This window comes from Belnapia sp. AC561, from assembly GCF_979252845.1.
The window spans coordinates 55522-155489 of the sequence record NZ_CEEDBP010000012.1 but is presented as its reverse complement, the minus strand read 5'-3'; the positions used below and the strand labels follow the sequence as shown (position 1 = coordinate 155489).

Genomic DNA, 99968 nt, shown 5'->3' with positions numbered 1-99968 from the left:
GCTCGACGGCGGCGACGGGGGTGGGCGGCTCCGGCGGGGTTTCCACCACCTGGGGCGGCGGCGGCTCGGGCGGTGCTTCCACCGGCGGCGTGGGCGCCGGGGCGGCGACGGGTTGCGGCTCGGGCACCGGCTCCGGCTCGGGCTCCGGCGCGGTGGGGACGGGCATCTCCAGCAGCATCACCGGCATCGCATCCTCCACCGGCGGCGGCGCCGGCACGGTCAGCACCGCGGCGGCGGCGGTGAGGTGGAGGGCGCCGGAGGCGATCCAGGCGATGTGGCGGATGCGGGCCATGGTCAGGGGCCTCGTGCCGGGGCGGGCGATGGCGCGGGAGGTGATGCGGGCGCGGCTTCCGAACCGGGCAGGGAAACGAGCGCGACCTTGCTGATGCCGGCCCGCTGCACCAGGCCCATCACCCGCAGCACCTCGCCGTATTCGATGCCGCGATCGGCCCGGAGATGCAGCGCGCGATCCGGCGATTCCGTGTGCAGCGCGGCGAGCCGCGGCTCCAGCACCGCCTCCGGCACCGCATCCTGGCCGAGGAAGAGCCCGCCCTCGCGCGTGAGGGAAAGCTCCAGCGGCGGCTGCGGCGGGCTGAGCGGCGCGGCGGCGGTGCGCGGCAGGTCCACCGCGACGCCGGCGGTCAGCATCGGCGCCGTCACCATGAAGATGACAAGCAGCACCAGCATGACATCGACCAGCGGGGTGACGTTGATCTCGGAGACCGGGCTCGCTTCGTCGTCGTCGAGGTTGCCGAGCGGGGCCATGCTCATGCGGGTTCACCGGCGCTGCGGCGGCCGCCGGCGATGGCGGGGCGGCGGGCCAGCCGGCTGGCGAGGCTGGCGGCGGCGCCCTGGGCTTCCTGGCGGATGCGGGACAGCTGCACGCTGCAGCGGTTGTAGGCGATGACGGCGGGAATGGCGGCGACCAGGCCGATGGCAGTGGCGAACAGCGCCTCGGCGATGCCGGGCGCCACCGTGGCGAGGCCGGTATCCTGCTTGGCGGCGATGCCGAAGAAGCTGTGCATGATGCCCCAGACGGTGCCGAAGAGGCCGACGAAGGGGCTGACCGAGCCGATGGTCGCCAGCAACGGCAGGCCGGGCTCGGCCTTGCGCAGGGTGGCGGTGACGGCGCCGCGCATGGCGCGCTCCAGCCGGTCGCGGAACTCGCCGGCAGTCTCGCCGGTATCGCGGCCTTCCCGCCATTCGGGCAGGCCGGCGCGCAGCACGGCGCCGGAGAGACCTTCGCCCTCGGGCGCGATGATGCTGCCGGAATCGGCGAGCGCGACGAGGCTGCGGGCTTCACGCTTGAGCCGGCGGAAGAGCACGGCCTTCTCGAGGATGACCGCCCAGCAGGCGAGCGAGGCGAGCGCCAGGGCGGCCATCACCGCCTGGACCACGGGGTCGGCGTTGAGCAGCAGGCTTTGGATGGTGAAATCGGCGCCATTGGTCATGCGGGCATTTCCTGGGATCGGGCCTTCAGACGGCGGCGGTTGCGGCGGCGGAGCAGCCAGGCGGCGAGGCCGGTGACGAAGAGCACCGGCATGGCGAGGCCGGAAAGGAAGACGAGGATGCGGCCGCCCCAGCCGAGCAGGGCGCCGCCATGCAGCCAGCGCTGCATCGCCATGGCTTCCTCCCCGGCGCCGCGGGTGCGGGGGCCGCGTTCCTCCAGCACCGCACCGGACCAGGGGTCGATGGTGATGAAGCTGCGGGCGCGGACCTCGGTGCTGGCATCGGCGGGGCGGGTGGTGACCTGCCAGGCCTGGCGCTGGCGGGTCGGCAGCAGCACGCCGGTGACGACCTGGCCGGGCAGATGCGCCAGGGCGGCGGCCGCGGCGGCATCGGCATCGAGCTGCATCGGCTCCCGCCGCGGCGGGGCGGGCGCTGCCTGCTCCGGCGCGGCGATGCCGAGCATGGGGCGGAACCAGGCGGGGAAGATCAGCACCACGCCGGAGAAGGAAACGACGGCCAGCACCACCGCCATCCAGATGCCGATGACGCGGTGCAGGTCGAGGTTGAAGACGACGCTCGGCCGCCGGCGGATGGTGACCAGGGCGCGGCCGAGCGAGCCCTGCTTCGGCCACCAGAGCCAGATGCCGGAGAGCGAGAAGAGGAGCATCAGCACGCCGAGCCAGCCCACCGCCTCATGCCCGCCCCACTCGCGCAGCAGCAGGGTGTCGTGCAATTGCCGCGTCGTGGCGATGAAGCTGCCGCGGGCATCGCGTTCGCCGAGCAGGTTACCGGTCGCCGGGTCCAGGTAGGCGCTGGCCGCGGGCGGCCCGCCGCGCATCCGGGGCGGCGAGACGATCCAGACCGGCCAGACCGCGTCGGGCGGGCGGATGCTGCCGGCCGGACGGCCGGTCGCGGCCTCGGCGCGGCGCAGGATCTCGGCATAGCCCAGCGCCGGATCGGCCGGGCCGCTGGCGCGGTAGAGGCCGGGGTTCAGCGCCGCGTCGATCTCGCGCTGGAAGGAAAGGATGCTGCCGGTGACGCCGATGACCACGAGCACGAGGCCGAGCACCAGCCCGGCCCAGCGATGGGTGAGGAGCAGCACGCGGGTGAGGCTGATGCCGCGCCGGGCGACGGCGCCGTCCTGGATCGCGGCACTCATGCGTCGGCCCAGCGGCGCAGCAGGTTGTGGTACACGGCGGTCAGCTCCGTGGGAGAGGAATGGCCGGCCGGCAGGTCGCCGCGGGCGCGGTTGATGGCCATGTCGAGGTCGAAGAGCAGGCTGCGCTGGCCGTCGTCGCGCACCATGCTCTGCACCCAGAAGAAGCTGGCGAGGCGGGAGCCGCGGGTGATGGGCGCGACGCGGTGCAGGCTGGTCGAGGGATAGATCACCGCATCGCCGGCCGGCAGCTTCACCCGCTGCTCGCCATAGGTATCCTCGACGATCAGCTCGCCGCCGTCGTAACTCCCGGGGTCGCTGAGGAAGAGGGTGCAGGAGACATCGGTGCGGATGCGGCCGCCATGGCCGGGGAGGATGCGGATGGCGTTGTCGACATGCGCGCCGAAGGTCATGCCGGGGTCATAGCGGTTGAACAGCGGCGGGAAGACCTTCAGCGGCAGCACGGCGGAGATGAAGAGCGGCATGCGCTCCAGCGCGGCGAGGACGATCTCGCCGAGCGCCTTGTGCTCGGCGCAGCCTTCGGGGATCTGCAGATTGTCCTTCACCTGGGCGGATTGATGGCCGGCGGTGACGCGGCCATCGACCCAGGGCGCGCGCGCCAGGAGCGCGCGTGCCTGCAGCAACTGCTCGGGGGTCAGGACTTCGGGCAGTTGCAGCAGCATATGGTCAGAACCGGGCGGCGACGGTGGCGATGAAGGTGCGGCTGGCGCCTGGCACCACCTGGCCGCCCGTCACCTGGTCGTAGTAGCGGCGATCGGTCAGGTTCAGCGCGTTGAGCTGGACGCGGAGGCCGCGGAAGCCGCCTTCCTTCGGGGTCCAGGCGAGCGAGGCGTCGTAGCGGGTATAGCCCGGGGCGAAGTTGGTATTGGTCGTGTTGGAATAGCGGCCATCGACGTAGAAGGCGCCGCCGCCGACGGTCAGGTCATAGGGCAGGTCGTAGGTGGACCAGACCGTCGCAGTATGGCGCGGCGTATTCGGGATGTTGCGGCCGACCTCGGCGGGCACCTTGCTCTGGACGATCTGGCCATCGAGGTAGGTATAGCCGGCGAGCAGATTCCAGTTCTGGGTGACGCGACCGAGCATCGAGACCTCGAAGCCATCGACGCGCTGGTTGCCGGCGAGGCTGGTGATCGCGGTCGCCGGGTCGGTGGTGCGGGCATTCTCCTTCTCGAGCCGGAAGACGGCGCCCTTCACCTCGACGCGGCCGGCGATGTCGTAGGAGGCGCCGATCTCATAGCTCTGGTTGCGCTCCGGCGCCAGGTCGGCGGTGGTCGCCGTCAGCGTGAGGAACTCGCCCGAGGGGTTGAAGGAGGTGCCGGTGGAGAAGTAGGTCCGCAGCCCGGGGATCGGCTTGAAGACCAGCGCCGCGCGGTAGCTGGCGAGGTTGTCGTTGCCCTTCAGCCGCTGGTTGTCGAGGAAGCTGCGGTAGTCGGTCGAGAAATGGTCGAAGCGGCCACCGACCAGCACCTCGAACATCTCGCCGATCTTGATCTGGTCGACGGCGAAGGCGGCGGCGCTGTCCGAGGTGACGCTCACCCGCGACCGCAGGGTGCGGACCAGGTTGCTGGTGTCGTCGAAGTAGTTGGGGAAGAAGAGGTTGGCATTCGGCCGGGGGCCGAAGTACCGGGTGGTGTGGTTCATCTCGCGGCCGAATTCGGCGCCGATGATGGCCGAATGCTGCAAGGCGCCGGTGCGGAAGTTCAGCACCAGCTCGCTGAGGTTGTTGTAGCCGGTGTCGGTCGCGTCGCGGAATTGCGCCTCGCGCAGGACCGTGGTGGTCGGGATCTGCGCCAGCCGGGTCGGCGTGGTGTTGAAGCGCGGCGCGGTCGCATCCAGGTCGCGGTCGTAGTTGGAGAAACGGAAGGTGTTGCGGATCGTGACCTCGTCGCTGAAGCGGTGCGACAGCCGGGCGGTCAGCACATCCGTGGTCAGCCGCTCATGGTCGACGCCGGCGGTGCCGTAGTAGTTGCCGCGACGGACCGCGGCCGGGCGGCCGAAGAGCCAGGGCAGGCCGTAGTCGGGGATGTTGTTCTCGTACTGGTGCAGGTAGTGGACGGTGAACTGGGTATTGGTGCCGAGGCCGAAGGTGACCGAGGGGGCGATGCCGTAGCGGCTGTTCTCGACATGGTCGCGCCCGGCGATCTGCTGGGTCATCGCCATGGTATTGAGCCGCACGCCCACGGTGCCGGCGTAGAGGTTGACGTCGCTGGTGGCGCGGACGCCGGCCGGCGAGTAGCCCTGCAGGCTGACTTCGCCGAAGTTGCGCGCCTGCGGCAGGCGCAGGGTCTGGTTGATGACGCCGCCGGTCGAGCCGCGGCCGAACTGGATGGAGGAGGGGCCCTTCAGCACCTCGACGCTGTCGAGGTAGAAGGGATCGCGGGTATATTGTCCGACGTCGCGCAGGCCCTCGATGAAGAAGTCGCCACGGGCGCTGAAGCCGCGCAGGGTGAGGTTGTCGCCCGAGGCGCCGCCCTCGCCGGCGGCGAAGCTGATGCCGGTGACGTTGCGCAGGGCTTCCCGCAGCGTGGTGCCGGCGCGCTCGTCGATCAGCGCGCGGGGGACGACGGAGATGGTCTGCGGCGCATCGGCGACGGTGGTGGGCAGGCGCACCACAGGCTGGTTGGCGCCGGCGCGATAGCTGGAGGGCGCCTCGGTGGCGACGTTCAGTTCAGGCAGGGCGAGGTCCGCGGCGGGGGGCGTCTGCGCCGCGCTGGGCACGCTGGCAGCGAGAAGCCCGAGGCTGGCGAAGCCGAGACTGGGTTCGATGCGGGTCATGGTCTGGCGGAGCGACATCGTTGATTGAGTCCCGACTGCGTTGCCGCTTCGATAAGCAAGATGAGAATGACTCGCAATAGCAAATCGTAACGCAGAGTGGCCGGCCGATACACGCGCCCGGTCGTTGTGGCCGGTCGGCGACAGGCGGGCTCGCATCAGGCGAGGCGTCCGGCGATGGCCTGGCCGATGGCCTGAAGCTCCGGCTCCGGCCGCCGCGCCAGGCGTTCGGCCATGCTGGCGAGGAAGCCGGGCGGGCTGCCATCGGCCGCGCGGCGGAACCACTGCGCGGCGGCGGTGGTCTCGCCACGTGCCGCCAGCAGGGTGCCGAGGTTGAACTGGCCGCGGAAATCGCCGGCCTCGGCGGCGCGGCGATAGAGCAGGGCGGCAGCGGCGGGATCGGCCGGCGTCTCCCAGCCTTCCTCCAGGAAGCGGGCCAGGATGTTCAGGGATTTGGCATGGCCCTGGGCGGCGGCGCGGCGATACCAGCCGAGCGCTGCCGCGGCATCCCGCGGGCCGCCCGCGCCGCGCCAGAGCATGGCGGCGAGGTTGTACTGGGCCCAGTCGTAGCCGGCCTCGGCGGCACGGGCGTAGCAGTCGCGCGCGGCCCCGGCATCAGCGGGGCCGCCCCAGCCCAGCTCATGGCAGCGGCCGAGCATGTTGAGGCCGGCATGGTTGCCGGCCGAAGCGGCGGTGCGGAACCAGCCGCGGGCAGCGACGGCGTCGGCCGGCAGGCCGCGCCCATCCAACAGGATCTGCCCGAACAGCAATTGCGCCTCGACCATGCCATAGCGGGCGGCGGCGGCGATCCAGCGCGCGGCCTCGACCGGCTCGCCGTTGAAGGCGGCCTGCAACTCGGCCGGAGTCGCGGCCTGCAGCCTGTCGAGGGACAGGGGCGCAGGACCGCGGGGCGAGGGGAGCGTGGCGCGCATCAGCCGATGCCGGCGTGACCTGGCCGCCGGGCCGCGGGGGCGGCCGATGCGGGCAGAAACATGGTGGAATGATCCCGAGACAGGGGATCAGGCTAATTCATATGCGAATAACTCGCAATAGCACAGCCTGTTGGAACCTTCAGCGGACCTTCCAGTCTTCCACCCAGAGGGTCGTTGGGTTGAGGTGGCCGGTCGGGCGTATCCCCTCCAGCCAGCGCGGCCAGATATGGGCATCGGCGCGGAACCAGAGCGGCAGCTCCGGCAGGTCCTCGGCGAAGATCGCCTGGAAGCGGGACCAGAGGGCGCGGCGCTTCTCCCGGTCCAGTTCCTGCGGCAGGGCTTCCAGCAATGCATCCATGGCCGGGTTGCGGTAGCCGCCGTAATTCTGGCCCGACCAGTTGCGCGCCTCGGTCGGGATCTCCTCCGAATGCAGCGTGGTGCGGGGGACGTTCTCGGGGGAGCTGATCCAGGCGAAGAGCGCCGCGCCGGTGAAGCGGCGGCGGGAGAGGGTCTCGCCGAACAGCACCCGCGGCGGCTCGTTGCGGATGCGCGCCTCGATGCCGGCCTGTTTCCACATGGCGGCCATCACCTGCTGCACCTGTTCGCGGGCACGGTTGCCGGCGGTTGTCATGAACTCGAAGCTCAGCTTCTCGCCGGCGGCATTGCGGCGGATGCCGTCCGGGCCGGGGCGCCAGCCGGCCTCGTCGAGCAAGGCGGCGGCGCGGGCGGGATCATGCGGCCAGTCCGGCGTCGCCGGGTCGTGCATGGGGTCGAGCGGATTGACCCCGGTATGGGCCACGGTCTGGCGGCCCTCGAAGAGCCTGGCGACGATCTGCGCCCGGTCCAGCGCCAGCAGCAGGGCCTGGCGGACGCGGCGATCGCCCAGCATCGGCTGGTCCAGCCGCAGGTCGAGATGCTCGTAGATCAGGCCGGGCTTGTATTCGATGCGGAAGCGCTGGCCGGTGCGGCGCTCCAGCGCGGCGGCCTGTTCCACCGGCAGGCCCAACTCCCCGGCCACCATGTCGAGCTGGCCGGCGAGGAGCTGCGCCTCCATCGCCGCGGTATTCTCGATGGTGCGGACCTGGATGCGGCGGAAGGCGGGGGCGGGGCCGCGCCAGGCCTCGTTGCGCTCCAGCGTGACCCCGGCGCCGGGCTGGACCGCGGTGATGCGATAGGGGCCGGACCAGAGGCCGGGGTTGGTGGTCTCGGTGTCATAGGCGGTGCGGTTGCGATAGGCGCGCGGCTCGGCCTCCCAGCGGGCGCGGTCGATATGCGCGGGCAGCGGCTGGAAATCGCCGAGCGAGGCGAAGTCGAAGGTCACCCGGTCGAAATGCAGGGTGAAGCTGCGGGCATCCGCGACCTCCATCGTATAGGCGGAGCGGAAGAACTCGGCCGGGCCGATGCCGGTCTCGGCGCTGCGGCCGGCGTCGTAGGCGAAGCGCAGGTCGGCGGTGGTGACCGGGGTCCCGTCGCCCCAGCGGGCATCCTCGCGCAGCCGCCAGGTGACGCGGAGGCCGGGCTTGCCCTCCGGCGTGGTCTCCCGCACGGCGCCGCCGTTCTCCAGCGTCGGCAGGGTCTCGCAGGCCATGCAGGCGAGCTGCCAGTCGGGGCCATAGGCGGTGACGGGGCGGCGGGCGAAGCCGAGGACATAGGACTTCGCCGCCATGGCATCGAAATTCGGATGGAAGGTGGAGGGGTACTGAATGATGCCGATGGTCAGGCTGTCCCGCGCCGCCGGCTGGGCATCGGCCGACCGGATGACGGCCGGCATGGCCAAGGCCAGGCCGAGCAGGGCCAGCAGCCGGGGACGCGGGGGCATGGTTCAGTCCATTCCCTTCGGCTTGGCCTCCGCCAGGCTGCCGATCCCGCCATGCGACTGCGACCAGCCGACCGGGTTCTCCAGGAACTTGCGCACTTCCTTCAACGCCGATTCGGAGAAGTACGGCCGCTCCCGGCACACTTCCAGCACGTCCCACCAGGTGCAGAGGTGATGCAGGTTGAGGTCCATGGCCTTCATCGTCTCGAAGCTGCCGGGGAAGACCCCGTAGTAGAAGACGACGAAGGTATGGTTGCAGAGCGCGCCGGCATCGCGCAGCGCCTGGGCGAAGGCGATCTTGCTGGCGCCATCGGTGGTCAGGTCCTCGACCAGCAGGGTCTGCTTGCCCTCGGGCACGTCGCCCTCGATCTGGGCGTTGCGGCCGAAGCCCTTGGGCTTCTTCCGGACATAGGCCATGGGCGCCATCATCCGGTCGGCGATCCAGGCGGCGAAGGGGATGCCCGCGGTCTCGCCGCCGGCCACCGCATCGATCGTCTCATAGCCGATGTGGCGGCCGATCTTCTCCACCGCCAGCTCGCAGATGCGGGCCCGGGCGCGGGGGAAGTAGATGATCTTGCGGCAATCGATGTAGACGGGGCTCTTCCAGCCGCTGGTGAAGGTATAGGGCTCCTCGGGGCGGAAATTCACCGCCTTGATCTCCAGCAGGATGCGTGCCGTCGTCAGCGCGGCGTCCCTGTCCCAATCGGAAGCATGTTGCATGGCCATGGCGCATTCCTCTGCCGGCGGCGGTTGGCGCATCCGTAACCGGGGCGCGGCGGCGCGTCCATGACCGAAGCCGATGTTTGGGTCTTGGCCGATCCACGGGCCGGCACGGCGGCGCAGGCGTTGGGAATTGCCGAACGGCTGGGCCTGCCGTTCCGGGTCGTGCCGCTGGCCTGGGGCCCGCTGGCCCGGCTGCCCTTGCCCTGGCCGAGCCTCGCCGGGCTGTCCGGTACGGCGCGACGGGAAGTCCGGCCGCCCTGGCCGCGGCTGGTGATCTCGGCCGGGCGGCGGGCCGGGCCGGTGGCGCTGTGGCTGGCGGGGAAGGGCGCCCGCACGGTGCATTGCATGCGGCCCGGCTTCGGCGCCCGTCGCTTCGACCTGCTGGTGCTCGGCCGGCACGACCGTGTGGGGGAGGCCGCCAATATCCTGCCCATCCTCGGCGCCTGCCACCGCATGTCGCCGGCCCGGCTGGCAGCGGCCCGGCTGGATTGGGCGCCGCTGGAGCGCCTGCCCGGCCCGCGGGTCGCCCTGCTGGTCGGCGGCAAGGTGCGGGCGGAGGGGATGGATCCGGCAACCGCCGCGGCGATCGGCAGCCAGGTTGCGGGCTTCGCCGGCAGCGTGCTGGCCACCACCAGCCGACGTACCGGCGCGGCGGCGACGGAGGCGCTTTCCGCCGCCCTGGCGGGGCTGCCGCATCGGCTGTACCGCTGGGGCGATGCGGGCGGCAATCCCTTCGCCGGTTTCCTCGCCTGGGCGGATGCGGTGGTGGTCACCGGCGACAGCGTCTCCATGCTGTCGGAGGCGCTGGCGACATCCGTGCCGGTCTTCGTCGCCGATCCCGGCGGCCTCGGGGCGCGGCATCGGCGGCTGCATGAGAGCCTCTATGCCGCCGGCCAGGCGCGGCCCCTGAGCGCGGCACCCGCTGCCTTCCCGCGGGCACCGCTGGACGAGGCCGCACGGGTCGCTGCCGCCATCCTCGCGCGGGGTTGGGCATGAGCGGGGGTTACCGAAAGCCGCCCCGGGGCGAAGTGAGGGGCATGCTGCAAGCCATCCTCCAGACTGCCTTCCCGCCGATGCCGCGCAACCCGCGCGCCCGGCCGATGCCCTTCCCCTGGCCCTGGCTGGACCGGGCGGGGCGATTCTCCACGCTCCGGGCCCTGGTGCTGGCCCTGGTCCTCGCCCCGGCGCTGTGGCTGGCGGGACAGGGGGCGATGCAGGATCTGGGGCCGGAGCCGGCCAAGGCGGCGCTGAAGGAGATCGGGCTCTGGTCCATCCGGCTGCTGCTGGTGACCCTGGCGGTGACGCCGCTGGGCCGCATCCTCGCCTCGCCCCAGGTGCTGGGGCTGCGGCGCATGCTGGGCTTGGCGACCCTGGGCTATGGCCTGCTGCATCTGGTGCTCTACGCGGCGGACCAGAATTTCATCCTGCCGCGGATCGCCACCGAGATCGTGCTGCGCTTCTATCTGACGATCGGCTTCGTCGCGCTGCTGGGGCTGGTGGCGCTGGGCTGGACCTCGACCGATGGCTGGATGCGCAAGCTCGGCCGGCGCTGGAAGCGGCTGCATGGGGTGATCTTCGGGATTGCCGCGCTGGGCGTCTTCCACTTCTTCCTGCAGTCCAAGTCGCAGTTGTGGGAGGCGGTGCTGGCGGCCGGCGTCTTCGCCTGGCTGGTCTTCTGGCGGCTGCTGCCGCGGGGCGCGCAGCAGCATCCGCTGGCGTTGCTGCTATTGGCCCCGGCGGCGGGGCTGGCGGCGGCCGGGCTGGAATACGCCTGGTATGCGCTGGCGACCAATCTGCCAGCGCAGCGCATCCTGGAGGCCAACCTCGATATCGCCTTCGGCCTGCGCCCGGCGGTCTGGGTGGCCGTCGTCGCCGTGGTCGCGCCGCTGCTGGCCTTTCCGGGCTGGGTCCGGCTCAGAAATAGCGGGCGAGGTTCGCCCGGATCCGCTCCAGCACCAGCAGCGCCGGGTCGGGCAGCGGGAAGCGCTGGCCGGTGATGGTCTCGAAGACGCTGATGTAGATCCGGGCGGCCTCGAGGTTGATCTCGGCCGGCACCACCGGCAGGTCATCCTTGTAGGGGTCGCAGCGGGCGACGACCCAGGAGCGGACGAAGTCCTTGTCGAAGCTTTCCGGCGGCAGTCCGGCGGCGAAGCGCTCCGGGTAGCTGCCGGCGAACCAGTAGCGGCTGCTGTCGGGAGTGTGGATCTCGTCGGCCAGGATGATCTCGCCGGCCTCGTCGAAGCCGAATTCATACTTGGTATCGACCAGGATCAGACCCCGCTCGGCGGCGACGTCCCGGCCGCGGGCGAATAGCGCCAAGGCCAATTCGCTGACCCGGTCCCATTGCGCCTGGGTCAGCAGCTTGCCCTCGACGATCTGCGCCGGGGTCAGCTCCTCGTCGTGACCGGCATCGAAGGCCTTGGAGGTCGGCGTCAGGATGGTCTCGGGCAGCTTCTGGTTCGGCTGCATGCCGTCGGGGAAGCGGTGGCCGTACATCTCCCGCCGGCCGGCCTTGTACATGGTCAGGATGGCGGTGGAGGTGGTGCCGGCGAGGTAGTCGCGCACCACCACCTCGACCGGCATGATGGTCAGGCGGCGGCAGCGCAGCACGTTGGGGTCGGGATATTCGAGGACGTGGTTGGGGCAGAGGTCGGCCGTCCGGTCGAACCAGAAGCGGGCGATCTGGGTCAGCACCTGGCCCTTCAGCGGCACCGCGGTGATGATGCGGTCGAAGGCGCTCAGCCGGTCCGTGGCGATGATGATGCGGCTGCCATCCGCCAGGTCGTAATTCTCCCGGACCTTGCCGCGATAATGGTTCGGCAGTTCGGGGATCGTCGCCTCGCGCAGCGCATGGTCGGCATAGGGGGCGAGGTCGGCGGTGCTGGTCATCCGGAAGGTCCTGATCGGGTGATCCGGGGCTTATAGCCTATGGCGCGCCGCGTCGCCCCTGGTTGAGCCGGAAACAGCTCTGGGCCATGGTGCCGGCAAGGAGACCCCTGCATGAGCACCCGCAAGACTTACCGCATCGCCGTCATCCCCGGCGATGGCATCGGCCAGGAAACCACGCCCGAGGGGCTCCGCGTGCTCGATGCCGCCGCCCGCCGCTTCGGCTTCGACCTGGAGCTGGTGCATTACGACTGGTCCTGCGAGGTTTATTCGAAGACCGGCAAGATGATGCCGGACGACGGGCTGGAGCAGCTCAAGCAGTCGGACAGCGTCTTCCTCGGCGCGGTCGGCTGGCCGGGCGTGCCGGACCATGTCTCGCTCTGGGGCCTGCTGATCCCGATCCGGCGGGGATTCGACCAGTACGTGAACCTGCGGCCCTGCAAGCTGCTGCCGGGCGCCACCACGCCGCTGGCGAATCGCGGGCCGAAGGATATCGATTTCTACGTGGTGCGGGAGAATACCGAGGGCGAGTACAGCTCGGTCGGCGGCCGGATGTTCCCCGGCACGGACCGGGAATTCGTCTCCCAGCAGTCCATCCTGACGCGGATCGGCACCGACCGTGTGATGAAATACGCCTTCGAGCTGGCGATGACCCGGCCGCGCAAGAAGGTGACCAGCGCCACCAAGTCCAATGGCATCACCTTCACCATGCCCTACTGGGATGAGCGCTTCGCCGAGATGGCGAAGAACTATCCGGGCGTGACCACGGACCAATTCCATATCGACATCCTCTGCGCCCATTTCGTGCAGCATCCGGACTGGTTCGATGTGGTGGTCGGCTCCAACCTGTTCGGCGATATCCTCTCCGACCTCGGGCCGGCCGTGGCGGGGTCCATCGGCATCGCGGCTTCCGCCAATATCAACCCGGAGAAGACTTACCCCAGCATGTTCGAGCCGGTGCATGGCTCGGCGCCGGATATCGCCGGCAAGTGGATCGCCAATCCGATCGGCCAGATCTGGTCCGGCGCGATGATGCTGGAGCATCTGGGGGAGAAGGCGGCGGCGGATGCCATCGTCACCACCATCGAGAAGATGCTGAGCGAGGGCGGGCCGCGGACCCGGGACATGGGGGGCCAGGCCGGGACGGTGGATGTGGGCAAGGCCCTGGCGGAAGCGGTCGGCCGTGCCTAGCTGACCGAACCTTGGCGGCGGGGCTCGCAGGACGGGTTGCCGCCGGCATGGTTTCAGGCACGGCCACGGCATTTTGCCGAAGTCCACTTGAAGGACAGGCGCCGCGTCGTTAGCATGACTTCTTGTTGCGAGTGATTCTCAACTTGCTCGCAACTGGAGGATTTGCCGGATGGGCCATATCGACATCGACGTAGGCATCATAGGGCGTCGTTGCGAACGTGCTGTCGTGACCGCCTACCGCGAACTGCGGGAGACGGGCAATACCGATCTGTCGTCCTTCCGCGCCTGCACGACCCTCTATCGCGTCCATCATCCGGAAGCCTCGATCCAGGAAGCGCGCCGGCTGGTGGCGGAGTGGATCGACCATCACGTCGTCCGCGGCGAGAGCGGCCCGACCAATGGCTGCGACTGCGACTGAGCCTCAGTCCGCCGCCTGCTTGCCCGCCCAGCGGATTGCCGCCCGCGCCAGGGCATCGATGCTATCGGCGACCGGGAAGGGCAAGGCAGGGCCCGCCGCGATGCCGAGCGGGATTTCGGTGCAGCCCAGCACGACCGCCCGCGCACCCCTCGCCATCAGCGCCCGCGCGACCTCGGCCAGTGGCGCATAGGCCTCCGCCACCCGGTTCGCCTTCACCCGATCGATCGCCGGCGTGACCCGGTCCGCCATCTCGGCGGCATCCGGCACGAGGCAATCCCAGCCGCGCCGTTCCAGCCCCTGCTGATAAAGCCGCATGGCCAGGGTGCCGGCGGTGCCCATCACGCCGATCGGTCCGCCGGCGATGCCGAGGCGCTCGAGCTCATCCCCGGTCGCGGTGACGATGTGCAGGATGGGCAGCGCGGTCGCCGCCTGCATGCCGCCGTACCAGCCATGCGCGGTGTTGCAGGGGATGGCGATGGCGCCGCAGCCGGCGGCCTCCAGCCCATGAATGCCGCGCAGCAGGGCGGGCAGGGGGTCCTCGCCGCCGGCGGTGCGGGCGGCGGTGCGGTCTGGCACCTGAGGATCGGACCAGAGCACGGCGGGGATATGATCCTGATCGCGCTCGGCGCGGGTCAGCAGGGTCAGCCGCAGCATGAAAGATGCGCTGGCCAGGGGACCCATCCCGCCCAATACGCCGAGTCTTGGTGTCACGCCTTGCCATTCCTCATCCGGATGGCCGCATCCTGCCCGATCACGGCAGCCACATGAAGTTGGCGGTGGCACTGGCACGGGAGATCAGCGCCCGCATGTCCGGGTCCTCGTGCCCATCCTCGGCGATCAGCGCCTCCATCGGGCAGTAGAACTCATGGGCCTGGGCGACCTGGCTGCGGGCGAAGCCCTCGTAGTGGCGGTTCTTCAGGCCGAAGACGACGCGGATGTCGCGGACCGGCAGGGTCAGCGGCTGGCTCGGCTCCGCCTTGAGGATGCGGATGAGGCGCCAGCGCGGCGTCGGATTCGGCGCCTGCGCCGGGCCGAGCAGCCAGTCGAGCGGGCAATAGGCCATGAGCGAGGAGGTGGTCGGGGAGAAGCGCGACCGCTTGTCCAAGAGGTTTTGCAGCGAGGAACAGGCCTCGATGCAGAGGATATCCGGTATTAGGTAGCAAGCACACCAAAACCACTGATGTAAGTGATTTTCATCAATTCTAACTTTGGCGGCACAGCTCTCAAGTCAAGTCATTCCCGATTGGGTTCGTTGGTCGGCAAAGGATCATCACAGGCAGAACTGACCCCATCCGCCGTGTCTTCGGCCGAGGCTGACTGACCATTTTGCGCCCACTCTTCATCCATTTCCGCCAACAGCGAGGATGCACGCTTCTGGATTGAACTGTTGCTAATACCAGTCTGAGCGGCAGCTGCTCGAAAGCTCGCGCCACCCGCCAGCAAACGTTTCACTTCGTTCCACTTTTCCGGGGGTATCGACGGGCGGCGACCACCGCGGACGCCCCGTGCCCGAGCTGCGGCTAAACCCTCTAATGTCCGTTCGTGATGTCGGACCGGGTCGAGGTTCTTGATGAACCCTCGATTGATCGTCTTCGGGTCAGAAGCGATCGCTGCATTGTTCGCTATCTGGGCTGAAGTGCTCTGGCGCAGGAGAGCTAGCTGTTCCCTTACGCCTGGCCGTGGCTCGGGCCAGTCAGCCAGTCGCCAGCCTTCCGCTCGGCTACTTTTCACTTCGCCCCGGTGTTTTGAGAGCCACTTTGCCAAACGATAATGCGGTGCGGGGCCTTGGACCATAACGCCGCGCTTTTGAAGTTCGGCCAGGAGAAGTGCCGTATGCATCGGCCTACCGGCCTCTCGCAAAATCTCGATCACGACCTGAACTGCTGTCTTGGCGTTGTCGTAAGACTGCTTCTCGGAAGCGCCTGTGGCGTCCTGCGTTGCCGGTAGAAATGGATTTGCCGCCGATGATGTTTGGCCGCCGTCCGCATAGATGCGTGCCACCTCGAACAGCACCGCGCCCAGCCGCCCTCGGATACGAGCTACCTCGTCCTCAATCCTAGCCTGCTCCTGCGTCAGGTGTCCGAGCGTGGAGCGAAGCTCGGATGCTTCGTCCTCAAGCGCGGCTAGTTCGGGCGGAAAGATCGGCACGACTAAACCTCCGCCTATGTTTTACGGCAGTTCGCCACCCTTATCCACCATGATAGTGGTCGTTTAGGAAAGTTATGCCGGCCATCAAATGTGGGTTGCCCCATCCCGAGAGGGTTTGATAATCTCTGTTCCGGACCGGCCACATATGGCGCCGGAACAAAACGAAACCGCCCAGCGAGTGATCGCTGGGCGGTTCCAAAAGATCCGAAGGGGCACGGTGTGGCGCCAACCCCCAACGGTATGTGCAACCCCAACGACGCGGAACGGCGCGGGGAGGTGGATATGAGAAGATAACTTCTGACAGGGAGGGAGGATTGCCCAGCGTTAGCTGGCGGTCCTCCCTCAGACAAAAGCTAACTTCAAACCAAACTGGACTGAACCGGGACTCGCGGATTACAGCCGCGAGGCACCCCCGGCTCAGCACACGACTGTCGCCCGCCCACTACAGCTAGCAGACAGCGTTCTCTCGCGAGAACGAGAGAAAGATGCCATGCATCCGAGATGTCTGCAAGCTGGTTGCCCTCTCAATCTCTTCACAAGAGCGAGTCCAGCATGCCCGCGTTTCCAATCTCGTCCCGGCGCCTTCAGCGCGCCCCCTTTCCCGCGCCGATGTATCGCAGCGGAGTGTACGTGTTCGGCCCGAAGCGCCGAAAGCGGACCACCTTCCGCCAAGCCTGTCATGCTCTTTGGGCCGTAGGCACTATGGGATGGACACAGGCTCAAGCTGCGGATGTGATCGGGCTACACCCCTCGACCGTGAATGCCATCCTTCACGGCAGGCTATTTCCACCGGCCTATCCGATCCCGTTGCCGAGTTCCCGGCTCCGGACCTATGCCAACGATAACCAGCCCGACTTTGGGTTCTAGTCAGGTTGCCGGCCAGCGTCTCTCGATCCGATGCCGGCCGGCTTTCCTGCTTCGTCAAAAAGCAAGCCAACCCCACCATTTTCTAGCGCGCTTCGTAGTGCAGCGAGGTTGTTAGGGATTGGCGCACGCCGCCCCTTCTCGAAATCCCGCACGGTGCTGAGCGAGACGCCAGCTCGCTTGGCCAATTCCTCTTGTGTCCAATCTAGCCAGCCGCGAGCGGCACGGCACTGTTCGGGTGACAACATGAGGTCACGCTAAAGGGACCAACGGCACAAAGCAAGGTCAACGAAAAACGTAGACGTCATGGCTTTCCATGGATATAACTGACCTCAACGGAAATCGTTGAGGCGTATCGTGGGCCAGCATTTCCTCCTTTCTGCCAAGGCGCGGACCTTAAGCCTCAAGGGCATCCTGCAGATGAGCGACGACCAGGCGCACGCGGCGTTCGTGGCGATCCGGTTTGCGGACAACGGCGGCGAGGCTTTTTGTCCCCGCTGCGGGTGCACGGCAGTTTACACCTACGCGGCCCGACGCATTTGGAAGTGCCAGGCGTGCGGTCACCAGTTCAGCGTAACCAGCGGGACCATCTTCGCCAGCCGCAAGTTGGCCATCCGGGATTACCTCGCCGCCATCGCCATCTTTGTGAACGCGGTAAAGGGCATTTCGGCCCTCCAACTCGGCCGCGACCTCGACGTGCAGTACAAGACGGCGTTTGTGCTGGCCCACAAGCTGCGGGAAGCGATCGCCTCCAAGCAGATCGGTGCACAGCTCTCCGGTGTGGTGGAAGTGGATGGCGCCTACTTCGGCGGGCACGTTAAGCAGGAAAACGAAAAGAAAGACCGCAAGGACCGGCGGTTGCTTGAGGAGCGGACCGGCAAGCGTCAGTCCGTGGTCGTCGCCCGCGAGCGGGGCCAAGCCGGTAGGACGCAACCCTTTGTGGTGGCCAAAGAAGCGGATGCCATCAACCTGATCCGTCAAACCGTGGCGCCCAGCTCAGTGGTGCATGCGGACGAGGCTAGTGGATGGGACAAACTGCACGCCTATTTTGACGTGAAGCGGATCAACCACTCGGTAGCCTATAGCCTTGACGGGGCGTGTACCAACCAGGCGGAAAGCTACTTCTCCCGCCTACGCCGCGCAGAGCTTGGCCAGCACCACCACATTAGCGGCAAGTACCTCGCCGCCTATGCCGTCGAGATTGCTTGGCGGGAAGATAACCGGCGCCGGCCAAATGGAGGACTGCATCAGTTGATGGTGGCTGCGGCGCTTGGGCACCCTGTTTCACGGGTGTGGGCGGGATACTGGCAAGGTCGCCAACTAGGCGAACCGCGCCTCTAACGTCAACCTTCTAACCCCACCAGTAACCCGAAGCACTAAAGGCACGCCCATCCAAGAGTCCCCCAATTTTTTGGATCGAGGCCCTTTTGCGTTTCTGGAATAAAGGTAGATCGCATACCCCTCCAATGTCTTACCCACACCAGTAGAAATGAACCATGGTTCATCTCTCAAATGGGCATCTAAGACATCGGCCGCTCGTTCCACTTCGCTCTCAGACATTGAGCCCGCTGACAAGCTCTAATCCTCCAAATGCAGCCATGACCTTGGGCATTGGTAGAATGAAAGCGATTTTCCCCTTTGTGTCCGCAGCGAACACAACCCCAACCGCCTGAGTTTCATCCTCTGAAACGACTAGGCTACCAGAGTCTCCGCCGATGGCGAAATGATCACCCTCATCAGCCCTTACGGTCCAGATATCCTTGAACCACACAATTCCTTTGAAGTTCCTCGCCGTATACGTGATAGGCGTGAAACGCCTAAGCCTAGCTTCTACAGTCCCGAACGTCAATCCTGTCGACCGCCCAAATTTCTTTACTCTCATCAAAGACACCGGTGCAGCGGCCGTACCGGGCGTGTCGAAGCCTTCTGAAGCATCGCCCTGCCAAGAAGTGATGATCCGCGGATTTGTCGCTCGGCAGAGACCTATATCCAGATCGCAAGGAGTAACAAAGTTTGGGTCACCTGTTCGCAGCTCAGTCATGTCACTGTGACGGCCGATCTCTCTCGGCGCAGGCGCGTTGGGTCGCCCGTCACCATTGCTCGGCGCTAACACGGGCTGGTTAGGCGGCGTATGGTTGCAACCAGAGAATACGTGATTATTCGATAGTATGAATAAACTCTCATCTCCGTTTTTTCTAACAACTGCCCCGAAGGTTCCGGAGATTTGCTCCGAGGTGGGAGCGCAGGAGGTGCCACAGCAAATTCGGTCATTGCGAATAAAAATGTGGCCACGTTGATTGCTTGCCGAAACCGCATCGGGTTTTACAAAAACTGGGTCCATCCGATGCGTTCGCACCTGAACATTGCTGACGCTCTTGGGAAGCCCGCTGATTAATTTTAAGGAGCCGCGACGCAAATATATATGGACTTTAGGATCTTCGATACCATCCTCAAAACCTACCGCTTGAACCTCAATATTTGAAAACGATCCTTGTTCATCCTCTCCGACACCCTCATCGAGGGTGTCTTCTGCGGCAGCGATAGCAACAGCATTTGGAAACAAATCAGCCGGGTTGATAGGTCCGGCGGCAGCCGAAAAGTTGCCATTTTTCATAAATTCGTAGACCAACAAGTCTGCAACTCTTTTTGCGGATGCCATTGCCCGTTCCCTGTAGGCTGAGGGGGTTTATTCCGAGCCCAGCCACGCATTTCAACACTAAACTAACGCCGTTTCCCATCCCGTCCAGGGGGACCCACTTCCCAACTCCGACGATACAGCGCTGAATTGTACTCAACGAAGGCGTAACGGCTACAGGCTAGGATGCGATTTGCCACCGGACTTCTGAACCTTCCCCCCGGAATTCTGCCACCATCCCATTCGTCCGCTGGTACCGCAGCGCCATCCCCACGCGCTTGACCATGAGGCTGCGGAGGCCCTTGTCTCCAGCATTCAGCGCCCGCTCAGCAATGACCCGCTGCGCGATCTCGGCGGCCGATAGCGGCTCGCCAGTCCGTCGTAGGATATCCAGCACCGTCCGGCTCATGGCGCCATGCTCCGCCGCAGCTGGTGCTCGGCGGTACTTCGGACGGATATTGCCTACAGGATAGTCAGGATCGAACTGGCGGATCACAGCGTCTAGGCTGGCTAGGTCCGCATGAAGCTGCTGGACGTGGCCCTGAGCCTTCTCCAACTCACCTGCCAACTCGGCACGGCGTTTGATCAAAGCAGGCATAACTTGATCGGCCACCGGGCGCCTCCAAATGAGAACGCACATGGTACAGCCAACGCAATAGGTTTACATCAGTGGTTTTGGTGTGCTTGCTACCTAATACCGAGGATATCCACATAGGGATCGGCCGGGTCGGGGCTGAAATGCAGCCAGAGCCCGTCCGGCAGGGTCCGCAGGCGGTTGGAGCCCGGCAGCTTCAGGAAAGGCTGGTTGGTGGCGGCCAGGTCGCCGGGCCGGCCGCGCAGCCAGGTTCCGGGTTGCTTCGGGCTGGAGACGACGCCCGGCGGTCTCTGGGGCCATTTCTTCAGTTGTGCGCGGACCTGCTGATCCAGGGTCGGGGGGGGTGCGGAGCTTGCGGCCTCGCTCATTGAAAGAGTCCCACACTAGGTATGCAACTTAGGGCGGCATTCTTCATCTTAATGGACTGATATCGCAATAGTTATTCAAATCGATATCGAAATTAAAAGGAGGTGCCGCAAATTTTGGCCTGGATCCAGCCTCGTCCCAGGGCATGCAGCAAAACTCATGGAACGGAAAAAAGCCGGCCAGGGAAGACCCTGACCGGCTTACTTCATCCAGAATCTCTAGTTCAGTCGCAGTACTGACCTTGCGCGCGAGCGCAGGCCCCGGTTCAGCCCCGGCGGTCGACCCCGACATAGTCCCGGGTATCCGCGCCGCGATAGATCTGCCGCGGACGGCCGATGCGCTGGGCCGGATCCTCGATCAGTTCCTTCCACTGGCTCACCCAGCCGACGGTCCGCGCGACGGCGAAGAGCACGGTGAACATATGCGTCGGGATACCCATCGCCTTCAGGATGATGCCCGAATAGAAATCGACGTTCGGATAGAGCTTGCGCTGGATGAAGTAGTCGTCGGTCAGCGCGATCCGCTCCATCTCCATCGCCATGTCGAGCAACGGGCTGTCCTTGATGCCAAGCTCTGCCAGAACCTCGTGGCAGGTGTCCTTCATGATCGTCGCACGCGGATCGAAGTTCTTGTAGACCCGGTGGCCGAAGCCCATGAGCTTGGTGTGGCTGTTCTTGTCCTTCACTTCCTTGATGAACTGCGGGATGTTTTCCTTGGTGCCGATCTCGGCCAGCATCTTCAGCACGGCCTCGTTGGCGCCACCATGCGCCGGGCCCCAGAGGGCGGCGATGCCGGCGGCGATGCAGGCGAAGGGATTGGCGCCGGTCGAGCCAGCCAGCCGCACCGTGGAGGTGGAGGCATTCTGCTCATGGTCGGCATGCAGGACCAGGATGCGGTCCATGGCGCGCGACAGGATCGGGTTGTTGACGTAGGGCTCCGCCGGCACGGCATTGAGCATGTAGAGGAAATTCTCCGCATAGCTCAGGTCGTTGCGCGGATACATGAAAGGCTGGCCGATCGAGTACTTGTAGGCCCAGGCGGCGATGGTCGGCACCTTGGCGATCAACCGGAAGGCCGCGATCTCGCGCTGGCGCGGATCGTTGATGTCGAGGTTGTCGTGATAGAAGGCGGCCAGCGCCCCGACCACGCCGCAGAGGATCGCCATCGGATGCGCATCGCGGCGGAAGCCGTCGAAGAAGCGCCGCAGCTGCTCATGCACCATCGTGTGATTGGTGACATTCTTGCGGAATTCGGCCAGCTGCGTGCCGGTCGGCAGTTCGCCTTCCAGCAGCAGGTAGGCGACTTCGATGAAATCCGACTTCTCGGCCAGCTGCTCGATCGGATAGCCGCGGTAGAGCAGGATCCCGGCGTCACCGTCGATATAGGTGATCTTGCTTTCGCAGGATGCCGTCGCGCCATAGCCCGGGTCGAAGGTGAAGACGCCGAGATCGGCGTAAAGCTTGCGGATATCGGCCACTGCCGGCCCGATGGTGCCGGTCAGCAGCGGCAGGGTGGTGCTGCGGTTGGTCCCGTCCAAGGTAACGGTGACGGAGGCATTCGCCGCCCCAGGTGCCGTGCTGCTCATCTCGCCTATGTCCTTGGGTATTGCGGCGCCGCATTGAACGGCACCGACATGGTGCGGCGCAAGATATCGGGTGCCGGCGAAGCTTGGCAACGCGCCACTGAACAAAGGCTGAACAGCAGCGCCGCAGGATTCAGAAGCGGCTGCGCAACGCATCCGGTCGGATTACGCCGGGCCCCCAGATCCCAAGACCCTGCTGCCGCGCCGCGGCTTCCTGCGAAGCAAGGCCACCGCCATCCGCCAGGGCCCAGCCGGCACCAACCAATGCGGCGTTCACGTCGATGCCTGCGGCCCGGCATAGCCCGAGCGCACGGCCATGCCGGTCCTGGCCGCGGATCTGGCACTCCAGCGCCTCGCCTTGGACCAGCCGGGCCAGGGCCTCGGCGGCGCCGGCGGCGCAATCCTCGCCGCGGACCGCCGGGCAGCGGGCCTGGCCGCGATCCGGCACGGTGATGCCATCAAGCCGCAGGATGCGGTCGCCCAGCCGCAGGGCGTCGCCATCCACCACGCGGACCTCGGCGGCATTCGCGGTCCAGAGTCGCTCGCGCGGGGCGGAGCCGAAAAGATCCCCGGGCATGGCGACGGCCAGCATCAGGGAGCCGGCCACGACCGTGCATCCGAGCAGGAGCGTGCCCCAGCGGCGGGGGCTGGGAGCGGGGCGGAAGATGCGGCGACGACGCATGACCCACGCCTAACGCGGGAAGTATCTCTACCGCAACCACCTTCTGGTGTTCATCGGTCCCGGCGGACTCAATTCGGTCAGCGTGGCAGCGCCGCGCCGTAACTCTCCGGTTCGGCCAGCAGCAGCCGGGCCATGGCGGCATCGGTGGGGCGGCCCTCGGCGGGTGGGCAGGCGTCGCGCAGCACCGCGATCTCGCTGGCGGGAACGGGGGCGCGGGCCGCCCTTTCGCGTGCCAGCGCCGCGGCCATCGGGGGGATGCCCTGCCGCAACCGGGCCATGCCGCCGGCGGCAGCCTCGGCGCCAAGGCTGGTGCAGAGCGCGGGCAATACGCCGAGGCCCTGGATCGGCCAGCCGAGCGGCGCCAGCACGCGAGACCAAGTGACCAGAAGCTCTCCCCCGTTCGGCAGGGGCACGACCACCTGCACCAACCCCTTGCCGGTGGTGACGCTGCCGACAACGACGGCCCGGCCACGATCCGCCAGGGCGGCGGCGACGATCTCCGCGGCGGAGGCGGAGCGGCCATCGACCAGCACCACCACGGGCGCCCCAGCGGCCAGGTCCGCCGCCGAGGCGATATAGACCCGGTCCGCATCCGGATGCCGCCCGGCAGTGCGGGCAACGATGCCGCCGGGCAGGAAGGCCCCGGCGACCGCCACGGCCTGCCCCAGCAGCCCGCCACGATTGCCGCGCAGATCCAGCACCACCCCGCGCGGCCGGCCGGTGCGGGCTGCATCGGGACGGAAATTCTCGGCCAGCGCCGCCATGACGTTGCGGTCGGTGGCGCTCGAGAAGTTATCGAGCTGCAGCCACAGGATATCCTCGCGCAACTCGGCATGCACCGCCTCGGGCGCAAGCAGGCTGCGCAGCAGCCGAGCCTCGAAGCGGCGGCCTCCGCCTTGGCGCGCGCCCGGCGCGGGCCGCTGCAGGCGCAGCAGCACCTCGGTCCCCGCGGCGCCCTCCAGCAGGGCGGCGGCCCGGGCGAGGTCGCGGCCCGAGATGCGCTGGCCATCGATCGCCAGTACCCGGTCGCCCAGCCGAAGCCCGGCTTCCGCCGCCGGCCCACCCGGCGTGATCGCCGCGAGCACGACGTCATCGCCCCGGCCGGCGGCGAGGCGCAGGCCAAGCCCGACCTGGCCGATCCGCCGGGCGCGGGCGCCCTGCGCCTCCTCCGGCGTCAGGTAGCGGCTGTAGGGGTCGAGGTGATTGAACAGTTCCTCGAAGCCGCTGCGCAGCATCCGTTCAGCCCCGGCCCGGCGCAACTCGGGGGAAGCCCGCCAGGCGGCCTCGAAGAGCGCGGCGAGGCCAAGGGCGAGCGGCTGCGCCGCCGCTTCGCCAAGACTTGCTGCCGGCGGCAGCGGCCGCGCCGCCAGCAGCCGGTCGCCGGCATTGAGCAGCAGGGTGCCGGACCGCAGCTCGGCCTTGAGCAGCGGCTCCATCACCTCCAGCCCGCGCAAGGTCCAAAGCCCGAGGTCGGCCGGGGAAGCGCTTTCGAGATGGCGTTCGAGCACGGCGCCGAGCGCCACAGCCAGGACGGCCTGCACCGGCTCGCGCGGGAACTGGTCCTGGGCCGCTGCCAGCCCGGGAAGCAGCAGCAGGACGAGGATCAGCGCCGCTTTGGCTTTTTCGATCCAGCCTTGGATGGCGCCACCGGCAGGCCCTGCATCAGATGGAATACCAGCCCACCGGTGCGCGGCGTGGCCTCGGCGAGACGCACCTCGACCGCCTGCCCCAGGGCAAAGCGCAGCCCCGTCCGCTGGCCCGCCAGTGCGCGCCTCGGCAAATCCTGCAACCATCGATCATCCGGCAGGGAGCCAAGCGGGACTATTCCGCTGGCGCCATTGCTACCTACGGTGACGAACAGGCCGAAGCGTGTCACCCCGGAAATGCGTGCGGCGAACACGTCTCCGATATGATGTGCCATATGCGCCGCAAGGTAGCGGTCCACCGCATCCCGTTCGGCGGCGGCGGCCCGACGTTCCGTGCCGGTGATGTGTTCTCCGGTATCGGCGAAACGATCCGCTTCGGGTTCCGCCAGCCCACCCTCGCCGAGCCTGAGGCCACGGATGAGCGCCCGATGGACCAGCAGGTCGGCGTAGCGGCGGATCGGGCTGGTGAAATGGGCGTAGCGCGGCAGCGCTAGGCCGAAGTGGCCGATGTTCTCGGGCGCATAGGCGGCCTGGGACTGGCCGCGCAGGATAGTCTCGTTGACGAGGTGCTCGTGCTCGCTGCCAAGGACCTGGTCGAGCACCGCGGCGAAATCTCGCGGCTGGATCACGTTTCCTGCCGGCAGGGCGAGGTCGAAGCCGGCGAGGAAGGCGCGGAGGCCTTCCAGCTTCTCATCCGAAGGCCGGTCGTGCACCCGGTACATGCAGGGCTGGCCGAGTCGTTCCAGTTCTTCCGCCGCGCAGACATTGGCGGCGACCATGAATTCCTCGATCAGCCGATGCGAGTCGAGCCGGGCGCGGGGCTCGATCGCCAGCACGGTGCCGGCCGCATCCAGGATGACGCGGCGTTCCGGCAAGGCAAGGTCCAGGGTGCCGCGGCGCTCGCGGGCGGCCAGCAGGCTGCGGTAGGCGCCGAAGAGCGCATGGAGGGTGCCGGTCAGATCCTCCCCGGCGTCCTGTGCCGCCTGGACCTGTTCGTAGGTGAGGCGGGCGGCGCTGCGCATCAGGCCGCGGCCGAAGCGGTGGCGCGTTTTGGTCCCCGCCGCGTCGACATGGAATTCAGCGAAGAGGCAGCCGCGGTCCTCATCGGGGCGGAGGCTGCACCAGCCACTGGACAGTGCCTCGGGCAGCATCGGCACGACGCGATCGGGGAAATAGACGCTGTTGCCGCGTAGCCAGGCATCGCGGTCGAGGGCGCTGCCGGGGCGGACATACTGTGCCACATCGGCAATGGCGACCAGGATGCGCCAGCCGGCGCCCTCCGCTTCCGCCCAGACCGCGTCGTCGAAGTCCCGGGCATCCTCGCCATCGATGGTGACGAGCGGGATGGCGCGCAGATCCTCCCGGCCGTCGAGCGCGACGGCGCCGGCGGCGGCCGCTTCGGCCAGGGCCTCGCCGTGGAAGGCCTGGGGGATGCCATGCGCATGGATGCAGAGCAGCGAGACGGAGCGGGGCTCGCCCATCCGCCCCAGCCTTTCGAGGATGCGGGCGGGGCGCAGGCCGAGGGCCTGGCCGGGCAAGGGTTCGGCGAGGACGATCTCGCCGGGTTCGGCGCCGTTCTCCTGGCCGGGCGGGACCTCCCATTCGGCCTTGTGCCGGCGGTCGGTCGGGACGATGCGGCCGTTCTCGAAAATGCCGAGGATGCGAGCCGGGGCAGGGCCGCCGACGCGCTTGACCGTGGTGCCGTCATACTTGCCGCGGCCGGCGGGCTTCAGCCGGGCAAGGACCCGTTCGCCCGGGGCCAGGGCGGGCTGGCCGGGCCGTTCCGGGCGCATGTAGATCAGCGGCATCTCGCCCTGGGCCGGCTTCCAGCCGAGCGGGCGGGCCAGCGGGTCGCCATCCGGGTCGGTGCCGAAGACCTCGACCACCGCCATCTCGGGCAGGCGGCCGGGGGCGGCCAGCCCATGCCGGCCGGCCGGCATGGCGGAACCGTCCTGCTTCAGCGCCTTCAGCAACTCCCGCAGGGCCGGACGCTGGTCCGTGGTCAGGCCGAAGTGGCGGCTGATCTCGGTCTTGCCGACCTTGCCGGGGGCGGCTCGGATGAAGCGGCGAAGGTCTTCCTTGGAGGGCAGCGGCCGGGGTTCGGCGGCCGTGCCACGCAGCGGCCCGGCTGGGCGCCGCGCCACCTCAGGCCTTGCCCTTGGCCGCCGCCGCGGCTGGCTTGCGGGCGGCGGGAGCCTTGGTGGCGGCCTTGGCCGTCGTGGGCTTCTTCGCGGCGGGCGTCTTGGCGGCAGGCTTCTTGACAGCCGTTGCCTTCACCGCCGGCGCCTTCGCAACGGCCACCTTCCGCACCGGGGCCGGCTTGGGCTCCTCCTCCGGGTCGGCGCCATTGGACTTGGCCTTGGCGGGGGCTTTTGCGGACTTGGCCTTCGCCTTGCCCTTAGCGCCCTTGACCATGGGCTTCAGCTCCTTGCCCTTCTCCGCGAGCAGGGTGACCGCCTGCTCCAGCGTCGCTTCCTCCATGACCAGGTTGCGCGGCAGGTTGGCAACGGTCTTGCCGTGCTGGACATAGGGGCCGAAGCGGCCCTTGCGGATCTCGACCGGGGCGCCGTCCTTCGGATGGGTGCCGACCAGCCGGACCTTGGCCCGCGCCTTGGCGAGCAATTCCATCGCCCGGTTCATGCCGAGGGCGAGCACGTCATCCCCCGCCTCCAGCGACTGGTAGGTGGTGCCGACCCGGATATAGGGGCCGAAGCGGCCGATGCCGGCGGTGATTTCCTCCCCGGTTTCCGGGTCCCGGCCGATGGGGCGGGGCAGCGACAACAGCTTCACCGCCCGGTCCAGGTCCAGCGTTTCCGGATCCATGTCCTTGGTGAGGCTGGAGCGCCGGGGCTTGGTCGGCTTGCCCTTGGCATCGACCCCGCCCTCGCCCTGTTGGACATAGAGGCCATAGGGGCCGCGGCGGAGGGTGATGGCCTCCCCACTGGCCGGGTCCTTGCCCAGATCGCGCTGGCCCTCGGAGAGGCTGGTCGTATTCTCCCCATCCGCGCCGGGGACGGCGAGCGGGCGGGTGTAGCGGCATTCCGGGTAGTTGGAGCAGCCGATGAAGGCGCCGGTGCGGCCCAGCCGCAGCCCCAGTCGGCCGCCGGAGCAGGCCGGGCAGACCCGCGGGTCGGTGCCATCCGCCTTGGCGGGGAAGAAGTGCGGGCCGAGCTCCTCGTCCAGCGTGTCGATGACATCGCTGATCTTGAGGTCCTTGGTGGCGTCGATCGCCTTGCGGAAATCCTCCCAGAAGGCGCGCATGACGGCGCGCCAGTCGATCTTGCCGCCGGAGATGTCGTCGAGCTGCTCCTCGAGCCCGGCGGTGAAGCCGGTATCGACGTAGCGCTGGAAGAAGGAGACCAGGAAGGAGGTCACCAGCCGGCCGCGGTCCTGCGGCATGAAGCGTCGCTTGTCGAGCGTGACATAGTCGCGGTCCTGCAGCACCTGCAGGATGGAGGCATAGGTGGAGGGGCGGCCGATGCCCAGCTCCTCCATCTTCTTCACCAGCGAGGCTTCGGAGTAGCGCGGCGGCGGCTGGGTGAAGTGCTGGCTGGCGGTGATCTCGCCGCGCTTCAGAGGATCCTTCTCCCGCATCGGCGGCAGGGTGCGGGTATCGTCGTCCTCGGTGGCGCTGGTGACGAGGCCGGCGCGGGCATCGGCGGCGCGGTCGTCCTCGTCCTCCCGGTACAGCTTCAGGAAGCCGTCGAAGGCGATGACCGAGCCGGTGGCGCGAAGGATGGTCTTGCGGGATTCGTCGGCCAGCTCGACCGTGGTTTGGTCGATCTCGGCGGATTGCATCTGGCTGGCGACGGCGCGCTTCCAGATCAGCTCGTAGAGCTTGCGCTGGCGGTCATCGAGGAAACGGGCGACCTTCTCCGGCGTATTGGCGACATCGGTCGGCCGCACCGCCTCATGCGCTTCCTGGGCATTCTTCGCCTTGGAGGAGTATTCGCGCGGCGCGCCGGGCAGGTAGTTCGCGCCGAACTCGTCCTTCACGTGGTCGCGGATGGCGGCGATCGCCTCCCGTGCCATCTGCACGCCATCGGTCCGCATGTAGGTGATGAGACCGACGGTCTCCCCCTGCATGTCGACGCCTTCATAGAGCTGCTGCGCCGTGCGCATCGTCTGCTGCGCACCGAAGCCGAGCTTCCGCGAGGCTTCCTGCTGCAGGGTGGAGGTGGTGAAGGGGGCCGGCGGGTTGCGCTTGACCCGGCGCTTCTCGACCGAGATGACGGAAAACGTGCCGGCCTCGACCGCCGCCTTGGCGCGCAGCGCGCTAGCCTCGTTGGGCAGGTCGAATTGCTCGAGCTTGCGGCCATCCAGATGGGTCAGCCGGGCGCCGAAGGGGGCGCCCTGCGGGGTCTGGAAGCGGCCCTCGACGGTCCAGTATTCGCGGGCGCGGAAGGCCTCGATCTCGGCCTCGCGCTCGCAGATCAGCCGCAGGGCGACGGATTGCACGCGGCCGGCCGAGCGGCTGCCGGGAAGCTTGCGCCAGAGCACCGGCGAGAGGGTGAAGCCCACCAGATAGTCGAGCGCGCGGCGGGCCAGATAGGCATCAATCAGCGGGGTATCGAGGTCGCGCGGATGGGCAAGGGCATATTGCACCGCCCGCTTGGTGATCTCGTTGAAGGTGATGCGGCGGACCTCGACGCCTTTCAGGGCGCCGCGGCGGGCCAGCATCTCCTGGACGTGCCAGGAAATCGCCTCGCCTTCCCGATCCGGATCGGTGGCGAGGAAGAGGCGCTTGGCGCCCTTCAGGGCACGGGCGATCTCGTTGACCTGGCGCTCGCCGCGGTCCTCCGATTCCCAGTCCATGGCGAAGTCCTCGTCCGGGCGGACCGAGCCGTCCTTGGGCGGGAGATCCCGCACATGGCCGAAGCTCGCCAGGACCTTGAAGTCCCCGCCGAGGTACTTGTTGATCGTCTTGGCCTTGGCCGGTGATTCGACGACGACGACGTCCGTCATGGACTCCAGATCCGTTGGCCCACAGAATTCGGGCAAGGAAAGCGCGGCTTTCGGACCATCCCGATGACCGATCAGACCGGGCTGGCGAGGGCCACGCGGTTGCCCGGCAGCATCTCCACCCGCCCCGCCAGCTCGAGATCGAGAAGGATCGCCTGGACCGCGGAGGGCGACAGGTGGCAGCGCCGCATCACCTCGTCAACCGCAGTGGGTGTGGGTCCAACCAAATCAAGAACTTGGGCGGCATCTCCCGCGGGGCCAGGGGGCTCCGGCGCGGCCTCCTCGCCGGGATCGGGGCGGGACCAGCCGCGTCGCGGCCCAAGGAGCGGGGCATCGCGGGGTGCCTCCGGCAGGTGTTCCAGCACGTCCTCGGCCGATTCGGTGAGATGGGCACCCTGGCGGATAAGGTCGTTCGAGCCGCGGCAACGCGGATCGAGCGGACTGCCCGGCACGGCGAAGAGCTCCCGCCCTGCCTCCAGGGCGAGTCGGGCGGTGATGAGGCTACCGGAACGCGGCGCTGCCTCGATCACCACCACGCCGAGGGAAAGGCTGGCGACGATGCGGTTGCGGCGGGGGAAATGCCGCGCCAGTGGGGCGGTGCCGAGCGGAGCCTCGGCGAGGATGGCGCCGCCTTCCGCGGCAATACGGGCCTGGAGGGCCGCGTGCTCGGGAGGATAGGGTTGGTCCAGCCCGCCGGCGACGGCGGCGACGGTCCGGCCCCGGCGCAGTGCGCCGATATGGGCTGCCGCATCGATACCGCGGGCCAGGCCGGAGACGACCACCAGCCCGGCCGCCGCGAGCTGCTCGGCCAGATCCTCCGCCATGCGGCGGCCGCCCGCGGAGGCATTGCGGGCACCGACCAGGGCGACGGCGCGGCCAGTCAGCGCGGCCGGGTCGCCCAGCAGGGCGAGGACCGGCGGCGCGTCCTCCTGCATGTCGAGCAAGGCGGGATAGGGGGGCGTCCCGGCGAAGAGGAAGCGGCCGCCAAGACGTTGCACCGCCGCCATTTCCCGCACTGCGTCGGCTTCGGGACAGAGCGTGAGCGGCGCGGCGCGGCGGGCAGCGAGGCGGGGCAGGGCACCCAGGGCCGCGGTGGCACTGCCGTGCTGGTCCAGCAGACGACGAAAATTGACCGGACCTATGCCATCTGTCCGGGCCAGCCGGAGGCGGGCCAGTGCCTCGGCCTCCGTCAGGGGCGGGCCGGCAGGATGGTTAGAGCCTGGGGGCAAGGCGCCGGGTCTTTCATTCCTTCATGACAATGATACCCCAGAAACCCTACCCGAACCTATCCCTTCCGGCCGATGCGCGGCTCCGTGCCGGCGATCAGGCGTTGGATATTGCCGCGGTGGCGGATGACGACCAGGGCGGCGATGCCGGCGCTGAACAGCGCCAGGTCCGGCCGCCCGGCGATCAGCGCCACCACCGGTGCCGCGGCGCAGGCCGCGAGCGAGGCGGCGGAGGACATCCGCAGGGCGAAGGCCATCGCCAGCCAGACCAGCGCCGTCACGAGGCCCAGCCACCAGGCCGCGGCGAGCAGCACGCCGCCGCCGGTCGCCACGCCCTTGCCGCCCTTAAAGCCCAGCCAAACCGGGAAGGCATGGCCCAGCATGGCGCCGAAGCCGGCGGCGAGCCCGGCCTGTTCGCCCCACCATTGCCCGGCCAGCCAGAGTGCCAAAGCGCCCTTGCCGATATCCAGCGCCAGGGTGGCCGCCGCCAGCGGCTTGTTGCCGGTGCGCAGCACGTTGGTGGCGCCGATATTGCCCGAGCCGATGGCGCGGATATCGCCGAGCCCGGCGGCGCGGGTGAGCAGCAGGCCCCAGGGGATGGAGCCGAGGACATAGCCCAGGATGAGGCCCAGCAGCAGGCTCATGCGCCGAAGACCCGGCGACCGGCCTTCCAGGTGCCGAGGACGATGCCTTCCAGCGCCCGGCCATCGAAGGGGGAATTCTGCGCCTTGCCGGGCAATGCGCCGGCCTTCACCTGCCAGCCACGGTCGAGGGCGAAGAGCACGAGATCGGCGGCCGCGCCCTTGGCCAGGCGGCCAACCGGCAGGCCGAGCAGGGCGGCCGGCCGTGCCGTCAGCAGGTCGAGTGCCTGGAGCAGGGTCAGGTCGCCGCCATGGACCCGCGCCAGGGTGACGCCGAGCAGGGTGGCGAGGCCGGCACCGCCTGCCTCCGCCTGGGCGAAGGGCAGGCGCTTGTCGTCGGCATCGCGCGGCTGGTGGTCGGAGGCGATGGCATCGATGGTGCCATCGGCCAGGGCCGCCACCACCGCCAGCCGGTCGGCATCCGGGCGCAGCGGCGGCGAGAGCTTGGCATAGGTGCGCCAGTCGCCGATCGCCGTCTCGTTCAGGTCGAAATAAGGCGGGGCGGTGTCGCAGGTGACCGCGAGACCCTCCGCCTTGGCGGCGCGGATCAATGCCAGGGCGGCGCCGGTGCTGACATGGGCGAAGTGGACATGGCCACCGGTGAGCCGGGCGAGGGCGATGTCGCGGGCGACCATCATGGACTCGGCAGCCAGCGGGATGCCGGGCAGGCCGAGGCGCGTCGCCAGCTCGCCTTCGGTCGCGGCGCCGCCGGCGGCGAGGCTGGGCTCCTCCGGGTGCTGGACGATCATCCGGCCGAAGGCGCGGGCGTAGGACAGGGCGAGGCGCATGGTGCGGGCATTGCCGATGGCGCGTCGCCCGTCGGTGAAGGCGATGGCCCCGGCTTCCATCAGCAGCCCGTATTCGGCGAGCTCGCGGCCCTCGCACTGCTTGGTGGCGGCGCCATAGGGCAGCAGGGTGATGAGGCCGGTCGCCTCGCCGCGGCGGAGGACGAACTCCACCAAGGCGGGGTCGTCCAGCGCCGGATGGGTATCCGGCAGGGCGCAGAGGGTGGTGATGCCGCCGGCGACAGCGGCGGCGGCGGCAGAGGCGATGGTCTCCCGGTGCTCGAAGCCCGGCTCGCCGATCGCGGCGCGGAGGTCGATAAGGCCGGGGGCGAGGCAGAGGCCGGAGGCGTCGAGGGTGGGAATGCCTTCGGGTCGGCCGAAGCCGGTGCCGGCCTCGACGATCAGCCCGTCGCGGACCAGCAGGTCGCCGGAAGCATCCAGGCCGGTGGCGGGATCGAGCAGGCGGGCGCCGACGAAAAGAAGATCACGCATTGCGGCGAAGGTCCCGGGCCAGCACGTCCAGCACCGCCATGCGGCAGGCGACCCCCATTTCCACCTGTTCGCCGATGACGCTCCGTTCCGGGTCGTCGGCGATGGCGCTGTCGATCTCGATCCCGCGGTTCATCGGCCCGGGGTGCATGACGATGGCATCGGGCTTGGCCCAGGCCAGCTTCTCGGCATCCAGGCCGAAGAAGCGGAAGAACTCGCGGGAGGAGGGGACCAGGCCGCCGGTCATCCGTTCCTTCTGGAGGCGCAGCATCATCACCACATCGGCGCCGGCCAGGCCCTTCTTCATGTCGTGGAAGACCTCGACGCCGAGGCGCGCGGCCTCGGCCGGGATGAGGGTGGGCGGGCCGATCAGGCGGACCCGGGCATTCATCGCGGTCAGCAGGTGGATGTTGGACCGGGCGACCCGGCTATGCAGCACGTCGCCGCAGATGGCGACGGTCAGGCCCTCCAGCCTTCCCTTGCGGCGGCGGATGGTGAGCGCATCCAGCAGGGCCTGGGTCGGGTGTTCGTGGGTACCGTCGCCGGCGTTGATGACGCTGGCGGAAACCTTCTGGGAGAGCAGGGCCGGGGCGCCGGACTGGGCGTGGCGCACCACCAGCAGGTCGCAATGCATCGCGTTCAGGGTGCTGGCGGTATCCACCAGCGTCTCCCCCTTGTTCACCGAGGAGGTGCTGACCGCCATGTTGATGACATCGGCGCCCAGCCGCTTGCCCGCCAGCTCGAAGCTGGTGCGGGTGCGCGTGCTGTCCTCAAAGAAGAGGTTGATCAGGGTGCGGCCGCGCAGCAGGTCCCGCTGGGTTTTTCCCTGGCGGTTGAGCAGGGCATAGCTCTCGGCCAGGTCGAGCAGGGCGCCGATATGCGGCGGCTCCAGCCCCTCGATGGCGAGGAGGTGGCCATCGGGGAGGATGGGGAAGGAGAAGGACATTCAGGGGCAGCCTGTACCGGGTGGCGGCACCCTAGCCGCCGGGACGGTAGCGTCCAAGGCCGACTGCAGCATCCAGGCCGCCGCCGCGGCATCCACCGCCGCCGCCCGCTTGGCCCGGGTCAGGTCGGCCTCGCCGATCAGCATGCGGTTGACCGCGGCGCTGGACAGCCGCTCGTCCCAGAGCGCGACCGGCAGGCCGACCGCGGCGGCGATCGCCATGGCCCAGTCCTTGGCTGCCTGGGCGGCCGGGCCGAAGCTGCCGTCCATGGACAGCGGCAGGCCGGCGACCAGCCCGCCGACGTCCTCCTTGCGGATGATCGCGCCCAGTTCCGCCGCATTGGCCGCCAGCTTGCCGCGGCGGATGGAGCCATAGGGGCTGGCCAGCATGAGCGAGGGATCGGACAGTGCCAAACCGACCAGCTTGCTGCCGGGGTCGAGTCCGATCAGGCGTTTCCCGCGCGGCAAGCCGGAGCGAAGGTCAGTCAGGTTGAACAGGGCCATGGCCCGCCTTATAGCCCTGCCGCAGGTAAAGACTGGAATAGACCCATGTCCCTCGACACCGCCACGGTGAGGCGCATCGCCTCGCTCGCCCGCATCCGGCTGGAGGAGGCCGAGCTCGGCCAGGCCCAGGCCGAGCTGAACGGCATCCTCGGCTGGATCGAGCAATTGCAGGCTGTGAATACCGACGGGATCGAACCCATGGCCGGTGGCGGCGCGGTGGCGCTGCGGCCAAGGCCCGATGCGGTGACCGATGGCGGCCAGGCGGAGTGGGTGCTAGCCAATGCCCCGGATCGGCAGGGCGAATATTTCGGCGTTCCGAAGGTGGTCGAATAACATGCACCCGACCGATTTCACCCTGCGCGGCGCCATCGATGCGCTGCATGAGGGGATCATCAGTTCCGTCGAGCTGACCCAGGCGCATCTGGATGGCATCGCCGCGCTGAACCCGCGTCTGAATGCGTACATCAGCGTGACCGGCGAGCAGGCCCTGGAACAGGCGAAGGCCAGCGATGCCCGGCGCTCCGCGGGCGATGCCGGGCCGCTGGATGGCGTGCCGCTGGCGATCAAGGACCTGTTCTGCACCGCGGGGACGCGGACCACGGCGGGCAGCCGCATCCTCGGCAATTTCGTCCCACCTTATGAAAGCACCGTCTCCGGCAACCTGCTGCGGGATGGCGCGGTCTTCCTCGGCAAGGCGAATCTGGACGAATTCGCCATGGGCTCCTCCAATACCACCAGCGCCTTCGGGCCGGTGGAGAACCCCTGGTCGCGGCGGAACGACCCGGATACCCGGCTGGTACCAGGTGGATCCTCCGGTGGCTCGGCCGCCGCCGTCGCGGCGCGGCTGGCGCTGGGGGCGACGGCGACGGATACCGGCGGCTCGATCCGCCAGCCGGCGGCCTTCTGCGGCATCGCCGGGATCAAGCCGACCTATGGGCGCTGCTCGCGCTTCGGGATCGTCGCCTTCGCCTCCTCGCTCGATCAGGCCGGGCCGGTGGCCCGCACCGTCGAGGATTGCGCCATCCTGCTGAAGTCCATGGCGGGCTTCGATCCGAAGGACAGCACCAGCGCCGATGTCCCGGTGCCGGATTTCGCCACTGCCTGCGCCCGCGGGGTGAAGGGGCTGCGGATCGGCGTGCCGAAGGAATACCGGCTCGACGGGACGCCGCCGGAGATCGCGGCGCTGTGGGAACAGGGCCTCGCCTGGCTGCGGGCGCAGGGCGCCGAGACGGTCGAGATCAGCCTGCCGCATACGCAGTATGCGCTGCCGACCTACTACATCGTGGCGCCGGCGGAGGCGTCCTCCAACCTCGCCCGCTACGACGGCGTGCGCTTCGGCCTCAGGGTCACCGGATCGAACAGCGATCTGAAGGACCTGTATGAGCGCACCCGGGCCGAGGGCTTCGGCGCGGAGGTGCGGCGGCGCATCCTGATCGGCACCTATGTGCTGAGCGCGGGCTACTACGACGCCTACTACCTGAAGGCGCAGAAGATCCGGGCGCTGATCAAGCGGGACTTCGACGAGGCCTTCCAGAAGGTCGATGCCATCGTCACGCCGGCGACGCCTTCCGCCGCCTTCGGCATGGATGAGAAGCAGGACGATCCGGTGAAGATGTACCTGAACGACGTCTTCACCGTGACGGCGAACCTGGCCGGGCTGCCGGGGCTGGCGGTGCCGGCCGGGCTGGATGGGCAGGGGCTGCCGCTCGGGCTGCAGGTGATCGGCCGGGCCTTCGACGAGGAAACCGTCTTCGCCGTCGGCGCCGCCATCGAGCACGCCGCCAATTTCACCGCCTTGCCGGCTTTGAGGGCTGGACTATGAGCTACACGATCGAAGGCCGTACCGGCCCCTGGGAAATCGTCTGCGGCCTGGAGGTCCATGCCCAGGTCACCTCCGAGTCCAAGCTGTTCAGCGGCGCCGCCACCGCCTTCGGCGCCAGCCCGAATAGCCAGGTCTCCTTCATCGATGCCGGCTTCCCCGGCATGCTGCCCGTCATCAACCAGGAATGCGTGGCTCAGGCCGTGCGCACCGGGCTCGGGCTGAATGCCGAGATCCATCTGTGGTCACGCTTCGACCGCAAGAACTACTTCTATGCGGATCTGCCGCAGGGCTACCAGATCAGCCAGTTCGCTCATCCGATCGTGGGGACCGGCACGGTCGAGATCACCCTGGCCGATGGCGCGGTGAAGCATATCGGCATCACCCGGCTGCACCTCGAGCAGGATGCCGGCAAGTCGCTGCACGACCAGCATCCGCAGAAGAGCTTCATCGACCTCAACCGCTCCGGCGTCGCGCTGATGGAGATCGTCTCCGAGGCGGATATCCGGTCCCCGGAGGAAGCCGGCGCCTATCTGACCAAGCTGCGGCAGATCCTGCGCTACCTCGGCACCTGCGACGGCAACATGGATGAGGGCTCGATGCGGGCCGACGTCAATGTCAGCGTGCGGAAGTCGGGCGAGCCCTACCGGACCCGCTGCGAGGTGAAGAACGTCAATTCCATCCGCTTCGTCATGCAGGCGGTGGAGGCCGAGGCGCGGCGCCAGATCGAGGTCTGGGAGGAAGGCGGCGAAGTCGTCCAGGAGACCCGGCTGTTCGATACCAGCCGCGGCACGACGCGCTCCATGCGCTCCAAGGAAGACGCGCATGACTACCGGTACTTCCCCGATCCCGACCTGCCCCCGCTGGTGCTGGAGGCGGCCTGGGTCGAGCGTCTGAAGGCGGCGCTGCCGGAACTGCCGGATGCGCGGCGGGCGCGCTATGCCGCCATGGGCCTGTCTCCCTATGACGCCCATGTCCTGACCCTGGAGAAGGAGACCGCCGGCTTCTTCGAGGCGGTGGCCCAGGGGCGGGATGCCAAGACCGTGGCGAATTGGGTGACCGGCGATTTCTTCGCCGCGCTCAACCGCACCGGCCATGACATCGCCAGCAGCCCGGTCAGTGCCACGGGCCTGGCGGAGCTGCTCGACCTGATCGCCGACAAGACGATCAACGGCAAGATCGCCAAGGATGTGCTGGCTCTGATGTTCGAGACGGGCGAGGGCGCGACCGCCATCGTGGATGCCCGCGGGCTGCGGCAGGTGGTGGATACCGGCGCGATCGAGGCGGCCATCGATGCGGTGATGGCGGCCAATGCCGGCAAGGTGGCCGAATACCGCTCCGGCAAGGACAAGCTGTTCGGCTTCTTCGTCGGCCAGGTGATGAAGGCCATGCAGGGCAAGGGCAACCCGGCGCTGGTCAATGACGTGCTGAAGCAGAAGCTGGGCTGAAGGCGACGCCTGCCGCGGTTCGGCAGGCGTCGATCCATCCGGTGGTGGGTGACCTCACGGCGGGGCGCCCCGGGGGGAGGGCGCCGCGGCCTCAGGCCGCGACGGGAACGGCCTCGTTCAATTCGCGGGTCATGCCGGGGATCAGCAGCGCGTCGGCCAGGGCCCAGGTGCCGGTGGTGACGAAGCCGAGCAGGCCCAGGCCGCTCCAGATCAGCGGCACGGACAGGACGGTGATCGCGGCCATGCCGGCGGCCGAGAGGGTCCGGCCCAGATACAGGCGGTGCAGCCCGAAGATGCCGAACAGGGCCCATAGCACATAGGCAAGGCCTACCGACTTTCGGCGCGGCGCCGGAAGTGTCATCGCCAGCATGAAGATCATCCCCTAAATGTCGGCGCTGCAATCTTTTCCCCACCGCAGCGACGCCTGTGGAAATTGCGGCAGCGCAGTGCCGAAGGGAAGCCGTTTCGGCGTTCCGGTTACGGCTTCGTGGCCCGACGTGGCTGCGCCGCCACATGCGGCGCTCGCTCGCCAGCGGGAGGGCGCTCGGCTAGGCTGGGTGTGAAGCAACCGGAACGAGGCGATCGATGATCGAACTGCATACCTGGAACACGCCGAATGGTCGCAAGATCAGCGTGGCGCTGGAGGAGATGGGGCTGCCCTATAGCGTCAAGACCGTGAACATCAGCAAGGGCGAGCAGTTCAACCCGGAATTCCTGGCTTTCAGCCCGAACAACCGCATCCCCGCGATTATCGATCCGGACGGCCCGGGCGGCCAGCCGATCACGGTCTTCGAGAGTGGCGCCATCCTGCTTTATCTCGGCGAGAAGACCGGCAGGTTCCTGCCCGCCGACCTGCGGTCTCGGGTGCCGGTGCTGGAATGGCTGATGTGGCAGATGGGCGGCTTCGGCCCGATGCCGGGGCAGGTCCACCATTTCCTGATGCAGCCGGATGGTCCGGCCAAGGATTATGGCGTGAAGCGCTATGGCGATGAGACGAAGCGGCTCTATGGGGTGCTTGAGCGGCGCCTGGTGGGGCGGGAATTCGTTGCCACCGAGGGCGAGCCGAGCATCGCCGATTTCGCCATCCTCGGCTGGGCCTGGCGGCACGAGCGGCATCTGGTGCCCTTCAACGACCTGCCCAATGTGGCCGCCTGGTACGCCCGGATGATGGCGCGGCCGGCGACGGCAAAGGGGTTCGAGGTGGTGCTGGGCTAAAAAGCCCCCCATCCATTTTCCACCAAAGAATAAAGATAGATGAGGGTCCGGGAGAATACCTTCTCCCGGCCTTGCTTCTATAGCCGGTCGATCAATGCCGCCCCGCCCTTCATCACGAAGGGAATCCGCTCCCCCTGGCCGGTCAGCACGCCGATATCGGTCAGCGGATCGCCCTCCACCAGGATGAGATCCGCCAGTGCGCCGGCCGCCACCACGCCAAGCTGGCCATCCTTGTTCAGCAGGGCCGCATTCACGCTGGTCGCGCTGCGCAGCACCGCGGCGGCGGGCAGGGCCTGGCGGCGGATGACGAATTCATCCGATTGCCGGCGGTGCATGGTGCCGAGCAGATCGGTGCCGAAGCCCATGCGCACCCCGGCGCGCGACAGGATCTCGAGGCTGCCGAGGCCGGCGTCCTTGACGCTGGAGAGCTTCGCCATGCTCTCGGGCGGCATGCCCAGCGCTGGGCCTTCCTCGGCCAATGCGTCGTAGGTGACCAGGGTCGGCACGGCGAAGGCCTGCTTCTCCGCCATGAACTCGGCCGTGGCGACATCGATCAGGTTGGCGTGCTCGATGCTGCGGACGCCGAGCCGGACGGCGCGGTGGATGCTTTCCGGCGTATAGGCATGGGCGAGCACATAGCTGCGCCAGGCCTTGGCCTCCCAGACCGCGCAGGCGATCTCCTCGTCGCTGTACTGCAGGGCGTAGATCGGGTCGGAGGGGGAGGCGACGCCGCCGCTGGCCATGATCTTGATGGCATGGGCGCCGCGCTTCAGCTCGCCGCGGACCGCCTTCCGCACCTCGTCCACCCCATCGGCGATGACGGCGATGGCCTGGGTCGGGGCGCAGCAGCCACAGAACTGGTCGAGCATGACATTGGCCCGCATGTCGCCATGCCCGCCGGTCGGCGACAGTGCCCGGCCGGGGTAGAACAGCCGCGGCGCGGTGATCAGCCCGGTCTCGCAGGCAATGGCCAGGCCCCAGTCGGCGCCGCCGGCGTCGCGGATGCTGGTGAAGCCGCGCTTCAGCGAATCCTTCAGCCGTTCCGCCGCCTGAAGCGCCTGCAGGCTGCGCGGCAGCTTGTCCAGGCGGCCGAGATCGGCATCGACGCCATAGGCATGGACATGCGCATCGATCAGACCGGGCATCAGGGTGCGGCCGCCGCAATCGACGACTCGAGCGGTGCTGCTGGCGATGGGGCGGTCGGCGATCTCCTTGATCCGCTCGCCCTCGACCAGGACCTCCATCCCCTCCGCCAGGGCATCGGCCAGCCCGTCATACAGGCGCAGGTTGCGGAACAGCGTGGCGGCCATGGCGAACTCCTGGTTTGGCCGGCGCAGAGTGCCGCTCATCGGCTGTTCTGGCGAGGGTTTCATCCGCGGCGGGCCCGGGCTGAGGCATGGTGGCGCCATGATCCCTCGGCTACCGATGCTTCTCCTGCCGCTGGCCATCCCATTGGCCTTGGCGGCCTGCTCGCTCAGCGGCACCATCACCGACCACAGCGTCGCCTACAACACCACGGTGGAGGCGGCGACGGATACGCTGCTGGTCACCAATGTGCTGCGGGCGCGGGACCAGGCGCCGCTGCATTTCACCACCATCGGTGCCATCCATGGCTCCTTCAGCCTTTCGGCCGGGCTGGGCTACGACCTGACGGCGGTAAACAATGGAACGCAACCGGCGCTGCTGGCGGCGAGCAATCCCAGCTTCGACATCGGTCCGCTCGATCGGCAGGAATTCGCCCGCGGCCTGCTCAGGCCGATCGACCCGGTGCTGCTGCGGCTGCTCTCGGACCGGGGGCTGCCGGACCAGTTGCTGCTGTATCTGCTGATCTCGAAATTCGACGAGGGGCCGGGTGGTCGGCTGGTGCTCAACAATCCCGCGGCGCGGCAGCCACAGGAGCCGGAGGCGCGCCAGGCCTGCATCGAGGCCGGCATGGCTGCGGCGCCGCCCTGCGACCCGTTCCAATCCGTGGTGGAGGGACTGACCCGCTTCGGCCCGCTGCGCTTCAATGGCTATACCCGACTGATCCCGCTCGGCCCGCCACTGACCATGGCCCAGGCGGCGGACCCGGACCGGCTGGCGATGCTGAAGGAAACAGGCGTCACGCTGCGCCGCGCCGGGCCGGGCTGGCAGCTCTACCGGGCTGTCAACCAGTTGGTGATCTGCGTGCCGGGGCGTGGCGGCTATACCGCCCTGGCCTTGGACAGCGAGCCGCCGCAGGTTTCCCCCATCACCCAGGAGGGTGATCCCTGCAATGCCGATGAGGTCGCCGACCACGCCATCCCGGCCGGCCGGCCTGCGCCGCAGGGGGTCGCCTGGTACCTCCGGTCGGTGGACGAGATCCTGCACTACCTGGGCGCGGTCCAGAAGCGCGAGGAGGCGGGGATTGCCTATCGGGTCACCGTGCCGTCACGCGGCGGCGGGACCGCCTCGCCACGGCTGTTCCGGCTCTGGGCGGAGCGGCCGGAGCGGCCACGCATCGCCGCCGACTACCGCGGCCGGCGTTGGTGGGTGGCGGAGGAAGACCCGACTGAGGATCTGACCCTCCGCGTCCTGGCGCTGACGACGCAACTGCTCAACCTGCAGAAATCAGCCGGGGAGATTCCCTCCTCCGGCACCTTGCGGCTGGTGCGCTGAGTTCAGAACAGCAGGCCCTTCTTCAGCAGGCCGTGCACGCCCTTCTCGCCGTTCACCGTTTGGGTCACGTGGAAATCGACGGCGAGCGAGCAGAAGGCATAGGCCTGCTCGCGCGAGAGGTTGGTACGCGACACGATGAAGGCGATCATCTCGCGTAGCGCGCCCTTCATCGCCTGGTCCAGGTCCTCGTGCAGCCCCATGCTGATGTAATGGGTCGGCGTCTCGGCCCGCGGCTTCTCCAGCAGCGGCGCACCGCCCTCGGCCTTGTGCAGGATGAAGGTGAAGGTGCCGGTCAGGCAGGTCTCCAGGGCGGTGACGCAGACCTCGCCATCGCCCTGCACGCCATGGCCGTCGCCGGCGGAGAAATTGGCGCCGGGTACGAAGACCGGCAGGAACAGCGTGCTGCCCTGCGTCAGTTCCTTGTTGTCGAGGTTGCCGCCGTGGATGCGCGGTTCCTTGCTGCTGATCCGGCCGAAGGCGGGGGGCGGGGCCACGCCCATCACCCCGAAGAAGGGTGCCAGCGGCAGGTCGAGCCCCCAGGGCAGCCGGCAGGTGCGGGCGGCGGTATCGATCGGGATGATCATCTTCGCCGGCTCGGGGAAATCCTCCGGCAGGGTGCCGGCCAGCGGGCGGATGGTGTTGTAGCCCCAGTCCGAGCCCAGCTCGATCCGGTCGATCCGCACCTCCAGCATGTCGCCCGGCATGGCGCCGTCGATGGCGATGGGGCCGGTGCAGATATGCCCGGCGGGCATCCCCGGGTTGGCGGCCATGATGGCGGCGAGGGCCGGGGGGACGGTCATGCCGCTGCCCTCCGGCGGTAGCACCTCGTCGCGGCCGGAGACGCATTGCACCTCCACCGTATCGCCCGGGGCGATGGTCAGCACCGGTGGGAAGCGGGCATCGAAGGCGCTGACGCGAACGGTCTCCGGCGTGGCGGCAAGGCGGTGCAGGGACATGGATGGGTCTTTCGGCGGGGATGCCGCAGTGTCGGCGGCGGGGCGAGTCCTGGTCAACCGGGCGGCGCTCTGGCGTAGTCTCGCGCCGAGGAGGAAACCATCATGTCCGACCAGACCGAGGCCCAACGCCTCGTTGCGGAGCTGAATGCGCTGCTGCGGCTGAAGACCACCGTCATCGGGATGAAGATGTACGAGACGGTGGCCGAGATGGAGGCCATCCCGCGCATCCGCCGGCCGAAGACGGTCCATGCGACGGACCAGATCGTCAGCATGGCCTCGCGGCTCGGCTGGACCGTCGGCATCACCGGCGCCGATCTGGTCGGCAGCCAGTGCCGTGCCGTCATCGGCCTGGCGCCGCAGGATGAGGAATGGCGCCGGGGCGAGAAATACGTCGGGATCTGGCACGGCACCCAGCCGGATGCCCAGGCCCGGCAGGAGGCCTTGGATGTGGTCCCCTATGGCCGCTACCAGGCCATGGCCGTCAGCCCGCTGGACTCGGGCCGCATCCCGGAGCCGGATATCTGCCTGGTCTATGCGACGCCGGGGCAGATGATCATCCTCATCAACGGGTTGCAGTACCGCAATTACCGCAAGTTCGAATGGAGCGTCGCCGGCGAGAGCGCCTGCGCCGATAGCTGGGGCCGGGCGCTGAAGACCGGCGAGCCCAGCCTCTCGCTGCCCTGCTATGCCGAGCGCCGCTACGGCGGCGTGCCGGATGAGGAGATGCTGATGGCGCTGAAGCCGGCCGACCTGCGGGTCGCGGTGAATGGCATGCAGGCGCTGGCGAAGAACGGGCTGCGCTATCCGATCGCGCCCTATGGCATCCAGAACGATCCCTCGGCCGGCATGGGCGTGAGCTACGCCAAGCCCTGAGGAATTCTCTTGAACCTTGGCCGGGCGGGCCGCGATGCTCCGGCAAAAGCCGGGGAGACAATCCGATGGGGTTCCTGACCGATGACGAGATCGCCGCCCTGCGCCCGGCGCAGGAGGCGATGTTTCGTTCGCCGATCCCGACCCAGGTGGTCTCCTCGGATGAATTCGCCCCGGTGCCGCAGACCGCGCAGCAACGCGAGGTCGAGGCCCGGATCAAGTCCATGGCGGATGAGCTCGGCGGGCACCAGGGGCTGGACCGCCGCCGCTTCCTGACGACGGCTTCCGGCATGGCGGCGGCCTTCGTCGCCATGAACGATGTCTATGGTCCGGTCTTCGGCGTGAACCGGGCCGAGGCGACCGAGCCGGACCGCGCCGCCGGGCTGCGCGACCAGTTCATCATGGATGTCCATACGCATTATCTGCGCGAGGACACCCGGCTGATGGGCTTCGTCGAGATGCGGAAGGCGGTGGGGCGGGCCGGCTGGAACCCGGCGCTGAACCCGCAGGAGCAGAGCATCGAGAGCCTGATGTATGCCAATTGGTTCAAGGAGGTCTTCCTCGACAGCGACACCAAGGTCGCCCTCATCAGCGGCGCGCCGTCCGACCTGCCGCAGGACTGGTTCCTGACCAACGAGATGAAGTTCAACGCCCGCCGCCGCATCAACGAGGCCGCCGGCACCCGCCGCGCCATGAGCCATGCGATCTTCACCCCCGGCCAGCCCGGCTGGATGGATCAGGTCGAGCGCGCGATCGAGGAGCTGAAGCCCGATAGCTTCAAGGGCTATACGATCGGCGACAACACGAACAAGAACCTGGCGCAGTGGCCCTGGCGGCTGGACGACGAGAAGCTGCTCTATCCCTTCTACGAACGCCTGCTGAAGGCGGGGCACGACATCGTCTGCGTCCACAAGGGGCTGTTCCCGCCGAGCATCGAGGGGCGCTTCCCGCATCTGCGGCCCTATGCGACGGTCGATGATGTGGGCAAGGCGGCGAAGGACTGGCCGCAGATGCGCTTCGTCATCTACCATTCGGCCTATCGCTTCGCCGGCGGCGGCACCGCGGAGCAGGGACTGGAGCAGTTCAATGCCACCGGCCGGGTCGAATGGACCAGCGACCTCGCCGAGATTCCGGCGAAATACGGCGTCTCCAACGTTTATGGCGACCTCGGGCAGATCTTCGCCCAGACCACGGTGGTGCAGCCGCGGCTGGCGGCGGCGCTGATGGGGATCCTGGTGAAGGGCCTTGGCGCCGGCAACGTGGTCTGGGGGACGGATGCGGTCTGGACCGGCTCGCCGCAGTGGCAGATCGAGGCGCTGCGGCGGCTGGAAATCCCGGAGGATATGCAGCGGCAGCACGGATTCGCCCCGCTCGGCGCCGCGGATGGCCCGGTGAAGACGGCCATCTTCGGCGAGAATTCGGTGAAGATGTACAGTTACGACACCCGCCGCGCCGCCCTGGAGGGCGACGGTGTCGCCCGCGCGAAGGCGCAATATGCCGCGGCGGGTGGCGAGCGCAGCAACCTCGCCTATGGCTATGTCGCTGCCGGCTAGTCCTTGATCAGGGAAAGCAGCTCCCGCCGCGTGTCGAAATTCTCACGGAAGGCACCCAGCATCCGGCTGGTGACCATGGTCACCCCGGTCTGGTGGACGCCTCGCGTGGTCATGCACTGGTGCGCGCTCTCGATGATGACGGCGACGCCACGCGGCTGCAGTACCCGGTCGATGGTATTGGCGATTTGCGCCGTCAGCTTCTCCTGGATCTGCAGCCGCTTGGCATAGGCCTCGACCACCCGGGCCAGCTTGCTGATGCCGACCACGCGGCGGTCCGGCAGATAGGCGACATGGCAATGGCCGATGATCGGGACCATGTGGTGCTCGCAGTAGCTCTCCAGCCGGATGTTCTTCAGCAGCACGATCTCGTCGTAGCCCTCGACCTCGGCGAAGGTCCGCTCGAGCAGCGCCACCGGATCGACGGCATAGCCGGCGAAGAATTCCTCATAGGAGCGGACGACGCGGGAGGGGGTATCCAGCAGCCCCTCGCGGGTCGGGTCGTCGCAGGCCCAGCGCAGCAGGGTGCGGACGGCGGCTTCGGCTTCGGCACGACTGGGCCGGTCGGCGGGCGGGGTCATGGCGGTCCTCCTGCGGCAGCAACGCCGGTGGGGCGGGATCGTTCGGGGGCTGGCCGCTGGCGCTATTCCGCCGGCGCCAGCGCCGCCGCCCGGGGCCGCTTCCGGCCGAAGCCGTCCAGCGCCAGATAGACCACAGGCGTCGTATAGAGCGTCAGCAACTGCGAAAGCAGCAGACCGCCGATGATGGCGATGCCAAGCGGCTGCCGCAGCTCCGATCCCGCTCCGGAGGCCAGGGCCAGGGGCACCGCGCCGAAAACGGCGGCCAGGGTCGTCATCAGGATCGGCCGGAACCGCTCGCGGCAGGCCGCCAGGATCGCCTCCTGCCCGCCGATGCCCTCGCTGCGCTCGTGCTCCAGGGCGAAGTCCACCAGCATGATGGCATTCTTCTTCACGATGCCCATCAGCAGGATCACCCCGATGAGGGCGATGACGGTGAAGGGCGTGCCGGTGACGATCAGCGCCAGCAACGCACCGATGCCGGCGGTCGGCAGGGTCGAGAGGATGGTGACGGGGTGCAGCAGGTGCTCATAGAGCACGCCCAGCACGATGTAGATCGTCAGCAGCGCCGCCAGGATCAGCAGCGGCTGGTCGCGGGCGAAGGACTGGAAGGCGCGGGCATTGCCGGCGAATTCGGTCCGCATGCTGTCGGGCAGGCCGATCTCCCGCGCCGCCTCCTCCACCGCCGCCGATGCCTGGCCGAGCGACATGCCGGGCGCGAGGTTGAAGGTCAGCGTCGCCGCGGGGAATTGCCCCTGGTGGGTCACCGCCAGCGGTGCGGTGCTTCGGCTGAGCTGGACCACGCTCGAGAGTGGCACCTGGGTGCCGCCGGCGCCGGGAACGTAGATATCGTCCACCTGTTCGGGGAATTGCTGCAGCCCCGGCTCCAGCTCCAGCACCACCCGGTACTGATTGCGGGCGCGGTAGATGATGGACACCTGGCGCTGGGAGAAACCGTTGTTCAGTGCGGTGGCCACGGCCGAGACGCTGACCCCGAGGCGCGCCGCCGCCTCCCGGTCGATCACCAGTCGCGTCACCAGCCCGGCCCGCTGCTGGTCGGAGGAGACGTCGGTAAGGCCCTCCACCGTTCTCAGCTTCTGCACCAGCCGTTCGGACCAAATCTCCAGCCCCTCCAGATCCGGGGAGAGCAGGACGAATTGGAATTGCGCATTCCCGGCCCGGCCGCCGATGCCGATATCCTGCACCGAGCGCAGGAAGACCTGCATCCCCGGGAGGCTGCTGAGCGGGCGGCGCAGCCGGTCGATCACCTGGCTGGCGGTGACGTTGTCCCGTTCCGCCAGAGGCTTCAGGCTGAGGAAGATGCGGCCCTGGCTGACCGAGGAGTTGCCACCGCCGCCACCGACGGAGGAGGCGATGCCGGCGACCGCCGGGTCGCGCATCAGCACCGCCACCACCCGCTCCTGCATCTGCTGCATGGATTGGAATGATGTTTCCGGCGAACCACGGGTGGTGCCGATGATGAGGCCGGTATCCTGGTCCGGGAAGAAGCCCTTGGGCACGATCATGTAGAGCCACACCGTCAGCCCGATCAGGCCGATGGTGAGGACTAGCATGATGCGGCGGAAGCGCAGCACATGCCGCAGCGACCAGAGGTAGCCGCGTGTCATTCCCTCCATCGCCTGGTCCACGCCGCGGATGAGGATATTGGGCTTCGGCGGCGTGGCGCGGGCAAGGTGCGCGGCCATCATCGGCGTGAGGGTGAGGGAGACGACGCCGGAGATGGCGACGGCGATGGCGAGCGTCGCCGAGAATTCGCGGAACAGCCGACCGACGATGCCACCCATGAAGAGCAGCGGGATGAAGACCGCGATCAGGGAGACGGTAATGGATACGACGGTGAAGCCGATCTGCTTCGCCCCTTCCAGCGCCGCCTCGAAGGGTTTCATGCCGCGTTCCATCAGCCGCGCCATGTTCTCGATCATGACGATGGCATCGTCGACGACGAAGCCGACCGAGATGGTGAGCGCCATGAGGGAGAGGTTGTCGAGCGAATAGCCGAGCAGCCACATCACCGCGAGGGTGCCGAGCAAGGACAGCGGCACGGAGGCACCGGCCGCAGCCACCGCCGAGGTCCGGCCAAGGAACATCGCCACCACCGCGATGACCAGGGCGATCGAGATCAGCAGGGTCTGCTGCACGTCGTGCACGCTGGCGCGGATGGTCTCGGACCGGTCGCGGATGGTGCGGATCACCACGCCGCCCGGCAGCCACTTCTGCAACTGCGGCATCAGCTCCTGGATGCCGTCGACCACCTGGATGACGTTGGCATCCGACTGCTTGAAGATGATCATCATCACAGCCGGCCGGCCATCCACCGAGCCGCCCTGGCGCCGGTCCCGGACGTCGAGTGCGACGCGGGCGACGGAAGAGACGCGGACGATGGAACCATTGGCCGATTTGACGACGATCCGGCCGTAATCCTCGGGCGTGTTCAGCCGGTCGTTCACCATGACCGCGGCGGATTGGTCGGTGCCGTCGATGAGGCCGGTCGCCTGGGTGACGTTGTTGGCGGCGATGGCCTGCCGCAATGCCTCCAGCCCGACGCCCGCCGCCTTGGCCGCAGCCGGATCCACCGTGACGCGGATCGCCGGCTGCTCGGCGCCGGCGATGATCACCTGCGCGACGCCGCGCACCTGGGCGATGCGCGGCGCCACCACGCTATCGGCGGCGTCATAGACCGCGCCGGGGGAGACGGTTTCCGCGGCCATCGACATGATGAGCACCGGCGCATCGCCCGGATTGGCCTTGCGGAAATTAGGGGGGGAGGGGAGGCCGGCAGGCAGGTCGCTGCCCGCCGCATTGATCGCCGCCTGCACGTCCCGCGCCGCGCCCTCGACACTGCGGGAAAGATCGAATTGGATGACGATGCTGGTGCTGCCGAGCGAGGAGGTCGAGGTCATCTCCGACACGCCGGCGATGGCCCCGAGACGGCGTTCCAGTGGCCCGGCGACGGAGGAGGACATGGTCGCCGGATCGGCACCCGGCTGGCTGGCCGAGACGACGATGGTCGGCAGATCGACGCTCGGCAGCGGCGCGACCGGCAGGTTGAAATAGGCGACCAGCCCGGCGAGCGCGACGCCGATCGCCAGCAGCGCAGTGGCGATAGGGCGACGGATGAAGGGTTCGGAGATCGACACCGCTATTCCGCCGGCACCGGGCGTGCCGGCTTCACCTGGCGAATGGCGAAGGCGCGGACTTCCTCCATCGCCAGATAGATCACCGGCGTGGTGTAGAGGGTGATCACCTGGCTCAGCAGCAGCCCGCCGATAACCGAGACGCCGAGCGGCAGCCGCAGCTCTGAGCCCGTACCGCTTTCCAGCACCAGCGGCAGCGCGCCGAGCAGCGCGGCGAGGGTCGTCATCATGATGGGCCGGAAGCGCTTCAGGCTGGCCTCGACGATGGCCTCGCGCGGGGTAAGGCCATGGTCACGCTGCGCCTCCAGCGCGAAGTCGATCATCATGATGGCGTTCTTCTTGACGATGCCCATCAGCAGCACGATGCCGATCAGTCCGACGACGGAGAGGTCGAGGCCGAAGAGCTGCAAGGCCAGCAGCGCGCCGATGCCGGCGGAGGGCAGGGTCGAGAGGATGGTGATCGGATGGATCACGCTTTCGTACAGCACACCGAGCACGATATAGATGACGATGAGCGCGGCGAGGATGAGCCAGGGCTCGCCTTCCAGCGAACGCTGGAATTCCGCGGCATCGCCGGCGAAGCTGCCGCTGATGGTCTCGGGCATGCCGATCTCGGCCTCCGCCGCACGGATGGCGGCGACGGCATCGCCGAGCGAGGCGCCATGGGCCAGGTCGAAGCCGATGGTCACGGCGGGAAACTGGCCCTGCTTGGTCACCGTCAGCGGCCCGGCGCCGCGGCCGATGCGGGCGATCTCGTTCAGCGGGACCTGGGCGGTGCCGGTGCTGGTCGCCGGCGTGCCCTGGGCGGTCGCCTGCTGGCCCGCCGTCGCCGGCACCCGCAACATGCCGATCATCTCCGGATCGTCACGGATTTCCGGGGAGGCTTCGAGCACCACGCGGTACTGGTTGTTCTGCGCATAGATGGTGCTGATCTGGCGCTGGCCGAAAGCGTCGTACAGCACGTCGTCCACGGCCTGCATGGTCACGCCGAGCCGGCCGGCGAGGTCCCGGTCCACGTCCACGGTGACGCGGATGCCGCCGTCGCGCTGATCGGAGGCGAGGTCGCGCAGGATGGGCAAGGTCCCGAGCTTCGCTTCCAGCAACGACGCCCAGCGGCCAAGCTCGACCGGGTCCGGGTCCATCAGCGTATACTGGAACTGGGTACTGCCGGGGCGGGCGCCGATCTGGATATCCTGCACCGGCTGGAGATGGACGGTCACGCCGGCCAAGGCATCCAGCTTCGGCTGCAGCCGGGTGATAATGGCCCGCACATCCGCCACGCGCTCGTCGCGCCGCCGCAGCACCGCGCTGATGCGCCCGGTATTCTGCGCCGCATTCACCACGCCCGCACCGACCACGGAGGCAACGCCGGTGACGTCCGGGTCAGCCCGGATGATTGCTGCCACGGCCGCTTGCAGGGAGGACATCCGGCCGAAGGAGACATCGTCAGGCGCCTCGACCGTTGCCACCAGCAGGCCGGTATCCTGCTGCGGCAGGAAGCCCTTGGGCATGGTGACATACATCCAGACCGTGCCGGCGACGGTCAGCATCGCCAGCAGCAGCATCAGCCCCTGATGCCGCAGCGCGACATGCAGGCTGCGGCCATAGGCATCGCGGCTGGCATCGAAGAAGCGCTCCGTCGCCCGGCTGAGGCGGCCGGGCTGCGTCGCGGCATGGGGACGCAGCAAATAGGCGCACATCATCGGCGTCAGGGTGAGGGAGACCACCATCGAGACCAGCACGGCGATGGTGAGCGTCAGCGCGAATTCCTGGAACAGCCGCCCCACGACGCCGGGCATGAAGAGCAACGGGATGAAGACGGCGATGAGCGAGACGGTCAGCGAGACCACGGTGAAGCCGATCTGCCGGGCGCCCTCATAGGCAGCCTCCAGCGGCTTCCTTCCTTCTTCGATGAGGCGGACGATATTCTCAATCATGACGATGGCGTCGTCGACGACGAAGCCGGTGGCGATGGTCAGCGCCATCAGCGAGAGGTTGTCGAGCGAGAAGCCGCAGAGCGCCATGACGCCGAAGGTGCCGATGATGGAAAGCGGCAATGCGACGCCCGGGATGACGGTGGCACGCAGGCTGCGCAGGAAGACGAAGATCACCGCGACCACCAGCACCACCGCCAGCGCCAGGGTGAACTGCACGTCGTGGACCGAGGCCTGGATGGTCTCGGTCCGGTCGGCGACCACCGCCAGCCGGGCACCTGTCGGCAGGCCGCGCTGCAGGACGGCAAGCTGGCCGCGGATCTCGGCCACGGTATTCACGATATTCGCCCCGGGCTGGCGCTGGACATCGATGAGGACGGCGGGATGGCCGTCGTACCAGGCACCGGTCAGGGTATTCTCCAGATCCTGCACCGCGGTCGCCACGTCGCTCATCCGCACCGGGGCGCCGTTGCGCCAGGCGACGATGAGATGGGCGAAATCCTCCGGCCGGGTGATCTGGTCGTTCGCCATGACCGCACTGGCCTGGCGCGGGCCGTCGACGCTGCCCTTCGGCGTATTGACGTTGCCTGCGGAGACGGTGGTCCGCACATCCTCCAGCGAGAGGCCATAGGCGGCCAGCCGCACCGGATCCGCCTGCAGCCGCACCGCCGGGCGCATGTTGCCCTGCACCAGCACACGGCCGACGCCGCTCACCTGGCTCAGCCGCTGGCCGAGCAGCGTATCGGCCGCATCCGAGAGCCGGTAGATCGGCAGCGTCTCCGAGGTGAGCGCCAGGGTGATGATCGGCGGATCGGCCGGGTTCACCTTCGCATAGGTCGGCGGATACGGCAGGTTGGAGGGCAGGGTGCCCCTGGCCGCGTTGATCGCCGCCTGCACGTCCTGCGCCGCGTCGTCGATGTTGCGGCCGAGGTTGAACTGCATGGTGATGCGGCTGGTCCCCGGGCCGCTGGTCGAGACGATATCCGTGAGCCCGGCGATCTGCGCCAGCTGCCGCTCCAGCGAGGCGGTTACCAGCAGCGCCACCGTCTCCGGCGAGGCGCCGGGCAGGCTGGTGGTCACCTCGATGGTCGGGAAATCCACCTCCGGCAGTGCCGAGACCGGCAGCCGGAGGTAGCCCAGTACGCCGCAGAGCAGCACCGCGATCGACAGCAGCGTCGTTGCGATAGGGCGGGCGATGAAGGGGGCGGAGATGTTCACGGCGTCGGCGCAGCCGCCGGCGGGCCGGCATCGGCGGCCTGGCGCGGCCGCATCCGGCGCTGGCCGGGCGCGGGTGCATTGCTCGGCGCCGCCTCATCGGTCGGGATCACCGTGGCCCCGGCATTCAGCCGCAGCGCGCCGGAGGTGACCACCTTCTCGCCCGGCTCGACGCCGCGCCGCACCACCGCCTCGCTCGAGGTCAATACACCGAGCTGGAGCGGCCGCTGTTCCACCGTCTGGTCGCCCTTGAGGACGAAGGCATAGGCGCCATCCGGGCCGCGCTGTACCGCGACCAGCGGCACCGTCACCGCATTGGGCACGGTATCGATCCGCAGCCTGACGGAAACGAAGGCGCCGGGCCAGAGGCGGCCATCCTCGTTGCCGAAGGTCGCCTTCAGCTTGATGGTGCCGGTGGTGGCATCGACGGCGCTGTCGATCGTCAGCAACTCTCCCATGATGGGAGCTGCATTGCCGGCGCCACCGCCGGCCGGCCGCAAGGCCTGCACCGCCACCGTGCCACGCCCGAGTGCTTCCAGCACCCGGCCGATCTCCTGCTGCGGCAGGGTGAAGGTCACCGCAATGGGCTGCAATTGGGAGACGGTGACGATGCCCGTCGCATCGCCGGAGCGCAGCAGGTTGCCCTGATCCACCAGCCGCAGCCCCACGCGGCCATCGATCGGCGAGCGGATGGTGGTGAAGGAAAGCTGGGTCCGGGCGCTGTCGATCAGCGCCTGGTCGGAGGCGACCACCGCCTCATACTGCGCCACCGTGGCGCGCTGGGTATCCTGCTGCTGGCGGGAGACGCCTTCGTTGCGGGCCAGGGTGGTATAGCGCTGCAGGTCGAGCCGGGCATTGGCCAGCAGCGCCTCATCCTGCGCCTTCTTCGCCACCGCCTGGTCCAGCGCCGCCTGGTAGCTGCGCGGGTCGATCCTGGCCAGCAGGTCGCCCTTCTTCACCATCTGGCCTTCGCGGAAGGCGATCTCGGTGAGCTGGCCATCCACCTGGGCCCGGACGGTGATGGTGTTGAAGGCCTGCACCGTGCCGATCGCATCCAGCATGATGGGCACGTCCTGCCGCTGTGCCGGCACCACCGTGACCGGCACGGGGGCACCCCGGGCGCCACGCGCGCGCGGCGCCTCCGCCGTGGTCGTCTGGCGCCCCTTCCAATAATACCAGGCGCCGGCACCGGCACCGCCGAGCAATCCGAGGGCCAGCAGGATGATGAGGAAACGGCGCATGGATGATCGGCACCCTCAGGAGAATGGCCAGACTGTTACGACCGGAAGGCCGCGTCCCCATGGGGACCGCGGGTGACGAACTGCAACCTCACACCCCCGGCGTATTCCAGCCGCCGCCCAGGGCGCGGAACAGGCCGACGGCCGCCTGCAGACGCGCCAGCTGGGCATTGGCCAGGGTGGTGCGGGCGGAAAACAACGTTTGCTGCGTATTCAGCAGGGTGACGAGGTCGATGGTGCCGGCCTGGAGCTGGGCCTCGCTGATACCATAGGCACGTTCCGCGGTGCGGACCGCGATCGACTGCAGCCGTTCCTGTTCCGTCGTCTGCCGCAGCGCAACCAGGGCATTCTCGGTATCGACCAGGGCATTCAGGATGACGGCGCGGTAGTTGGCCAGCAATTCCTCGGCCCGGGCTTCGTTCACCCGCACCTGGCCGCGCAGCGCGCCGCCATGGAAGATCGGTTGGACCAGCCCACCGACAAGGCTGAAGATGACGGAACCCGGCCGCAGCAGATTCTCGAGTGCCAGGCTGCTAAATCCACCGGTGCCGGTGAGCGTGACCGACGGCAGCAGCGCTGCCCGGGCGACGACGATATTGGCATTGGCCGCCGCCAGGGTGGCCTCGGCCGTCAGCACGTCGGGCCGGCGCGCCAGCACATCGGCCGGCAGGCCCGGCGTCACCACCGGCACATCGAGCCGGTTGAAGACACCACCCTCGACCACCAGCGTCTCGGGCGGCCGGGCCACCAGGGTGCCGAGCGAATTGCGGTTCTGCTCCACCTGCTGGACCAGCGGCGGGATCTGCGCCTGCTGCTGCGCCACCACGGTTTCCTGCTGGGCAAGGTCGAGGCCGGTGCCGGTGCCGACCGCGACCCGCTGGCGGATGACCCGCAGCACGCGGGAGGCGATGTCCAGGTTCTGCTGCTGGATCGCCAGGGTTTCCTGCGCCGAGAGGATGGCGAAATAGGTATTGGCGACCGAGGCCTGGGTGGTCAGCGTCACCGTGCCGGCATCGAAGCGGGTGGCGGAGACGGATTGCTGGGCGGCTTCCACCTGGCCACGGTTCTTGCCCCAGAAATCGATCTCGTAGCTGGCCGAGAGGCTGAGCTGATCGTTCGCGGTGACGCGGAGCTTGGTGGTCCGCCCGATGCCGGTGACCGAGGCGGCGGAGACGCCGCCGCTCTGCTGCCGGGTCGCCCGCGTGGTGAGATCGACCGTCGGCAGCAGGGTGGAGCCGGCGATGCGCAACTGGCCATCGGCCTGGCGGATACGGGCGACGGCGGCGGCGATGTCGTTGTTGGCCGACATCGCTTCCGCCATCAGCCCATCCAACTCCGACGAGCCGAAGCCGCGCCACCAGGCGGGATCGGGCCATTGCACCGCCAGCGCCGCATCCACCGCCGCCAGCCGCCCGGGCAGGCCGATGCCGGAGGAGGTGCCGGGCGGGGTCAGCCAGGCGCAGCCGCCGAGCAGCAGCGCCGCGGCGGCGGGTACCGCGCGACGGAACAGGGGAAGGGTCATCGTCAGCCGCCCGGCCGGCGTGCGGCGGCGATCTTGGCGCGACCCTCGGCCGAGACGGCCCCCAGCGCATCCGCCAGGGTATCGCCGAAGGCGGCATTGAAGGCGGTCATCCGGCTGGACCATTCATGCAGGGCGGCCCGCAGCGCTTCCGGGTCGTAGGGGGTGCGGCGCATCACCGCATCCACCTCCGCGCTGGCGGCGCGCATGCTGGCCAGCGCGCCGGCATAGCGGTCCCGCTCGGTGGCCAGGACATCGCGGAAGCGCGGCCGGTCGGCCTCGGGCAGGGCCGCCTCGATCCGCCCGACCATCCGGTCGAAGCCGCGGGCGCCGCGGTTCGGCGCGCCCGGACGCCAGAGCATCAGTCCGCCGAGCACGAGGTTCAGGACAAGCGAGGCACCCAGGACGGCGGCCAGCACGGTGCGGCCGGACAGGCGAGGCATCAGAAAGTTTCTCCGGCCAGGGGCAAGGTCTGCAGGGGACCGAATGGATCCTCGACCGCCGGTTTCGGCGGCGAGAGGCTGAGCCAGAGCGCGCAGGTCGCCATCGCCGCAAGGGCACCCCAGCCGGCGGGAACGGCCGGGCGCAGGGCCGCGCGCAGTCGATCCAGCGGGTTGAGCGATGCCGGCAGCGGAGCGCGGGCGATACGCCGGGCGACAGAGTCCCGCAACCTGGCGACGGCGGCGGGGCTGGGCTGGGCCAGGTCCTGGCGCAGCCGGGCATCCAGGGCCACGGCACTTGTCAGCATGGCACGGGCCTCGGCAGAGCCGGCCAAGAGCCGGGCGCCCGTATCGCGCTCCGCTGCCGGCCAGCGTGCCAGCAGCGGACCATGCCGGTCCAGCAGCAGGGCGAAATGGGCGAGGCTCATGTTCGTGCCGCGGCTTGTCGTCATGACCCCTCCAATCGGCTGCGCAGCAGCAGCCTCGCCCGCCGCAGCAGGCCCTCCAGCGCACGTTCGGAAATCGACAGGGCGGCCGCTGCCTCGGCACCGCTCAGCTCCTGCTCATAGGCCAGGGCGATGGCGGCGCGTTGGCGCGGCGGCAGGCCAGCGAGCGCGGTGGCGAGCGCGGCCCGGGACTGGGCGGCGACGGCCGCCGCCTCCGGCCCCGGACTCGGATCGGCCAGCTCGGCAGCGGCATCCAGTCCGGAGGGCGGAAAGGGACTGCGCCGCCGGGTCCGGTCGATGGCGAGGTTCAGCACGATCCGATGCAGCCAGGTGCTGAAGCGTGCGCGCGTGGGGTCGAAGCCGGCGGCGGCCTGCCAGGCGCGCAGGAAGGCTTCCTGGGCAACCTCCTCGGCTTCCGCCGCATCGCCCAGTACCCGCAGCGCCAGCCGCAGCGCCCTTTCGCCGTGCCGACCGACAAGGCTATCGAAGGCGGCCCGGTTGCCGGCTGCTGCCTGGGCCATCAATCCGGCATCGGTCGTTGCCTCGTCCGTCATCGGGCGCGGCACGGCGGGATTGCGCAGCCGGGCGGGCGCGGCATGCGGCGGCAAGGTGAGGGCGAGGATATTCTGCATCGGGGCGATGGCGCTGATACGCAGCGGGACCCGCGAGCCCACGCTGCTTTCCGCCGCGTTCGGAGCGCGCTATCCGATACCTCCACCCAGGCCTGCATGCGCTGGCCGTAGCCCAACCGCAAATCCCGCGGCAAGTGACACAATGTGATCGTAGCGAAGCCTGTGCCCCTCAGGGGGCCGGGAAGGGCGCCGGGGTGCGGCCCATGAGCCAGTAGGAGACCAGCCCGACCCATTCGCGGACGCCCCATTCGAATTCCCGCAGCCGCTCGGGGAAGGAGGCATCCAGCCGCGCCGCCGCGGTATTGCCGGTGCGGTAGTTGACCGGCCAGGGAATGATCTCCCAGCCGGCCTGCCGGAAGACGCCCATGGCACGGGGCATATGGCTTGCCGAGGTGACCAGCAGCCAGGTCTCGCCCGGCTTCGGCTGCACCAGCCGATGGGTCAGCACCGCATTCTCCCAGGTATTGCGCGCCTCCCGCTCGAGCACCATGCGGTCGGCCGGTACGCCGAGGTCGCGCCAGAGCGTCGCGGCCACATCCGCCTCGGTGACCCCGCCATGCACCAGGGATCCCTGGCCACCGGTGAAGACGAGCTTCGCTTCCGGGTGGCGCCGCAGTAGGGCCACCGGCTCGGTCATCCGCTCGGCCGCGCCGTTCAGCGCCGGGATGCCGCGGGCCTCGGTCAGGTTCTGCTCCACCGCCCCGCCGAGAACGACGACGCCGGTGATATGGGCCGGCTCCATGGCCGGACGGGGGAAACGGTCCTCCAGCGGCTGCTCCACCCACTGGTGCAGCGGCAGCAGGTTCAGCAGGACGAAGAAGCCCAGCCCGGCCAATGCCGGCCAGCGCCCCCAGCGCCGGCCGCGCCACAGCAGGGCCAGGCCGAGGCAGGCCAGCAGCAGTGCCGCCGTACCCGGCCGGGCCGGGATCCACAGCAGCTTGGAGATCACATAGGTGACGTCTTCCATCGCCTAGAGCTCCAAGATGCGACCGGGGTGCAGCCGGCCTCGGGCGAGATCGGCCAGGGCCAGCATATTGCCGCAAAAGCGGCCCCAGCGATCGGCCCAGGGTTCGGGGAAGGGGCTGCGCGCCAGGTTCATCGCGCAATGCCGGGCCATGCTGCGCAGTGCCCGGTTCCAAGGATAGGTGCCCTTGCGGGCGAGGTAGATGGAATTGGCGATCTGCGAATAGCCGAGCTTCAGCCCGGGCGTCCGCCCGACCTTGGTGCCGAGGTGGACGCCGCGCGCTCCGGCCAGCCGCAGGATGGAACCGTGGCGGCCGAGCAGGCGGGTGACATCGAGATCCTCGTACCAGCCATAGGCCGGCAATGCCTCATCCACCCGGATGCCATGGGTGCGGACGGTCGCCATGCGGAAGGCCATGTTGCAGCCATAGCCGTTGAAATGCGGCATGGCGGCAGCGGGATCGGCCGGCGGCGCATCCGCGGCCAAGATCGACCGGCCCTCCGGCACGGTGATGCCCGGGCCGGTCGCGCCATCGGCAACGACGGTGCCGGTGGTGACCACCACCTCGGGCCACGTGGCGAAGGCCGCCTCGGTCACCGCGCAATACCCGGGCGCCGCCAGGAAGTCGTCGTCGAGGAAGAGCAGAAGGTCGCAATCCGCGACGGCATCCATGATGGCATTGCGTTGCCGGGGCAACCCGGCCGGGGCGGTCAGGTATTCGATTCCGGGTAGCGGCGTGCCGATATCCTCAGGCCCGACGTGGCAGACCAGGATGCGGTCCGGGGCCCGGGTCTGGCGGCGGAGCTCCAGCAGAATCTCTCTCAGGATCGCCGGGCGGCCGCGTGTCGCGATGCCGATGGCCAGCCTCATCGCGGCGCCTCCGGCACGGCGCGCAGCGGCAGGCCGGCAGTCGGCGAGGGGGTCAGGAAGCCGGCGAGGCGCCCGCGGAAGGTCGCCCAGTAATAGCGTGCTGCCAGGCCCCGCAGCCGAAACACGCTGAGCACCACGCCGCCCAGCGGCCGGAAGAAGAAGGGCAGCCAGACCGCGGCCGGCACCGCATGCCGCCGCAGCACGAAGCCCATGCCCCGACCATAGAGCCCCGCCCGTTCCACCGCGACCGGCGTCAGCCGCTTGTCGGGATGCACGATCCGCAGCGCAGGTTCGTAGCGCGCCGCATGGCCAGCCTCGATCGCCCGCAGCACGAGGTCGTTGCCCTCGGCCGAGCCGAATGGCGTGCCCGGCCCGAGCCGCTCATCGAAGCCACCCAAGGCCAGAGCCAGCGGACGGCGAAGGAAGAGGTTGAACTCGATGACGCTGGTCCAGACATTGGCTGAGGTGATCGGCCCGGCCTCCTTGCGCCACCGGCCGGAGCCCAGCCCGCCCTCGGGCGAGGCCGCCGGCCCGGTCAGCACCGCCAGCCCGCCATCCTCTTCGAAAGCCGCGGCGACCTGGGCCAGCACGCCATGCGGCAGCAGGCAATCGTCATCGGGAAAGCCGACGATCTCGCCGCGTGCCAGCGCCAGCCCCAGGTTCCGCGCGTGGCAGGCATTGGCCACTGCGGAGCGATGCCAGAGCAGCGATAGCCGGGTCTCATAGGCCGCGACGACGGGGGCCAGCCGGTCGTCGCTATTCTGGTCGACGACGATCACCTCCAGTTCTGCCTGTTGCGCCAGCAGGCTCTCGAACAGTTCGGCCAACTCGCGGTCCCGCCCGCGCGTGGCGACCACCAGGGAGAAGATCACGGCAGCAACGCCTCGACATGCGCCCGCATGCGGTCGCGGAAGGCAGCCTCGGAGAAGCGCATCGCATTGGCACGGCAGGCGGCAGGGTCGATAGCCATGCCCTCGAATTGCCCGACGGCGGCGATGATGGCCTCGGCGGTCTGCTGGTTGAACAGGACGCCGGTCGGGGTTGTGCCGGTCTGAACGATATCCCGTGCGCCGCCGCGGCCGAAGGCAATCAGCGGCGTGCCGCAGGCCTGAGCCTCCACCATGGCAATACCGAAATCCTCCTCCGCCGCGGCAAGCACGGCCCGCGCCGTCCGGGTCAGCGCAACCAGCTCGGACTGCGGTACCTTGCCACGGAACGCGATGTTCGGCGCGCCGGCTGCGGCGGCCCTTGCAAGGGCTTCGGAAGGGCCATCCCCGGTCACCACCAGTTGCCGCTCCGGCATGCGGCGGAACGCCTCCACCACCAGCTCGACCCTTTTGTAGGGCACCATGCGGGAGGCGATGAGGTAATGCCCCGCCTGCTGCCCGCCCAGCCCGAAGCGAGTCACGTCGACCGGCGGGTGGATGACGGTCGCGTCACGCCGCCAGACCTTGCGGATGCGCTCGGCGATGTAGCTGCTGTTGGCGATAAGGCTATCCACCCCCGCCGCCGAGCTGCGGTCCCAGAGCCGCAGCCGGTGGAGCAGCCAGCGGGTATAGGCGCCCTTCAGCCCGGTCTCCATCCGGGCCTGCCGCAGGTACTGGTGCTGCAGGTCCCAGGCATAGCGCATGGGGCTGTGGATATAGCTGACGTGCAGTTGCCCCGGCCCGGTGAGCACCCCCTTGGCGACGGCATGGGAGGACGAGACCACCAGCGCATAGCCCGAGAGGTCGAGCTGTTCGATGGCCAGCGGCATCAGCCCGAGGTAGTTGCGGAACATCCGGCGCGCGAGGGGCAGCCGCTGGATGAAGCTGGTCGTGACGGTGCGGCCGCCGAGGAAGCCGCGCTCCGCCGGCGGCAGGAAGTCGCAGACGGCGAAGAGATCGGCCTCCGGCCAGATTGCCAGGAATTGTTCCAGTACGCGCTCGGATCCGGCGTAGCTGTCCAGCCATTCATGGACCAATGCGACCTTCATGACGCATTCCCGGGCAGCAGTGCCACCAGCCGTTCCGCCGCGGCCCGCCAGGAGAACCGCTTGGCGCGGGCCAGGCCACGGGTTCGCAGCGTCCCGGCCAGCCCGGCTTCGTCCAGCAGGCGGGCCAAGGCGTCCGGCAGGCGGCGGGGGCCGTCGTTGTCGAACCACAGCGCCGCATCGCCGCAGACCTCGGGCACCGCAGCGGCATCGGCCGCGATGACCGGGCAGCCGCAGGTCATCGCCTCCAGCGGCGGCAGCCCGAAGCCTTCGTAGCGGGAGGGAAAGACCAGGCAGAAGGCGGCCTCGTACAAGGCCCGCAACTCCGCATCGCTCACCCGGCCGAGCGGCACCACCGCCTGGCCGGCAGGGTCGCCGCCCTGGCGGAAGACCGCCGCATCCGTCGCCCCCGCCACTGCCAGCACCAAGCCCCGCGAGGCCAGCATCGCCTGGGCCTCGGCGAGCCCAGCGAGACCCTTGTGCGCGGCCTTGGTCCCGACGACGAGGGCGAATCGCCCCGGTACCAGCCCATGCCGGGCCAGCACGGCGGTATCGGCGGCCTCCCGCAGGATATGCTCGCCGCCCTCGTGCACCACGCCGATCCTTTCCGGCGCGATGCGGATATTCGCCGCGATCCGCTGGCGGGAAAATTCGGAAACCGTCAGCAGCCGCGTCCCGGCCCGGGGCAGCGCCCAATGCAGGCTGCGGTACCAGGCCTTGAATGCTGTCGAGTAGCTCTCCGGCGTGTCGAAGGCGCCGGCATCATGGATCACCACGGCCTGCGGACGGCCCGGGGCCAAGGGTGCGGTATTGCCGAGGTTGACCAGCACGTGGCGGCGGGCGCGGCTGGGCAATTCGAGCTGCTCCCAGGCCTGCCCGCGCAACCGCCCGAAAGCCTCCTCCGCCAGATGGGTGAAGGGGGAGGGCGGTCCGCCCGCCGGACGCAACAGGCAGGCGCCGGGCAAGCGGCCCTCCGCCGCCATGGCGTCCAGCGCATGGGTAATCTCGGTGGCGAAGCGCTGCACGCCGGTGACGCGCTGCGTCAGGAAGCGGCCGTTGATGGCAATGGGGGTCATGGGGCCTTCGGCCGCAGCAACAGGACTGGGTTGCGAATCATGCTGCCGATCTGGCCACGCTCCACCGGGTCCAGGGTGCGGAAGGCCGCCAGCAGAAAGACGCTGAGGCCCAGCGTCCCGGTCGCCACGAGGCTCGGCAGCCCGAGCATCGGCAGCAGCAGCAGCAGGCCGGCACCGCCCGCCAGCAGCGGCAGCGCCAGCCGCCGTGCCGCCGCCGCCCCCGGCGGATAAAGCCGCGCCACCAGCCAGAGCTTGCCGGCGCAATCCGTCGCCGCCCGTAGGGTCCAGGCGATGGCTGCGCCCTCGATCCCGATCAGGCGGATGAGGAGCACCGCCAGCGGGATGAAGACCAGCGCCTGCAGCAAGGAGAATTTCGCCGTCGCATCGGGCCGGCCGATGGCATCGATCAGGGAACTCGGCGCGAAGGCGACGCAGCTGAAGAAGATGCCGCAACCGAGCCATTGGAGCACGCGGCCGCTGCCCTCGGCGAAGCCCTGGCCGAGCCACAGCCACAGGATTTCCCGCGCGCCACCCACCAGCACCAGGCAGGCCGGCAGCACCAGCAGCATCACCAGAAGCCCGCCCCGCCGCAGCAGCGCCGCGGTCGGCGCCGGTGCGGTGACGAAGGAGGAGGCGAAGGCCGGCAGCAGGGTCTGCGCCACCGCGACCGGCAGGATCCAGACCCGCATCACCAGGTCCAGCGGCGTCGCATAGAAGGCCACCGCCGAAAGGGTGAGGATCGCGCCGATCAGGAAGCGGTCGGCATAAAGCAGCGCCTGGGTCAGCAGGCCGGAGAAGGTCATCCAGCCGCCCAGCCGCAGCAGCGGTACCACCAGCGCCAGCCGCGGCCAGCGCAGCCCGAGCCCCGGCAGCAGCGGCCGCACCAGCCAGATATAGGAGAGGGTATTCGCCAGCCGGCAGGCGACCAGCGCCAGCATCACCCCGATCAGGCTGTCCCAGACCAGCAGCACCAGCACCGGGCCCAGGTAGTAGAACAGGTTGACCGGAATGGTGACGAGATTGGCCGCGCGGAATTTCTGATAGGCCGCCAGCACGCCCCAGAGTGCCGCATTCAGCACTACCAGCGGCGCCGCCGCAGCCAGCACCCGCATGGCGCCGATCGCCTGGTCGCGCAGCCCGGGCGGGACCTGCAGGATGCGGTCCACCAGCACCGGGACAAAGATCCATAGTCCGACGGCGACCAGGATGCTGATGCCGAGCAGGGCACCGATCGCCGCCTCGACCAGCTCGGTCGCATCGGCGTTCTGCCCGGTGCCGATCCGCTCGGACAGCGCCCGGGTCAGCGCCTGGCCGACGCCGAAGTCGAAGACCCCGAAGACGCCGACCATCGCCAGCGCCAGGGTGAACAAGCCCCAGCGGTCGAGTCCGAGCTGATGGATGAGGATGGGGGTGAGAACCAGGGCGAGCAGCAGCGGCAGGCCGCGGCCGAGCCCATTCCACACGACACCCGCGACCATGGTACGGCCGCGGGTGCGGGATTCTGCCGGATTGGCCATGATGTCCTTTGAGCCCGTCCGCGGCGCCGTGCCAGCGCCGCGGCCCAGGGTCAAGTGGTGGTCGGATTCCGAACTCAGTAGGCGCCGCGGCGCAGCAGCACCGCCGCCGGGGTCCGCAACAGGATCCGCAGGTCGGCCATCAGCGAGGGGTTGGTCGCGTAGCGGACATCGAGCGCCACGCGGGTATCGTAGCTGGTGCTCGATCGGCCGCTGACCTGCCAGAGGCCGGTGATGCCGGGGCGGACAGAAAGATAGTGCTCGGCCGCCGCGCCGTAATGCGCCGCCAGCTCCGCGGCAATCACCGGCCGCGGGCCGACCAGGCTCATCTCGCCGCGCAGCACGTTGATCAGCTGTGGCAGCTCGTCGAGGCTGCTGGCGCGCAGGAAGCGGCCGATCCAGGTGATGCGGGGATCATGCCGCAGCTTGCGGGTCGCATCCCATTCGGCCCGCGCCTCAGGGTCATGCGCCAGCAGGGCCTCCAGCCGGGCGGCGCTATCCGTCACCATGGAGCGGAACTTGAGGCAGCCGAAGCGCCGGCCACCGCGACCCACTCGCTCATGCGCGAAGAAGGCGGGGCCGCCATCCATCCGCACCAGCAGCGTGAGCAGCAGGAAGACCGGCAGGGTCATCAGCAGCAGGCTGCCGGCGCCGGCGATATCCAGTGCCCGCTTGAGGGCGGGCTGGGACGTGCGTGCGAGTTGCGGCCTGGCCGGGATCGCCAGCGTGCCAGCGGGGCCGCGTTGATCGAGCAGACCCTGGTAGGACTCAACGCCAAACATGGACGACCTCGACCGATCAAGGGTGCCGGCGCCGGGAAATCGGGACGCCGAATGGTCTGATCCCCGGAGGCGCTATTCGGTCACCGACCGTTTCCCGCCTACTGGGACACTGGAATGATGCGGGAGAGGTCGCGCGGGATTGCGACGTGGTTGCGGCCGGATTGTGGCAGCGCACAATTCCCCAAGCGGAAGCGGGCCTTTGGCCGTGATCTCACGAAGGGGTGATAGGGCCGATTTCAGGCTGCGGTACCCAGGCTGACCTGTCACCAATGAGGCGGTTGAGTAGGTCGCAGCCAATGAACCATGTGCTGGAGATACGACGGGGAGGGTGGCGCGAACAGCCTGGTGCCGCCCCGGGCGGTATCGTGCTGGCCGTCCTGATCTCGACTCTGTTCTGGACTATTTGCCTCAGGGTCGCACTGACAGGCTGACCCCGCGGTTAGTTGGTCGGTGTCTGTACCCGAATATGGATCCGGCCATTGCCGTGATTGAGCGGGCGCGGCACCACCGCACTGATATGGGCGCGAAGGGCCGGTGTTCCGATCTGCAGAAGATCGTCCAGGGCCTCGCGCTCCGCCGGCGGCAACCGGCCAAGCCGTATGCCAGTCGCGGACCAAGCCTCGATGTCGCGGCCACCCCGCAGGATACGCAATTCGACCGCATCACCGACCCGAGGCGCCAATTGCCCAGGGGCCGGATCGGCAGAATCAGTCAGGTAAGTCAGCATGTCGGACTCGGTGCCGACCGGCGCAGGGTACACGATGGTTTCCTTCCTCAGCGTGGCAGCCCAATGCGGGAAGGACGCCTAGCGATCCATCGCAGTGAGATGACACTCCAGCGAACGAAGGAATACCGGTCCTCGAGTTGTAGAAACGTGAATGCCGGAGGCGCGATCGAATCGTTTTAGTCGCGCCAAACGTCATTACGCGATTGGTTGGTCCAGCGTTTCCAGCACCATATCCGCCAGGGCGAGGGACGCGGTGAGCCCTGGGCTCTCGATCCCGAACATATTGACCAAGCCGGGTACCCCATGCGTGGCCGGGCCCTGGATGGTGAAATCCTGGCCGGGCGCGCCTTTCGGGACGATCTTCGGCCGGATGCCGGAATAGCCCGGCGCCAGGGCACCATCCTTGAGGTCAGGCCAATAGCGGCGGATGGCGGCGTAGAAGCTGTCGCCGCGGCGGGGGTCGACCTCGTAGTCGAGGCTATCCACCCATTCCACATCGGGGCCGAAACGCGCCTGGCCGCCCAGATCGATGGTCAGGTGGGTGCCGAGACCGCCTGGCACCGGTACCGGATAGATCAGCCGGGAAAAAGGGTTCTTGCCGGTGAGACTGAAGTAATTGCCCTTGGCGTAATAGGCCGTGGGAATCAGTTGGCTGGGCATTCCCACCAGCCCACGCGCCAATTTTGGCGCATGCAGACCCGCTGAATTGATGAAGCTGCGGCAGCGGAGCGCCATCGGGTCATCGCCGCCGACCTGGATCTCGATGCCGGCCTCGGTCACCCGCCCACCGGTGACCGGCGCGTGAAAGACGAAGATCGCGCCGGCATTCTCGGCATCGCCCTGCAGGCTCAGCATATAGGCGTGGCTGTCGATGATCCCGGTGGAGGGCGAGAGCAGCGCCGCGGTGCAGGCCAAAGCGGGTTCCAGCGCCAATGCCTCCTCCCGCGACAGCAGCCGCAGGTCTGGCACGCCATTGGCCGCGGCCCGAGCCTGGATGGAGGTCAGGCGTTCCGCTTCCTCGGCATCCGTTGCCACGATCAGCTTCCCGCAATTCGCATGCGGCAGGCTGCGCTCCCCGCAATAAGCATAGAGCATCTGCTTGCCGGCGACGCAGGCGCGCGCCATCAGGCTGCCGGCGGGGTAGTAGATGCCGGCATGGATCACCTCAGAGTTGCGGGAGGAGGTCTCGGTGCCGATGCCTTCGGCGGCATCCAGCACGAGAACCTCGCGCCCGGCCAGGGCCAGGGCGCGGGCGACGGCAAGGCCGACAACCCCGGCGCCGGCGACGACACAATCGAATTCTTCCATCGGGCCCCTCAGGCAGGAACCGGGGCGAAGGGCTTCGCCCCGAACGCCTCGGCTATTTTTGGCAGGTAAGCGTTCAGCGGCCTTTGAAAACCGGCTTGCGCTTCTCCTTGAAGGCCATCAGGCCTTCTTTGATGTCCTCGCTGTCCTTAGCGACCTTCATCCGGGCCTCGAGGGCCGGAACGTCCAGCGCCTGATGGCCGATCTCGTTGATCGCCCGCTTGGCGCCCTGCACCGCCAGCGGCGCCAACTCGCCGAGGCGCGCCGCAATGGCATCGATCCGGGTATCGAGCTGGTCGGGTGTCACCAGATCGGTCAGGTAACCGATCCGCAGCAGATCCTCGGAGGATTGCTGCTCGGCGAGCATGAACAGCCGCTTGGCCTCGTTGAAGCCAAGGCGGGAGACGTACCGTCGCAGGCCGCTTTCATAATAATGCACGCCGATCCGCGCCGCCGGCATGAACATCACGGTTGCCGGGGTCACGCCGACGCGGAAATCACAGGCCAGCGCCATATCCGTGCTGCCGCCATAGACCCCGCCATGCAGCCGGGCGATGGTCGGTATCTTGAGCATTTCCAGTCGGTTGACGAAATCCTCGAAGGTCGCGCCCGGCGCGTCCTGGATGCCGCCCTGCACCGCCTGCTGCGCCATGTTCCCCAGATGCGCCCCCGCCGAGAAGGCCTTGCCGGTGGAGGCAATGACCAGGACCCGCACCGCCGGATCGGCCTCGACCTCGCCCAGGATGCGCAGGATTTCGACGATGTCCTCCGGCTGTACCCGGTTCATCACCAGCGGCCGGTTCAGATGCAGCGTGGCACGGCTCCCGGAAATGCTCAGGGTCGGCCGGCTGCCTTCATCCGTTGTCTTGGCATCCGTGGTCTTGGCGGCGGCGCTCATGATTTCCTCCCGGGTCTTGCGGCTTTGTGCCCAGGCGCGGCGGCGGCGGCAAGGGTGCTGGCGGCAAGGGAACTAGCGCCTGGGCCCGGCCGGATGCACCATTGGCCCAACCGACCAGCCAGCCAATGAGGGACGCAGCACCATGGCCGACCTGCCGCAGCATGTGGATATCTTTGAGGAAGGCCCGCGTGAGGGCTTCCAGATCGAACCCGGACCGATCCCGACCGTCGACAAGATCGCCCTGATCGAGGCCCTGGCCGAGACCGGCCTTCGCCACATCCAGATCTGTTCCTTCGTGAATCCGCGCCTGGTGCCTGGCTGGGCCGATGCTGAGGCGGTGGCGGCAGGCTTCCGGCCGAAGGAGGGTGTCCACTACGCCGCGCTTTGGTTCAACGAGAATGGGCTGAACCGGGCCCTGGCCTTTGCCGGGAAGCTGAGCATCGGCGGCTCCATCTCGCTCGCCGCCTCCAATGCCTTCTCCATCAAGAACCTCAACCGTGGCCATGCCGAGAACCTGGAGGCGATGCGCAAGCAAACCGCGGCGCATCAGAAAAATGGGGTCAAGGTGACCCGGGTCGGCGTGATGGCCGCCTTCGGTTGTAACTATCAAGGCGACATCGCGCCGGAGTTGGTGGTGCAGACCGTGGCGGATGGCCTGGCGGTCGCTGCCGAGTTCGGCGAGACCATCACCGATGTCTCGCTGGCCGATACCATGGGCTGGGCGACGCCGATCCGGATCGAGCGTGGCGTGGCCGCGGTACGGGAGCGCTGGCCGGCATTGCGCATCGGCCTTCATCTGCACGATACGCGCGGCCTCGCGGTGGCCAATGCCCATGCCGGGCTGCGGCTGGGGGTGACCAAATTCGACAGTACCGTCGGTGGCCTCGGCGGTTGCCCCTTCGCCGGGCAGAAGGGGGCGGCCGGCAATATCGCCACGGAGGAACTGGCATTGCTCTGCGAGGAGATGGGCATCGATACCGGCATCGACCTCGACGCACTGATCGAGGTGGGGCGGCTGGCCGAGCGCATAGTCGGCCACCAGCTCCCGAGCGAACTGCTGCGGGCCGGCAGCCTGGACGCCTTCCGTCGGAAGGCCGCATGAGCAATCCGCAGCCTCTCAAGGGCCTCAAGGTCCTCGAATTCTCCCATACCATCATGGGCCCCTGTGCCGGGCTGGTCCTGGCCGACCTCGGCGCCGATGTGGTGAAGGTCGAGCCCGCCCCGGCCGGTGATCATACCCGTCGGCTGCCCGGCTTCGCCGCCGGCTTCTTCGCTGCCTTCAACCGCAACAAGCGGAGCCTGGCATTGGATCTGAAAAGCCCGGAGGGCCGTGCTGCCTCGCATCGGCTTGTGGCCCAGGCTGATGTCGTGCTGGAGAATTACGGACCCGGCACCATGGAACGGCTGGGTTGCGGCTGGGAGGATCTGAAGGCCGTCAATCCGCGGCTGGTCTACCTCGCCCTGAAGGGCTTTCTGGCCGGTCCCTATGAGCATCGTCCGGCGCTGGACGAGGTGGTGCAGTTCCAGTCCGGCCTCGCCTACATGACCGGGCCGCCGGGCCGGCCACTGCGGGCCGGTGCCTCGATCATCGATATTCTCGGCGCCGTCTTCGGCGTGGTCGCGGTACAGGCGGCGCTGCGGGAACGCGACCAGACCGGGCAGGGGCAGCGCGTCAGCGGCGCCCTGTTCGAAAGCGCGGTCTTCCTGATGGGCAGCCACATGGCAGGGCTCGCCGCCACCGGCGAACCGCCACCACCCATGCCGGCCCGCCGCGGTGCCTGGGGCATCTATGACGCCTTCCCCACAGCCGGCGACGGCCAGCTGTTCGTCGGCGTCACCAGCGATCAGCAATGGCTGCGCTTCACCGAGGCCTTCGGCCTGACGGAACTCGCGGCCGATGCACGCCTCGCCACCAATGCCCAGCGCAGCCGGGAGCGGTCCTGGCTGATCCCGGCCCTGCAGGAGGTCTTCCTTCATTATCCGCAGGAGGAGGTGGCACGGCGATGCGAAGCTGCCGGCATTTCCTGGGCCCCGGTCGGCAAACCGGCTGATCTGTTCGAGGACCCGCATCTCCTTGCTGGCGGCGGCCTGCTGCAGACCGCCATCTCGGCGCTGGGCGGTGGGGGCGCGCTATTCGGTCTGCCCGCCTTGCCGGTGGAATTCGGCGAGGAGCGCAGCCGCGCCGGCCTTAGCCGCCAGCCGCCCCGCATGGGAGAGCATAACGGCGAGGTGCTGGCCGAGGCGGGTTTCGCGGCCCATGAGATCACCATCCTGGCGGCGTCCGGGGTGATCGTCGCCGCCCCACTCGCCGCCGCTTCGGCCTGACCGAGCCATCTGTCCGTCCCGAGGGAGGCTAAGCCTCCCTCGGGTCTCGTTCAGGTTGCTTCGGCTTCCAGCACGAAAAGCAATACCGAGCGTCCGGTGACGCCATAGGTATCGCCGAAGCTGAAGACCTCCTCCTCGCCCTCGGGCTGATTGGTATCGATCAGCCGCTTCCAGCCCTGGCCCGCCGGGCTCGGCGGCAGGGTGAAGCCTACCAGGTCGTGGTAGGAATTCAGCACCAGCAGCAGGGTCGCGTCGCTGCCCCGCTGGCGGATGCCGGTGGTCTGCGCCCGCCCGTCCATCAGCATCCCGAAGCAGCGGGTGGTCTCATCCTCCCAGTCGCTCGGCTGCATCTCGGAGCCATTGGCGTTGATCCAGGTGACATCCTTGACGTCCAGTTCCTCGTTATAGGCCCCGGTGAGGAAGCGGCTGCGGCGCAGGATGGGATAGCTGCGGCGCAGCGTGGTCAGGCGCTGGACAAAATCGATCAGCCCCTGGCCTTCCTCCTTGATGTCCCAGTTCAGCCAGCTGATCTCATCGTCCTGGCAATAGGCGTTGTTGTTGCCGCCCTGAGTGCGGCCGAACTCGTCGCCGGCCAGCAGCATCGGCGTGCCCTGGGACAGCAGCAGCGTCGCCAGCATGTTGCGCATCTGCCGTTGGCGCAGCTCGTTGATGGCGGGGTCGTCGGTCTCGCCCTCGACACCGCAGTTCCAGGACCGGTTGTGCGAATGGCCGTCGTTGTTGTTCTCGCCATTCGCCTCGTTGTGCTTCTCGTTGTAGGTGACGTTGTCCTTCAGCGTGAAGCCGTCATGGGCGGTGATGAAGTTGACGCAGGCCCAGGGCCGGCGGCCCTGATGCGCGAACATGTCGGCCGAGGCGCAAAGCCGCGGCGCCAGCGCGGCCGCCGAGGCCTCGCCGCGCCAGAAGTCGCGCACGGTGTCGCGGTAGCGGTCGTTCCACTCCGCCCAGCCCGGCGGGAAGCCGCCGACCTGATAGCCGCCGGGGCCGCAATCCCAGGGCTCGGCCACCAGCTTCACCGTGTTCAGCACCGGGTCCTGGCTACAGGCCTTGAGGAAGCCGGACTGGTTGTCGAAGCCATTCGGCTCGCGCGCCAGGATGGTGCCCAGGTCGAAGCGGAAGCCATCGACATGCGTTTCCTGCACCCAGTAGCGCAGGCTGTCCGTCACCATCTGGATGACGCGGGGATGCGAGAGGTTGACCGTATTCCCGGTGCCGGTGTCGTTGATGTAGTAGCGCGGGTTGTCCGGCATCAGCCGGTAGTAGCTGGCATTGTCGATGCCCTTGAAGGACAGGGTCGCGCCGCGCTCGTTGCCCTCGGCGGTGTGGTTGTAGACCACGTCGAGGATCACCTCGAGACCCGCATCGTGGAAGCGGGCCACCATTTCCTTGAACTCGCGCAGGGTCTGCTCGCGTTCCCAGGCGTAGCGCGGATCGGGGGCGAAGAAGCCGATGCTGTTGTAGCCCCAGTAATTCCGCATCCCCTTGTCTTGCAGGTAGTCGTCGTCGATGAAGCTATGCACCGGAAGCAGTTCGACCGAAGTGACGCCGATCGACTTGATGTGCTCCAGCACCTCCTTGGTGAAGCCGGCATAGGTGCCGCGCAGCTTCTCCGGCACCTTGGGGTGCAGCTTGGTGAAGCCCTTTACGTGGGTCTCGTAGAAGACCGTCCGATCCCAGGGGACCGGCTTGCGGTTCGGCTCGCCATTCCAGTTGAAGTCCGGATCGACCACGACGCATTTCGGCATGAACTTGGCGCTGTCGCGCTCGTCGTAGGACAGGTCCTCATCGGCATGGCCGATCGTATAGCCAAATAGGGCGGGGTCCCACTTCAGCTCGCCGGTATGGCCACGGGCATAGGGGTCCAGCAGCAGCTTGTTGGGATTGAAGCGATGCCCGGCATCGGGGGCATAGGGGCCATGGACCCGATAGCCATAGACCTGGCCAGGGCCCAGGTCCGGTAGCCAGCCATGGAAGATCTGGTCGGTGTATTCGGGCAGTTCGATCCGCTCCAGCTCGGTCTGGCCCTTGGCATCGAAGAGGCAGACTTCGACCTTGGTGGCATTGGCGGAAAACAGGGAGAAGTTGACGCCTTTACCATCCCAGCTTGCGCCTCGTGGGTGGGGCAGGCCTTCGCGGATACGGCTTTTGGGAATGGCGGCCACCGATGGTGTCTCCTGGCGTCGGGAATTGCGCGAAGGCAACGGACAGGGCCGCTCGCGGTTTCGCTGCGATGCGAAATCTGCTGCAGCCCGGTCTTGCCGGGCTAGGGCGGCGTCAGATGTTGCCCTGTTCCTCGACCGGCACCGCCTCGTCCGGCTTGTGCAACAAGGCGGTGCATTCCCGCTTCAGGATGCCGCCCTCCAGGCTGATGTCGTCCCGGAAGGCATCGACGACGAAATCGATGGTGTCGAGCTGGTGGCCCTCGAAATACATGTGGTGCACGTCGTCCCGCCCGGCGCCATAGACGATGCGGCCGATCTTCCCCCAGATCGAGGCCATCGAGCACATGCCGCAGGGTTGCAAGGTCGAATAGAGCGTCGCGCCGCGGAACTCGGAGGTGCCGAGCCGTTTTCCCGCCCGGCGCATGGCCACCATTTCGGCATGGGCGGTGGGGTCGTGCAGGATATCCACCTCGTTATGCGCCTCGCCAATGATCTCACCATCCTGGACGATGACGCAGCCGATCGGCGAGGCGCCCTCGGTACGCCCCCCGGTCTCGGCCAGGGCGATGGCGCGGTGCATGAATTCTTCGTCCTGGGTCATCGGCATGTCCTCGGCGCGTCGACCGGCAACTCGATCGGACGTGGCGAGGTGCAACACGGGAGCCGGGCAGGCGGTTGCAGCACGGCAGCAATGCCTCAGCGCGCGCTTCGCCAGGCGATGATCGCGCCCAGTCCCGGCAGCAGTGCCAGCAGCCCGAAGGCGATGGCATAGGAATGCATCAGGGTCACAGCGAAGCCGAACAAGGATGGCCCCACCACCACCCCGGCGAAGGCCACCGCCAGCACGCCGCCCGCCGCATCGCCAGCCTTACCTGGTGCTGCCAGCCGCGCCGCCTCCGCTAGGAGCAACCCGTTCCAGCCGGCCGCGCAGGTGCCGAGCAGGCAGAGCAGGACCACCAGCGGCCCATCCGGCCCGGCCAGGGCCAGCGGTAGCAAGGCCCCACCCAGGCAGGTGGCGATGCCGATGGCTGCCAGGGTCTTCATCCCCGAGCGCCACCAGTCCGCGACGATGCCCCAGGCGATGCGGGCGCCGATCCCGACCCCCTGACTGACCGCCGCGACCAGCCCCGCGGCAACCGGCGCCCAGCCTGCCTCTTCGACGAGCATGGAGACGGTGTAGGAGCCGAGCGCGAGCTGGAAGCCGGAAAATGCCGCGGAAATCAGCGCCAGCCCGGCCAACCCCGGCTGCGTCTGCAACGCGACGAGGCCGCCGGAGGAGCCGCGCCGGATCGGATAGCCAGGCTGCCGATCCGCATCCCAATGCCGGCGGAAGACGCCCATGCCGAGCGCCGCCGCGAGCAGCACCAGCCCGACCGCCACGACCGCCACCCGCCAGCCGAGCCAGAGCGCCGCCCCCGGCAATAGCGCTCCCGCCAGCGCCCCGCCGATCGGCACGCCGGTCTGCTTGATGGCGAAGACGCGGTTGTGCTTTGCCGGGGAGGCCAGTCGCGCCAGCACCTGGGAGGCGGCGGGGTTGGTCAGCCCGTAGCCCAGGCCAATGAGGAAGGAGGCCAGTACGGCGCCGACGAGGCCCGAGGGCATCAGCAGGCAGGCGGTTCCACCCGCCGCCAAGGCCAGCTGGGTGCAGGCGGCCGGCCCCAGCCGCCGCAATACCCCAGCCGAGAGCAGGGAGGTGAATGAGGCCGCCAGGTAGGTGCAAGCCACCTGCCAGCCGACCCAGTGTGGTTGCGCGCCCAAGTCACGCGCGGCGAAGGGCGCCAGGACCGGCAGGACGAATACCGCCAGGGTGGCGAGCGACTGCGCCCCGGTGGTCGCCGCCAGCGCCGCCCCCAGCCTGCCAAGCCCTTTCAAGCCAGCCGGCGCAGGTAGTCCGCGGAGAGCTGGCTCAGGTCGGTGATGCCCAGCATGGCCATGTTCCGGTGGATTTCCTCCCAGAGCAGGGTGATGGCATGGCGCACCCCCGCTTCCCCACCGACCGCCGCAGCATAAAGGAAGGGCCGCCCGACGAAGACAAAGTTGGCGCCGAGCGCCAAAGCCTTGAGCACATCCGTGCCACGCCGGATGCCGCAATCCAGGATCACCGCCATGTCGCCGGCCACTGCAGCGATCTCCGGCAGCACCCGAAGCGGCGCGATGGTGCCATCCAACTGCCGGCCGCCATGGTTCGAGACGATGACCCCGTCGGCACCGCAATCCCGGGCGATCCGCGCATCCTCGGCCGAGAGCAGGCCCTTCACCAGCAGATGGCCGGGCCAGCGCGCCCGGATCAGCGCCAGATGCTCCCAGGAAAGCCCGTCCCGCCGGCCGATCTTGCGGATCAGGTTGGCCGAGAGCACCGGCGGGCCGCGGGTCGCATCCATGTTCTCGAAATGCGGCATGCCATGGTTCTTCAGGGTCCGCAGCGCGGTGCCCAGCAACCAGCGCGGATGGCTGATGCCTTCCCAGGCCAGCCGCAGATTGGGCCGCAGCGGCAGGCTATAGCCGTTGCGGACGTTGTTCTCCCGGTTGGCGGAAACCGGCACGTCGGCGGTCAGCACGAAGGTGTCGTAGCCCGCCGCGGCCACCCGGTCGACCAGCGCCTCGATCCGTTGCGGCTCGCCGGGCAGATAGGCCTGGTACCAGGCGGTTGGTCCTTCGGCTCTCACCTCCTCCAACCGGATGAGGGAGGAGGCGCTGAGGATCATCGGGATCCCGGCCGCCGCCGCCGCCCGGGCGAAGACTAGGTCGCCGCGATAGGCCGAGAGCGCCGAGGCCCCCATGGGTGCGATGCCGAAAGGTGCCGCGTAGCGCCGGCCCAGTAATTCCGTCCCGGTCTGGCGCTGGCTGACATCGGCCAGCACGCGCGGGACGAAGCCCAGTTCCTGGAAGGCGGCCCGGTTGTCGCGGAGCGCCGCGTCGGTTTCCGCCGCGCCGGAGACAAAGCCATAGAGCATCCGCGGCAGGTGCCGCTTCGCCGCTGCCTCGAAGTCGTCCAAGGAGAGGAAGCGTTGCAGCCGGGCCGGTACGGCGGGGGCCGTGCGGGCCTCGGCCATGGTCGGGCCCGGCACGGTGGGGGCCGAGTCCCCCGGAACTTCGCCATCCGGCGGCATGCTCGTTTCCTCTTCCCACAGCGCAGATGCCCAGCGTCGGGCGAAAGCGCCGATGGGTCAACGCATCCCAGTCATGGCGGGAGGTCAGTCGGCATAATCGAAGACCACACGGGTCACCGCGATCGAGAGGACGCGGGCATCGCCGCTGACCCCATCCTCGGCCGGGCTGCCCCCCGCCAGGGCCTGCAGCCGAAGCAGGCGGCAGGGAGCAGCACCACCGGGTGGCGTGATCCGCAGCCGGTAGTGGTGCGCCGCCTGCGGTTCCACCGCGACCAGGCAAGGCTTCGCGTCGAAGCCGGCCTCGATCAGGGGGGCTGGTGCGCCATAGAGATGGGCAATCTCCAGCAGCACGCCGGCGACGGGGCGCAGCGGCGCCGGGTTCCGCAGCAGCCCTTGCAAGGTCATCCAGCGGAAGCCGCCGCCGGCATCCTCCTCCGCGCCATGCCAGCCCAGGTCAAATCCAGCATCTCGCGCTGTCAGCACGGCCTGAGCGCCCAACGCAGGCACGTCGGACAGTACCGGCTCTGGGCTGGTCGCGGTGGCGATCAGGGCGCGCAGCGCCGCCGCCGATCCCTCGGGCGACGTCAGCCGGTCCAGCAGCAGGCTGGCTGCCGCATCGATGAAGGCGTCGATCCTGTCCTGCTGCTGCTCGAACCGCCGGTCGAAGCTGGCCTGCAAGGTCGCCAGTGCGGTCTCACCGGCCTGCTCCAGCCGCTGCAGCCGCGCCTCCAGCACCGCCATGCCATCCTGGCCGGGTAGGGCAGGGGCCCAGGCGAAGCGGGCCAGGGGTGCCTCCAGTCCCGGCATGTGCAAGGCGATGCGCAGCCCATTGCCGGTCAGGTCCGTTGCCTCCAGCGCCAGCGCGAAGCGGAAGGCGCAGCCGCCCTCGGCCAGCGGCACCGGTGCCTCCACCTGCACCGCGCGCGCCAGGGTGCCGTTGATGACCGCATGCAGCACCGGCCGCAGCAGGCCGTTGCGCCGCTCGATCCCGGTGCCGCGCAGCATCCCGTGGTCGAGCCGCAGATCCTCCAGCACCGGCATGGCCGGACCCAGCAGCGCCAGCGCCACCTCCGGTCCGGTGATGGTCCAGGGGGCAGCCAGTTCTGGCCCCTCCGATGCGGTGGCCAGCCGGATCAGCGCCGGCAGCGGTACGCAGGGGAGGCGGTCGATTGGCAGGTCCAGCATCGCTTCCGCGGCGATACCCTGGCCGAGCGCCAGGTGCCCGACCTCGATGCCGCGGCACCAGGCGTGCAACACCGCACCTGGGGCGCAATCCCGCAATGCGCGCAGCCGGAGCCCGGACGGCCCTGCACCGACCACCAGGAGGGGAAACGCAGTTTGAGCGGGGCCTTCCATCGGCCTCGGCGCTAGCATGCTTGGCGTTCCGGCGTGAAGAGCCGAGATTGCCGGCATGGAGTCCTGCCTGCCATCCCTGCTGCTGATGAGCCCGCTGCCGCCGGCGCGGAATGGCATCGCCGACTATGCTGCCGCCCTGGCCGGCGCCCTGGCGCCGCATTACCGCTGCACCATCGCCTGCGCGGATTGGCTGGCCGAGGCACCGCCCGGCATCCCTGTCGTCGATCCCGTCCTGGCGCACCGGCTGCCGGAGAGCGGGGGCCGCATCCTGCACCAGATCGGCAACAACCCCGACCACGGCTTCGTCCTGCGGGCGCTGCGGCACTTGCCCGGCGTCACCACCCTGCATGACCCTGGCCTGCTGCACCTGCACGAGTCGACCGGCGAGGCGCCAGCGACCATCCTCGCCGGCATGCGCCATGCGGCGCCCCGCCTGGCCGCGACCTATGCCGCGCAGTTGCACGATTCCAGCTTCTCGACCCGGGCCAACCACCTGCTGTTCGACATCGCGGGGGAGGTCCTGGCGCGGTCCCGCGCCGTCGTCGTGCATTCGCGCTTCGCGTTGCAAAGGCTGCGGCTGACCCATGGCGAGGTGGCGACCGCGCATGTCGTCGTCATTCCCCATCCGATCCCGGCGGAGGCCCCGCCCGATCGGGCTGCCGCCCGCGCCAGGCTTGGCATTCCCGAGAGTGACTTCCTGGTGGTGACCGCCGGCTTCGCCGCGCGCGCCAAGCGGCTGGACTGGCTGCTCGCGGCGCTGGAGGGGCTGCCGGATATCCGCTGGATCCACGCCGGCGGCATCGATCCAGGCCAGGCCGCCGCCATCGCCGCCCGCGCCACCGTCACCGGCCATCTGGACGCGGTACGCTTCGCCGACCATATCGCCGCCGCCGATGTGCTGGTGAACCTGCGTTTTCCTTCGGGTGGCGAGAGCTCGGGCCCGCTCGCCCGCGGCTTGGCGGCCGGAGTCTGCTGCATCGTCTCCGATACCGGCGCCTATGCCGAATTGCCGCGCGATGCGGTCATCCATCTGCCCCTGGCAGACACCATCGGGAGGCTCGCCGCGACCTTGGCCGGGCTGCGCGACGATCCAGGGCAGGCCGCCATGGTTGGGGCCGCCGGACAACGCCATGCCCGGACGGAGATGACGCTGGCCGCCGTGGCGCACCGCTACCGCGATGTCATCGAGGCCTCCTGCGGGCGGCCTGTCGCAGCCTTCGCCAGCCCGGTACCTGGCCCCTTGCTGCAGACAACCGCCGATCCAGCACGTGTCGCCGAGGCCCTCGCCGGGCGCAGCGGCGCTTGCCGCCTGCGGGTCGAGGTCGCCGACCTCGCCCTCCTGGCACGGCTGAGCCTGACGCCCGCCGGACTGCTGCCCGGCCTGCTGCCGCCCAGGGCGGCCATCCGCGGGCTGCGGGTCGAGCCCGATGGCTTGCTGCTGGACCTCGACCTGGCCGGTGCCGGATGAGCGCGATGCCCTTCCTGGCCCGGCTCCTGGCCCACGCCTTCCCGGGGCTCGTTTCGCGGGATCTTGGGCTGCCGGCCGGGCGGCTGCTGCCCTGGCTGCCTGGCGTCCGCGTCGGCCTATCCGGGCCGCTGGATCTGGGCGAGGCCGCCTTGTTGGGCTGCTTCCGCCAAGCAGGGCGCCCGCTGCTCGGGCTGGATCCTCTGGCCGATGCCTGCCCCGACCCGGCATGGGATGCCGCGCCGGAGCGGCTTGCCTGGCGGGAGGCGCCGGGCGACGGCGGGGACGCGACCCTGACGCTGATCCATGGCGGCCTCGGCGCGACGCCCGTACCGGCCGGGCAGGCGCAGCTCATGCTGCTGCTGGGCAATACGACCGCGCTGGAGCGTCATGCGCTGCTGCTGCCGCAAGTCCGGCTCGCGGAGGTGCTGGACCGGCTGGGGGTTGCCGCCGCGGCCCTGGCTGGACCGGGCTGGCAGCTTGGTGGCCGCCTCGTCTCGCCCCGTCTTGCCAGCCTTGTCGCCCAGTCGCCGAATGGTACGGCCGCCAGCGTGGTGCTGGATGCCGGCAGCCTGCCAAATGACCTGGCCCCGCCCGGCCTCCTGGTTGGCCTACCGAGGCTGCGTCTTCTCCTCGGCGCCTTGCCGCCGCGCCATTGGCAACTCCGTCTGGGCTTCACCGGTGCGGCGCCTGGGCCGGTCGCCTTCTTTGTCGATGGCCGGCGCCAGCCTGCCCGGCTCGATCGCGACAGTCGCCTCGTTGCCGAATTCACCACGGCCGACGGCAAAGCCGTCATTCTTGGTCTCGCCTGGCCCGACGGTGCACCGGCAGGGCTGCAGCTGGGCAGGCTGGAGATCAGCGGATGACCCAGCCACCCCGCCTCCTGGTTGTCTCCCCCATTGCCTCCCACCCGGCGGATCAGGGCAATGCCGCCCGCATCCAGGCCCTGGGCGCGGCGCTGATGGCGCGCGGCATCACCTGCGAATTCCTCTGCTTCGCCACGGAGGGGCTGGTCCCCAGCCAGCAGGCCGCCATGGCGGGTTTCTGGCACGCCCTGCATGTCGAAGCGGGGGTGGCGGTCGGCGAAGCCTCCCTGCCCGGATGCTGGGGTCTCGATGACTGGTGCCCGCCCGCACTGGCCGAGCGTGTCGCCGACCTGCACCGCGCCCGGCGCTACGACGCCGTGCTGGTGAATTACGTCTGGCTCTCCGCTGCCTTCGCCGGCCTCGATGGCGTGCTGCGCATCCTCGATACGCATGACCTCTTCGGCGGCCGCGACGCGGTGGCCAAGGCGCAGGGCATCGATCCCTCCTGGTTCTTCACCTCCCTCGCCGAGGAGCGCTGCGGCCTCGACCGTGCCGACCTCGTTCTCGGCATCCAGGCGGGGGAAGCCGCCGTGCTCCGTCAACGCTGCGGGCGGGAGGTCGCGGTACTCGGCCATATGCCACCGCTCCGCTTCCTCGGCGTCTCAGGAGCGACGCCGGCCATGCCCTTCGGCTATCTCGGCAGCGCCAATCCCTGGAATCTCGCCGCCGTCCGCGCCCTGGATCAGGCGCTTGGCGCCGCGCCGGAACTGCCCTGGCTGCTCGCCGGCCGCATCCTGCGTCGGCAGGATCTCGTTCTCGCTTCGCGTCCCCGGCTGCTCGCCCAGGTGCCGGAAGCCGCGGCCTTCTATGCGCAGGTTGATTGCGTGCTGAACCCCATGGCGGGCGGCACCGGCCTCAAGATCAAGACGGTGGAGGCGCTGGCCTTCGGCAATCCCGTGCTCGGCACCTGCGATGCCTTCGCCGGGCTGCCGGTGGAGCACCCTGGCCATGCCTGTGCCGATGTGACCGAGGTCGTGGCGCTGATGCGCGAATTCGCCGCCAGCGCCGCCTTCCGGCAGGAGCTGCGGCTCGCCTCCCGCCTGCTGGCCCTGCGCCAGGCCGCCGCGGTCACCGCGCAGCAGGATGTGCTGGTGGCACGGCTACGAGCCGCGGCGGCTTGACGCGAGCGCCGGGGCGGGGCGCAGTCGGGCCGGATCGGGTTGGAGGGGATGGCGGCATGGAAGGCTTCAGCTTACAGGAACGGCGTCCCTTTGCCGGCGGTCTGCCCTTCGGCGACACCGGCCCCTATGAACTGCTGCTCGGCCGCGCCCATTACGCGGTGGACCCCACCGCACCAGGCAATGCCCCCATCACCGACCTCGCCCTGGCGCCGCGCGATGCCGACGGGCTGGTCCGCTTCAGCGGCGACGTGCAGATTCTATGCCCGGCGGACCCCAGGCTCGGCAATCGCCGGCTGTTCTTCGACTGGGGCAACCGCGGCAACAAGCGTTGCCTGCAGTACTTCAACGATGCCCGCGGTTCGAATCTGCCGCTCACCGCCGAGCATGCCGGCAATGGCTTCCTGATGCGGCGCGGCTACAGCATCGTCTGGGGTGCCTGGCAGGGCGATCTGCTGCCGGGCAATGGCCGCGTGATCCTCGATGCGCCGGTCGCCACGCGGGACGGCGCCCCCGTCACCGGCCTGCACCGCGCCGAGTTCATCGGGCAGGAAGGCGTGAATACCTTCCCCCTTGGCGTCTATACCAGCACCTATAGCCATCCTGCCGTGGATGGTCCGGCCAGGCTCACCCGCCGCCGCTACCCCTGGTCGCCGCGGGAGGACGTCCCGGCCGCTGAGTGGCAATTCGGCCGCTACGAGGCGGGCATGGGCCTCGAGGTCTTCGGCCGCGATTCGATTGTCGCCGAGTCTCGCCAGCATCTGCATATGCCGGCCGGCTTCCTTCCCGGTTGGATCTACGAGCTGGTCTATACCGCCACGGCACCGCGTGTCCTGGGCCTCGGCCATGCCGCGGTCCGCGACCTGGTGAGCTGGTTTCGGCATGAGGCCGGCGCGGTCAACCCGCTGCGCGGCGGCATCGACAAGGCCTATGGCTGGGGCCGTAGCCAGACCGGCCGCGCCATCCGCGACTTCCTCTACGACGGCTTCAATGCCGATACCGCAGGCCGTCAGGTCTTCGAAGGGCTGATGCCGCATGTCGCCGGCGCTGGGCGGCTGTTCATCGGCCGCTTCGCCAATCTTACCGTCCCGGCCGGGCAGCAATACGAGGACCACGACAATGCCGCCGACGCCTTCCCCTTCAGCTACGCCGAGACCACCGATCACCTGACCGGCGCGACCGATGCCATCCTCAAGCGGCCCGCGACCGACCCGCTGGTGATGCATAGCCAGAGCGCGACGGAATATTGGCAGCGCCGTGGCAGCCTGGTGCATACGACGACGCGGGGCGAGGACCTGCCCCAGCCGGAGGCCGTCCGCATCTACCATTGGTGCAGCAGCCAGCATGCTGCCAATCCGCTGCTGACGAAGCCCGCCACCGGTCCCTTCCTCAATGCCGAGAATGTCGTCTGGACCAGCATGCTCTTCCGCGCCCTGCTGGATGCGATGGATGCCTGGGCCACGGCGGGTACGCCGCCGCCGCCTTCGGCCATGCCGCGCCGCGCCGATGGCACCGCGGCCGCCATGGACGAATGGCGCGGCCAATTCCCTGCCATCCCCGGCATCGCCACCCCGCGCGGCCCGAGCGACTTCCCGCTGTATGACTTCGGCCTGGAGGCCGGGGTGCAGAGCATCCTGCCGCCGCGCGTCGCCGATGCCGCCGGCTATGCGGTGCTGATCCCGGCGGTCGATGCCGATGGCAATGACCTCGGCGGCGTCCGGGCGCCGATGGTGACGGTGCCGCTGGCGACCTATACCGCTTGGAACCTGCGGGCCCGGGGCAATGCCGCCGGCGCGCTGCACGAATATACCGGCAGCACCATCCCCTTCGCTGAAACGGAGGAAGAACGCGCTGCGACTGGCGACCCGCGGCCTTCCATCCAGGCACGCTATGGCGACGCGGCCGGCTATGTCGCCGCCATCACCACGGCGGCGGAAGCACTGGTCGCCCAGCGCCTGATGCTGGCCGAGGACATTCCCCGCGTCGCCAAGGCGGCGGCGGGATGGCACGCACCGCGGCATGCGGTCGGGCTGGATTAGGCCGGGTGCCGCATCCGCTCCAGCACGGCCGCGCTGCGGCGGAACTGGTCCGGGCTGAGCCCGAGCGGGCGCTCATGCACGATGCGCGGCACGGCCTGCTGCTCGCGCTCCGAGCGCAAGGCCAGCAGGGCAGGGACCGCGCCGCAGGCCAGGAAGACCAGGTCGAGCAGCAGCCAGGTCGTGTCGAGGTTGGCCATGGGTCTCTCCATCCTTCGGGCGGCAGCCGGTGTGCCGCCCCTCTGATGTCGCCACTGTCGCCCCCGCCACCTGAACCGACGCTGAGCCCCTTGTTCAGCCTGGGTTCAGCTTCGCGGCCCGATCCTCGTCCCATGCGACGTTCCTTACTCACCCTGCTGTTCGCCACCAGCCTGGCCGCATCCGGCACCGCTGCCCGGGCCGACGACGACGATGACCACGACCGCGCCCGTGCCGCGGTCGAGGCCGGTGAGATCCGCCCCCTGACGCAACTGCTGGCCGAAGTCGAGAAGCGCTACATCGGCCAGGTCGTGGATACCGACCTCGACCGGGAGGACGGCCGCTGGGTCTATGAATTCAAGTTGCTGCCGCCTTCCGGCCGGATGTTCCGGGTCGAGGTGGATGCCGCGACCGGCACCATCCGCCGCACCCGCGGTCCGGTGCAGGAACGCCGCTGATGCGCGTCCTGGTCGCAGAGGACAGTCCGGATCTGGCGGCCCAGCTGCAGGCGGCGCTGGCGGAAGCGCATTTTACCGTGGATATCGCCCCGGACGGCGAGGAAGCACTCTTCCTCGGCGAGACCGAGCCCTATGACGCCGTGGTACTGGACCTCGGCCTGCCGCGGCTCGACGGGCTTTCGGTGCTGCGGCGCTGGCGTGCGGCTGGCCGGGCCATGCCGGTGTTGATCCTGACGGCGCGGGACAGTTGGACCGAGAAGGTCGCCGGGCTCGATGCCGGGGCGGATGACTACCTGGCCAAGCCTTTCGCCATGGCCGAGCTGCTGGCCCGGCTGCGGGCATTGGTGCGCCGCGCGCATGGCCGCGCCCAGGCCGAGATCGCGCTTGGCGATCTGCTGATCGACCCGGCCGCCGGCAGTGTCGCGTTGCGTGGCACGCCGGTGCGGCTGACCGGGCTGGAGTTCCGGCTTTTGGCCTACCTGGCGCATCGCCCCGGTCAGCTCGTTTCCAAGACCGAGCTGACCGAGCATCTTTATGCCCAGGATTTCGACCGCGATTCCAATACGCTGGAGGTCGTTGTCGGACGCCTCCGCCGCAAGCTGGATCCGACGTTGATCGAGACGGTACGCGGCCAGGGCTACCGGCTGGCCACGGGCTGAATGCCCTTCCGCTCGCTCACGCTGCGGCTTGCGGTGCTCTCGGCGGCCTGGGTCGCGCTCGGGCTGAGTCTGGCTGGCTGGCTGGTGCTGAGCATCACCACGGAACAGGTGCTGCGCAGCTTCGATGGCCGTGTCACCAACCTGCTGGATACCGTCGCCGGGGCGGCGGCGATCGGCCCTGATGGCCGGCCGCGGCTGGAGCGTCCGGTCTCCGAGCCGAACTTCGGGCAGCCCTTCTCCGGCGCCTATTGGCAGATGGCCACGCCCTCCGGCGCCCGGGCCAGTTCCCGCTCGCTCTGGGATGCGCGGCTGCCTGGCTTCGATGCGGAGGCGGGCCCTGGCCCCAGAATGCGCGATGCGGCGGGACCGCGCGGCGAGAGACTGCGCCTTGCCGAGCGTAGCGTGGTGCTGACCGATACCGCCGCCCCGCTGCTGGTGCAGGTCGCCGTCGCCCGTGGCGCGGTGGATGGCGAGGTGCAGCGCCTCCGCCTGCTCATCACCATCGCTTTCGTCGTGCTCGGCATCGGCCTGGTGGCGGGGGTGGCCGGGCAGGTGGTCTGGGGATTGCAACCGCTGCGCCGGGCCCGCCGCGCCCTGGCCGAGGTCCGCGCCGGCGATCGCGCCGGCCTCGCGGGCGTATCGGCGCCCAGCGAGATCGCCCCGCTGCTGGAGGAGATCGACGCCCTCATCGCCCAGAACCGCGCCACGGTGGAGCGCGCGCGCGCCCATGTCGGCAACCTCGCCCATGCGCTGAAGACGCCCATCGCCATCCAGCGCGGGGCGCTGGAGACGGCGCCGCCCGGCCTCGCCAGCGTCCTGGCGCAGAATCAGGCGATGGAACGCCTGGTGCAGCACCACCTGACCCGGGCCCGCGCCGCCGCCATCTCCGGCGCCGCGGCCGCCGAGGCCATGCCGCATGCCGTGGCGGAGGAAATCGCGCGGGCGCTGCGCCGCCTGTTCCAGGACCGTGGCCTGGACATCACCGTGGCGGGGGACCGGCAGGCACGGGTCCGGGTGGACCACCAGGATCTGGCCGAGATGCTCGGCAACCTGCTGGAGAATGCCTGCAAATGGGCCGGCAGCGAGGTCAGGCTGCAGGTTCGGCGCGACGGCGCGATGGTCGAGGTGACCATCGCCGATGACGGCCCGGGCCTCTCGGCCGAGCAGCGCAGCCTCGTCCTGGCCCGTGGCGTGCGGCTGGATGAGGCCGCGCCAGGCAGCGGCCTCGGCCTCGCCATCGTCGGCGATCTGGTGGACCTCTACGGCGGCAGCCTGGCCTTGGAGGCGGCCGGGGCCGGCGGCCTATTGGCCCGATTGAGACTGCCGGGCCGCTAGACGACGCGAAAGTTCTGGAACTGCCAGGGATCGTCCGTCACCAGAGCTTCGGCGAACAGGGTGCCGCGGTCCTGCAGCGGGGTCCAATCGGAATATTCCCCGACCACTTCGCCGAGGTAGGGCCGCATGATTTCCATGCAGCGGGCATGGTCCAGCTCATCCGCCTCGACCACCCCGGCGCGGGGATTTTCCATCGCCCAGACCATCCCGGCCAGCACCGCCGCCGTCACCTGCAGCGAGGTGGCGTTGTTGTGCGGCGCCAGCGCCCGCGCCTCCTCGATGCCGAGGCGGGAGCCGAACCAATAGGCGCCCTTGGCATGGCCCATCAGCAGCACGCCAAGCTCGTCGATGCCGCTGGTGATCTCATGCATCATCAGCCGCTGCTTCGGCTGCATCGCCCAGTTCTTCCCCGCCAGTTCATGCACCGAGAGGACCGCATCATCGCAGGGGTGGTAGGCATAGTGCGCCGTCGGCCGGTAGGCCACGGCCCCCGCCGCATCGCGCACCGTGTAGTAGTCGGCGATCGAGATCGATTCGTTATGAGTGATGAGGAAGCCGTGGAAGGGGCCTTCCAGCGGCGTCCAGGACCGCACCCGCGTCGAGGCCCCCGGCCGCAGCAGATAGATTGCCGCATCGCCGCCGAAGTCATGCCGCCGCCCATCGGCCGGCAGGCCACGCTCATGCGTGCCCCAGCCAAGTTCGGCCGGCTGGCAACCTTCGCCGACGAAGCCGTCGATCGACCAGGTATTGACGAACTCGCCCACCGCCTTGGGCCGGCCCGCCACTTGGGTGTCGCGTTCGGCGATATGGATGACCTTCACGCCCAGCCGCTGTGCCAGCGCGGCCCAGCCGGCACGGTCCACCGGCGCCGGGCCGGCAAGGCCGGTATCCTGCGCGATGTTCAGCAGCGCTTCCTTGACCAGATGCGAAACCAGCCCCGGATTGGCACCATGGGTCATCACCGCGGTTGGGCCGGGGCCGGACTTCAGCGCCAGGGCGCTTTCCCGCAGTGCGTAATTGGACCGCTGGGAGGGGCTCAGTGCCGGATCGGTATAGCCGCCTGCCCAGGGCTCGACGCAGGTGTCGAGATAGAGCGCCCCGGCCTCCCCTGCCAGTTCCACGAGCGCCACGGAGGAGACATCGACCGACAGATTCAGCAGGAAGTCCCCTGGTGCCAGCATGGGCACCAGCACGTCGCGGTAGTTGTCACGCGTCAGCGCCTGCTGCACGAAGCGCACGCCGTATTCGGCCGCGACCTCCGCACCGCGCGGCTCCGCGGTCACGATGGTGATGCGGTCCCGCGGCAGGCCGATATGCCGCAGGATCAGCGGCAGCACCCCTTGGCCGATGCTGCCGAAGCCGAGCATGACCAGCCGGCCGGAAAATTCTGCGTGGATCATCGGTGGGTCCTTCCCGGCATGGTGGACAATCCCGCCGAAGGGATCGCCCGCCCAGTAACGCGGTCGCCGGTTCAGGCGGCCAGTGACAGTTCCACGGCGGCCGGCTCGAGCATCGGCCGGTCCCGCACCTCGACCAGCCTCGCCCGGTCGAAGCCATTGAAGGCCGTGCGCAGGCAGGCGCCATAGGCACCCAGCTGGCCGAGCTCGATCCAGTCGCCCTCGGCGATATCCTCGGGCAGCCAGAAGGGGCCGGCCATGCGGTCGGCGCTGTCGCAGGTCGGGCCAAAGAGCACGAAGCCTGCTTCCTCGGCGGAGGGCGGCGGCGCATCGGGTCGGATCAGCCGCACCGGGAAGGTGAAGCCCGGCGCCCCCGCATCCGACAGCGCGCCATAGACGCCGTCGTTCACGAAAAGCTCCTGTCCCCGCCGCGCCTGCACCTGCACCACCACCGAGCCGCCGGCGGCGACCAGTGCCCGCCCCGGCTCGGCCCAGAGCACCGCACCGGGCAACGCCAGCGCCTCGAACCCCGCCTCGATCTCGGCGAAGAAGGCACCGAGCGGCGGTGGCTCGATCCCCGGATAGGCGACCGGGAAACCGCCGCCGACATCGACGACATCAACTGCGACGCCCGCCTCGCGGATCACCTCGCCGGCCAGCGCCAGCGCCTGCCGCCAGGCCAGCGGGTCCAGCATCTGCGACCCGACGTGAAAGCAGAGGCCGAGCCGCGTGGCCGACGACCGCGCCGCCCGCAACAGGGCGGCCGCGTCTTCCGGCGCGGCGCCGAACTTGCCCGAAAGGTCATGCATCGCCGTGCCCTTCGGCAGCGCCAGCCGCACGAACAGCCCGAGCCCTTCGGCCGCGCCGGCGCCCGTCTCCACCAGGATCTTCGCCAGTTCATCGGCGCTATCCAGGACGAAGTCGCGCACCCCATGCTCGATCCAGGCGGCACGGATCGCCCCGCGGGCCTTCACCGGATGCATGAAGTGGATGCCGGCCTCGGGGAACATGGCCCGCACCAGCGCCACCTCGGCGGCCGAGGCGCAGTCGAAGTGCCGAACCCCGCCGTCCCAGACCGCGCGCAGCACGGCAGGCTCCGGGTTGCATTTCACCGCGAAGAGCGTTTCGCCCGGGAAGCCGGCGACGAAGCCGGCCGCTGCCGCGGCGATGGCTGCCGGGCGCAGGCAATGCATCGGCTCCTCCGGCCGCTCGACCGCGACAAGGGCGTCGACCGAAGGCAGCACGGCGGCGTCGAAGGAACGGCGCAGCGGGGTCACCGCCGCACGGGTGCGGACCAGGCTCATGGCAATATCCTCAGGGCATCGCAGGCGGGCAGGGGCAGGCGGAGACGACACCTCGTCTCAGGCGATGCGCGCGGATCTCCGCGGCGCAAGCCAGCGTTCAAGCAACATAGGCAGATCCCTTGCGACCCCGGCCTTGCGGCCGGCATGGACGAAAAGGACGCATCCCGTCGTTGCTGTGCCCTGCAACCAGGGCTCGCGGCACGTGCGATAGCGCCAGCGGCAGGCCTCAGCCAACCGCGACCGGATAAATAGTGGTTCTGGCCCCGGATTGCCATGTTTTTTTGCCGGGGCTCTGCTGATCCGCCGGCATGGCCGCCGGATAGGGTGGGATATTGCAGGAAAGTTACCGGTCGAGGGCCTGCAACGCCAGATATTCCCAAGCCAGCGTCGCCGCCGCCAGGGCGGTGATCTCGGCCACGTCGTAGGCGGGCGAGACCTCGACGATATCCATGCCCCGGAAATCCACCCCCGCCAGTCGACGCAGCAGCCCCTGCGCCTGCCAGCTGGCGAGCCCGCCGATCTCCGGCGTGCCGGTGCCAGGGGCGAAGGCCGGGTCCAGGCAATCGATGTCGAAGGAGAGATAGGCGGGCGCGTCGCCCAGCACGCGGCGGACCCGCTCGGCCAGCGCTTCCGGCCCCAGCTCCTGCGCCCGTTGTCCGGTGACAACCGTGACGCCCTGGCCGATGGTCCAGTCCCAGGTGGCGCGATCGACCGGGGATCGAATGCCGACCTGGATCATCCGCGCCGGGTCCACCAGGCCTTCCAGGATGGCGTGGTAGAAGGGCGAGCCATGGGCGAAGGCCTGGCCGAAGTTATCGGACCAAGTATCCACATGCGCATCGCAATGCAGCAGGCCGAGCGGCCCACCGATGCGCTTCGAGAGCGCCCGCAACAGTGCCAGGGTGATGCCATGCTCGCCGCCCAGCGCGACCAGATGCCGGCATTGCGCGGCCTGCTGCTCGATCAGCGCCAGGCTGGCCGGGATATCCCCGAGCGCGATGGCGAAATCCCCGATATCGGCGATATCGAGGTCGCGGGGATCCACCCAATGCTCGGGATGGACCCCGTCCACCAGCATGCGGCTGGCCCGGCGGATCGCCGCCGGGCCATCCCGCGTTCCGGCGCGGTTGGTGGTGCCGATATCGAGCGGCACTCCCGCGACGACATGGCCGGCCCCCGGGTCCTGCCGCGCTATCCCGAGGAAGCCAGGCGGCGTGGCGAAAGTCGGGGTGCCGGCCATGCGCGCTATTTCACCGAGGAGAAGCTGGTCGGCGTCAGGAAGGAATTCTCGACCACGGCGACGATCTGGCCGTCCTTCTCGGTCTCGGCCCGGGCGGCCAGCCATTCGGGGTCGGTGCCGAAGGCGGTCCATTTCTTCTCCCGCTCCGCCAGGCTGTCCCAGGCGAGCAGGTAGTACAGGTCCTGGTTCGAGGAGCCGACCAGCACGGTCCAGAAGCCGGCCTGCCTGATGCCGTGTTTCTCCCAGAGCTTCAGGGTGATGGTGTCGAAACGCTTCAGCAGTGCCGGCAGGCGTCCGGGCAGGCAGTGGTAGACGCGAAGCTCGTAGATCATCCTTAGGGTCCCTCCCATTGGGCCAGGGGATGCTAACCCGGGCTGGCAGTCGGCCATAGTGGGGCTATGCTCCGGGCAAGGGAGAACATCCATGTCGATAACGACCGCCGTCGAGGCCGGCACCGATCTCGTCGAATACTACTTCGATCAGGGCTGGACCGACGGCCTGCCGGTGGTGCCGCCGACGCCGGCCAAGGTCGAAGCCTTCGTCTTGGCACTGGGCGGCGCGCCCGATTTCGTGGAATGCAAGGTCGCCCCGCGCTGGGGCCTGCTGACGCGGGAGGTGCTGGCGATCAATGCCGTCATGGCCGGCTGCCAGCCCGCCTATGCCCCGGTGCTTCGCGCGGCGATGCTGGCGCTGACCGACCAAGCCTTCAACCTGAACGGCGTGCAGGCGACGACGCATATGGCCGCGCCGCTGGTCATCGTGAACGGCCCCATGGCGCGTGAGATCGGCATGAACGGCGGGGCGAATGCCTTCGGCCCCGGCAACCGCGCCAATGCGACGATCGGCCGCGCCATCCGGCTGATGCTGCTGAACGTCGGCGGCGCGCATCCGCCAGACCTCGACAAATGCACCCTCGGCAATCCAGCCAAGTACAGCTTCGCCATCTGCGAGAACGAAGCCTTCAGCCCACTCGCGCCCTACCATGTGGAGCATGGCTACAAGCCGGAGGACAGCACGGTCTTCGCCATGGCCGCCGAGGCGCCGCATAGCGTCACCGACCACCAGTGCAACGATCCCGAGGGCATTCTCGACACCATCTGCTCGGCGATGAGCACCATCGCCTCCAACAACGCGGTGCTTTCGGGCCATTGCGCCGTGGCGCTCGGCCTGGAACATGCGCGCACCATCGCCAAGGCGGGCTGGACCCGGCACGACATCCGCCACTACCTCTGGATGCACAGCGGCAACGCCTTCCGGCTGATCACCCGCGACCACCGCTACGGCAAGGTCTACAACCGCAACCTGCCGAAATGGTACCAGCGAGACCCGGACAGCCGTATCCCCATCGTCCCCAGCCCCGACAATATCCACCTCTTCGTGGTCGGCGGCGATGCCGGCCGCTTCTCCGCCTTCATTCCCGGCTGGGGCCATATGAACACGCCGGTGCTGCGCCCGATCGAGGCCGGCGTCACCGCCGCCGGGCCGGAGTGCATCGGCGGCGTCTGCGCGATCTAGGGAGAACGACCATGCTCGACCGCCTCGATGCCGGCACTGCCTTCTTCTTCGACCCGCGCGGCCGGGTGGAAGCTGCCGACGCGCCCATCGCGCCTCGCCTCGGAACACTGGACGGCCTGCGCCTCGGCATCCTCGACAACAGCAAGTGGAACGCCAACAAGCTGCTGCGCGGCGCGCAGGCGGCGCTGGGCGAGGGCATCCGCTTCGCCGCGGTGAATTACTACGTGAAGCACAGCTTCTCGAAAGATGCGGCACCCGAACTGATCGCCCGCATCGCCGCCGAGTGCGACTTGGTGCTGACCGCCATCGGCGATTGCGGCTCCTGCTGTTCCTGCTGCGTCCGCGACAGCATCGCGCTCGAGCGCCTGGGCATCCCCGCCGCCTGCATCATCACCACCGAATTCGAACGCGAGACCGAGCTGACCCGCACCGCCATCGGCATGACCGGGCTGCGCCCAGTGGTGATCGATCACCCCGTCAGCTCCATCACCGCCGAGGAAGTGGCCGCCCGCGTCGCCGTCATCACTCGCGAGGCGCAGGCGGTCTGGCTTGGCCTATGACGTCTGGAAGCTGGTCCATCTGCTGGGCGTGATCCTGCTGGTCGGCAATGTCACGGTGACCTCGATCTGGAAACTCTATGCCGACCGCACGCGCGACCCGCGCATCATCGGCTTCGCCCAGCGGCTGGTCACCGTGACGGACTGGTTCTTCACCTTCTGGGGTATCCTGTTGCTGGTTGCCGGCGGCTATGGGGCCGCCTGGGTGGCGGGCATGGACCCGTTGCGCGACGGCTGGCTGGTCTGGTCAGAGGTGCAATTCGTGGCCGCGGGTATCATCTGGCTATTCGTCCTGGTGCCTATCCAGGTCCGCCAGGCTCGCATGGCCCGCGCTTTCGCCACCACCGGCGAGATTCCGGCGGAGTATTGGCGCGCCGGCCGGCGCTGGATTACCTGGGGCCTGGTGGCCACCATCCCGCTGGTTGGCGCGCTCTGGACCATGGTCGCCAAGCCCTGAGCCAGGTATCCTTGCCGGCAACAAAGGGCAGGGGAGGCCGCCAGTGCTGTTCTACGATTCCATCGGACCCAATCCGCGCGTCGTCCGGATCTTCATGGCCGAGCGCGGCATCGAATTGCCGAAGACCACCATCGACCTGCGCGGCGGCGAAAATCGCCAAAAGCCCTATCTGGCGAAGAATCCCGCCGGGCAGATGCCCTGCCTCGAGCTCGACGATGGCAGCGTCCTCGCCGAGATCACCGCCATCTGCGAATACCTCGACGAGATCACTCCCGGTCCATCGCTTATCGGCGCCACGGCCCAGGAGCGCGCAGAATGCCGCATGTGGACCCGCCGGATCGACCTCAACATCGTCGAGCCAATGCTGAACGGGTTCCGCTTCAGCCAGGGCCTCAAGCTCTTCCAGGACCGCGTCCACTGCATCCCCCAGGCCGCTGACGACTTGAAGGCGACGGCGCAGGAACGTCTCGCCTGGCTCGACGGGCTGATCGCCGGCCGCACTTTCACTCGCGGCGATAGCCTGAGCCTCGCCGACATCATGCTGTTCGCCTTCCTCGACTTCGGCGCCCAGGTCGGCCAGCCGATCAACCCGGCGCACCGGGCGATCGCCGCGCATCACGCGATGATGGCGGCGCGCGCCTCGGCGGCGGCCTAGCAGCTCAGCGCTTCGGCAGGAGCTGCTCCGCCAGTGCTGCCCAGTAGCTGGCGCCGACCGGCAGGACGGCATCGTTGAAGTCGTACTTCGGATGGTGCACCTGCGGGTCGGCCGGCCCGCGCCCGGCGCCGAGCATGATGTAGCTGCCGGCCTTGGCATTTAGCATGAAGGAGAAGTCCTCGCCGCCCATGGTCGGCCGGGGCATCTCCTGCACCTTGGCCTCGCCGGCCACGCTGCGTGCCGCGGCAACGGCCAGCACCGTGCTCTCCGGCTCGTTCACGGTCGCCGGATAGCCGCGGTCGAACACGGCCTTGGCAGTGGCGCCGAAGGCCGTGGCAATTCCGGTGCTGAGTTCGAGGAATTTTCTCTCCAATAGGTCGCCGACCTCCGGCTTGAACCAGCGGGCCGTACCGCGCAGTGTCACGATTTCGGGGATGACGTTCCAGGTATCGCCACCCTGGATCTGGCCGATGGTGATGACCCCGGATTCCACGGGGTCGAGGCTGCGGCCGACGATCGATTGCAGGGCGGTGACGATCTGCGCGGCGATGACGACGGGATCGTTGCCCTGATGCGGCATGGCGCCATGCGCGCCCTTGCCGGAAATCTCGACGAAGATCTGCGCCGTCGCGGCCATGATCGGCCCCTCCCGCCAAAGGAAATTGCCTTCCGGCGCGCCAGGCCAGTTGTGCATCCCGAAGACCCGCTCCATCGGGAAGCGATCGAACAGGCCCTCCCGCACCATGACATTGCCGCCGCCGCCATTCTCCTCGGCCGGCTGGAAGATGAGATAGACGGTGCCCTCGAAGTTGCGGGTTTCGGCCAGGTACTTGGCCGCGCCCAGCAACATGGTCGTATGCCCGTCATGGCCGCAGGCATGCATCTTCCCCGGCACGGTCGAGGCATGCGGCACGCCGCTCTGCTCCAGGATCGGCAACGCATCCATGTCGGCCCGCAGGCCGATGGCCCGGGAGGTATCGCCCTGGCCACGGATGACGCCAACGACGCCGGTCTTGGCAATGCCGGTGATGACCTCGTCGCAGCCGAATTCGCGGAGCTTGTCGGCGACGATCCCGGCGGTCCGCACCTCCTCGAAGGCGATTTCCGGATGGGCGTGGAAATCCTGCCGCCAGGCGGTCATCTCGACGTGGAAATCGGCAATGCGGTTCAGGATCGGCATGAGGTCTCGCCCGTGTTCTGCTGCCGCCAGCTATGGGCGCTGGCGGCAGTTTGTCCAGGCTTCAGACACCCTCGGGCCGCAGGAAGGCCAAGTCAGCCCCGTCCGGCGCCTGCAGCACCTGCTCGAACATCAGTTTGTCCCAGCCGCGCTTCGGCGCCACCGGAGCCTTCCACAGCGCCCGGCGGCGATCCAACTCGGCCGCATCGACCAGCAGGTCCAGCGTCCGGTTCTTGACGGAGAGCCGCACCCGATCCCCGGTCTCGACCAGCGCCAGCGGGCCACCGGCCGCCGCCTCGGGGGCGATATGCAGCACGATGGTGCCGAAGGCGGTGCCGGACATGCGGCAGTCGCTCATCCGCACCATATCCTTGACGCCCTGCCGGCCCAGCTTTTTCGGGATCGGCAGGTAGCCGGCCTCCGGCATCCCGGCCGGGGTCAGCGGCCCGGCGTTCTTCAGGATGAGGATGTCCTCGGCCGTCACGTCGAGGTCGTCGGCGTCGATCCGGTTGGCGAGGTCGGCCAGCCCGTCGAAGACCATGCAGCGGGCTTCGGTCTCGAATAGGGCAGGGGTCGCCGCGCTGCGCTTCAGGATGGCGCCGTCCGGGGCCAGGCTGCCGAACAGCGAAACCAGCCCGCCGACCGGGCTGACCGGCGTGGCCCGCGCCCGGATGATGGCGCGGTCGACGAAGGGCGGCGCCGCATCCAGCTGCTCAGCCAGGGTCCGGCCATAGAGGTCCTTGCAGTCGAGGTGCAGCAGGTCACGCAACTCCCGCAGCAGCGCGATCATCCCCCCGGCAGCATGGAAGTCCTCCATATAGCCCTCGCCGGTCGGCTTGAGGTCGACCAGTACCGGGGTCTCCTCGCTCAGCGCATCCAGCCGCTTGAGGTCGATCTTGACGCCCACGCGGCCGGCGATGGCGGTCAGGTGGATCAGCGCATTGGTCGAGCCACCCAGCGAGAGCAGGACCCGCAGCGCATTCTCGACCGATTTCTCGGTGATGATCTCGGAGGGCTTCACCGGATGGGTGATCAGCCGCACTGCCAAGGCGCCGGCTTCTTCGGCGATCCGCAGCCGGTCCGAATGCACCGCCGGGGCCGAGGCCGCCATCAGCGGCATGAAGCCCAGGGTCGCGGCGATGCAGGCCATGGTGGAGGCGGTGCCCATGACGCCGCAGGTGCCGGAAGTGGTGGCCAGCTTGCCTTCGATCTCGCCGATCCGCTCGGCCGAAACGTCGCCGGCGCGGTAGCGCGCCCAGTAGCGGCGACAATCGGTACAGGCTGCCAGCCGCTCGCCCTCGAAGCGCTGTGCCAGCATCGGGCCGGTGACCAGCATGACGGAGGGCACATCGGCGCTGGCGGCGGCCATGAGCTGGGCCGGCACGGTCTTGTCGCAGCCGCCGATCAGCACCGCCGCATCCATGGGCTGGGCGGTCAGCATCGCCTCGGTATCGATCGCCATGAGATTGCGGTAATGCATCGAGGTCGGGACCAGCGAAGGCTCGCAGAGGCTGACGGTCGGGAAGGCCAGCGGCAGCGCGCCGGCCGCCAGCACGCCGCGCTTCACCGCCTCCACCAGTTCCGGCACCGAGCGATGGCAATTGTTGTAGTCCGAGGCGGTATCGGCGATGCCGACCACCGGCTTTTCCAGCATGGTCCGCGAATAGCCCATGGAGGCTGCGAAGCTGCGCCGCAGGTAAAAGGCGAAATCGGGGTCACCATAGTTGGCGGCATTGCGGGACAGGCCGTGCGGCGGCTTCTCATTGGCCATGGGAGTCACTCCGGATTGATCGGCGCAGGCTGCCCCAGCCGCCGCCATCCTGGCAACACAGGCCTTTCCGCAATGCGGTATCCTGATACCGCGGCCCCGAATGCGGCTTTCTGCTTGACCTAATCCGCATCCGCCGCCATACGTCGCGTCTCTTTTCAGACCGGATACGCCCCACCCCATGCAGTTGCAGACCCAGACCCGCTCGTTGAAGCCGGCGGAGGTCAAGAAAGGCTGGTTCGTGGTCGATGCGGAGGGCCTCGTGCTCGGCCGCCTCGCCACCATCATCGCCAATCGCCTCCGCGGCAAGCACAAGCCCCAGTTCACTCCGCACGTCGATTGCGGTGACCATGTCATCGTCATCAACGCGGACAAGGTCCGGGTCACCGGCCAGAAGGCCGAGCAGAAGATCTTCTACTGGCACACCGGCTATGCCGGCGGCATCAAGGAGCGGACGATCCGCGAGCGCCTCGAGGGCAAGCACCCCGAGCGCGTCGTCGAGAAGGCCGTCGAGCGGATGATCACCCGCGGCCCGCTCGGCCGCCGCCAGATGGAAAACCTGCACGTCTATCCCGGCGCGGAGCACCCCCATGCCGGCCAGCAGCCCGTCGCCCTCGATATCGGCGCGATGAACCGTAAGAACGTCGCCTCCGGCGGCGAAAAGAAGGGTGCCTGAGCATGAGCGAGCAGATCACCGGCACGCTCGCCGACCTGAAGACCCTGGTGCAGACCGGCCCCCTGCCGGGCGACATGGTCGCTGTCCTGCGTGAGCAGAAGCGCGATGCCCAGGGCCGTTCCTATGCCACCGGCCGCCGCAAGGATGCCGTGGCCCGCGTCTGGGTGAAGCCCGGCAAGGGCGAGATGACCATCAACGGCAAGCCCGTGGTGACCTATTTCGCCCGGCCGGTGCTGCGGATGCTGCTCTCCCAACCCTTCCTGGTTGCCGACCGCTACCAGCAGTTCGACGTGATCGCCACCGTTACCGGCGGCGGGCTCTCGGGCCAGGCCGGCGCGGTGCGGCACGGCATCAGCCGCGCGCTCACCAACTATGAGCCGGAGCTGCGGCCGATCCTGAAGAAGGCTGGCTTCCTGACCCGCGATCCGCGCGTCGTCGAGCGGAAGAAGTACGGCAAGGCCAAGGCGCGACGTTCGTTCCAGTTCAGCAAGCGCTGACCGCGGCGGGCGCCGGTCGGCGCCAGCCACATGGCTGCTATACGGGGGGGCGGGTCCGCAAGGGTCCGCCCCTCTTGCTTTTTGTGCTGCGTTCCATCGCAAATGGCGCGGTTGAGGGGACCAAGGACATGGCGAAGATCCCGACGGTATTCATCGATGGTGAGGCCGGCACCACCGGCCTGCAGATCCGCGAGCGGCTGGCCATCCTGCCGGATATCGCGGTGCGATCGATCGACCCGTCCCGCCGCAAGGACCCTGCTGCACGGCTGGCGCTGATGGCGGAAGTGGATCTCGTCGTGCTTTGCCTGCCGGACGATGCGGCCAAGGAGAGCACCGCCATGGCCGCCTCGCTCGGCGCCGATGCGCCGCGGCTGGTCGATGCCAGCACTGCCCACCGGGTCGACCCCGACTGGGTCTATGGCCTGCCGGAGCTGACGCCGGATCACCCGGCGAAGATCGCCGCCGCCATGCGGGTTTCGAACCCCGGCTGCTACCCGACCGGGGCCATCCTGCTGTTGCGGCCGATGATCGAGGCCGGGCTGCTGCCGGCCGACTACCCCGTCACGGTGAATGCCGTCTCCGGCTACTCCGGCGGTGGCAATGCGATGATCGCGCAATACGAATCCCGTACCGCACCGGATTTCGAGCTTTACGGCCTCACGCTCGAGCACAAGCATATCGTCGAGTTGCAGCATTACTCCGGCCTGACCCGGCGGCCGATCTTCGTCCCCTCGGTCGGCGACTTCCGGCAGGGCATGATCGACAGCATCCCGCTGCACCTCGATACCCTGCCGGGCAAGCCGAAGCCGGCCGACATCGAGGCGTTGCTGGCCACCCGCTACGCCGGCAGCGACTATATCCGCGTCCTGCCCGGCAGCGCCAAGCTGGAACCGCAGGCGCTGAACAACACCAATATGCTGGAACTGCGCGTCCACGGCAGCGAGGCTCGTGGCCAGGCCATCCTCACGGCGCGCTACGACAACCTAGGCAAGGGCGCATCCGGCGCTGCGGTGCAGAACATCGGGCTCATGCTCGGCATCGCGGTCGAGACCCGACTGCCGGCCGCAGCGGAATAAAGGAAAACGCCATGCAGCACGGACCGCTCTACCCCTTCGAGGGCAAGCTTCCCGACATCCACGCCGAGGCCTGGATCGCGCCGACCGCCGCCGTCATCGGCGACGTCACTATCGGTGCGAAATCCAACATCTGGTATCACTGCGTCCTGCGCGGCGACACCAACTTCATCCGCATCGGCAACGGCACCAATATCCAGGATGGCACCATCATCCATGTCAATGCCGGCAAGCAGGCGACGCAGATCGGCGATGACGTGACGGTCGGCCATGCCGCCATCATCCATGCATGCACCCTGATGAACCGTGCCTTCGTCGGCATGGGCGCGACGGTGCTGGATGATGGGGTGATCGAGGAAGGCGGCGTCCTGGCCGCTGGCAGCGTGCTGCCGCCGGGCAAGCGCATCGCTTCCCTGGAACTCTGGATGGGCAATCCGGCCAAGCTGGTACGGTTGCTGACGCTGGAGCAGCGCGCCAATTTCGACAAGACCGCGCATCACTACGTGGAGCTTTCCGGCCGCCACCGCGCCTCGCTCGGCTGAGTCCGCCGTCGAGTTGCCGGTTTCGCACCGGCAGCTCGGCCCACGGGTGGCGTCCAGCCGTGCCGGCTGCGCACTGCCCAGCCGAAGCGAAGGTTGCCTTCCAGCAGGTGCAGATGTTCGCGCAGCCGGTTGCGCCCGAGCCATTCGGCCGCGGCCTCCAACTTGGCCAGGGACATCTCGTGCCGGGCCTTGCCGCACATCACCCGCTTCGAAGCGGCGTTATAGGCATGATAGAGACCCGCTCCGCGCGGCGGAGCGACCGCCCCTGATACACCCTTGGCTGCATCCTCCACCGCTTGCGCCGCCACCTGCTCGCTCAGCCGGGGCCGCACTCGCCTGCCTCACCTGCGGCAATGGCGCGGACGACACCGAGCAGTTCTCTTTGATGGCTGCGCAGGACGTGGGGAGGCAAGCCGATGTGACCCTCATCCGATGATTCCCAACGGAATCATGCCGGTACATAGTATCGCTGTCGAGCCGCCTGATCCCCAACGTCGCCGCCTGCCGTCACATCGGGTGAGCCGACCTCAGGCCGGCCGCACCCGTCGCAGGCCGGCGCCGGTGAGCAATCCCCTTGCCCAGGTGAATGCCGGCCACAGCAGCAGGGCGATGCCCAGCGCCATGATCGTGCTCACCAACCAGTTCGAGAAGAAGACGCCGAGGCTGCCCTGGCTGATCAGCAGGGATTGGCGGAATGCCTCCTCCGTCCGGTCCCCCAGCACCAGCGCCAGGACCAGCGGCGCCAGCGGATAATCGAGCTTCTTCAACACATAGCCGACCACGCCGAAGACCAGCATCAGGGTGATGTCGAATTCCGCATTGCTGACGGTGAAGGCGCCGATCGCGCAGACTACCAGGATCAGCGCCGCGATGATGGAAAACGGCACCCGCAGGATCGCCGCGAACCACGGTACCGCCACCAGCACCACGATAAGCCCGGCGATATTGCCGAGGTACATCGAGGCGATCAGCCCCCAGACGAATTCCTTCTGCTCGACAAACAGCATCGGCCCCGGCTGCAGCCCCCACATGATGAGCCCGCCCAGCAGCACTGCCGCCGTCGGCGAGCCCGGCACGCCAAGGGTCAGCATCGGCAGCAGCGCCGAGGTCCCCGCTGCATGCGCCGCCGTCTCGGGCGCGATGACCCCCTCGACCCGGCCCTTGCCGAAACTGGACGGGTCCTTGGCCATACGCCGGGCCACGCCGTAGGACATGAAGCTGGCCGGAGTAGCGCCCGCCGGGGTAATGCCCATCCAGCAGCCGATCACCGCCGAACGCAGCGCCAGGAACCAGTGTCGCGGCAGCGTCGCCCAGACCCGCAGCACCACCTTCAGGTCGATCTTCGCCTTCTGGCCCTTGAAGCGCAGCCCATCCTCGATGCTGCAGAGGATCTCGCTGATCCCGAACAGCCCGATGACGGCGACCAGGAAGTCGAAGCCGCGGATCATCTCGGTGCTGCCGAAGGTCATCCGCAACTGGCCGGTGACGGTGTCCATCCCGACCGCGGCCAGCAGGAAGCCGAGCATCATCGTCATCAGCGTCTTCAGCGCCGGCCCCTTGCTCATGCCGACGAAGCTGGCGAAGGACAGGAACATCACCGCGAAGAATTCAGGCGGCCCGAAGCGTAGGGCGAAGCCGGCGACCACCGGCGCGACGAAGGTGATCATGACGATGGCGATGAAGGCACCGACGAAGCTGCTGGTGAAGGCCGCCGTCAGCGCTTCTGCCGCGCGGCCCTGCTGCGCCATGGGATAGCCGTCGAAGGTTGTCGCCACCGACCAGGGCTCGCCCGGAATATTGAACAGGATGGAGGTGATGGCGCCGCCGAACAGCGCGCCCCAATAGATGCAGGACAGCATGATGATGGCCGAGACCGGCGGCATGGCGAAGGTCAGCGGCAGCAGGATGGCGATGCCATTGGCGCCGCCCAGCCCCGGCAGCACGCCGATCAGCACCCCAAGCACGACGCCCACCAGCATCAGCAACATGTTCTGCGGCTCGAGCGCCACGGCGAAGCCCTGCATCAGCAGGCCTAGTTCTTCCATAGCTCAATACCCCAACGCGGTCTCGAGCGGCCCCTTGGGCAGCGCGACCAGGAACCAGATCTCGAAGACAATGAAGGTGGCGACGGCGGTGGCGATGCCCGCCGCAACCGACCTGGTCCAGCCGAAGCCGCCCAGCCGCCGCATGAACCAGGCAACCATGGCCGCCGAGGCGACATAAATACCGGCGAAGGGAATCGCCGCGACATAGAGGATGTTGGGCACCAGCACGGAGGCGACCAGCCTGAGCTGGCCCCAGCTGGCGAAAATCCCAAGCTCCTCCCGCGCCCGCAGCGTCTGCACCATGGTCCCGGCACTCGCCGCCACCAAGCAGAGGCCTATCCAGAAGGGGAAGGTGCCGGACTGGGGGCCGTCCACGCCCCAACCGGTGCCGATCCGCAGGCTGTCCCAAATGGCCGCGGCGCCGGCGGCCCCGAAGGCGAGCGCCGTGCCGATCTCGACCGCGCGGTTGCCCGGTCCCGCTTCGCCTGACGCCGTCGTCACGCGATGAACCCCGCATCCTGCATCAGGGCCCGGTGCCGGGCTTCTTCCTTGGTCAGCCAGGCGCGAAAGGGCTCACCGGTCAGGCTGGTGGTATTGAAGGCGCCCTGCTGCATCAGCTCGCGCCATTCCGGCGTCTCCCGCACCTTGGCCAGCAGCGCTTCGTAAAAGGCTATCTGCTCGGGCTTCACCCCGGGCGCCATGAAGATGCCGCGCAGCATGAGGTATTCCACGTCGAGGCCGGATTCCCTCGCGGTCGGAATATCGGACCAGCTCGCGGTCTCGGTCATCGTCTCGCCCCCGGCCAACCGTTGGCTGTCGAAGACGCAGAGCGGCCGCAGTGCGCCGGACCGCCAGTGGGTCACCGCCTCGATCGGATTGTTCACCGTGGCGTCGATATGCTTGCCGACCAGCTGCACGGCCACTTCACCGCCGCCGCGGAAGGGTACGTAGGTCAGGGTCGCCCCGGTCGCCTTGGCGATGGCGACGCTGATGATCTGATCTTCCTGTTTGGACCCGGTGCCGCCCAGCTTCAGCCGCTCCGTCTTGGCCGCGGCGATGAATTCCTGCGGTGTCTTCCAGGGGGATTCGGCATTCACCCAGAGCACGAATTCATCCAGCGCCAGCATCGCAACGGGCGTCAGGTCCTGCCAGTTGAAGGGCACGCCGGTCGCCAGCGGCGTGGTGAACAGGTTGGACAGGGTGATCACCACCATGTGCGGATTGCCCCGAGCGCCCTTGGCTTCGAGGAATCCTTCCGCTCCGGCACCGCCGGCCTTGTTCATCACCACCATCGGCTGGCGCATCAGCCCATGCTTGGAGACGATGCCCTGGATGACCCGCGCCATCTGGTCGGCGCCGCCGCCGGTCCCGGCCGGGACGATGAACTGTACCGGCCGCGTCGGCTCCCAGCCACGCTGGGCGAGGGCAGGGGCCGCCAGCGCAGTGGCGCCGAGGCTGAGCAGCATGGTCCGGCGAGAGGGTCCGTGTGGCGTCATTCTTATCATTCCCGGCAAGGCATTGCGGAGCAGGGGCGAGGATGGGGGACCTGCCCCTTGCGGTGGCGTTGCCAGCGGGGTTGAAGCGGAAAACGCGGTAAAGCAACGAAAAGCGTGTAAACCACAGGGGCTTGTGCCGCCGGGTTCTCCTGCCGCTTGCCGCCCGCCCCGGGCTGATGCAGAGAAAGCGCCGAACGCGCCCCTCGGAGGAAACCTCATGCCCGCCATCAGCACCGTCGCCGAGCTGCTTGCGACCGGCGCGGCCGATAGCCCCGCCATTCGTGCGCCGGAACGGCCGCCCTTGAGCTTCGGTGGATTGCGGGCCCTGGCCGAGCGGACGATCGCCAGCCTGAACGGCATCGGCATCGGCCGCGGCGACCGGGTGGCGATCGTGCTGCCGAATGGCCCAGAGATGGCGGCGAGCTTCGTCGCCATTGCCTGCGCCGCCACAACCGCCCCGCTGAACCCGGCCTACAAGGCCGAGGAATTCGAATTCTACCTGCTGGACCTGAAGGCCAAGGCGCTGGTGGTGCAGCAGGGTATGGATACCCCGGCGCGGGCGGTGGCGCAGCAGCTTGGCGTGCCGGTGCTGGAGCTGATGCCCGGCGCGGCAGCCGGTGAGTTCACCCTGACCGGCGGCACCGCCGGCACCGCCTCCCGCCCCGGCGCGGCTGGGCCGGATGACGTGGCGCTGGTGCTGCATACCTCCGGCACCACGGCGCGGCCGAAGATCGTGCCGCTGACCCATACCAACGTCACCGCCTCGGCCGGCAACATCGCCCGCACCCTGCGGCTGGGTGCGGCGGATGCCTGCCTCAACGTCATGCCGCTGTTCCATATCCATGGGCTGATCGCGGCGACGCTCGCCTCGCTCGCCGGTGGCGGTGCCGTCATCTGCACCCCAGGCTTCAACGCATTGCGCTTCTTCGCCCTGCTCGATGCCGAAAGGCCGAGCTGGTACACGGCGGTGCCGACCATGCACCAGACGATCCTGGCGCGGGCCGAACGCAATGCCGAAATCATTGCCCGCGCGCCGCTCCGCTTCATCCGCTCCTCCTCCGCCTCGCTGCCGGCGCAGGCCATGAAGGATCTCTCGGCGGTCTTCGGCGCCCCGGTGATCGAAAGCTACGGCATGACCGAGGCCAGCCATCAGATGTGCAGCAACCCGCTGCCCCCCGGCGCCCAGAAACCCGGTATCGTCGGCCTGCCGGCCGGGCCAGAGGTCGCCATCATGGACGATGACGGCACGATCCTGCCGCAGGGCGAGATCG

Annotated in this window: 93 protein-coding genes (1 of these 93 running past the window's edge); 30 read left to right on the top strand and 63 right to left on the bottom strand. The window is 68.6% G+C overall.

The genetic code is table 11. From position 1 onward, the window contains the following. From AC0IW9_RS12685 to AC0IW9_RS12645, 9 genes are all read right to left on the bottom strand, one after another. The coding region (locus AC0IW9_RS12685; protein ID WP_471648615.1) for a hypothetical protein at positions 1-292 on the bottom strand (292 nt) is incomplete at its 3' end. A 2-nt stretch (positions 293-294) separates the two neighbouring features. Beyond that, positions 295-771: a biopolymer transporter ExbD gene (locus AC0IW9_RS12680; RefSeq protein WP_471648614.1), complete on the bottom strand. Its 477-nt coding sequence runs from the start codon at positions 769-771 to the stop codon at positions 295-297. Next, the gene (locus AC0IW9_RS12675) at positions 768-1451 is read right to left on the bottom strand and encodes a MotA/TolQ/ExbB proton channel family protein (protein WP_471648613.1); all 684 of its coding nucleotides are present in this window, start codon (positions 1449-1451) and stop codon (positions 768-770) included. The genes AC0IW9_RS12680 and AC0IW9_RS12675 overlap by 4 nt, the downstream gene beginning before the upstream one ends. Next, a complete protein-coding gene (locus AC0IW9_RS12670) occupies positions 1448-2608 on the bottom strand; it encodes a PepSY-associated TM helix domain-containing protein (protein ID WP_471648612.1) in 1161 nt (386 codons plus the stop codon). The genes AC0IW9_RS12675 and AC0IW9_RS12670 overlap by 4 nt, the downstream gene beginning before the upstream one ends. Beyond that, entirely contained in the window at positions 2605-3288 is a 684-nt protein-coding gene (locus tag AC0IW9_RS12665) for a Fe2+-dependent dioxygenase (protein WP_471648611.1), read from the bottom strand. The genes AC0IW9_RS12670 and AC0IW9_RS12665 overlap by 4 nt, the downstream gene beginning before the upstream one ends. Before the next feature lie 4 nt (positions 3289-3292). After that, positions 3293-5419, bottom strand: coding sequence for a TonB-dependent receptor (locus AC0IW9_RS12660; protein ID WP_471648610.1), 2127 nt, complete (start codon positions 5417-5419; stop codon positions 3293-3295). Between the two features lie 137 nt (positions 5420-5556). Continuing rightward, positions 5557-6330, bottom strand: coding sequence for a tetratricopeptide repeat protein (locus AC0IW9_RS12655; RefSeq protein ID WP_471648609.1), 774 nt, complete (start codon positions 6328-6330; stop codon positions 5557-5559). 139 nt (positions 6331-6469) lie between these two features. Beyond that, entirely contained in the window at positions 6470-8149 is a 1680-nt protein-coding gene (locus tag AC0IW9_RS12650; protein WP_471648608.1) for a peptide ABC transporter substrate-binding protein, read from the bottom strand. A gap of 3 nt (positions 8150-8152) precedes the next feature. After that, positions 8153-8872, bottom strand: coding sequence for an orotate phosphoribosyltransferase (locus AC0IW9_RS12645; RefSeq protein WP_471648607.1), 720 nt, complete (start codon positions 8870-8872; stop codon positions 8153-8155). A gap of 60 nt (positions 8873-8932) precedes the next feature. On the opposite strand from AC0IW9_RS12645, the gene AC0IW9_RS12640 reads away from it, so the two are divergent. Then, positions 8933-9865, top strand: coding sequence for a mitochondrial fission ELM1 family protein (locus AC0IW9_RS12640; protein WP_471648606.1), 933 nt, complete (start codon positions 8933-8935; stop codon positions 9863-9865). A gap of 41 nt (positions 9866-9906) precedes the next feature. Further along, positions 9907-10866: a protein-methionine-sulfoxide reductase heme-binding subunit MsrQ gene (locus AC0IW9_RS12635; protein WP_471648605.1), complete on the top strand. Its 960-nt coding sequence runs from the start codon at positions 9907-9909 to the stop codon at positions 10864-10866. Here the strand turns inward: AC0IW9_RS12635 and AC0IW9_RS12630 are convergent. Beyond that, positions 10784-11758, bottom strand: a complete 975-nt coding sequence (locus tag AC0IW9_RS12630; RefSeq protein WP_471648604.1) for a phosphoribosylaminoimidazolesuccinocarboxamide synthase — start codon at positions 11756-11758, stop codon at positions 10784-10786. The two genes, AC0IW9_RS12635 and AC0IW9_RS12630, sit on opposite strands and share 83 nt — an antisense overlap. A 111-nt stretch (positions 11759-11869) precedes the next feature. Between AC0IW9_RS12630 and AC0IW9_RS12625 the strand changes: the two genes are divergently transcribed. Beyond that, positions 11870-12946 carry a tartrate dehydrogenase gene (locus AC0IW9_RS12625; RefSeq protein ID WP_471648603.1) on the top strand — a complete coding sequence of 359 codons (1077 nt, stop codon included), beginning with the start codon at positions 11870-11872 and terminating at the stop codon, positions 12944-12946. Between the two features lie 169 nt (positions 12947-13115). After that, complete coding sequence (locus tag AC0IW9_RS12620; protein WP_471648602.1) at positions 13116-13364, top strand: hypothetical protein; 249 nt, start codon at positions 13116-13118, stop codon at positions 13362-13364. Positions 13365-13367: 3 nt separating this feature from the next. Here AC0IW9_RS12620 and cuyB read toward each other — a convergent pair whose 3' ends face one another. From cuyB to AC0IW9_RS12600, 4 genes are all read right to left on the bottom strand, one after another. Then, positions 13368-14075 (bottom strand): cysteate racemase, encoded by a 708-nt coding sequence (gene cuyB, locus AC0IW9_RS12615; protein WP_471648601.1) that lies wholly within the window; start codon positions 14073-14075, stop codon positions 13368-13370. A 40-nt stretch (positions 14076-14115) separates the two neighbouring features. After that, positions 14116-14469: a hypothetical protein gene (locus AC0IW9_RS12610; RefSeq protein WP_471648600.1), complete on the bottom strand. Its 354-nt coding sequence runs from the start codon at positions 14467-14469 to the stop codon at positions 14116-14118. Between the two features lie 128 nt (positions 14470-14597). Then, positions 14598-15512: a helix-turn-helix domain-containing protein gene (locus AC0IW9_RS12605; RefSeq protein WP_471648599.1), complete on the bottom strand. Its 915-nt coding sequence runs from the start codon at positions 15510-15512 to the stop codon at positions 14598-14600. A gap of 863 nt (positions 15513-16375) precedes the next feature. Further along, on the bottom strand, positions 16376-16624 hold the full coding sequence (locus AC0IW9_RS12600; RefSeq protein ID WP_471648598.1) for a helix-turn-helix domain-containing protein: 249 nt from the start codon (positions 16622-16624) through the stop codon (positions 16376-16378). Between the two features lie 109 nt (positions 16625-16733). Here AC0IW9_RS12600 and AC0IW9_RS12595 point away from each other — a divergent pair, with 109 nt between their 5' ends. Then, a complete protein-coding gene (locus AC0IW9_RS12595) occupies positions 16734-17717 on the top strand; it encodes an IS1595 family transposase (RefSeq protein WP_471648597.1) in 984 nt (327 codons plus the stop codon). A 211-nt stretch (positions 17718-17928) separates the two neighbouring features. On the opposite strand, the gene AC0IW9_RS12590 is transcribed toward AC0IW9_RS12595, so the two are convergent. The 13 genes from AC0IW9_RS12590 to ruvX all read right to left on the bottom strand — a co-directional run bounded on the left by AC0IW9_RS12590 (position 17929) and on the right by ruvX (position 33432). Continuing rightward, entirely contained in the window at positions 17929-19035 is a 1107-nt protein-coding gene (locus tag AC0IW9_RS12590) for a chymotrypsin family serine protease (protein ID WP_471648596.1), read from the bottom strand. A gap of 157 nt (positions 19036-19192) precedes the next feature. Next, positions 19193-19624 carry a hypothetical protein gene (locus AC0IW9_RS12585; protein WP_471648595.1) on the bottom strand — a complete coding sequence of 144 codons (432 nt, stop codon included), beginning with the start codon at positions 19622-19624 and terminating at the stop codon, positions 19193-19195. 74 nt (positions 19625-19698) lie between these two features. Next, entirely contained in the window at positions 19699-19974 is a 276-nt protein-coding gene (locus AC0IW9_RS12580; RefSeq protein ID WP_471648594.1) for a hypothetical protein, read from the bottom strand. A 263-nt stretch (positions 19975-20237) separates the two neighbouring features. Next, entirely contained in the window at positions 20238-21557 is a 1320-nt protein-coding gene (gltA, locus tag AC0IW9_RS12575; RefSeq protein WP_471648593.1) for a citrate synthase, read from the bottom strand. Positions 21558-21687: 130 nt separating this feature from the next. Then, positions 21688-22161 carry a thermonuclease family protein gene (locus tag AC0IW9_RS12570; protein ID WP_471648592.1) on the bottom strand — a complete coding sequence of 158 codons (474 nt, stop codon included), beginning with the start codon at positions 22159-22161 and terminating at the stop codon, positions 21688-21690. 152 nt (positions 22162-22313) lie between these two features. Beyond that, positions 22314-23777: a S41 family peptidase gene (locus tag AC0IW9_RS12565; protein WP_471648591.1), complete on the bottom strand. Its 1464-nt coding sequence runs from the start codon at positions 23775-23777 to the stop codon at positions 22314-22316. Positions 23778-23839: 62 nt separating this feature from the next. After that, positions 23840-26026 carry a ribonuclease R family protein gene (locus AC0IW9_RS12560; RefSeq protein ID WP_471648590.1) on the bottom strand — a complete coding sequence of 729 codons (2187 nt, stop codon included), beginning with the start codon at positions 26024-26026 and terminating at the stop codon, positions 23840-23842. 1 nt (position 26027) lies between these two features. Beyond that, complete coding sequence (gene topA / locus AC0IW9_RS12555; RefSeq protein WP_471648589.1) at positions 26028-28847, bottom strand: type I DNA topoisomerase; 2820 nt, start codon at positions 28845-28847, stop codon at positions 26028-26030. 71 nt (positions 28848-28918) lie between these two features. After that, positions 28919-30073, bottom strand: coding sequence for a DNA-processing protein DprA (gene dprA / locus AC0IW9_RS12550; protein ID WP_471648588.1), 1155 nt, complete (start codon positions 30071-30073; stop codon positions 28919-28921). 56 nt (positions 30074-30129) lie between these two features. Continuing rightward, positions 30130-30714 carry a glycerol-3-phosphate 1-O-acyltransferase PlsY gene (gene plsY, locus AC0IW9_RS12545; RefSeq protein WP_471648587.1) on the bottom strand — a complete coding sequence of 195 codons (585 nt, stop codon included), beginning with the start codon at positions 30712-30714 and terminating at the stop codon, positions 30130-30132. Continuing rightward, positions 30711-31988, bottom strand: coding sequence for a dihydroorotase (locus AC0IW9_RS12540; protein WP_471648586.1), 1278 nt, complete (start codon positions 31986-31988; stop codon positions 30711-30713). The genes plsY and AC0IW9_RS12540 overlap by 4 nt, the downstream gene beginning before the upstream one ends. After that, complete coding sequence (locus AC0IW9_RS12535; protein ID WP_471648585.1) at positions 31981-32931, bottom strand: aspartate carbamoyltransferase catalytic subunit; 951 nt, start codon at positions 32929-32931, stop codon at positions 31981-31983. The genes AC0IW9_RS12540 and AC0IW9_RS12535 overlap by 8 nt, the downstream gene beginning before the upstream one ends. Next, complete coding sequence (gene ruvX, locus AC0IW9_RS12530) at positions 32932-33432, bottom strand: Holliday junction resolvase RuvX (protein WP_471648584.1); 501 nt, start codon at positions 33430-33432, stop codon at positions 32932-32934. It abuts the gene before it with no gap. Between the two features lie 45 nt (positions 33433-33477). On the opposite strand from ruvX, the gene gatC reads away from it, so the two are divergent. Genes gatC through gatB form a run of 3 tightly spaced genes read left to right on the top strand, consistent with a single transcriptional unit; the run spans position 33478 to position 36699 of the window. Then, positions 33478-33765, top strand: coding sequence for an Asp-tRNA(Asn)/Glu-tRNA(Gln) amidotransferase subunit GatC (gene gatC / locus AC0IW9_RS12525; RefSeq protein ID WP_471648583.1), 288 nt, complete (start codon positions 33478-33480; stop codon positions 33763-33765). Between the two features lies 1 nt (position 33766). Then, positions 33767-35254: an Asp-tRNA(Asn)/Glu-tRNA(Gln) amidotransferase subunit GatA gene (gatA, locus tag AC0IW9_RS12520; protein WP_471648582.1), complete on the top strand. Its 1488-nt coding sequence runs from the start codon at positions 33767-33769 to the stop codon at positions 35252-35254. After that, positions 35251-36699, top strand: a complete 1449-nt coding sequence (gatB, locus tag AC0IW9_RS12515; protein ID WP_471648581.1) for an Asp-tRNA(Asn)/Glu-tRNA(Gln) amidotransferase subunit GatB — start codon at positions 35251-35253, stop codon at positions 36697-36699. The genes gatA and gatB overlap by 4 nt, the downstream gene beginning before the upstream one ends. 91 nt (positions 36700-36790) lie before the next feature. Here gatB and AC0IW9_RS12510 read toward each other — a convergent pair whose 3' ends face one another. Beyond that, entirely contained in the window at positions 36791-37078 is a 288-nt protein-coding gene (locus AC0IW9_RS12510; RefSeq protein WP_471648580.1) for a TM2 domain-containing protein, read from the bottom strand. 206 nt (positions 37079-37284) lie between these two features. On the opposite strand from AC0IW9_RS12510, the gene AC0IW9_RS12505 reads away from it, so the two are divergent. Further along, complete coding sequence (locus tag AC0IW9_RS12505; protein WP_471648579.1) at positions 37285-37914, top strand: glutathione S-transferase family protein; 630 nt, start codon at positions 37285-37287, stop codon at positions 37912-37914. Between the two features lie 77 nt (positions 37915-37991). Here the strand turns inward: AC0IW9_RS12505 and AC0IW9_RS12500 are convergent, their stop codons facing one another. Then, the gene (locus AC0IW9_RS12500) at positions 37992-39224 is read right to left on the bottom strand and encodes a metal-dependent hydrolase family protein (protein ID WP_471648578.1); all 1233 of its coding nucleotides are present in this window, start codon (positions 39222-39224) and stop codon (positions 37992-37994) included. 115 nt (positions 39225-39339) lie between these two features. Between AC0IW9_RS12500 and AC0IW9_RS12495 the strand changes: the two genes are divergently transcribed. Then, positions 39340-40551 (top strand): hypothetical protein, encoded by a 1212-nt coding sequence (locus tag AC0IW9_RS12495; protein ID WP_471648577.1) that lies wholly within the window; start codon positions 39340-39342, stop codon positions 40549-40551. Positions 40552-40553: 2 nt separating this feature from the next. Here AC0IW9_RS12495 and AC0IW9_RS12490 read toward each other — a convergent pair whose 3' ends face one another. After that, entirely contained in the window at positions 40554-41507 is a 954-nt protein-coding gene (locus AC0IW9_RS12490; RefSeq protein WP_471648576.1) for an acetamidase/formamidase family protein, read from the bottom strand. Between the two features lie 102 nt (positions 41508-41609). On the opposite strand from AC0IW9_RS12490, the gene AC0IW9_RS12485 reads away from it, so the two are divergent. Both AC0IW9_RS12485 and AC0IW9_RS12480 read left to right on the top strand, forming a co-directional pair. Then, entirely contained in the window at positions 41610-42380 is a 771-nt protein-coding gene (locus AC0IW9_RS12485) for a DUF169 domain-containing protein (protein ID WP_471648575.1), read from the top strand. Positions 42381-42445: 65 nt separating this feature from the next. After that, complete coding sequence (locus AC0IW9_RS12480; RefSeq protein WP_471648574.1) at positions 42446-43930, top strand: amidohydrolase family protein; 1485 nt, start codon at positions 42446-42448, stop codon at positions 43928-43930. On the opposite strand, the gene folE is transcribed toward AC0IW9_RS12480, so the two are convergent. From folE to AC0IW9_RS12390, 18 genes are all read right to left on the bottom strand, one after another. Next, positions 43927-44508, bottom strand: a complete 582-nt coding sequence (folE, locus tag AC0IW9_RS12475) for a GTP cyclohydrolase I FolE (RefSeq protein WP_471648573.1) — start codon at positions 44506-44508, stop codon at positions 43927-43929. The two genes, AC0IW9_RS12480 and folE, sit on opposite strands and share 4 nt — an antisense overlap. Positions 44509-44570: 62 nt before the next feature. Further along, the gene (locus AC0IW9_RS12470; RefSeq protein WP_471648572.1) at positions 44571-47663 is read right to left on the bottom strand and encodes an efflux RND transporter permease subunit; all 3093 of its coding nucleotides are present in this window, start codon (positions 47661-47663) and stop codon (positions 44571-44573) included. A gap of 2 nt (positions 47664-47665) precedes the next feature. Further along, positions 47666-50812: an efflux RND transporter permease subunit gene (locus AC0IW9_RS12465; protein WP_471648571.1), complete on the bottom strand. Its 3147-nt coding sequence runs from the start codon at positions 50810-50812 to the stop codon at positions 47666-47668. Beyond that, complete coding sequence (locus tag AC0IW9_RS12460; protein ID WP_471648570.1) at positions 50809-52050, bottom strand: efflux RND transporter periplasmic adaptor subunit; 1242 nt, start codon at positions 52048-52050, stop codon at positions 50809-50811. Before AC0IW9_RS12460 ends, AC0IW9_RS12465 begins: the two co-directional genes overlap by 4 nt. An 88-nt stretch (positions 52051-52138) precedes the next feature. Further along, positions 52139-53569, bottom strand: coding sequence for an efflux transporter outer membrane subunit (locus AC0IW9_RS12455; RefSeq protein ID WP_471648569.1), 1431 nt, complete (start codon positions 53567-53569; stop codon positions 52139-52141). A gap of 2 nt (positions 53570-53571) precedes the next feature. After that, entirely contained in the window at positions 53572-54009 is a 438-nt protein-coding gene (locus AC0IW9_RS12450; protein ID WP_471648568.1) for a periplasmic heavy metal sensor, read from the bottom strand. After that, on the bottom strand, positions 54009-54458 hold the full coding sequence (locus AC0IW9_RS12445; RefSeq protein ID WP_471648567.1) for a hypothetical protein: 450 nt from the start codon (positions 54456-54458) through the stop codon (positions 54009-54011). Before AC0IW9_RS12445 ends, AC0IW9_RS12450 begins: the two co-directional genes overlap by 1 nt. Next, positions 54455-55126: an RNA polymerase sigma factor gene (locus AC0IW9_RS12440; RefSeq protein ID WP_471648566.1), complete on the bottom strand. Its 672-nt coding sequence runs from the start codon at positions 55124-55126 to the stop codon at positions 54455-54457. The genes AC0IW9_RS12445 and AC0IW9_RS12440 overlap by 4 nt, the downstream gene beginning before the upstream one ends. 127 nt (positions 55127-55253) lie before the next feature. Next, a complete protein-coding gene (locus AC0IW9_RS12435; protein ID WP_471648565.1) occupies positions 55254-56051 on the bottom strand; it encodes a YdcF family protein in 798 nt (265 codons plus the stop codon). A 3-nt stretch (positions 56052-56054) separates the two neighbouring features. Continuing rightward, positions 56055-56918 (bottom strand): glycosyltransferase family 2 protein, encoded by an 864-nt coding sequence (locus AC0IW9_RS12430; protein WP_471648564.1) that lies wholly within the window; start codon positions 56916-56918, stop codon positions 56055-56057. Further along, the gene (locus AC0IW9_RS12425) at positions 56915-57790 is read right to left on the bottom strand and encodes a glycosyltransferase family 2 protein (protein ID WP_471648563.1); all 876 of its coding nucleotides are present in this window, start codon (positions 57788-57790) and stop codon (positions 56915-56917) included. The genes AC0IW9_RS12430 and AC0IW9_RS12425 overlap by 4 nt, the downstream gene beginning before the upstream one ends. Then, positions 57787-58893, bottom strand: coding sequence for a glycosyltransferase (locus AC0IW9_RS12420; protein ID WP_471648562.1), 1107 nt, complete (start codon positions 58891-58893; stop codon positions 57787-57789). Before AC0IW9_RS12420 ends, AC0IW9_RS12425 begins: the two co-directional genes overlap by 4 nt. Then, on the bottom strand, positions 58890-59966 hold the full coding sequence (locus AC0IW9_RS12415; RefSeq protein ID WP_471648561.1) for a glycosyltransferase family 4 protein: 1077 nt from the start codon (positions 59964-59966) through the stop codon (positions 58890-58892). The genes AC0IW9_RS12420 and AC0IW9_RS12415 overlap by 4 nt, the downstream gene beginning before the upstream one ends. Next, the gene (locus tag AC0IW9_RS12410; RefSeq protein ID WP_471648560.1) at positions 59963-61483 is read right to left on the bottom strand and encodes a flippase; all 1521 of its coding nucleotides are present in this window, start codon (positions 61481-61483) and stop codon (positions 59963-59965) included. Before AC0IW9_RS12410 ends, AC0IW9_RS12415 begins: the two co-directional genes overlap by 4 nt. Positions 61484-61557: 74 nt before the next feature. Continuing rightward, a complete protein-coding gene (locus AC0IW9_RS12405; RefSeq protein WP_471648559.1) occupies positions 61558-62262 on the bottom strand; it encodes a sugar transferase in 705 nt (234 codons plus the stop codon). A 439-nt stretch (positions 62263-62701) separates the two neighbouring features. Beyond that, the gene (locus AC0IW9_RS12400; RefSeq protein ID WP_471648558.1) at positions 62702-63022 is read right to left on the bottom strand and encodes a hypothetical protein; all 321 of its coding nucleotides are present in this window, start codon (positions 63020-63022) and stop codon (positions 62702-62704) included. A gap of 162 nt (positions 63023-63184) precedes the next feature. Continuing rightward, positions 63185-64297: an NAD(P)/FAD-dependent oxidoreductase gene (locus tag AC0IW9_RS12395; protein WP_471648557.1), complete on the bottom strand. Its 1113-nt coding sequence runs from the start codon at positions 64295-64297 to the stop codon at positions 63185-63187. A 73-nt stretch (positions 64298-64370) separates the two neighbouring features. Next, on the bottom strand, positions 64371-65192 hold the full coding sequence (locus tag AC0IW9_RS12390; protein WP_471648556.1) for an enoyl-CoA hydratase/isomerase family protein: 822 nt from the start codon (positions 65190-65192) through the stop codon (positions 64371-64373). A gap of 142 nt (positions 65193-65334) precedes the next feature. Between AC0IW9_RS12390 and AC0IW9_RS12385 the strand changes: the two genes are divergently transcribed. Then, positions 65335-66294 (top strand): hydroxymethylglutaryl-CoA lyase, encoded by a 960-nt coding sequence (locus AC0IW9_RS12385; protein ID WP_471648555.1) that lies wholly within the window; start codon positions 65335-65337, stop codon positions 66292-66294. Next, positions 66291-67517 carry a CaiB/BaiF CoA transferase family protein gene (locus AC0IW9_RS12380; protein WP_471648554.1) on the top strand — a complete coding sequence of 409 codons (1227 nt, stop codon included), beginning with the start codon at positions 66291-66293 and terminating at the stop codon, positions 67515-67517. The genes AC0IW9_RS12385 and AC0IW9_RS12380 overlap by 4 nt, the downstream gene beginning before the upstream one ends. A 50-nt stretch (positions 67518-67567) precedes the next feature. Here the strand turns inward: AC0IW9_RS12380 and glgX are convergent, their stop codons facing one another. The 5 genes from glgX to AC0IW9_RS12355 all read right to left on the bottom strand — a co-directional run bounded on the left by glgX (position 67568) and on the right by AC0IW9_RS12355 (position 74064). Further along, positions 67568-69688: a glycogen debranching protein GlgX gene (gene glgX, locus AC0IW9_RS12375; protein WP_471648618.1), complete on the bottom strand. Its 2121-nt coding sequence runs from the start codon at positions 69686-69688 to the stop codon at positions 67568-67570. 121 nt (positions 69689-69809) lie between these two features. After that, positions 69810-70298, bottom strand: a complete 489-nt coding sequence (locus AC0IW9_RS12370) for a nucleoside deaminase (RefSeq protein ID WP_471648553.1) — start codon at positions 70296-70298, stop codon at positions 69810-69812. Between the two features lie 95 nt (positions 70299-70393). Further along, complete coding sequence (locus AC0IW9_RS12365; protein WP_471648552.1) at positions 70394-71569, bottom strand: MFS transporter; 1176 nt, start codon at positions 71567-71569, stop codon at positions 70394-70396. Beyond that, positions 71566-72807: an alpha-hydroxy acid oxidase gene (locus AC0IW9_RS12360; protein ID WP_471648551.1), complete on the bottom strand. Its 1242-nt coding sequence runs from the start codon at positions 72805-72807 to the stop codon at positions 71566-71568. The genes AC0IW9_RS12365 and AC0IW9_RS12360 overlap by 4 nt, the downstream gene beginning before the upstream one ends. Positions 72808-72891: 84 nt before the next feature. Next, a complete protein-coding gene (locus tag AC0IW9_RS12355) occupies positions 72892-74064 on the bottom strand; it encodes a hypothetical protein (RefSeq protein ID WP_471648550.1) in 1173 nt (390 codons plus the stop codon). 154 nt (positions 74065-74218) lie between these two features. On the opposite strand from AC0IW9_RS12355, the gene AC0IW9_RS12350 reads away from it, so the two are divergent. The 4 genes from AC0IW9_RS12350 to AC0IW9_RS12335 are packed head-to-tail and all read left to right on the top strand — an operon-like array spanning position 74219 to position 79651. Next, positions 74219-75631 (top strand): glycosyltransferase family 4 protein, encoded by a 1413-nt coding sequence (locus AC0IW9_RS12350; protein WP_471648549.1) that lies wholly within the window; start codon positions 74219-74221, stop codon positions 75629-75631. Between the two features lie 5 nt (positions 75632-75636). Further along, positions 75637-76494, top strand: a complete 858-nt coding sequence (locus AC0IW9_RS12345; protein ID WP_471648548.1) for a hypothetical protein — start codon at positions 75637-75639, stop codon at positions 76492-76494. After that, positions 76491-77615, top strand: coding sequence for a glycosyltransferase (locus tag AC0IW9_RS12340; protein ID WP_471648547.1), 1125 nt, complete (start codon positions 76491-76493; stop codon positions 77613-77615). Before AC0IW9_RS12345 ends, AC0IW9_RS12340 begins: the two co-directional genes overlap by 4 nt. A gap of 56 nt (positions 77616-77671) precedes the next feature. Beyond that, positions 77672-79651 carry an alpha/beta hydrolase domain-containing protein gene (locus AC0IW9_RS12335; RefSeq protein WP_471648546.1) on the top strand — a complete coding sequence of 660 codons (1980 nt, stop codon included), beginning with the start codon at positions 77672-77674 and terminating at the stop codon, positions 79649-79651. On the opposite strand, the gene AC0IW9_RS12330 is transcribed toward AC0IW9_RS12335, so the two are convergent. Continuing rightward, positions 79648-79848, bottom strand: a complete 201-nt coding sequence (locus AC0IW9_RS12330; protein ID WP_471648545.1) for a hypothetical protein — start codon at positions 79846-79848, stop codon at positions 79648-79650. The two genes, AC0IW9_RS12335 and AC0IW9_RS12330, sit on opposite strands and share 4 nt — an antisense overlap. A 132-nt stretch (positions 79849-79980) precedes the next feature. On the opposite strand from AC0IW9_RS12330, the gene AC0IW9_RS12325 reads away from it, so the two are divergent. The 3 genes from AC0IW9_RS12325 to AC0IW9_RS12315 are packed head-to-tail and all read left to right on the top strand — an operon-like array spanning position 79981 to position 82298. After that, positions 79981-80304 carry a PepSY domain-containing protein gene (locus AC0IW9_RS12325; protein ID WP_471648544.1) on the top strand — a complete coding sequence of 108 codons (324 nt, stop codon included), beginning with the start codon at positions 79981-79983 and terminating at the stop codon, positions 80302-80304. After that, a complete protein-coding gene (locus AC0IW9_RS12320) occupies positions 80304-80963 on the top strand; it encodes a response regulator transcription factor (RefSeq protein WP_471648543.1) in 660 nt (219 codons plus the stop codon). The genes AC0IW9_RS12325 and AC0IW9_RS12320 overlap by 1 nt, the downstream gene beginning before the upstream one ends. Further along, positions 80964-82298 (top strand): sensor histidine kinase, encoded by a 1335-nt coding sequence (locus AC0IW9_RS12315; RefSeq protein WP_471648542.1) that lies wholly within the window; start codon positions 80964-80966, stop codon positions 82296-82298. It begins immediately after the preceding gene. Here AC0IW9_RS12315 and AC0IW9_RS12310 read toward each other — a convergent pair. The 4 genes from AC0IW9_RS12310 to AC0IW9_RS12295 all read right to left on the bottom strand — a co-directional run bounded on the left by AC0IW9_RS12310 (position 82295) and on the right by AC0IW9_RS12295 (position 86571). After that, on the bottom strand, positions 82295-83698 hold the full coding sequence (locus AC0IW9_RS12310; RefSeq protein WP_471648541.1) for a homospermidine synthase: 1404 nt from the start codon (positions 83696-83698) through the stop codon (positions 82295-82297). The two genes, AC0IW9_RS12315 and AC0IW9_RS12310, sit on opposite strands and share 4 nt — an antisense overlap. A 71-nt stretch (positions 83699-83769) precedes the next feature. Further along, the gene (locus AC0IW9_RS12305; RefSeq protein ID WP_471648540.1) at positions 83770-84999 is read right to left on the bottom strand and encodes a type III PLP-dependent enzyme domain-containing protein; all 1230 of its coding nucleotides are present in this window, start codon (positions 84997-84999) and stop codon (positions 83770-83772) included. Positions 85000-85342: 343 nt separating this feature from the next. Further along, positions 85343-86239, bottom strand: coding sequence for an agmatinase (gene speB, locus AC0IW9_RS12300; RefSeq protein WP_471648539.1), 897 nt, complete (start codon positions 86237-86239; stop codon positions 85343-85345). A gap of 5 nt (positions 86240-86244) precedes the next feature. After that, positions 86245-86571: an NIPSNAP family protein gene (locus AC0IW9_RS12295; protein ID WP_471648538.1), complete on the bottom strand. Its 327-nt coding sequence runs from the start codon at positions 86569-86571 to the stop codon at positions 86245-86247. A 91-nt stretch (positions 86572-86662) separates the two neighbouring features. On the opposite strand from AC0IW9_RS12295, the gene AC0IW9_RS12290 reads away from it, so the two are divergent. From AC0IW9_RS12290 to AC0IW9_RS12275, 4 genes are read left to right on the top strand one after another with little or no spacing between them, the layout of a single operon-like run. After that, positions 86663-87754 carry a hypothetical protein gene (locus tag AC0IW9_RS12290; RefSeq protein ID WP_471648537.1) on the top strand — a complete coding sequence of 364 codons (1092 nt, stop codon included), beginning with the start codon at positions 86663-86665 and terminating at the stop codon, positions 87752-87754. An 11-nt stretch (positions 87755-87765) separates the two neighbouring features. After that, on the top strand, positions 87766-88314 hold the full coding sequence (locus AC0IW9_RS12285; protein WP_471648536.1) for a UGSC family (seleno)protein: 549 nt from the start codon (positions 87766-87768) through the stop codon (positions 88312-88314). Next, positions 88304-88768 carry a DUF2269 family protein gene (locus tag AC0IW9_RS12280; protein WP_471648535.1) on the top strand — a complete coding sequence of 155 codons (465 nt, stop codon included), beginning with the start codon at positions 88304-88306 and terminating at the stop codon, positions 88766-88768. Before AC0IW9_RS12285 ends, AC0IW9_RS12280 begins: the two co-directional genes overlap by 11 nt. A gap of 43 nt (positions 88769-88811) precedes the next feature. Further along, positions 88812-89423 (top strand): glutathione S-transferase family protein, encoded by a 612-nt coding sequence (locus tag AC0IW9_RS12275; protein WP_471648534.1) that lies wholly within the window; start codon positions 88812-88814, stop codon positions 89421-89423. A 4-nt stretch (positions 89424-89427) separates the two neighbouring features. On the opposite strand, the gene AC0IW9_RS12270 is transcribed toward AC0IW9_RS12275, so the two are convergent. Both AC0IW9_RS12270 and AC0IW9_RS12265 read right to left on the bottom strand, forming a co-directional pair. Continuing rightward, positions 89428-90603 (bottom strand): M20 aminoacylase family protein, encoded by a 1176-nt coding sequence (locus tag AC0IW9_RS12270; RefSeq protein WP_471648533.1) that lies wholly within the window; start codon positions 90601-90603, stop codon positions 89428-89430. Positions 90604-90664: 61 nt separating this feature from the next. Next, positions 90665-92371, bottom strand: a complete 1707-nt coding sequence (locus tag AC0IW9_RS12265) for a dihydroxy-acid dehydratase (RefSeq protein ID WP_471648532.1) — start codon at positions 92369-92371, stop codon at positions 90665-90667. 178 nt (positions 92372-92549) lie between these two features. On the opposite strand from AC0IW9_RS12265, the gene rplM reads away from it, so the two are divergent. The 4 genes from rplM (at position 92550) to AC0IW9_RS12245 (ending at position 95156) form a co-directional block, all read left to right on the top strand. Next, a complete protein-coding gene (rplM, locus tag AC0IW9_RS12260) occupies positions 92550-93044 on the top strand; it encodes a 50S ribosomal protein L13 (RefSeq protein ID WP_471648531.1) in 495 nt (164 codons plus the stop codon). Between the two features lie 2 nt (positions 93045-93046). Next, positions 93047-93541, top strand: coding sequence for a 30S ribosomal protein S9 (rpsI, locus tag AC0IW9_RS12255; RefSeq protein WP_471648530.1), 495 nt, complete (start codon positions 93047-93049; stop codon positions 93539-93541). Positions 93542-93669: 128 nt separating this feature from the next. Further along, positions 93670-94617, top strand: coding sequence for an N-acetyl-gamma-glutamyl-phosphate reductase (argC, locus tag AC0IW9_RS12250; protein ID WP_471648529.1), 948 nt, complete (start codon positions 93670-93672; stop codon positions 94615-94617). Between the two features lie 11 nt (positions 94618-94628). Then, the gene (locus AC0IW9_RS12245) at positions 94629-95156 is read left to right on the top strand and encodes a gamma carbonic anhydrase family protein (protein ID WP_471648528.1); all 528 of its coding nucleotides are present in this window, start codon (positions 94629-94631) and stop codon (positions 95154-95156) included. Between the two features lie 527 nt (positions 95157-95683). Here the strand turns inward: AC0IW9_RS12245 and AC0IW9_RS12240 are convergent. From AC0IW9_RS12240 to AC0IW9_RS12230, 3 genes are read right to left on the bottom strand one after another with little or no spacing between them, the layout of a single operon-like run. Continuing rightward, complete coding sequence (locus AC0IW9_RS12240) at positions 95684-97201, bottom strand: tripartite tricarboxylate transporter permease (protein WP_471648527.1); 1518 nt, start codon at positions 97199-97201, stop codon at positions 95684-95686. Positions 97202-97204: 3 nt separating this feature from the next. Further along, complete coding sequence (locus AC0IW9_RS12235) at positions 97205-97702, bottom strand: tripartite tricarboxylate transporter TctB family protein (protein ID WP_471648526.1); 498 nt, start codon at positions 97700-97702, stop codon at positions 97205-97207. Continuing rightward, the gene (locus tag AC0IW9_RS12230; RefSeq protein ID WP_471648525.1) at positions 97699-98697 is read right to left on the bottom strand and encodes a Bug family tripartite tricarboxylate transporter substrate binding protein; all 999 of its coding nucleotides are present in this window, start codon (positions 98695-98697) and stop codon (positions 97699-97701) included. The genes AC0IW9_RS12235 and AC0IW9_RS12230 overlap by 4 nt, the downstream gene beginning before the upstream one ends. A 217-nt stretch (positions 98698-98914) precedes the next feature. On the opposite strand from AC0IW9_RS12230, the gene AC0IW9_RS12225 reads away from it, so the two are divergent. Then, a protein-coding gene (locus AC0IW9_RS12225) for an acyl--CoA ligase (RefSeq protein WP_471648524.1) crosses the window boundary here: on the top strand, positions 98915-99968 show its 5' portion. Its footprint extends 464 nt past the window's final position; 1054 of the gene's 1518 nt are visible here — the first part of the coding sequence; it begins with the start codon at positions 98915-98917; the stop codon falls past the right edge of the window.

Bases quoted from the DNA above. Each gene is read 5' to 3' on its own strand.
- AC0IW9_RS12680 (WP_471648614.1), bottom strand. From the start codon at position 771: ATGAGCATGGCCCCGCTCGGCAACCTCGACGACGACGAAGCGAGCCCG.
- AC0IW9_RS12675 (WP_471648613.1), bottom strand. From the start codon at position 1,451: ATGACCAATGGCGCCGATTTCACCATCCAAAGCCTGCTGCTCAACGCC.
- AC0IW9_RS12670 (WP_471648612.1), bottom strand. From the start codon at position 2,608: ATGAGTGCCGCGATCCAGGACGGCGCCGTCGCCCGGCGCGGCATCAGC.
- AC0IW9_RS12665 (WP_471648611.1), bottom strand. From the start codon at position 3,288: ATGCTGCTGCAACTGCCCGAAGTCCTGACCCCCGAGCAGTTGCTGCAG.
- AC0IW9_RS12660 (WP_471648610.1), bottom strand. From the start codon at position 5,419: ATGTCGCTCCGCCAGACCATGACCCGCATCGAACCCAGTCTCGGCTTC.
- AC0IW9_RS12655 (WP_471648609.1), bottom strand. From the start codon at position 6,330: ATGCGCGCCACGCTCCCCTCGCCCCGCGGTCCTGCGCCCCTGTCCCTC.
- AC0IW9_RS12650 (WP_471648608.1), bottom strand. From the start codon at position 8,149: ATGCCCCCGCGTCCCCGGCTGCTGGCCCTGCTCGGCCTGGCCTTGGCC.
- AC0IW9_RS12645 (WP_471648607.1), bottom strand. From the start codon at position 8,872: ATGGCCATGCAACATGCTTCCGATTGGGACAGGGACGCCGCGCTGACG.
- AC0IW9_RS12640 (WP_471648606.1), top strand. From the start codon at position 8,933: ATGACCGAAGCCGATGTTTGGGTCTTGGCCGATCCACGGGCCGGCACG.
- AC0IW9_RS12635 (WP_471648605.1), top strand. From the start codon at position 9,907: ATGCTGCAAGCCATCCTCCAGACTGCCTTCCCGCCGATGCCGCGCAAC.
- AC0IW9_RS12630 (WP_471648604.1), bottom strand. From the start codon at position 11,758: ATGACCAGCACCGCCGACCTCGCCCCCTATGCCGACCATGCGCTGCGC.
- AC0IW9_RS12625 (WP_471648603.1), top strand. From the start codon at position 11,870: ATGAGCACCCGCAAGACTTACCGCATCGCCGTCATCCCCGGCGATGGC.
- AC0IW9_RS12620 (WP_471648602.1), top strand. From the start codon at position 13,116: ATGGGCCATATCGACATCGACGTAGGCATCATAGGGCGTCGTTGCGAA.
- AC0IW9_RS12600 (WP_471648598.1), bottom strand. From the start codon at position 16,624: ATGTTGTCACCCGAACAGTGCCGTGCCGCTCGCGGCTGGCTAGATTGG.
- AC0IW9_RS12590 (WP_471648596.1), bottom strand. From the start codon at position 19,035: ATGGCATCCGCAAAAAGAGTTGCAGACTTGTTGGTCTACGAATTTATG.
- AC0IW9_RS12580 (WP_471648594.1), bottom strand. From the start codon at position 19,974: ATGAGCGAGGCCGCAAGCTCCGCACCCCCCCCGACCCTGGATCAGCAG.
- gltA (WP_471648593.1), bottom strand. From the start codon at position 21,557: ATGAGCAGCACGGCACCTGGGGCGGCGAATGCCTCCGTCACCGTTACC.
- topA (WP_471648589.1), bottom strand. From the start codon at position 28,847: ATGACGGACGTCGTCGTCGTCGAATCACCGGCCAAGGCCAAGACGATC.
- plsY (WP_471648587.1), bottom strand. From the start codon at position 30,714: ATGAGCCTGCTGCTGGGCCTCATCCTGGGCTATGTCCTCGGCTCCATC.
- AC0IW9_RS12540 (WP_471648586.1), bottom strand. From the start codon at position 31,988: ATGCGTGATCTTCTTTTCGTCGGCGCCCGCCTGCTCGATCCCGCCACC.
- AC0IW9_RS12535 (WP_471648585.1), bottom strand. From the start codon at position 32,931: ATGTCCTTCTCCTTCCCCATCCTCCCCGATGGCCACCTCCTCGCCATC.
- ruvX (WP_471648584.1), bottom strand. From the start codon at position 33,432: ATGGCCCTGTTCAACCTGACTGACCTTCGCTCCGGCTTGCCGCGCGGG.
- gatC (WP_471648583.1), top strand. From the start codon at position 33,478: ATGTCCCTCGACACCGCCACGGTGAGGCGCATCGCCTCGCTCGCCCGC.
- gatA (WP_471648582.1), top strand. From the start codon at position 33,767: ATGCACCCGACCGATTTCACCCTGCGCGGCGCCATCGATGCGCTGCAT.
- gatB (WP_471648581.1), top strand. From the start codon at position 35,251: ATGAGCTACACGATCGAAGGCCGTACCGGCCCCTGGGAAATCGTCTGC.
- AC0IW9_RS12510 (WP_471648580.1), bottom strand. From the start codon at position 37,078: ATGATCTTCATGCTGGCGATGACACTTCCGGCGCCGCGCCGAAAGTCG.
- AC0IW9_RS12505 (WP_471648579.1), top strand. From the start codon at position 37,285: ATGATCGAACTGCATACCTGGAACACGCCGAATGGTCGCAAGATCAGC.
- AC0IW9_RS12500 (WP_471648578.1), bottom strand. From the start codon at position 39,224: ATGGCCGCCACGCTGTTCCGCAACCTGCGCCTGTATGACGGGCTGGCC.
- AC0IW9_RS12495 (WP_471648577.1), top strand. From the start codon at position 39,340: ATGCTTCTCCTGCCGCTGGCCATCCCATTGGCCTTGGCGGCCTGCTCG.
- AC0IW9_RS12490 (WP_471648576.1), bottom strand. From the start codon at position 41,507: ATGTCCCTGCACCGCCTTGCCGCCACGCCGGAGACCGTTCGCGTCAGC.
- AC0IW9_RS12485 (WP_471648575.1), top strand. From the start codon at position 41,610: ATGTCCGACCAGACCGAGGCCCAACGCCTCGTTGCGGAGCTGAATGCG.
- AC0IW9_RS12480 (WP_471648574.1), top strand. From the start codon at position 42,446: ATGGGGTTCCTGACCGATGACGAGATCGCCGCCCTGCGCCCGGCGCAG.
- folE (WP_471648573.1), bottom strand. From the start codon at position 44,508: ATGACCCCGCCCGCCGACCGGCCCAGTCGTGCCGAAGCCGAAGCCGCC.
- AC0IW9_RS12460 (WP_471648570.1), bottom strand. From the start codon at position 52,050: ATGCGCCGTTTCCTCATCATCCTGCTGGCCCTCGGATTGCTCGGCGGT.
- AC0IW9_RS12455 (WP_471648569.1), bottom strand. From the start codon at position 53,569: ATGACCCTTCCCCTGTTCCGTCGCGCGGTACCCGCCGCCGCGGCGCTG.
- AC0IW9_RS12450 (WP_471648568.1), bottom strand. From the start codon at position 54,009: ATGCCTCGCCTGTCCGGCCGCACCGTGCTGGCCGCCGTCCTGGGTGCC.
- AC0IW9_RS12445 (WP_471648567.1), bottom strand. From the start codon at position 54,458: ATGACGACAAGCCGCGGCACGAACATGAGCCTCGCCCATTTCGCCCTG.
- AC0IW9_RS12435 (WP_471648565.1), bottom strand. From the start codon at position 56,051: ATGGAAGACGTCACCTATGTGATCTCCAAGCTGCTGTGGATCCCGGCC.
- AC0IW9_RS12430 (WP_471648564.1), bottom strand. From the start codon at position 56,918: ATGAGGCTGGCCATCGGCATCGCGACACGCGGCCGCCCGGCGATCCTG.
- AC0IW9_RS12420 (WP_471648562.1), bottom strand. From the start codon at position 58,893: ATGAAGGTCGCATTGGTCCATGAATGGCTGGACAGCTACGCCGGATCC.
- AC0IW9_RS12415 (WP_471648561.1), bottom strand. From the start codon at position 59,966: ATGACCCCCATTGCCATCAACGGCCGCTTCCTGACGCAGCGCGTCACC.
- AC0IW9_RS12410 (WP_471648560.1), bottom strand. From the start codon at position 61,483: ATGGCCAATCCGGCAGAATCCCGCACCCGCGGCCGTACCATGGTCGCG.
- AC0IW9_RS12405 (WP_471648559.1), bottom strand. From the start codon at position 62,262: ATGTTTGGCGTTGAGTCCTACCAGGGTCTGCTCGATCAACGCGGCCCC.
- AC0IW9_RS12395 (WP_471648557.1), bottom strand. From the start codon at position 64,297: ATGGAAGAATTCGATTGTGTCGTCGCCGGCGCCGGGGTTGTCGGCCTT.
- AC0IW9_RS12390 (WP_471648556.1), bottom strand. From the start codon at position 65,192: ATGAGCGCCGCCGCCAAGACCACGGATGCCAAGACAACGGATGAAGGC.
- AC0IW9_RS12385 (WP_471648555.1), top strand. From the start codon at position 65,335: ATGGCCGACCTGCCGCAGCATGTGGATATCTTTGAGGAAGGCCCGCGT.
- AC0IW9_RS12380 (WP_471648554.1), top strand. From the start codon at position 66,291: ATGAGCAATCCGCAGCCTCTCAAGGGCCTCAAGGTCCTCGAATTCTCC.
- AC0IW9_RS12370 (WP_471648553.1), bottom strand. From the start codon at position 70,298: ATGACCCAGGACGAAGAATTCATGCACCGCGCCATCGCCCTGGCCGAG.
- AC0IW9_RS12360 (WP_471648551.1), bottom strand. From the start codon at position 72,807: ATGCCGCCGGATGGCGAAGTTCCGGGGGACTCGGCCCCCACCGTGCCG.
- AC0IW9_RS12350 (WP_471648549.1), top strand. From the start codon at position 74,219: ATGGAGTCCTGCCTGCCATCCCTGCTGCTGATGAGCCCGCTGCCGCCG.
- AC0IW9_RS12345 (WP_471648548.1), top strand. From the start codon at position 75,637: ATGCCCTTCCTGGCCCGGCTCCTGGCCCACGCCTTCCCGGGGCTCGTT.
- AC0IW9_RS12340 (WP_471648547.1), top strand. From the start codon at position 76,491: ATGACCCAGCCACCCCGCCTCCTGGTTGTCTCCCCCATTGCCTCCCAC.
- AC0IW9_RS12335 (WP_471648546.1), top strand. From the start codon at position 77,672: ATGGAAGGCTTCAGCTTACAGGAACGGCGTCCCTTTGCCGGCGGTCTG.
- AC0IW9_RS12330 (WP_471648545.1), bottom strand. From the start codon at position 79,848: ATGGCCAACCTCGACACGACCTGGCTGCTGCTCGACCTGGTCTTCCTG.
- AC0IW9_RS12325 (WP_471648544.1), top strand. From the start codon at position 79,981: ATGCGACGTTCCTTACTCACCCTGCTGTTCGCCACCAGCCTGGCCGCA.
- AC0IW9_RS12320 (WP_471648543.1), top strand. From the start codon at position 80,304: ATGCGCGTCCTGGTCGCAGAGGACAGTCCGGATCTGGCGGCCCAGCTG.
- AC0IW9_RS12315 (WP_471648542.1), top strand. From the start codon at position 80,964: ATGCCCTTCCGCTCGCTCACGCTGCGGCTTGCGGTGCTCTCGGCGGCC.
- AC0IW9_RS12310 (WP_471648541.1), bottom strand. From the start codon at position 83,698: ATGATCCACGCAGAATTTTCCGGCCGGCTGGTCATGCTCGGCTTCGGC.
- AC0IW9_RS12305 (WP_471648540.1), bottom strand. From the start codon at position 84,999: ATGAGCCTGGTCCGCACCCGTGCGGCGGTGACCCCGCTGCGCCGTTCC.
- speB (WP_471648539.1), bottom strand. From the start codon at position 86,239: ATGGCCGGCACCCCGACTTTCGCCACGCCGCCTGGCTTCCTCGGGATA.
- AC0IW9_RS12295 (WP_471648538.1), bottom strand. From the start codon at position 86,571: ATGATCTACGAGCTTCGCGTCTACCACTGCCTGCCCGGACGCCTGCCG.
- AC0IW9_RS12290 (WP_471648537.1), top strand. From the start codon at position 86,663: ATGTCGATAACGACCGCCGTCGAGGCCGGCACCGATCTCGTCGAATAC.
- AC0IW9_RS12285 (WP_471648536.1), top strand. From the start codon at position 87,766: ATGCTCGACCGCCTCGATGCCGGCACTGCCTTCTTCTTCGACCCGCGC.
- AC0IW9_RS12270 (WP_471648533.1), bottom strand. From the start codon at position 90,603: ATGCCGATCCTGAACCGCATTGCCGATTTCCACGTCGAGATGACCGCC.
- AC0IW9_RS12265 (WP_471648532.1), bottom strand. From the start codon at position 92,371: ATGGCCAATGAGAAGCCGCCGCACGGCCTGTCCCGCAATGCCGCCAAC.
- rplM (WP_471648531.1), top strand. From the start codon at position 92,550: ATGCAGTTGCAGACCCAGACCCGCTCGTTGAAGCCGGCGGAGGTCAAG.
- rpsI (WP_471648530.1), top strand. From the start codon at position 93,047: ATGAGCGAGCAGATCACCGGCACGCTCGCCGACCTGAAGACCCTGGTG.
- argC (WP_471648529.1), top strand. From the start codon at position 93,670: ATGGCGAAGATCCCGACGGTATTCATCGATGGTGAGGCCGGCACCACC.
- AC0IW9_RS12245 (WP_471648528.1), top strand. From the start codon at position 94,629: ATGCAGCACGGACCGCTCTACCCCTTCGAGGGCAAGCTTCCCGACATC.
- AC0IW9_RS12240 (WP_471648527.1), bottom strand. From the start codon at position 97,201: ATGGAAGAACTAGGCCTGCTGATGCAGGGCTTCGCCGTGGCGCTCGAG.
- AC0IW9_RS12230 (WP_471648525.1), bottom strand. From the start codon at position 98,697: ATGACGCCACACGGACCCTCTCGCCGGACCATGCTGCTCAGCCTCGGC.